We start from the raw sequence: 113,066 nt of genomic DNA on the forward strand, positions 1-113,066 counted from the left end.
GCGCCGGTGTCGACCAAGACACGCGCACAAGTCGTCGAAGAACTGAAGCAGTATCAACAGGCGCACGCCAATCCCAGCTACGCTGAACTGATTTTCCTGCGTTAATCGTGTGCGGTGCAGCCTGAGCAAAAAAAAAGCCGACGATGATGTCGGCTTTTTTGTTCAGCGGTCAGAGTTCAGCATTCAGAGGCTGGAGATGAAAATCTTCTGCAGCAGTTTGATCAGTTGTCCGCGCTCGGCATCGTTGAGCGCTTCGGTGGCTTTTTCTTCCAGCTCGGCGGCGGTCTTCTCGGCCTTGACGCACATGCGCATGCCGGCTGCAGTCAGCACCAGCGTCTGCGAGCGGCGATCCTGAGGATTGCGCTGGCGCATCACCAGGTCGCGCTGTTCGAGGCGATCGAGTAAGGTCGCCAGATTCGGCGGCGAGACGTTGATGGCCTTCGACAGGCGCTTCTGGTTGATGTTGGGATTGGCCTTGAGCAGGCTCAGTACCGTGAAGTCGACCGGACGCAGCTCGAATTTCGCCATGCGCTTTTCGAACAGCGGCATGATCGTGATGTAGGCGCGCCGGCAGTTGTAGCCGACCAGGCTCAGCAGGACGCTCTGGTCGAGCGGTGGTGCAGCATCTGCCGTGTCGGCATCTTCTAGCTCAAATTCGGCCGGCTTTTTAGGCAGCATCGTGTAGGGTCAGATCGGATGGTATTGCCGGTGTGCCGGCAGCCAGACAAGCGTCGACGACGCCGCACAGCTGATGGGTTTCCGGAAACAGGAAGGCGAAATAATAGCACGCGCTGTCGCGCTTGCTGCCGTAGAACTTCGGGTCTGCAGCGTGTTTTCGTGCCGCATTGCGTGCTGCTTTCAGCCACAGCCACGCCATCGCGGCGTGGCCGGTCAGGCGCAGTATTTCGTCGGCGACGAAGTAGGGTAGTTGAGGCGAGGCGGCGCTTGCCGCGGCAATGGCGAGCGTGGTTTTTTCCAGATAGCGTGTCAGTTGCAGAAGCTGTTGCTTTTGCAGCGTCAATTCATCACCCGCGACAGCGGTTTGTGCGCTTGTCTGTTCAAACTCGTGTCCAAGCTCCTGTTCCACCATCGAGATGAAATCTTTCATGCGGCGGCCGTTGTCAGCCAGCGCCTTGCGCAACAGAAAATCGATGGCCTGGATCTCGTTGCTGCCTTCGTAAATCATCGTGATGCGCGCGTCGCGCAGATACTGGTCAATGCCGGTTTCGGTCACATAGCCGTGTCCGCCGAATACCTGCAAGGCCTGGCTGGCGCTCTGGAAGCCGTTGTCCGTCAGCATCGCCTTGATCACCGGCGTGATGAATTCCAGGCGGTCGTGATGCCGGCGGCGCTGATCCGCTTCGTGATCGTGCTCCGCCAGATCCAGCAGCAGGCCGCTCCAGTACGCCAGCATGCGGCCGCCTTCGATACGGCAACGCTGCGCCATCAGCAGTTTTTGCACCGCCGGATGCATGACGATGGGATCGGCGGCGTTGTGCGTCGAGATGCGGACCGGTGCGCGCGATTGCGTGCGGTCACGTGCGTAAGCCAGCGCGCGCTGACAGGCCGCTTCGGCAATTCCTAATCCTTGCGCACCGACATGCAGGCGCGCCGAATTCATCATCACGAACATCGCCGCCAGCCCACGTCCTTCGACACCGACCAGCCAGCCGCTGGCATTCTCAAAATGCATGCTGCAAGTGGCGCTGCCGCGGATGCCCATCTTGTGTTCGATGCCGGTGCAGCGCACTTCATTACGCACACCGTCCGGCAAAAACTTGGGGACCAGAAACAGCGATAGTCCCTTGCTGCCTGCCGGTGCATCCGGCAGGCGCGCCAACACCAGATGCACGATGTTGTCCGTCATGTCCTGCTCGCCGCCGGAAATGAAAATCTTGTCGCCGCTCAATCGGTAACTGCCATCGTTTTGCATGACGGCGCGCGTGCGCAGCAAGCCGAGGTCGCTGCCTGCGTGCGCCTCGGTCAGGCACATCGTCGCCAGCCATTGGCCGCTGACGATCTTCTCCAGATAGCGGGCCTTGAGCACATCACTCGCATGTGCGCTGAGGCAGGCGTACGCGCCATGCAGCAAGCCCGGATACATGGTCCAGCCGTGATTGGCGGCGCTCAGCATTTCAAACAACGCACAGTTGAGCAAATGCGGCAGACCTTGTCCGCCGTGTTCCGTGGCACAGGCCAGCGCCGGCCATCCGGCCTCGCAGAACTGGCGGTATGCAGCCGCGAAGCCCGCCGGCGTCCGCACTTCGCCGTCTGCGAAGCGACAGCCTTCACGGTCGCCGCCGGCATTGATCGGTGCTACCACTTCGGCGGCAAAACGGCCGGCTTCTTCCAGCACCTGCTTCATCAGATCGGCATCGACGTCGGCATGCGCGGTCAACGCCGACAAGCGCACAGGCGCCTCCAGCAAATCGTTGAGCACGAACGCCATGTCGCGCAACGGTGGGTGGTAACTCACGAGTTCAACCGGATCAGTTCAACAGATAAGCGTCGTACACCACCGCATTGCCAAGACGCATCGCATAGCCGACACCCATGGCGCGATTGAGCCAATCGTACTTCCTGGAGGCGGTTTCGAAGTTCATGTACAGGCGGAAGGTATATTTGCCCGGATCGACCGGTTTGCCCTTGGCGACGTCGGCCATGACTTCTGGTGGTCCGTAGCGCACGCCGCGGGTTTGCAGATAGACCAGTTCGCCGTCATCCATCTTTAGCAGATAACGGGTGTCGATGATCGCCAGGCCGTCAGCGGTCACCGTCTGCCAGTCTGCGCCGTTGTTGAGAATCTCGCCATTGATCAGCGGGCCTTTGAAGTTGCCGCCGGTGATCGGAATGATGCGCCGCTTGCCGAGATCGGAGGTCTTGCCCAGTTCCCAGACCGGCGCGACCAGATCGACCGAGAAGCGCGCCATGAAAGTCAGGTTGGGTTTGGGCGGATTCATGGTGTTGCTGTCGGCGTCGCTGGCTGCGTAAGCCTGATTTGCCAGCGATGCCATCAGGCCGGCGGCTAGCAGCAGGGATTGCAGCAGCAGAATGATTTTTTTCATTTCTTTGTCTCCTCGTGGATGGATGAATGGATGCGTTCTAGTGTTTTCCAAATCCCAGATACGCCTGAATCACCTGGCTGTCATTCGCCAGTTTTTCCGACTCGCCTTGCATGGAAATCTGTCCCAGCTCCAGCACGTAGCCATAGTCGGCCACTTGCAGGGCGGCACGGGCATTCTGTTCGATCAGCAGTACGGCGAGGCCGGTCTGGCGCAGTTCGGACACGATGTGCAAAATCTCTTTGACGATGCGCGGCGCCAGTCCGAGGCTGGGCTCATCGAGCATCAGCAGATCGGGTTTGGCCATCATGGCGCGGCCGATGGCGAGCATCTGGCGTTCGCCGCCCGACAACGTTCCCGATAACTGCGTACGTCTTTCCTTCAGACGCGGAAACAGTTCGAACACGGTCGCCAATTGATCCAGCGGCTGCGCATGTCCCAGCCGCACACGGCGAAATCCGCCGAGCAGCAGGTTGTCTTCCACCGTCATGGTGGAAAACAGTTCGCGCCGTTCCGGCACCAGCGCAATGCCGGCCATCACACGCTGCTCCAGGCTTGTACGATCAACCGCCTGGCCGCGATAGCGGATGCTGCCCTGCGATGGCAGCACGCCCATGATGGCGTTGAGCAGGGTCGACTTGCCGGCGCCGTTGGGGCCGATCACCGTGGCGATGCTGCCGCGTTCCAATTTGAGGTCGATGTCATACAGCGCCTGCACCTTGCCGTAGCTGGCGCGTAGCTGTGTTACTTCCAATAGGGTGTTACTCAATGCGCCGTTCATTTCGCCGTTCATTTGGTCTTTCATTCGGTTCCACCCAGATACGCCTCGATCACGGCGGGATGCTGCTGGATCTGTTCCGGTGTGCCCTCGGCAATCTTGGCGCCGAATTCCATCACCACGATGTGGTCGGTCAGTTGCATGACGAACTCCATGTCATGTTCCACCAGCAAAATGCTCATGCCGCTTTCACGCAGCTCCTGCAATACTTTGCTGAGCGCTTGTTTCTCCAGATGGCGCAGGCCGGCGGCCGGTTCATCGAGCAATAGCAGCAACGGATCGCAGCACAGCGCGCGAGCGATTTCCAGTATGCGTTGCTGACCGAGCGCGAGATTACCGGCTTGCTCATGCATCAGATGCTGCAGGCCGACACGAGCGAGGGCGCGTGCCGCTTCGTTGAGCAGCTCCTGCTCTTCCTTGCGCTCCAGATGCAGCATGGCATTGACGGTATTGCGCACAAAGCCCTGCTCGCTGCGCAAGTGCGCGCCGAGTGCGACGTTCTCCAGTACGGACATGCTCGGCAGCAGCTTGACGTGCTGGAAGGTGCGTGCAATGCCACGTGTGGCGATGGCGCGTGAATGCAGGCCGGTGATGTTTTCCGCATTGAAGGTTACGCTGCCGCCGGATGCATGCAGCAAGCCGGTCACCAGATTGAAGGTAGTCGATTTGCCGGCGCCGTTGGGGCCGATCAGGCCGACAATTTCTCCGGCCTTGACGCCGAAGGAGACATCGTTGACCGCCACCAGTCCGCCGAAGCGCTTTGAGATCTGTTCGACCTGCAGTAACGGACTTCCTTTTGCCGGCACATCGCGTCGACAGATGGTCGATGCTGCCGGTTGCAGCACGGATTTCTTCACCGGCGGCATGAGGCGTGCTGCCAGGGCGCAGATCCACGGCCACAATCCTCCACGGGCATATTTCAGCAGCAGAATCAGGATCACGCCGAACACGATGCTCTCGTAGTTGCCGCCACTGCCAAGCAGAGCCGGCAACAACACCTGCAATTGATCCGCCAGCAGTTTCAATACGCCTGCGCCGAGCAGCGCGCCCCAGATATGAGCGATGCCGCCGACCACCACGATGAACAGATATTCTATCCCCATCGCTAAACTGAACGGCGACGGATTGACGGTGCGCTGCATGTGGGCGAACAACCATCCCGAGACCGATGCCAGCAAGGCCGCCAACACGAAGATCAGGATCTTGTAGCGTCCGGTGTCGACGCCCATCGCTTCGGCCATGGTGCGGCCGCCCTTGAGCGCGCGGATGGCACGGCCGGCGCGCGAGTCCAGCAGGTTCAGCGCCAGCCAGGTCGCGCCCAGCACGATGGCCCAGATCAGGAAATACAGATGGCGCTCTTGCGCGAGATCGAATCCAAACAATTGCAGAGCCGGAATGCCGGCGATGCCATCGTATTTACCCAGCCATTCCACCTTGCCGAACAGGAAGTACAGGCTGATACCCCAGGCAATTGTCGCCAGCGGCAGGTAGTGGCCCGACATGCGCAGCGTGATGCGTCCCAGTACGTAGGCTGAGACGCCGGTGATCAGCAGGCCGATCGGCAGCGTCAGCCATGGCGACACCGCGCAGGCGGTCGTCAGGTAAGACGTGGTGTAAGCACCGATACCGACGAAAGCCGCCTGGCCGAACGAAGTCATGCCGCCGATACCGGTCAGCAGCACCAGACCGATGGCGACCAGCGCATACAAACCGATATAGTTGGCCTGGATGATCCAGAACTGTGGCGTCGGCAGCAGCGGGAACACCGCCACCGCCAGCAGAAGGATGAGGGACAGGATTTTTTTCTGTGATTGCATGATGTTCATCGCTGGCTTATTCCTCATCTTCGTCATGTGCCGGCGCGACGAACGAGCGCCACAGCAACACCGGCAGCAGAGACATGAAGACGATCACTTCCTTGTAGTCGCTGGCCCAGAAGGAGCTGAATGATTCCAGCAAACCGACAAACACCGCGCCGCAAGCCGCCAGCGGAAAACTCGCCAGCCCGCCGATGGTGGCGGCAACGAAACCTTTGAGGCCGATCAGGAATCCGGAGTCGTAAAAGATGGTGCTCATCGGTCCGATCAGCACACCCGACAAGGCGCCGATGAAGGCGGCCACGCCAAAGCTGAGCTTGCCCGCCAGCGTGGTCGAGATCCCCATGAGACGCGCACCGAGACGATTGACTGCAGTCGCGCGCAAGGCCTTGCCGTACAGCGTGCGGTCGGAGAATAGCCACAGCGCCACCAGCAACGCCAGCGCCGCAAGCACTACAACGATGGTCTGCGCGCTCAGCGTCACAGCGCCGAACGACCAGCGGCTGTCCCAGAATGCCGGCGTGCGGAAACCTTCTGCGCCGAAGAACACCAGACCCAGTCCCGTCATCGCCAGATGGATGCCGACCGAGACGATCAACAGCACCAGCACGCTGGCGTCGGCCAGCGACTCGTAGACCACCTGATACATCAGCGGTCCGAGCGCGGTGATCAGCAGCAGCGTCAATGCGACCTGCACCGGCAGTGCAAACTGCTGCGGCGCGGCCCATGCCACCAGCGCGGAAATCAACACGGGCAGGAACAAATTTTTGACGATACAGGGCAAGATGCCGGCGCGTTGTCCACTGCGCAGCAGCGCCGCAAGCTGCATGCCGGTAGCGCAAACGGCCAGCAACAGCAACAGCCACACCGGGCCCGGCACCACACCCTGTTGCAGCATCGCCAATGTGAGTGCGCCGAAGGCGACGAATTCGCCTTGCGGAATGAACAGGATGCGCGTCACCGCAAACACCAGCACCAGCGCAATCGCGATGAGTCCGTAGACGATGCCGTTGGTCAGGCCATCGAGCAGCAGGATGGCGGCAATAGAAGAATCCATGAATAGACAGTCAAAGAGAGAGCGGTCAGAAAATCTTGTCGGCGTAATTACCGGCAGCGTCGTCCCGGCGAAAGCCGGGATCCAGTGTCGTCCTGTGTCTCGCAGAACGGCAGAAAACGGCAGCAGATTCCCGCCTGCGCGGGAACGACAAACTCGCTTAAGGCGCTGCCGCTTTCCAGTTGCCGTTCTGGATCGTCAGCATGATGCGCGCATCGTCGCCGAGTCCAAAGTGATCCTTGGCGGTGTAATGCATCGTGCCCTGCGAGATTTGGATGTTGCCGGAGTTCTCCAGCGCTTCCTTCAGCGCCGCGCGGAAAGCTGGCGTGCCCGGCTTGGCTTTCTTCAGCGCTTCCGGCACTACGCGTTGCAGCACCAGTTGCGCGTCGTAGATGTGTGCAGCGAACAGATTGCGTGTGCCGGCACCATATTGTTTCTCATAGCGCGTCACGAAGTCGGTTGCCAGTTTTTTCGACGGATTGCTGTCGGGCAGCGCTTCCGGCACCACGGCAGGACCGGACACCACGAACGAACCTTCGACATCCTTGCCGCCGAGACGGATCAGGTCGCGTGAGGCAGCGCTGTGAGTTTGATAAATCTTGCCCTTGTAGCCGCGCTCGATCAGCGCCTTGTGCGGCATCGCTGCGCCGCTGCCGGAGGCCACCACAAGCACTGCGTCCGGATTGGAGCTGACCACGCGCAATGCCTGCGCCGTGACGCTGGTGTCGGCGCGGCCGAAGCGTTCGGCGACGGTCATATTGATGCCGGCTTGCTTGGTCAGGCGCGCGGTTTCCTTGAGCCAGTTTTCACCATAAGAATCCGAGTAGCCGAGGAAGGCGAAGGTCTTCACGCCATGTTTCTTCATGTGGTCGACAACACCGCCAGCCATGACGGCGGTCGACTGCGGGAGGCGGAAGGTCCAGGCGTCCTTGCCTTCGGGTGTTTCAATCGGCGAGATCGCCAGCTGCACGGTCTGGGTTTCCATCGCGACATCGGCGATCGCCAGCGTCGGCGGTACGGCGGCCGAACCGATGATCATGTCGACCTTGTCTTCGGCGATCAGGCGGCGCGCGTTCTTGCTGGCCTGAGTCGGATCGGTGGCGTCGTCGAGGATGATCAGTTTGACTTTTTCACCGCCAATGCTGTCGGGCCACAACGCGAAACCGTTCTTGGCCGGAATGCCGAGGCCGGAACCCGGTCCCGTCAGCGACATGATCACGCCGATAGTCAGTTCAGCATGCGCCTGCTGCGCGATCAAACCTGAGAGTGCCATCGCCGAGGCGAGCACCGTTGCTTTCAACATTTTCTTCATCTCCGTCTCCTTTTTATACTTGCCTGGATTGATTTTTAGCTGCTTATTTTGAGTTGCCTATTACGTACGCGTACTTAACTGCAAAGTTGCTGAATGTCTTCCGGTATCGGTATTGCCTTGATGCGGGCCGGATCCTCGGGATGGCGGATGGCGAACACGCGCGTGTCGCGGCCTTCCGACAGCAGCACGCCGTCGCGTTTCAACTGGTGCAGCATGACGAAAGTCTTGGCATTCCATTCGACCACCGAGGTATGCACCTCGACCTTGTCGCCGTAGGTCGCCGGCTGGATAAAGCGCGAACCGATGTCGACTACCGGCGTGCCGATGATGCCGTGGCTCTTTTCGGTATCGCGCCAGGCAGGCACGCCGCAGCTGCGGAAAAAATTGCGCGACGAGGCGTCATACCAGCGGAAGAAATTGGGAAAAAAGACAATGCCCGCCGGATCGCAATCGCCGAACTCGACATTGACGGGATACACCACAACTTTGGACATGCTGACTCCTGAATGGGTTGGACGAATTAGCGAGGCGGCAGGCGCAATGCACCGTCAAGACGAATCACTTCACCGTTGAGCGAGAGGTTGCCGACGATGTGCACCGCCAGCTGCGCGAACTCTTCGGCCTTGCCGAGACGTTTGGGGAAGGGGATCGACGCCGCCAGCGATTGCTGGACTTCTTCCGGCAGCTTGTACAGCAGCGGCGTCAGGAACAGGCCGGGTGCAATGGTCATCACGCGCACGCCGAACTGCGCCAGGTCGCGCGCCAGCGGCAAGGTCAGCGAAGTGATGCCGCCCTTCGAGGCTGCGTAGGCGGCTTGTCCGACCTGACCGTCATAGGCCGCCACCGATGCGGTCGAAATGATGACGCCGCGCTCGCCGTCTTCCAATGGCGTTTGCGCAATCATCTCTGCGGCGGCAAGGCGGATCATGTTGAAGGTGCCGATCAGATTGACGTTGATGATGCGGCTGAAATCTTCCAGCGGCATGGCCACGCCGTCTTTGCCGACCAGCCGTTTGGCGCCGCCGATACCGGCGCAATTGATCAGGATGCGCGCCGGGCCGTGGGCGGCGCGTGCCGAAAACAGCGCTGCCTCGACGCTGGCGGTGTCGGTGATGTCGCAGGCTGCGGCGTGGCCGCCGACTTCCTGCGCCAGCGCCTGCGCGCCTTCAATGTTCACATCGAGGATGGTCACGCGCGCGCCGCCCTTCGCCAATTGGCGCACGACTTCGGCGCCGAGTCCGGAGGCGCCGCCGGTGACCAGTGCTGCTTGTCCTTGTAGTTGCATGATGCGTCTCGTGATTGAGGATTAATTAGTGGGAAGCGGCCGGGTTTTCCAGCAGCAGCGCGATGCCTTGTCCGCCGCCGATACAGGCCGAGGCGATGCTGTAGCGCGCTCCGCGCTTGCGCATTTCACGCGCCGCGGTAATCGACAATCGAACGCCGGTGGCTGCCAGCGGATGGCCCAGCGCAATCGCGCCGCCGTTGACGTTGAGCTTGCTGCGGTCGAGGCCGAGTTCGCGTTCGACGGCGATGGTTTGCGCGCCTTGCGCTTCATTGATTTCGAAGCAGCCGATGTCGTCCAGCGTCAGGCCGTTGCGTTCCAGCAGCAGGCGGATCGCCGGCGCCGGGCCGATGCCCATGATCTCCGGCGGCACGCCGACCACGGCAGCGGCGACCACGCGCGCCAGCGGCGTGCAACTGTGGTCGCGCATGTAGCTGCCGGAGGCGATGATGGTTGCGGCGGCCGCATCGACCAGCGCCGAGCTGTTGCCGCCGGTCTGTACGCCGTCGGGATAGAGCGTGCGCAGCTTGCCCAATACTTCCACCGGCGACGGACGCGGATGGGTATCGGTTGCGGCTTCGGTGACCTTGCCTTGCAACTTCAGATGGCGATCGTTATAGCCGTCGAGCGTGAAGGTTTCGTTGACCACCGGCACGATCTCGTCGACGTGGAAACCTTCCTGCTGTGCGCGTACTGCGCGTTCAAACGAGAGTGCAGCGTATTCGTCCACTTCGCGGCGCGTGATGCCGTACTTCTTGGCCAGGTTTTCTGCGGTCTGCGGCATGGTGATGCCAGGCGCCGGATCGATCAGCGCCTCCCACATGTAATCCTGGAACTCCACCGGAGCACCGAGGCGGAAGCCGCCGCGATGCGAGAAGGCGGCAATCGGATTGCGCGTCATCGATTCCGAACCGACCACCAGCGCGGTGTCGGTGTAGCCGCGTTCGATCTGGTCGCCAGCCTGGCGGATCAGTTCGAAACCGGTGCCGCAGATACGCTGGACCATGATGGCCGGCACATCGATCGGTACGCCTGCGTATAAACCGATGTGACGCGGCAGCATGTATTGGAAGCAATCGCCCGGCGCCATGTTGCCGGCGATGACGGAACCGATGTCGGCAGCCGGCACGCCGGTGCGTTTGAGAATCTCGCGCGCGACCTTGATGCCCATGTCGGTCGGCGACAGCTGCGAGAAGGTGCTGCAGTAGTCGACCATCGGCGTGCGCACGCCGCCGAGCATCCAGACGTCGTCGAAGTTGGAATAGAAGGATCTTTTTGTCATTTTGTTCATGCTCCTTGTTTTCCCTGAACACCGGACGTCGGGGTGTTCGTGCCCGCCGCCAGCGGACGCGGTTTGAGGATGGCCGGATTGATGTCGGCATAGAGCGCCTCAACCAGATCGGCGCGATGTGTCAGTACGGCGCGCTGGTTGATGGAGCCCTTGTCGGTGATTTCGCCCTTGTCGAAAGAAGGCGGCTCGACCAGCACCAGTGCACGCGCCACGCGCGAGGCGCTGCCGGTGGCGTGCTGTTGCAGACGCTGCAGGACATTGCTGAAGAAATCGCGTACCGGCTGCGCGGCGACGATCTCTTCCCGCGCGGCGCCGGCAGGCAAGCCGGCCAGCTGGCGGCAGCGTTCTATGTTGGGCACGATCAGCATGCCGACTTCATTGCGGTCATGGCCGGTGATGACGGCGTCCTGCAAGTAAGGTGCGCCTTCGTGGGCGATGACGGCGCGCAGTGGACCGACGCTGACCCAGGTGCCGGTGTAGAGTTTGAAGTCTTCGGCCACGCGGCCGTCGAACATGAAGCCGAGATTGTGATTGGACGGATCCAGCCATTTGACGGCATCGCCCGAGCAGAAGAAGCCTTCATCGTCGAAAGCTTCTGCGGTCTGTTCCGGCGCGCGCCAGTAACCCGGCGTGACGTTGGGGCCGCGATAGCGGATTTCCATCTTGTCGCCGTTGGGCACCAGCTTGATTTCCATGCCGGGCGTCGGAATGCCGATCTGGCCGGAGCGCACTTGCTCTTCCACCACGAACAGCGCCGACGGCGCCGTCTCGGTCATGCCGAGGCCGCAGGACATCACGATGCGTTCGCCGCAGGCGGCTTCGGCGGTGGCGTGCAGCTTGTCCCATACCGGCTGCGCCAGCGCGGCGCCGGCGTAGAACTGCATCTTCAGGCGGCTATAGAACTTGTCGCGCAGGGCGGCGTCTTTTTCCAGCGCATGGGCGATGCCTTCCCAGCCGATCGGCACATTGAAATAAATAGTCGGTGCGATTTCACGCAGGTTCTGCAACGTGACGGCCAGACCTTGCGGCGTCGGCTTGCCGTCGTCGATATACATGGTGCCGCCGTTGTAGAGCACGATGCCCACGTTGTGGTTGCTGCCGAAGGTGTGATTCCACGGCAGCCAGTCGATCAGCACCGGTGGTTCTTCGCCGAGGAAGGGAAAGGTCTGCACGATCATCTGCAGGTTGCTGCAGATCATGCGCTGGGTATTGATCACCGCCTTGGGGAACCTGGTCGAACCGGAGGTGAACAGAAACTTGGCGATGGTGTCGGGCGTGGTGGCATCATGCGCGCGCTCGACGGCATCGGTGATCGGCGTGGCGGCCAGCTCGCTGTAGAGCGTGGTGGTGCGTGCGGACGACGGCGCTTCGGTGGCGACGAATTCGATGTCGCTGGTCGCGACCGCATTGACGGCGGCGCCGAACTTCTCGCCATGCGCGGCGAAGATCATGCCCGGCGTCAGCAGGTTGACGGCGTGACGCAGCTTGGCGTAATCCTTCGACAGCAGCGAATAGGCCGACGACACCGGCGCATACGGCACGCCGACATAGTGGCAGGCCAGTGCGAGCATGGCGTGTTCGAGGTCGTTTTCCGACAGGATCAGCAAAGGACGTTCCGCCGACAGGCCGCGATTGAGCAGGCCCTGGCCGATGTGGCGCGCAGTCTGCAATGCCTGCGCATAGCTGATGTGCTGCCAGACGCCGTCGGCGTCGCGCTTGGCCATGAAGCTGACGTCGGGCGTTTTCTCCGCCCAGTATTTCAGCTTGTCGCTCAGGCGCGCAGGATAGTCTTGCAGCGCCTGTTTGGTCCTGACGATGCTCCGGCCGTCGGCTGCATTAGCGGCATCGACGACATCAACGCCGCTGATGCCGAATCGTACGCTGCGATAGCGTGGTGTTGTGCTCATACATGTCTCTTAATTTTTGTCGGAACTGCTTTGTATGGGGCTGCAAATTGTTGATGAAGCTGAGTTGCTGTTAGCTGTTTCGCTCTACCTTGTTCATCTTCAGATCGAGAAAAGCGGCGAGCCGGCCCTTGGTTTCCGGATCGCTGCCCGCGACTGCGGCCATGAGCGATTCCGTCACCAGGCCGTCCTGGATCGACTGGTCGGCGATGCGCGGCAATACATGTGTCACGCCGTAGTTGGTCATCGGCGCATTCTTGGCGATGCGTGCCGCCAGCTCCATCGCTTTCTCCATGCCCTTGCCGCCGGCGGTGAGATATTGCGAGATGCCGGCCTGATGGCCTTCCTGCGAAGAGAGCACGCGGCCGGTCAGCATCATGTCGCTCATGCAGGCGACACCGACCAGGCGTGAGATACGCACCGATCCGCCACCGCCGACGAACAAGCCGCGCTGTCCTTCCGGCAGGCCGTAGAAGGCGCTGTCTTCGGCCACGCGGATGTGCGCGGCCGAGGCCAGCTCCAGGCCGCCGCCGATGACGGCGCCGTGCAGCACGGCGATCACCGGCACGCCGCCGAATTGCACACGCTCGAAGGCCGCATGCCACATGCGCGAGTGGTACATGCTTTCGCTGGTGTCGCGCTCACGCAGTTCGGAGAGATCGAGCCCGGCGCAAAAATGGTCGCCGTTGCCGCGGATAACTGCGACCTTGATTTCCGGCGGGAAGGATTCGAAGCAGCGCTGGATGGCGCGCACCAGCGGATCGCTCAGCGCATTGCGCTTGGCGACGCGGTTGATGGCGACGACGGCAATCGCGCCGTCGTAGTGAATGTCGAGAAGATCGTCAGAATGATTCGTCATGGCCAGCCTGTTGTTGGTGCTTGCGCACTGATGGTGTTGCCTGGTTCAGCTTGCTTTTATCCAGCTTGCCTTTAGCTTGCTTGTCTCGGGATTGCTCGGCAGGGATACCGGCAATTACTTATAAGTTATAACTGTTATTTAGTATAAGTATGTAAACAACAAATGCAAGCACTAACACCGCCACCGCATGTATTGAAAACGTAAAACAGGGCGGCTACCGCACACCGCAATGCAGCTTGCCGTCTGCTTCTCCGTAATGATGCAATGCTGCGTTGCATCGAAGCAGGCGTGCATCGGCAGTAGGTAGAAGCAGTGAATTTGCGGTTGGTCAGACGCACAACGCAATAAAAAACGCCGGTGTGCACTGCATCACCGGCGTTTGGTCCTGACTTTATTTTCGCGGCAGTTGATGTTGCGCCGTGGCTTTACTTGCCGGTGTCTTTCACGTTGAGGAATTTGTCGAACTCGATGTTGTAGACCTCATTGCCAACTTTTTCCACCTTGCGAACGTACACCGTCTGCACGATGTCGCGCGTTGCAGGATCAATTGCAATCGGGCCGCGCGGGCTGTTGAGCTTGATGTTTTTCAGGATCGCTATGGCCTTGTCGCCGTCGATGTTGCCGTTGAGCTTCTTCGACACTTCGTAGATGGCAGCCATGCCGTCATAGGCAGCTACTGCCATGAAGTTCGGACGGCCGCCGTTCGGATTCACCGCCGCATAACTCTTCAGGAAGGCTTTGTTCTCCGGTGAGTTGTGCGCCGCCGAGTAGTGGAACGTCGTGATCACGCCCAGCGTCGAGTCGCCCATCGCCGGCAGCACGTGGTCGTCGGTCAGGTCGCCGGTGGCGATGACTTTGATGCCGGCTTCCGCCAGGCCGCGCTCGCGATAGCCCTTCATGAAGGCAATGCCTTGCTCACCGGCCGGTACGAAGATGAACACGGCTTCGGGTTTGGCATCCTTGATGCGCTGGATGTACGGCGCGAACTCAGGATTGCGCAATGGTACGCGGATCGATTCGATCACTTGTCCGCCGCCGCCCAGCAGGTTGGTCTTGAAGGCGGTTTCCGCGTCGATGCCCGGGCCGTAGTCGGCCACCAGCGTCACCACTTTCCTGATGTTGTTCTTCAGCGCCCAGGTCGCCATCGGGCCGGACACCTGCGGCAGCGTCATCGAAAAGCGCACGATGTAGTTCGACTTGGTGGTGATGATCGAGGTTGCCGCATTCATGATGATCATCGGCTTCTTGGCTTGCTCGGCGATCGGCGCGACGGCTAACGCTTCCGGCGTCAGGCCAAAGCCGGCGAGGAAATCGACCTTGTCGCGCACGACCAGTTCTTGCGCCAGGCGCTTGGCGATTTCAGGCGAAGGGCCGGTGGTGTCCTTGACAATGATCTGAATCTTCTTGCCGGCCACGGTGTCGCCGTTCTGCGCCATGTAGGCCTTGATGCCGCCTTCCATCTGTTTGCCATAGTCGGCAAAGGGGCCGGAGAACGCGGCGATCAGACCGATCTTGATGGTGTCTTCTGCCTGCGCCTGCGCTGCTGCAAAAAAGTTGATCCCCGCGAGCATTGCCAGCAATGCCGATTTTTTAAATTTCATGTTTGTCTCCTTCGATACGTTGTCGTTGCGTAGTGCACGTCATACCTGATATCCGCTACTTGATACGTAATGCGTGCGCGATCTTTCAATCTTGAGCTGTGGCTTTTGCATCTTCTGCAGCGCCGAATGCCTTGCCGGCAGAGAGTTGCAGACGTGTCGTACAACGTACGTCGCATCGCGCTGCCCGGCAGGAAATTTTTCTTGTCGCCGGATTTTAGCTGTTGCTTGCAGACGACGCTGTCGGAAATTTTCTGCTTTGCGCATTCTTGACAAGCTTCAGCGAGAACAATAGTATCGCAACAAGCGTTCGGTAACCAACATCTTGTTCGGTTATCGAACATTAAATAAAAATGAAATGACAGAGACGAAACGTTCAATGCCTCTTCAGGCAGAGAGCCGATCAAATAGGCATTTACGGCATTGCAGGATTTCGCCGGCGGTTGTCGGCACGCTTAGGTAGCAGCAATAACAGTACGACCAGCAATATCTCAACGTCTTCCGTTCATCAATCGGAAGACGGACTGAACGCATCCCTGCGAAACCCGCGGAAGCCCGTGTTCGGCCATACAGAATCCACGTATCGACACCGCGGAGGGAGCACGACGCGCGCCCGCAGCATGCAGGCTCGCCGAGTTATCAGGCAGCACCAACAAAGTCGGAAGCAAAGTCAGAAAACACATCACAAGATCAACAAGACGAATTTAAAAATTTTCACGTTTCAGGAGGAGGCACAATGAAGAAGACAGTTTGCAGCGCAATCGCGCTGATGGGTGCAATGGGCGCACTGTGTGCAGGCAACGCCACGGCGCAGAACTCGGTCACCATTTACGGTATCGTCGACACCGGCGTGGTCTACACCACCAACGCCAACGCTGCCGGCAATTCGGTATTCAAGATGCCGGGATTGACCGGCTCGTTCCCGTCGCGTATCGGCTTCAAAGGGGCGGAAGATCTGGGCGGCGGTCTGGAAGCCATCTTCGTGCTGGAAGCAGGCTTTTCACCGGACAGCGGTTCGATGGGACAGGGCAATCGCTTGTTCGGCCGTCAATCGCTGGTCGGTCTGAAGAGCAATAGCTGGGGTCAGATCATGCTGGGCCGCCAGGTCAACATGACCTACATCGCTACGCTGAAGACAGATGTGATGGGTCCGAACATTTTCGCTATCGGCAGCATCGACGGCTATCTGCCAAACGCGCGTAGCGATAACTCGATCGGTTACCTGGGCAACTTCTCCAACTTCACTGTCGGCGCGACATACAGCTTCGGACGTGACACTTCGACTGCGGGCGGTCCTGCAGCAACCGGCTGTGCCGGCGAAGTGGCGGGAAATTCCAAGGCCTGCCGCCAGATCACTGCCCTGGTCGGTTATGACAACAAGGCATTCGGCGTGACCTCGTCTTACGACATTTTGTACGGCAACACCGGCGCAGCCGGCGGCCTCACCAGCAGCGACAACACCGATCAGCGCGTGACCTTGAACGGCTTCGTCATGATCGGCGACACCAGGATCGGTGCCGGCGTGATCGATCGCCGCACCCGCGCTGCCGGTGCAGTCAACACCAACTCCGACCTGTACTACCTGGGGGCGAGCGTGCCGCTGTCGACGGCGCTGGTGCTGGATGCACAGGTTGCCAAGCTGAACGTCAAGAGCAGCCCCAACGACGTGACTTTGATGGTCGGTCGACTGACCTACAACCTGTCCAAGCGCACCGCGTTGTACACATCGCTGGGCTATCAGAAAAACGGCGGTACATCTGCCGTGGCGATCGATGCAGGCGGTACCGTTGGTGCCGGCAAGAACCAGCTGGGCGTGATGTCAGGCATCCGTCACACCTTCTGATCCGGGTCCATCGGAGTTCGAGGAAGTCCTGAGGAGGATGGTGCGCCGATGAGCAAGGCGCACCGGCATCTGTAGTATCGGCAACGCAAGTTGTCTTCAGTCCGGCGCACTGTAAAGTCCGCCGGACTGATTTTTTTCGGCTGGCTTAGGGCAGCAAGACCGACAACTCTTGCGAGCCGCGCAGCAGCACAGGCAGAAATTCTTCTTCCATCTGGCGACGGCTGACGCGCGCCGCCTGGGCGCCGACGTTCAATGCGGCCAGCACGTTTCCGGAAGCGCCGCGCACCGGCACTGCGATCGAGCGCAGGCCGACTTCCAGTTCTTCATCGATGACGGCGTACCCGGACTCGCGCACTTCGGCCAGGATTTCGCGCAGGCGTTTCTGCGATACCACGGTCTTGTCAGTGAAGGCGCGCAGTTTGACTTTATCGAAATAGGCTTTGAGAGCGTCCTCCGGCATGTGCGCCAGCATCACGCGGCCGAGCGAGGTGCAATACGCCGGCAGGCGGCTGCCGGTATTGAGCGCGACCGACATCACCCGCGCGGTGGCCGAACGCGACACGTACAGCACTTCATTGTCGTCCAGCACCGCCAGCGAACAGGACTCGTTGAGCGTGCGCGTGATGTTGTTCAGGCACGGCTGGGCCGACACCGTCAGCGGCGTCGACGACAGATAGGAATAACCCAGCGTCAGGATCTTCGGCCGCAGCGAAAAATTGTTCACCTCGGAATCGGCATAGCCCAACTGTTTCAGCGTATGCAGGCAACGGCGCACCGCAGCGCGCGGAATGCCGGTTTTCTGGCTGATCTGCGCAATGGTCTGCGTGCGGCGCGTGTCGCTGAAGGCGCGCACCACCGCCAAGCCGCGCGCCAGTGAAGTCATGAAACTGGGATCGGTGAGGGCATCGATTTCCTCGGCGATGGTGAGCTCTTTTTCTTCAGCCTGTTCGGCGGCCGGAGCAGCGGTACGGGCATCGATTTTGCCGGACTTTGTGGCGGGTTTGCGAGTCTTTGCTGGAGCAGGCGTCTTGGACATAGGCGTAAGAAAATGACGATAAGCAACGATGGCAACGATGGACGGCAGCGCGGAGAACGCGACGGTGCCGGGGTTGTCCGCATTCTAATATGTTGTGCGGACATCGCACAGACCTGCCTGTTTGTTCTTGACGCAGGAAGCCGGGTATCGCTACACTAATGTGTGCGAAAAACAAACATTAGTTCGTTTATCGCACAAATGATTGTACATAAAAGAATTCAGGCGCGCACGCATTTTGACTCTGGCCAGAGCAGAAATGGCGGTTGGAAAAGCGCAGGAGCATAGAAAAACAAAGGCGGAGACAAGCCATTCCTGAACGCGCGGCAGCAGCAACATCGTGCCGTGGCATCGCAGGACCATTTTCATGCATTTGCTGTTCAACGAACGGATTCACGAAAGAGACGCAACGTGATCGACAAAATTACTGAGTCACTGGAACAAGCCGTGGCTGACATCCATGACGGCGCGACCGTCATGATCGGCGGCTTCGGCAATGCCGGCATGCCGGCGGCACTGATCGATGCGCTGATCGCACAAGGCGCACGCGACCTCACCATCGTCAACAACAATGCCGGCAACGGCGACACCGGCCTGGCCGCATTGCTCAAGGCCAAGCGCGTGAAGAAGATCATCTGTTCTTTCCCGCGCCAGACCGATTCCTACGTATTCGATGCGCTTTACCGCGCTGGTGAAATCGAACTGGAACTGACGCCGCAAGGCAACCTGGCTGAACGCATCCGCGCCGCCGGCGCCGGTATCGGCGGCTTCTTTTCGCCGACCGGCTACGGCACCATGCTGGCCGACGGCAAGGAGACCCGTCTGATCGACGGCCGCCATTATGTGCTGGAGTCGCCGATCCACGCCGACTTCGCGCTGATCAAGGCGCTGCGCGGCGACCGCTGGGGCAACCTGGTGTACCGCAAGACCGCGCGCAACTTCGGCCCCATCATGGCCATGGCCGCCAAATGCGCCATCGCCCAGGTGAGCGAAGTCGTCGAGCTGGGGCAGCTGGATCCGGAAGCCATCGTTACGCCGGGCATCTTCGTGCAACGGGTGGTGCTGCAGAATGCACAGGAGGTCAAATAATGAATTCCGCCAATCGCTTTTCCCGAGACCAGATTGCTGCGCGCGTGGCGCAGGATATTCCCGAAGGCGCGTACGTCAACCTCGGCATCGGCTTGCCGACCAAGGTCGCCAACTACCTGCCGGCTGACAAGGAAGTGTTCCTGCACAGCGAAAACGGCCTGCTCGGCATGGGTCCTGCACCTGCACCCGGCGAAGAAGACGAAGACCTCATCAACGCGGGCAAACAGCCGGTGACTCTGCTGACCGGCGGCGCTTACTTTCACCACGGCGACTCGTTCGCCATGATGCGCGGCGGACATCTCGACATCTGTGTGCTTGGCGCCTTTCAGGTGTCGGCCACCGGCGATCTGGCCAACTGGCATACCGGTGCGCCGGATGCGATTCCTGCGGTCGGCGGTGCAATGGATCTGGCCATCGGCGCCAAGCAAGTGTTCGTCATGATGGAACATCAGACCAAGACCGGCGAAAGCAAGATCGTGTCGCACTGCGACTATCCGCTGACCGGGATCGGCTGCGTCAACCGCATCTATACGGATGTTGCCGTGCTGGACGTGACCGAACACGGCCTGCGCGTGCGCGAGATCGTCGACGGCATGTCCTTTGACGAACTGCAGAAAATCACCGGTGCGCCGCTGTTGCCGCCTGTGTGAATCCGTAACTGATACTGATATGAAGCATACGAAGAGAACATCATGACTGAAGCCTTTATCTGCGACGCCATCCGCACTCCCATCGGCCGCTACGGCGGTGCACTGAAAGACGTGCGCGCGGATGACCTCGGCGCCATTCCGCTGCGCGCCCTGATTGCTCGTAATCCGCAAGTGGACTGGAACGCCGTTGACGACGTGATCTTCGGTTGCGCCAACCAGGCCGGCGAAGACAATCGCAACGTCGCCCGGATGTCGGCGCTGCTGGCCGGTTTGCCGCAATCGGTGCCGGGCACAACGATGAACCGCCTGTGCGGCTCCGGCATGGACGCGGTCGGTACCGCAGCGCGGGCCATCAAGTCGGGCGAAGCGCAATTGATGCTGGCTGGCGGCGTCGAATCGATGACGCGCGCACCCTTTGTCATGGGCAAGGCCGATAGTGCTTTTTCGCGCAACGCCAATATCTACGACACCACTATCGGCTGGCGTTTTCCGAATGCGCAGATGAAAGCGCTCTACGGCACCGACTCCATGCCGGAGACCGGTGAAAACGTCGCCGACGATTTCAGGATCAGCCGTCTCGATCAGGACAGATTCGCCGTCGCCAGCCAGGCCAAGGCCGCCGCAGCGCAAGCTAACGGCACGCTGGCGCAGGAGATCACGCCGGTAGTGATTCCACAAAAGAAGGGTGAGCCTGTCACCGTCAGCGCCGATGAACATCCACGCGCCACCAGCATGGAAGCGCTGGCAAAACTCAAAGGCGTGGTGCGCGCCGACGGCACTGTCACCGCAGGCAATGCTTCCGGCGTCAACGACGGTGCTTGCGCTTTGTTGCTGGCGAGTGCAGAAGCGGTCAAGCAATACGGCCTGACACCGCGCGCGCGTATCGTCGGCATGGCGACCGCCGGCGTTGCGCCGCGCGTCATGGGTATCGGCCCGGCGCCGGCAACCAAAAAGCTGTTGCAGCAGGTTGGCCTGACAATAGAACAAATGGACGTGATCGAACTGAACGAAGCATTTGCTTCGCAAGGTCTGGCCGTGCTGCGTGAACTTGGTGTCGCCGACGACGACCCGCGCGTGAATCCGAACGGCGGCGCGATTGCACTCGGCCATCCGCTCGGCATGAGCGGCGCGCGCCTGATCACCACCGCGATGTATCAGCTGCAGCGCACCGGCGGCCGTTATGCCTTGTGCACCATGTGCATCGGCGTGGGACAGGGCATTGCGGCTATCATTGAACGCATCTGAAACCGGTGACGCTGTAAGAAAAGAGAAGTAAAGACAAAGCTGCCGGCCATCAAGAGCCACGACAAAACCAGAGCAGCGCTTGTACAAGAGATTGAAGAGGAGGCTTCCCATGCATCACCCCACCTTTGTCCACACCCAATGCGACAGCGCGGCAGCGCATCGCCAGGGAGATTGCTCATGATCGGCAATTTCATCGGTGTGATGTTCGACGGCATTGCTTACGGCGCGCTGTTATTTTTGATCAGCGTCGGCCTGTCGGTCACCATGGGCATGATGAATTTCATCAACCTGGCGCATGGCGCGTTCGCGATGCTGGGCGGTTATGTGTGCGTCACTATCCTCAATCAGCTCGGCTTGCCTTTTCTGGCGTCGCTGCCGGTGGCCTTCCTGGCGTCGGCGGTGGTCGGCCTGGTGCTGGAGCGTTCGCTCTATCGCCGTCTGTACAAAGCCAGCCATCTGGATCAGGTGCTGTTCTCCATTGGCCTGACTTTCATGGCCGTGGCCGGTGCGACTTACGTCTGGGGGCCGACGCAACAGCCGGTGCATCTGCCGGACTGGCTGCGCGGACAGATCTCCCTGCTTGGTCTCGATGTGGGCGCCTATCGCGTGTTCCTGATCGGTGTTGTGGTGCTGGTAACCGCGGCCTTGGGACTGCTGATCGAGCGCACGCGCTTCGGTGCGCAGATTCGTGCGTCAGTTGACAATCAGGTTGCCGCAGCCGGTCTTGGCATCAACGTCAGCCGTGTGTTCAGCCTGACCTTTGCGCTCGGCTCCGGTCTGGCCGGCCTGGGCGGCGGCCTTGGCATTGACGTGCTGGGTCTCGATCCGACTTTCCCGATCAAGTACATGGTGTACTTCCTGCTGGTTGTTGCTGTCGGTGGCGCCGGCACAATCAAGGGGCCGCTGCTGGCGGCTGTGATTCTCGGCATTTTCGACGTCGCCGGTAAATACTATGTACCTGAAGTCGGCGCCTTCGTGATTTACGGCCTGATGGTGCTGTTGCTGATCCTGTTCCCCGCCGGCCTGATGCGGAGGCGTGGATGAGCGCAGTTACACCAACTTCCACGCCCGCTACCTCTGCTACCTCGGCGGCCGCGGCGTCCACCACTAGCGCAAAGACCACTGCCATGTCTCCCTTGCCCTTGCTGCATTTGCCCAATGACCGCTGGAAGCCGCTGGAAATCATTTTCTGGCTGCTGCCGGTGGCGGCTTACTTCGTCTTTCCCGAGTACCTGATCCTGATCAGCCAGATCATGATCGTCGGCTTGTTCGCCATCTCACTCGATCTCATCCTCGGCTACGGCGGCATCGTGTCGCTCGGCCATGCCGCCTTCTTCGGTCTCGGCGCTTATACCGCCGGTCTGTTGTCGGCGCACGGCTGGGGCGAGCCGATCAGCGGCATGCTGCTGGCGGCGATTGTTGCGGCGGCGTTTGGCTACATCATCAGTTTCCTGGTGGTGCGCGGCAACGATCTCGCACGCCTGATGGTGACGCTGGGCATCGGGCTGATGCTATTCGAAGCAGCCAACAAGGCTGCCTTCATCACCGGTGGCGTTGACGGCTTGTCAGGCATGATGGTGGACAAAATCTTCGGCGTGTTCGAGTTCGATCTCAACGGCAAGGTCGCCTACATCTATAGCTTCGTCGTGCTGTTCATCCTGTTCGCGGTGTTGCGCCGACTGGTCAATTCGCCGTTCGGCCTGAGCCTGGTCGGCATCCGCGAAGGCGGCCGCCGCATGCCGGCCATCGGCGTCAACGTCAACCAGCGCCTGACCGTGATCTTCACCATCAGCGCGGCGATTGCCGGCGTGGCCGGCGCCCTGCTGGCGCAGACCACGCAGTTCGTCGGCCTTGACGTGCTGGGCTTCCCGCGTTCGGCGGAACTGCTGATCATCCTGGTGCTGGGCGGCACCGGCCGTCTGTACGGCGGTCTGGTCGGCGCGGCGATCTTCATGCTGGCACAAGATTACCTGTCCGGTCTGAATCCGGCTTACTGGCAATTCTGGATCGGCCTGCTGCTGATCGTCATCGTCCTGTTCGCACGCGGCGGCATCCTCGGCGGCCTGACACTTATCTGGAACAACCTCCGCAAGACTTCGGCTGCGAAAGGAGAGCGCTCGTGAGTACAGCAACAACTACAAGCGCAAACACCACGCTGCGCACAGAAGGCCTGTCCAAACAATGGGGCGCCTTCAAGGCCAACAGCGACGTCTCGCTGACCTTCGTTCCCGGTGCGCGCCATGCGCTGATCGGACCGAACGGCGCCGGCAAGACTACCTTCATCAACCTGCTCACCGGCGGTTTTGCGCCATCGAGCGGCAAGGTCTTCTTCGGCGACGACGACATCACTTCGCTGCCGCAGCATGAGCGCGTCAAGCGCGGCATGACGCGCACCTTCCAGATCAATACGCTGTTCGCCGGTCTGACCGTGCTGGAGTCGGTTGTGCTGGCCATCTCCGAACGGCGCGGCCTGCAATACGTCTGGCACAAGACCGTGGCGCAGCAGACCGATGTCATTGACGAAGCTATGGCCTTGCTGACCTCGCTCAAGCTCGACGGCGAAGCCAACAGCATCACGCGCAGTCTCGCCTATGGCAAACAACGCCTGGTTGAAATCGCACTGGCGCTGGCAACCAAACCGAAGGTGTTGCTGCTGGACGAACCGGCTGCCGGTATTCCCTCTGCGGAAAGCAAGGAGCTGTTTGAAGTCATCGCGCAATTGCCGCGCGACGTCACCATCGTTTTTATCGAACACGACATGGGCCTGGTATTCCGCTTTGCCGAACGCATCACGGTGCTGGTCGGCGGCAAGGTCCTGACCGAAGGCACGCCGGCGGAAATCGCCGCCGACAAGCGTGTCAAGGAAGTTTATCTGGGGGAGTCGGAACATGAGTGAGCTGCTTGCACTCGACAAGGTCACTGCCGGCTACGGCGATTCGATCGTACTGGAAGACGTGTCGTTTTCCATGAAGGAAGGCGACAGCGTCGCGCTGCTCGGTCGCAACGGCGTCGGCAAGACCAGCCTGCTGGTCACGCTGATGGGTCTGACCCGTCTGCATGGCGGCAATGTCCGTTGGCGTGGGGGCGACATCGTGCGCATGCCGACCTACAGGCGCGCACATGCCGGCCTCGGCTGGGTACCGCAAGAACGTTATATGTTTCCGTCGCTGACGGTGGAAGAGCATCTGACGGTCGTCGCGCGCGGCGGCGAATGGGATCTGCCCAAGATCTACAAAATATTCCCGCGTCTGGAAGAGCGCCGCAACAACATGGGCAATCAATTGTCAGGCGGCGAGCAGCAAATGCTGGCCATTGCGCGCGCGCTGATGGTGAGTCCGCGCATCTTGTTGCTGGATGAACCGATGGAAGGGCTGGCGCCGATCATTGTGCAAGAGTTATTGCGTGTGATTCGCGGGCTGGTCAAAGACATGGGGATGTCGGTGATTGTGGTGGAACAGCATGCGCGCATGGCGTTGTCGTTGACGCAGCGGGCGATTGTGCTGGATCGCGGGCGGATTGTGCATGACTCGGATAGTGCGAGTTTGCTGGCGGATGGGGAGAAGTTGGATCGGTTGGTGGCGGTGGCTTGATGGTGGGGTTGTCCTGAATGCGATCAGGACAGAAATGATCATTGTTCCGACTCGTTGTTCGTTCGTAGCTAATTCTGTTCGTTCTTCGGACAACCTTGCCGGGCCTTCCCCGGCAAAGGTTGATCGAAGAAAGAAAAAAGAAGCCACCCGACACCATCAGTCGGAGCAAAATACAAGTAGCCGACCGCAGCACAACACACACAACTATAGCAACGCCCCCAACTCCACCTGAATCTTCAACATCGCCGGCAAACACCTCTCCACCATCTCCTCCAACTTCATGCGCGCCGCATGCACGCTGATGTTCATCGCCGCGACCACCTCACCGCGAAAATTGCGGATCGGCACCGCCATGGTCCGCAGGCCGAGTTCCAGTTCCTGATCCACCAAGGCATATCCCTGCTCCCGCGTACGCGCAATCTCCAGCGCCAGGCGTTCTTTGTTGACGATGGTGTGCGCGGTGATCTGCTCCGGCTGAAGGCGCTCGAGGAAATGCTCCATCTGCGCCTGTGGCAGATGCGCCAATAACACGCGGCCATTGGCGGTGCAGAAGGCGGGTACGCGCGTCCCCGGCTGCAAAGTGGTCGACACCAGTCGCCCGGCGCTGACCGCGGCAACGCACACCAGTTGATCATGATCGAGCACGCCGGCAGAGGCGGCTTCTTCCAATGAATATGCCAGCCGATACAGCAGCGGCTGCACGATGCGCGGCAACCTGGCCGAGTGCAGATAGGATTGTCCGAGCCGCAAAATCATCGGCGTCAGGGAAAACAGTTTCTGCTCATGACGCACATAGCCGAGATGCGCCAGCGTGATCAGGTAGCGGCGCGCTGCCGCACGCGTGAGGCCGGTGCGCTGCGCAACTTCGGCGATGGTCAGGCGCGAACGCTCCTGGTCGAACGCTTCAATGACTTGCAGGCCCTTTTCCAGGCCGGCAATCAGGTCGCGCTTGTGCGGCGCGGCAATTTCGTCTTCGGCGTCATCTTGGGATGCATTCATGGCGATGTGGGCAGAAAGTCGTTTATTTGTGCGATTCTCGCACAGATAGGGCGAATAGCGGTTGCATCTGTCACAGGCAGCCTTGTAGCAAGTACTTTACTTGCCTATGATTCGGACAGAACAAAACAACGCGGCACGTTATTCGCACAGAAACGCCGGGAGCGATCCCGGGAAAAAGGCGATACAGCCGAAATGCCGGCCGTGTTCTGCCGCTTATTTTCAAGGAGACCCCATGAACTTCGACGTAGTCGAATCCGGCGTTTATCCGGAGCTGATTTACCCTCCCTACAAATCCACCGTCAAGCGCGGTCCGACGCAGGCGCCGTTGCGCATCAACGCGGCGGCGGCAACGACGACCAACTTGTTTGCTTCGCCCAAGCTGATCCTGCCGCATGACATGGACATGACCGCGCAAGGCAAGGGCGAGCCGCTCGGCGAGAAAATCGTCGTCACCGGCCGCGTGCTCGATGAAGACGGCAAGCCGGTGCGAAATTCGCTGCTGGAAGTGTGGCAATGCAATTCCGCCGGCCGCTACTGGCACAAGCGCGACCAGCACGATGCGCCGCTGGATCCCAATTTCACCGGTTTCGGCAAGATGCTTACCGACGACAACGGCCGCTATCGTTTCGTCACCATCAAGCCGGGACCTTATCCGTGGGGCAACCATCACAAGGCATGGCGTCCTGCGCACATCCATTTCTCGATGTTCGGCAATGTATACGCGCAGCGTCTGGTGACGCAGATGTATTTCCCCAGCGATCCGCTGTTTGAGTACGATCCGATTTTTCAGAGCATTCCGGACGACGCTGCGCGTCAGCGTCTGATCTCGCGCTTCAGCCTGGACGAGACCGTCGACGACAAGATGCTCGGCTATGAATTTGACATCGTGCTGCGCGGACGTAATGCCACGCCGATGGGTCTTTAAGGAATCGGGGACTACTATGACAAGCAAAATCACAACCTCACAAACCATCGGTCCGTTCCCGCACGAAGCCTGGCGCTGGGCTGTCGACATGACCGCCAACGTGGAAAGCAGCGCGCCGAAGATCGTCGTCAAGGGCGCGATCTTCGACGGCGACGGCGTCGCCATCAATGATGCATGGGTGGAGACATGGATGCCGGACAGCGCGCCGGTGGAGACCGCACACGCCATCCCAGGTTATCGTCGCGTGCCGAGCAATGACGAAGGCGGTTTCAGCCTGCAGATCACCCTCCCGCAAGCTGCCACGGCCGGCAAGCCGGTTGCGTATGTCACCGTGTTTGCCCGCGGCCTGACCAAGCATCAGTTCACTGCCGTCTTCCTGGAAGATGATGCCGGATTGTCGCAGTCGGAAATCCTGGTACAGGTGCCGCAGCAACGCCGTGATACCTTGATTGCGAAAAAACAGGCGGACGGTTCCTATCAGTGGAACATCAACATGCAGGGCGCACAGGAAACCGTATTCTTCGATTACGTCTGAAAACGGGCTTATCCTGAAAGCATGGGGACTCGTGGATAAGCTCCACCGAGTCCCGTATGCGTTTTACCGACTACAACGGAGTCCATGTGAGCGTTTCCATATTCGACAGTTTTTTGACCACGCCGGAGATGATCAAGGTCTTCGACGATGCGTCCATCGCGCAGGCGATGTTCGATTTCGAAGCAGCGCTGGCCAATGCCGAAGCCGCCGAGGGGGTGATTCCCGAAGCCGCTGCGCGCACCATCGCCAGCGTCTGCAATGCCCAGCTCTACGATATCCCCGCTATCATCCAGGCCGGCCGCCGCGCCGGTGCGCTGGCGATTCCGCTGGTCAAGGAGCTCACCAAGACCGTCGGACTCTATAACCAGGAATCCGCCACGCACGTGCACTGGGGCAGCACCAGCCAGGACGTTCTGGATACTGCGATGGTGCTGGCCACGCGGGAAGCGCTGAAGCTGATCGATGACGGTCTCGCCGAGTTGACTTCGCAACTGCTGAGACTGGCTGAGCAGCATCTCTCCACGCCGGTGCTGGCGCGCACGCTGATGCAGCCGGCGCAGGTCACCAGCTTCGGCTTCAAGCTGGTCGGCTGGGCAGCGCCGCTGATGCGCTCACGCGAACAGCTGCAAGCGCAATCCGCGCGCGCACTGCAACTGCAACTTGGCGGCGCGGTCGGCACGCTCGCCGTACTCGGCGACAAAGGTCCTGCCGTCGCACAACGCATGGCCGACGCCTTGCAGCTCAAGGTCGCCGACGCCGCCTGGCACACGCAGCGCGACGAATGGATGCGTCTGGGAATGGAAGTCGCCGTACTGACCGGCAGCCTCGGCAAACTGGCGACCGACCTCAGCCTCATGGCGCAGGGTGAGATCGCCGAGCTGGCCGAACCGTCCGGCAACGGTCGTGGCGGCTCATCGGCGATGCCGCACAAACGCAATCCGGTATCGTCGATGATCGCTCTGGCCGCCGCCAACCGCGCGCCGCAACACGCAGCTGCCTTGCTCGCCGCCATGGGACAGCAGCACGAGCGCGGTCTCGGCAACTGGCAGGCCGAGCTGGCAGGGTGGCCGGCCTTGTTCCTCGGTGCGCATGGCGCGATCAAGGCGCTCAACGAAGCATTCGCCGGACTCATTGTCGACACACGCCGCATGCGCCGCAATATCGATGCGCTGCAAGGCCTGGTGTTTGCCGAAGCGGCGTCCATTTATCTGGCGAGCGCCATCGGCCGCCCGAACGCGCATGCCTTGCTGGAAAAATTGACGCAGCAAGTGGTGGCGGCACAAGGCCAGCTGGCCGACGCGCTCACTGCGGCAATCAAGGACGATCCGCAACTGAGCAAGCAGGTCGACATCGGCAAGGTTCAGGATCTGTTCGATCCGGTGCATGCCACCGGTGCGGCGCGCACGCTGGCGGAGCGCCAATTGAAGTCCTTGCAGCAAGACAGCCGCTAGTTGTGCAGCCATTCATCCCATTTCCATAACGAGATAACCAGATAACGAGAGACAACCATGAGCTACGATCCCCTCGATCACGATTTTGAGCGCGGTATGCGCAACCGCCGCAGCGTCCTTGGCGACGCCTGGGTAGACCGTTCGGTAAGCAATGCCACCAACTTCAATGCCGAATTTCAGAACCTGATCACACGCTTTGCCTGGAACGAAATCTGGGGCCGTCCCGGTCTCGATCACAAGACCCGCCGCATCATCGTGCTGGCGATCACCATCGCACTGGGCCGCTGGGAAGAGTTTGAGCTGCATGTGCGCGCCGGTCTGCTCGGTGATCAGGCAACTCGCCTGACGCCCGATGAAATGAAGGAAGTCCTGATTCAGTCGGCAATCTATGCCGGCGTACCGGCAGGCAATACCGCTTTCTCGCATGCACAGCAGATCCTGCGCGAAGTCGGCGAACAGATCGGTTACACCGTGGCGCCAATGAAGCCGGCCGATACCTTCCACTCCGGCATCGGCAAGGAAGGCCGCAGCAGTGGTTCGCCATCGCTGCATTACAGCGTGCGCACACCGCGCAACGGCAAGGCGCCGCGCCACACCATCGTACTCAGCCATGCCATCGGTTGCGACCTGATGATGTGGGACGCGCTTGCCAACCAGCTGTCTGCGGATTGCAAAGTCATCACCTATGATCATCGAGGCCACGGTAGTTCGGAGAAAGCAGACGGTCTCTACAGCATGGCCGAGCTGGCCGACGACGCCGCGCAGATGCTGCGCGACCTCGACACCGGTCCGGTGATCTGGATCGGCCTGTCCATGGGCGGCATGGTCGGTCAGGAGCTGGCCTTGCGCCATCCCTCGCTGGTGCGCGCGCTGGTGCTGGCCAATACCACATCGTCTTATCCCGACGTGGCACAGCAAGCCTGGCAGCAACGCATCGTCACTGTGCGCGAACAAGGCATCGAAGCGATTGCCGATGCCGTGATGGGCCGCTATTTCCATGATCGTTTCCGCGCCGAGAATGCGTCCACGGTGACGCGTTTCCGCGAACGCCTGACCAGCACCGACGCCGCCGGCTATGTCGGCTGCTGTAACGCCGTCGGTACGGTCGATACGACAGCGCGCCTGGGCGAGATCAATGCGCCGACCTTGGTGATCGCCGGTGAGCTCGATCAGGGCACGCCGTTGTCGATGTCGGAGACGCTGGTCAGCGGCATCCGCGGCGCGACGCTGGCAGTGATCAAGGACGCCTCACATGTGAGCGCGATTGAACAGCCGCAGGCGTTTGCCGAATTGGTGGCGGATTTCATTCAAACCTTGTAACTTTCGGTTCGCAAATGAAAAGCCTGGTTCGCATCACACGAACCAGGCTTTTTTATTTCAGTAGAACTCGCTGTCAGACGATCAGACGCCCGGATCCTTGAAATTTTCGACCTTGTCGAATTCGACGTTGTAGTACTCGGCGCCGCGCTGCTCTGCCTTGCGGATGTAGACGTTCTGCACCATGTCGCGTGTCGTGGCATCCAGCGTCACCGGACCGCGCACGCTTTCCCAGCTCATGCCCTTCATGGCCGCAAGCAGTTTTTCACCGTCGGTGTCGCCGTTGGTTTTCTTGAGCGCCTCATACAGCAGATGCATGCCGTCGTAGCCGCCGACCGAGTGGAAATTCGCGCGCATGCCTTTGTTGGCCTTGGCAACGCCGTCAACATATTCCTTGTTCAGCGGCGAAGGATGCGCGGCCGAATAGTGGTGACTGCTGACCACGCCGTTAGAGGCGGCGCCGATGCTGGCCATCAGGTCGTCGTCGAGAACGTCGCCGGTGCAGATGAGACGAATACCCGCAGCAGCCAGACCACGTTCGGTGAACTGCTTCAACACGGCGGCTCCTTCGCCCGAAGGGACGAAGACGAACAGCGCTTCCGGCTTGGCGTCTTTTACGCGTTGCAGGAAGGGTGCGTAGTCGGGATTGCGCAGCGGTGCGCGCAGGCTCTCGACAACTTTGCCGCCGGCATCGGTGAAGGTCTTGACGAATACTTTCTCGGCATCGATGCCCGGACCGTAGTCACTGACGAAGGTGACCACGCTTTTGATCTTGTTTTTCGCGGCCCAGCTCGCCAGCGGCGCTGTCACTTGAGGCAAGGTGAAACCGGTGCGCACGATGTACGGCGAGCGTTGCGGGATGATGGAAGTCGCCGCCGCAGTGACGATCATCGGCACCTTGGCTTGCGTGGCGATGGGGGCGGCTGCCAACGCCAAAGGTGTCAGGCCGAACCCGGCCAGCACCTGCACCTTGTCGCGCGACACCAGTTCCTGCGCCAGGCGTTTGGTGACGTCCGGCGACAGGCCGCCGTCATCCTTCAACAGAATTTCAACCTTGCGGCCGGCCACGGTGTCGCCGTATTTCTGCTGGTACAGTTTGACTGCGGCTTCGATCTGTCGACCGGTAGAGGCGAACGGGCCGGACATCGGCACGATCAGGCCCACCTTGATCGGATCCGCGGCAAAGGCAGATAACGGCAACATGCCGGCTGCCAATGCGGCGGCGCCTCCCAGTAAAATCTGGCGGCGTTGGGTATTGATGGTGTCGGGCATTTTTGTCTCTCTCTCTTTTTAGTTATCAAATGGGTCGAACGCACAAGCAGGTCAGACATCCAGAACCAGCAAGGCGCTTTTGGCGCGGGAACAGCAAGGGGTGAACTGATCGTTGGCGGCGCGCTCTTCATCGGTCAGATACAGATCGCGGTGATCCGGCACGCCGTCAAGCACGCGCGTGAGGCAGGTGCCGCACACACCTTGTTCGCACGAAACGGGAATGTCGACGCCATTGTCCGCAAGAATCTTGATCACGGTCTCGCCGGCAGGGATCGTGAAGACCTGGCCGCTGCTGGCGATCTTGACGTCGAATGCAGCGTCGCCATCGGTCTCGACGGGCACCGCGCCGAAGTATTCCAGATGCACCTGCGCCGACGGCCAGCCCTTGTCCTTTGCTGTATTGACGACATGATCGATGAAGCCGCCCGGGCCACAGACATAAATATGAGTGTCGGCATCCGGCGTAGCGATCATCTCAGCCAGTTTGAGTTTCTGCTCGTCGGCGCCGCTGTCATAGTGATACACCACGCGTTCTGCAAAATTCGATGAGGCAATACGGTCGCGGAAGGCCATACGCTCCGGCGAACGCGCGCAGTAATGCATGGCGAATTCGGCGCCGGTGGCGGCGAGGCGTTCGGCCATGCACAGGATGGGCGTGACGCCGATACCGCCGGCCAGCAGCAGGGTACGCTTTGCCTGCGTGAGCGGAAAATGATTGCGCGGTTCGCTGATGGTCAGCACATCGCCGACGTGGATGTCGCCGTGCATGGCAAGCGAACCGCCACGCGATTTGGCGTCGCGCAAGACTCCGATCTGATAGCGATGGCTTTCATGCGGCGGATTGCAAAGGGAATACTGGCGAATCAGGCCGTTGCGGATATGCACGTCGATGTGCGAGCCGGCGCTGAAGGGCGGCAGCGGCTTGCCGTCGACACCGGCCAGTTCGAAACTGGCGATGTCTTCTGCTTCCACGGTCTTGCTGATGACTTTGACTTGTAACTGGCTCATGGCGTTCTCTGCTGAAACTGTCGATGTTCGTTGCCGCTGTTTCGCGCAACGACGGAAGCGACCGCTCCGGGTCGCTTCCGCAATTCAATATAGATGCCGGATCACGCAGCGTTCGCGGTGACCGCAGATGGCTGTTCCTTTGTCATCCACTTGTCGAGCAGACGGCGCGACTGCACGCCGCCGGCGTCGATGTTGAGCATCAGCAGCTTGCGTTCCGGATGCTTGAGGATGTTTTGCTGCTGCATTTCCAGCATGTCGCGATCCTCGCCGAAGATCTTGCCCTGGCCTTCGCGGATGGCTGCGGTCAGTTCTGCGTCTTGCGGTTTGAAGTTGCGCGCCATACCCCAGAAGTACCAGTGCGAGGTTTCGGTTTCCGGCGTGATGAAATCGACCACGATGCTCGATGCCTTGTATTTCGGATCGGCGTCATAGCCGCCCTTGCCGGCATGCGCCACGCCGACTTCGATCATGACGTGGCTGGGCGGCGTGAAGTGGCAGATCTGCCAGCGATCGACCGGTACATCGTCCGCCAGGCCGTTGCTGCGCAGGGCCATGCGCCAGAACGGCGGCGCCATGATGTTTTCCATGAAGCGGCTGGTGATGACTTCGTCGCCTTCGGTTCTGGTGTTGACCGGCGCTTCGTCGATTTCCTTCTGGCCGATGCTGGACGCATGCACATAGGTTTCATGTGTCAGGTCCATCAGGTTGTCGATCATCAGGCGGTATTCGCAATTGATGTGATACAGGCCGCCGCCATAGGCCCACTCAGGATTATCGGCCCATTCGAGATGATGAATCTGCGCCGGATCAGCCAGTTCCTTTTCACCGGGCCAGACCCAGATGAAGCCGTAACGCTCCACCACCGGAAAGCTGCGAATGCACGGAAAACCGCGCACGCGCTGGCCCGGCATGCTGATGACCTTGCCGTCGCAACCCATCTCAAGGCCGTGATAGCCGCAGACCAGCTGACCGTCGCGCACAAAACCCAACGACAGCGGCGCGCCGCGGTGCGGGCAAAAATCTTCCACCGCCGCGACCTTGCCTTCGGCGCCGCGATAGAACACGATCTTCTCGCCGCAGATCTGGCGTCCCAGCGGCTTGTCGGCGATTTCGTCAGGGGTACAGGCGACGTACCAGGTGTTTTTTGGAAACATGTCTTCTCCTCCTCAGGAACTTCCATTGTTCGGTGATGCAAATTCGTGAAACGTGGGTACGTGGCGATGTCTGGGCGACGGCGCATCAAGGGCGTGGCGTCTGCCTGCAAAACATCGGTGATTTCTACTTTTCATCCGGTGCAAAAAGTGCCTGCACCAACGACCATGTTCTTGTACCGCAGCCTGTCTGTGGGACTGTCGGGTCTCTGCTACTTTGTTCTTCGATTTAATATTCAGTGTACTGAATGTTTGAGAAAAGTATCCTCCAACTGCACGGCGATGTAAACCCAATTTCGAATTTATTTTGTATTTTTGATTGCGCGCTGCGTCAAAAATGCGTAGCGCAACACCGCAACGGATACACTACAAAGCTTAACGACTCGTCTTTTTGCATAACCGACAACCATGCCTCGTCCAAGCACAACGCAACAAGCACAAAAGGTACAAACGCCGGCACAAGAGAGCCAACTGATCGATCTCTATGAACATCCCGGCCACTTGTTGCGACGTGCACAACAGATTTCGGTCTCGATCTTTCTCGATGAACTGGGCGGCGACATTACGCCGGTGCAATATGCGATCTTGCGTACCTTGTCCAACCATCCTGGCATTGACCAGGTGACGCTGGCCGGCCTGGTCGGCATCGATACTTCGACCGGCGCCACCGTCTGCGTGCGGCTGGAAGAAAAGGGCTTGCTGGTGCGCAAGGTGATCCCGCACAACCGGCGCCAACGCGCACTCAATATCACGCCTACCGGCGAGCAGATGCTGAGCGACCTGATTCCTGCCGCGCAACGTCTGCGCAAACGATTGCTCTCGCCGCTGGCAGCCGCAGAACAAGAGCAGTTCATGCATCTGCTCGATAAACTGGTGCGCGGCAACAATACCGAAAGCCGTGCCCCGCTGGCCAGTATCAAGCCGGCAGCCGCCGACCCCGAATAAACTCAGTCGCCGGAAAACATCTCCGCCAGAATCGAGCGCAGCCAGACATTGGCGCCATCCTTGTGATATTTGCGATGCCAATGCTGGCGCAGATCGAAGGTCGGAATCTCCAGCGGCGGTTCCACCAGCCGGATGTTGGAGAACTGCGCAAACGAAGCGCCCACCGCGCGCGGCACCGTCACCACCAGATCCGATGACGCGATCAAAAAGGGAATCGACATGAAGTGCGGCGTCGACAGCACGATGCGGCGCTGGATTTTCTTCTTGATCAACAGCTGCTCGAACAACTCCTGACTGCGTCCTTCCGCCCTGATTACCGCATGCCCCAGTTTCAGAAACTGTTCCATGGAGATCTTGCGCGAACGGATAGGATGATCGGCGCGCAGCAGGCAGATGAAGTCATGTGAAAACAGCCGTTGCTGAAACAGGTTGCGGTTCTTCAGATCGGGAAAATATCCCACCGCCAGATCCACCTCGCCGTTCTCCAGCGCCATGTTCAATTCCAGCGGCGTCATCGATACCGACGCCACCGACGCGCCCGGCGCATCGCGCCGGAAGCGATCCAGCACCTTCGGCAGAAAAGTCATCTCACCGATATCCGACAAGGCAATCGTGAACTTGCGGCTGGTCGTGGCGGGATTGAACACCTCGCTCGCCAGCACGTCGGTATGGATGCGCTGCAGGATGTCGCGCGTGGGGCTGATGAGCGTCAGTGCGCGCGGTGTCGGCTCCATGCCATGCGAGGTGCGCACGAACAAGGGATCGCCGAGCGCAGTACGCAGCTTGTTCAATGCCACGCTGACGGCGGGCTGGCTCATGTTGAGCTTGCGCGCAGCAGCGCTGACGCTGCGTTCCTCATAGATCGCCAGGGCGATCGGCAACAGGTTCATGTCGAAGCTGGCCATGCGTGTCTTCCTCCTTGCGGCTTTCTGCATTTTTCCTGTATTCGAAAGTCGAATAAATATTATGCAGAAAATTCTATTTTCAAATAATTTCGCTTCGGTATGATCGCTCAACATCAGCTGGAAGGGAAATAAATTTCCGCGCAGGCTCAGACTGAACAAGGCATGCAGCACTTCACCACGACATGCCGGATAACAACTACAGGAGACTTCAACATGCAACAATCCAAGCGCGCGCTGTGCTGCCTTGCCCTGAGCCTGGCATTCTGCGCCACTGCCGGTACGGCGATTGCCGCCGACCAGACCATCCGTATCGGCGTCATTACTTCGCTGACCGGCGTCGCTGCACAAAGCGGCGAACAGATGAAAGCCGGCATCGACACTTACCTGCGCCTGCACGGCGACACCGTCGCCGGCAAGAAGCTGCACATCATCTACAAGGACGACACCGGGCCGCAAGCCGATGTCGCCAAACGGCTCGCCACCGAACTGATCAGCCGCGACAACGCCGACATCATCACCGGTTTCGTTTTCACACCCAACGCGATGGCGGTCGCCGCTGTGGTCGACAAGGCGAAGAAGCCGATGGTCGTCATGAATGCCGCCTCGTCTGCCGTGACCACCAAGTCACCTTTCATCACCCGTACTTCCTACACTATCGCGCAGTCGGTCAAGCCGCTGGCCGAATGGGCTTACAAGACCGGCTCGCGCCGCGTGTTCTCGATCGTCTCCGACTATGCGCCGGGACTGGACGCCGATACCTGGTTCACCAAGACCTTCACAGCATTGGGCGGCACGGTCACCAGCTCGGTACGCGTGCCGTTGACGACCGTTGACTACAGCGCCTACCTGCAACGCATCAAGGACGAGAAACCGGATGCCATCCACGTGTTTCTACCCAACGGCCAGCCGATGGTGTCGTTCATCAAGGCCTACAAGGAAAAGGGACTGGACAAGGCCGGCATCCGCTTTCTCGGCGGCGAGGGCTGGGCGGATGAAGATGTGCTGAGCATGGGTGGCGATTCGATGTTGGGGATTTACACCGCCGGCTTCTATTCGTTCTCGCGTCCCGGCGCCGACAACGCCAAATTCCTGGAAGCCTTTTCGCAAACCGTGGGCGGCCGCTTCAAGCCGAACTTCCTGTCGGTGTCCGCCTATGACGCCATGGCGCTGATCGCCAAAACGCTGACCAAGACCAGCGGCAACACCGACGGCACGGCCTTCATGAATGCGGTCAAGGGCTACAACGCCCCAAGTCCGCGCGGCACGGTCGCCATCGACGACAAGACCAACGACATCGTGCAGACCATCTACATCCGGCGCATCGACAAACAGAACGGTAAATACGTCGCCACCGAAATCGACCGCTACGACAACGTCAAGGATCCGGCCAAGTAACGGAAATGCACCTCATCGACAGACGTGAGATGCGTTCCAGTCTCAATGAAAGGAGTCATCATGTTTCCACTGAATCAATGGTACGTCGCCGGCTTTGTCTGGGAGCTGCAGGACAAGCCTCTGGCCCGTACCCTGCTTAATCGCCCGGTCGTCATGTTCCGCACCGAATCAGGCGAAGTCGCTGCGCTGGAAGACCGCTGCTGCCACCGCAGCGTGCCGCTGTCGTGCGGATCGCTCGAAGACGGCGGCATCCGCTGCGGCTACCACGGCCTGCTGTATGCGCCGAGCGGCCAGTGCATCGAAATCCCCGGCCAGGTCAAGATTCCCGGCAAGGCCTGCGTCAAGGCTTATCAGGTTGCCGTACGCAATGAAATCATCTGGCTCTGGCTGGGTGAAACCCCTGATAGCCAGCCGGTCAGCCGTCCGCCCGAAATCGCCGCCCACGACAATCCACGCTACAAGTACAAGGGCGGCGTGTTTCACTACGACGCGCCGTATCAGCTGATCCACGACAATCTGCTCGATCTCAGCCATGTTGGCTACGTCCATACCAAGACCATCGGCGGCAACGCCAGGACGCACATGGAAGCGCCGACCAATGTCACCTGCGATGGCGACAATGTGCGCGTGGTACGCTGGATGAAAGCCTCGCAGCCGCCGGCGACTTACACTGCCGCATGGCCGTTCAAGGGCAAGATCGACCGTTGGCAGGAAATCGACTTCCATGTCACGCATCTCAACATCTTCACCGGCGCGGTCGACGCCGATACGGAGTCGCTGGAAGATCCGGATCGCGGCGGCTTCCACATGCGCGGCTTCCACGGCATCACGCCGGAGACCGAGACCACCTCGCACTACTTCTGGACCATGGCCAGCTCGTCGCATCCCGATGCGCCGGATAACCTGGAAGTGGTCTATCAGCAGACCGCCGCCACTTTCGAAGAAGACCGCGTCATCATTGAAGCGCAGTATCGCAACATGCGCCAGTTTCAAAACGCATCGATGATCGACATCCACGTCGACGCCGGCGCCAACCGCGCACGCCGCATCGTCACCATGCTCAGCCAGCAGGCAGAACAGGCGGCCTGAACCCGGCACTTACCATGAGCGCGCCGCGCCTCGCCGTAAATGGCGCTAAGCGGCGTGCTCGCTTCCCCTGTTGATTGATCACTGCCGTGTCGTCCTGCGGCGTGGTCGCTTACGTACCGCCATCATGAACGTCATTATCTCCGCCATCCGCAACAGCGGCGCCGGCATTCGCATCTTTGAGCTGCGCGCTTCCCCGGGCGACACGCTTCTTTCGTATCAACCAGGTGCGCACATTGACGTCACGCTCGGCAATGGTCTGGTGCGTCAATACTCATTGTGCTGCGACCAGCTTTCATCCGAACGCTACCGCATCGCGGTCAAACAGGAGCCGCAGTCACGCGGCGGCTCAGCCTGGCTGCATGCAGAGGCAAAAGAGGGCGACTCCCTGCAGATCGGCATTCCGCGCAATGCTTTTGCTCTGGCTGATGCTGCTGGCTCACACCTGCTGTTTGCCGGTGGCATCGGGATTACACCTGTGCTATCGATGGCATATGCCTTGTTGCGTCAGGGGATGAAATTTCATCTGCACTATTTTGTGCGCGATGAAGAAAGTATTGCGTTTCGGGATGAACTGATCGGGACGCCGCTGGCTCGCCACGTCTCCGTTCATGCCGGGTTGTCGGCAGAACAGACCGGCCTCGCCATCTCTTTCGCACTGGAGAATGTTGCGGACGATACGCATGCTTATACCTGTGGGCCCGGGCCGTTCATGACGACGGTTGTTGATCTGGCTACCGTCAGGCTGAGCGCGTCGCAGGTACATAAGGAATCGTTCTCTGCCCCCGTTGCCGAGGCAGGCGACACGGCTTTTGTGGTCCGCCTGAGAGAAGGGCGCGAGATCGCGGTGCCCGCCGGCAAAACCGCTTTGACCTGTCTGCAGGCAGCGGGAGTCGAAGTTGATTGTTCTTGTGAAGTCGGTGTCTGCGGGACTTGCCAGACTGGGGTGATCGAAGGAGTGCCAGATCATCGGGACGGATTCCTGAGCGACAAGGAAAAGGCCTCCAATCTCTGGTTCATGCCTTGTGTCTCGCGGGCCAGGACGGGGATACTGGTATTGGATTTGTGAAGGCATGACGCTCCATCCGCCGGTTGTTGCCTCTTCCGTTTTTTTCTGACTTTTCTTCTGACCTTATTCAGGTTCAGGATTTCGAATTCTCATTGCGGAACTCTTTGGGCGACATCCCCACATGTCGTTTGAACAAGCGGCTGAAATAAGCCGGATCCTGAAACCCCAGCTCATAAGCAATCGTCGCCACGCTGGACGGCACATATGTCAGCTTGCGGCACGCCTCCAGCATCAGCCGGTGTTGCGTCATGTCAAACGCCGACTGTCCGGCCAGCTTCAGGCACAAGCGGTTCAAGCGGCTTGGCGTCACATGCAATTGATCCGCATAGGCGCCGACCAGCCACTGTTGCTTGTAATGCGCCTCAACCAGCGTGCGAAAGCGGCTGAACAATTCAAAATCGTTACGTCCCGACAAATCTGCGGAACGATGATCCGCTTCCAGCCGCACCAGCAGCAGCAGCACACTGCGCGCCAGCCATTCCAGCATCAACGTGTGACCGAACAGCGGCCACGCCGATTCTGCGATGAGATGGCGCAGGATAGCTTCGAGGCGTTCTCGGATCTCCGGTACACCCGACAGATCGATCGCCAGCGGCTGCAGAAACAGCGCTGAAAAAATATCGCTATGCAAGCCGGCATCCTTGCTCTCGCCGACCGAAAACACCACGTTCTGGTCGACCGTCAACACGAAGCCTACGGCTTCTTCCGAGAAGTCGAAGCCATGTTCGACCGACGGATGCAGGGTGATGACGACCGGCCCTTCGCGTTCCCAGACCTCATCTTCCACCTCGGCGCGTACATGGCCCGACATTAAAAAAAGTACCTGAAAAAGGCCGCGATGTGTATGCCTGGCGATATGCCAGTCATGGATGCGGCTACGCGTTTCTATCAACTCGATATGGACGAATTCCGCACCTTCGCTGCGCACAGCCTCGCCGTACAGAGAAAACTGCGGTACTTCGCTCGTGCGTGTAACGGGATTTTTGCTTGCCATGGCGACGTCGTTGGAAGAATTGTGAGTGTCAAAATAGTACAAGTAATTTTCAGATTCATCCATTCTTTCCTGATGCTTCGCGGACTACGATGCAGACATATAAAAAGATTACTAACAGGAGATATCTCATGCGTACCCAAGTCGCCATCATCGGCGCCGGCCCCGCCGGTTTGCTGTTGTCCCATTTATTGCATCTGCAAGGTATCGAGTCCGTCGTACTCGAAAGCCGCAGCCGTGCCGACATCGAAGCGACCATTCGCGCCGGCGTGCTGGAGCAGGGCACCATGGACATTCTTACCGGCTCCGGCGTCGGAGAACGCATGCGCAAGGAAGGCGCTTTGCATCGCGGCATCGAACTGGCCTTTGGCGGACGCCGTCATCGCATCGACCTGACGGAGCTGACAGGCAAGGCAATTACCGTCTATGCCCAGCATGAGGTCATCAAGGATCTGGTCGCAGCGCGTCTGGCGGCGCAGGGACAATTGCTGTTTGAAGTCAGCGAGGTCGTGCCGAAGGATGTCCAGACCGATACGCCTTCGGTCAGTTTCATGCATGGGGGAGCGGCGCAGCAATTGCAGGCCGATTTCGTGATCGGCTGCGATGGTTTTCATGGCGTGTCGCGTCCGCAGATTCCGGAAGGCGTGCGTCAGGATTATCAGCGTATCTACCCCTTCGGCTGGTTCGGTATCCTGGTGGAGTCGGCACCCTCGTCGGATGAGCTGATCTATGCGCAGCACGAGCGCGGTTTTGCACTGGTGAGTACGCGCTCGCCGACGGTGCAGCGCCTGTACTTTCAGTGCGATCCGAAAGACGACGTCAACAACTGGTCCGATGACCGCATCTGGAGCGAGCTGCACACGCGGCTTGAGAGCAGCGACGGCTGGCGTCTTAAAGAGGGCAGAATTTTTCAGAAGGGCATCATCGGCATGCGCAGTTTCGTCTCGACGCCGATGCAGCATGGCCGTCTGTTCCTGGCCGGCGATGCGGCGCACATCGTGCCGCCGACCGGCGCCAAGGGCATGAATCTGGCCGTCGGCGATGTCAAGGTGCTGTCGCGCGCGCTGGATGATTTCTACAAGAAGGGCAGCAACGACAAGTTAAACGCCTATACGGAAATCGCACTCAAGCGCGTCTGGCGCGCGGAGTACTTCTCGTGGTGGATGACCAGCATGCTGCATACCTTTGACGATGCCTCGCCGTTCCAGCAACAGATTCAGCGCGCCGAGCTGGAGAATGTCGTCAATTCACGCGCCTTGTCGACGGCATTGGCGGAAAACTACGTCGGCGCATTTTAAATAAATGAAAAAACGGCGCATGCACGTTGGGGACGTGCCTGCGTGGCGCCGGTGGAACAGGCCGGCAGGTCGGATGCGATCAGGAGTTTGCGGAAAGCGTTCATGACTCGGACGAGGCGCGCATCGGAATGACGTAGGGAATATCGCCATCGCTGCCGATGCGTGCGCTGACACCGTAGACTGCCTCGATATGTTGTGGCGTCAATACTTCGCGCCAATGCCCTTGCGCGACGATGCGGCCTTCCCTGAGCATCACCAGACGGTCGGCAAAACGGCTGGCCAGTCCCAGGTCGTGGATAGCGATCAGTATGCCGCTGTTTCGGGTGTCGGCGATTTCGCGTGCGGCCGCCATGGCTTCCAGCTGATGGTGCAGGTCGAGATCGCTGGTCGGTTCGTCCAGCAGCAACAGGCGTCCTTGCTGCACCAGGGCGCGCGCCAGTAAGACGCGCTGGCGTTCGCCGCCGCTGAGTTCGTCGTAGGAGCGCATGGCCAGTGCTTGCAGTTTGAGGCGCTCGATCGCATCGAGCACGGTGCGGCGATCCTGTTCGCTGCTGTTCCACGTGCGATGTGGTGTGCGGCCGAGTGCGATCATGTCGGCCACGCGCAGCGACATGGCCGAGCCGGTGTGTTGCGGTACATAAGCGACCGCGCGCGCGAGATCACGGCGCGACATGTCCTGCAAGTTCACGCCATCAAGTGTCATGCCTGTGTGTTGCGACGGCAGGATGCGATTGACGCACTTGAGCAGCGTACTTTTTCCCGCCCCATTCGGCCCGACCAGGCAGACGACTTCACCGGCGCCGACTTGCAGGTCGATATTGTCGAGGATGAGGCGATCGCCGTGGCGGTAACGCAATCCGGTAACGTTAAACATCACAGCACCGCCTTGTGCCGGCTCGACAGCAACAGATGCAAGAACAGCGGCACGCCGACGTAGGCCACCACGATGCCGACCGGGATGATCACCGGCGCAAACAGCAGGCGTCCCGCCATGTCCGACAACAGTACCAGCAACGCGCCGACGATGGCGGAGAAGGGCAGCAGCCAGCGATGGTCGCCGCCGATCAGGAGGCGCGCGATGTGCGGCGCCACCAGTCCGACAAAGCCGATCACGCCGGTGAAGCTGACCACCGCCGCAGTGATCATCACGGCGACAATGGTGACGACGGCACGCACGCGGCCGACGGCGAAACCCAGCGAGGCGGCGATGTCGTCGCCGCCTGCTGCAAATGCATTCAATGCCCATGCATGCCATTGCAGCAAGGGCGCGCCGAGCAGCAGCACGCCGCCGGCGATGGCGGCTTCATTCCAGGTGCTGCCGTTGAGCGAGCCGAAGGTCCATTGCACGATGGCCGACAGTTGCTGTTCGGTGGCGACGAATTGCACGCTCGCCGTCAGTGCGCTGAACAGATAGGTCAGGCCGACGCCGCCCAGCACCAGCATCGTGGCGCTGACACCACGCAGGGCCGAGAAGGCCAGCACCAGCGTCGCGCACAGCACGGCGCTGGCGAAGGCAGCGGCGACGGTCAGATAAGGGCCGCTCCAAGTGCTGGTTGCACCTGAGAGTATCGCCAGCGATGCGCCGAAGGCGGCGGCGGGCGAGATGCCGACGGTGTAGGGGCTGACCAGCGGATTGCGCGTGATGCCTTGCATGGCGACACCGGCCAGCGCCAGACCGGCGCCGGCGATGACTGCCATGACGATGCGCGGCAGGCGCAGTTGCTGCAGCAATCCGATCTGCCACGTTGGAATATCCGTCAGCCAGGCTGACGGCAGCAAGGGAGCGAACAAGCCGCGCAAGCTGGTCGCGAGACTCAGCTTTTGCACGCCCAGCGCACCCGATACCGTCATCGCGGCAATCAGCAAAAGCACGCCGGCCAGCATCGCCAGACGATTGCGCCAGCGCTGGCGTTGCAGCGCATGCAGCAAGACCTGACGCGATGCAAGGAATTTTGCAGACATGGCGCCGCTCATTTGCGCAACTCCGCCAGCGATGCGGTATACCCGCCCGGCGCCGGCACCTGCTGGAAGTCCTCCAGCCACGTGCGCATCACCTGATCGGGGTCGACGTCCTTGAAGCGATCCGGGTACAGCCACTTGGCGATTTGCAGTGCGCCGATGATCTTGGAACAGCCACCGGCCAGGTAATAGCTAATGTGATAAACCTGCCCATTGCGCACCGCCGGCAAGCGGTCGAAACCGGGACGTGCAGCGACGGCCTCCAGCACTTGCGAAGAGAACGCGCGGCCGTGCGGTTCGTACTGTCCCGGCTCCAGTTTCACGATGACATCGGGACGGCGCGCGATGATTTCTTCGGGATCGACGCTGAAGCCTTGCACGCTGCCGCGCGCCGAGGATTGATTCAGAATGCGAACATCGCCGAAGACATTGATGCCGCCGCCGATCTCCACCATGTCATGCCAGCCTGAGCCTTTGAGCAGCGTCTTGTAGGCACCGACTTCTTCGATGTAGACGCGCTTGCGCTGCGCCATCGGCAGGTTCTGCAAACGTTGCGCCAGCAGGTCGCGGTAGTGGCGATAGAAGGCGTTGAGTTTGGCCGCGCGTTGCGGCTGCTCGAACAGCTTACCGAACAGCGTGACGTTTTCTTCGTGCTTGAGCACGTCCCAGGCGGTGACCACTACCACAGGGATGCCGAAGCGGCCAAGCACGGTGGCCGCCTTTTGCCAGTCACTGTTGCGCGGGAAAAAGACCGCGTCCGGCTGCATCGCGACGATGGCTTCGTAGTTGGGGCTGGTCTGGCCCTGACCCGCCAGCATGGCCGGCGTCACCGTCGGCCAGTAGCTGTGGCTGCGCGCGGAGTCGATGTCGACGCCGACCACCGGCTGCATGCCGGCGACGGCGCGCACGAATTCCGTGGTGTAGCGGTTGAAGACGACGACGCGTTTCAGCGGTGTCTTGAGTGTCAGTTCACGGCCGACATCGTCATGGAAGGTGAGACTGTGGCGATCTGCTTGCGCGTAACTCAGCGTCGCCCACGTCAGCAATATGAATAGGAGAAACAACTGCAAGGACCGCAGCCCCCGCAGTTGTTGTCCACGTATCAATTGATCAATGCGATCAGAACGCATAGTTCATGGTCATGGTGTAAGTGCGCGGTGCACCCAGGATCCACTGGGTCGCCGTGCCGGCATAGGTCGATGCTGCGTAGACTTTGTCGGCGAGGTTGTCGATGCGGAAGTCGAACTTCAGCTTCGGCGACACCTTCCACGCCAGGCCGGCGTCGAGCACGGTGTAGGCCGGCAGACGCGACTGATCGGTATTGTCCGAGTAGCGGTCGCTGACATAATGGGCGCCGGTGCGAGCTTCCCATTGCGGCGTGACGTTCCACAGCACGAACAGATTGCCGGTGCGCTTCGGCACGAACTGCGGACGATATCCCGCCAGCGAAGTCGCTTTGCCGCCGACCGAGGCGGTGAAGTTGTCAAAGCGCGCCTGCAGCACCGACGCATTGGCTTCCACGCGCCAGTCGTCGTTCACCTTGAAAGTCAGCGAGCCTTCCAGACCGCGTGAGGACTGCTGGCCGACCGTATCGGAAATCGACACGTTGTTGATGTTCGGCGCCAGCAGGTTGTTCTTGATGATGCGGTAAGCCGCCAGCGTCCACTCCACGCGGCCGTTCCACAAGGCTTGCTTGACGCCGACTTCAGCCTGCTTGCCCTTGGAAACGCCATACTGCATTTGCGACGCGCTGATGCTCGCCAGCGACGTGACCGGATCCGAGGCGACGGCGTATTGCGCATAAAGCGAGGTGTCGGCGACAGGTGTGAAGACCACGCCGGTATTCCACGATATCGCATTCTGATTGCCGTTGGCGCTGGTCAGCGTAATGAAATCATCGCGCTTGGTCTGATAGTTGTCGCCGCGCAGACCGCCGGTGACGGCCCATTGCTTGCTCAGTTGATAGCGGTCTTGGAGGAACAGGCCGGCCTGATCGACCGTGACGCGATACAGGGCGCGGATAGACGGTGAGTTGCCTTGCGAGAAGACGCCCGGATTGAAGTTGAGCGCATTGACCGTGCTCGATCCGGCGAAGTTGCCGGAAGTGTTGGTGTTGTCGTTGCGGTCGTACAGCGAGCGGTTGAAGTCGAAGCCGACCACCAGCTGGTTCTTGTTGCCGAACAGTTCGCTGTCGATGGTGGCATAGCCGTGATCGCCGTATTGCGTCTGCGCGCCGACGATGTCGCGGTAGTTGGAGCGCGCCACGTTGCCGGTGGCCGGGTTGTACGTGTAGGTATAGGTTTCCTTGTAGCGGCGGTCGTGCTTGATCAGGTAGATGTCGTTATTGAGTACGACCTTGTCGCTGAGCTCGTAGCGGGCGCGCAGATAGGTGCGGTTTTCGGTGAAGCGCACCTGGGCGTCGTCGACGTTGTAGTTCTTGAAGCGGGTGCCCGGCACGATGGCGCCGTTGACGATGGGCGTGCCTTCGTAGCTGCCGGGATGGATGTCGGCGTAGTCGTTGGCCAGCGTCAGCGTCAGGTCGCGGGTGGCCTTCCACAGCAGCGAGCCGGAGACGGTCAGGCTGTCGCTGCGGCCGCGGTCCATCCAGCCGTCGGAATTGATATGGCTGACGTCGAGGCGATACGCCAGCGTGTCGCTGAGCGGGCCGGTGCTGTCGAAGGCCTTGCGATAGGTGCCGAACGAGCCGGCCGAAAATTGCACTTCGTTGGACTGCTGTTTCAGATCGGGCCGCTTGGGCACCACGTTGACCGCGCCGCCGACGAAGCCGGTGCCGTACAGCACCGATGCCGGGCCATTGAGGAATTCCACGCGTTCGACATTCCACGGATCGGTCGGGAAGGTCACCACGCCGCCGGCGTTATACAGCTGCAAGCCGTCGTACAGCTGCGAAATCGAATTCGGGCCGTAGAAACCGCGTGCCGACAGCGAGTTGTTGCCGTTGCCGGAGAACGGCACCGAGGTGATGCCGGGCGCGCGCGTTTCGGCGTCGAGCAGGGTCTGATAGCCGCGTTCGCGGATCGTGTCGCCCATGATGACGGCGACGCTGGCAGGCGTTTCCAGCGGCGTCAGGTTGAGGCGGCCGCCGGCGGTCGATGGCGTTTTAAGCGTGCTGCTATTGTCGGGCGCCGAGACGGTGATCTCCGGCAAGGATGCTTTTTCGGCCGTTTGCGCCGCCGCGGATGCGGCATCGAGTGCGGCGAGCGTGCCGAAGGTGCCGGCGACGGCATACGACAGACGCGGCAAATTGAACAAGTGGCGCAGTTTGCCCGCGCATAGTGATGCAGAGTGTTTCATGTGACCTTCCCTTTGATGAGCGCCATGTCCGCGTTGCGTGATGGCGCTCTGTTTTTGTACGGCGCGCATCCCCGCGCGCTGTGATCAAAGGAAGCTGGCAAACAAGAGTAAGAGTGAAAAGCGAAGACTTGCGGACGGACATCGGGCGTGACAAACGCAACGAACCGGTCGCCTTGGGCAAGAGCCGGAGGGTGCGGTGCAGCGGATTTCAGATGCGGTAGTCGTGTGCAGTGCTTCGCAGTTCACGACATACCCCGGTCGCTCGCTTCCATCCGTTCTGGCCGGTATCCGGGCTAACAGAACCGATCGCCTCGCCTTCCCATGCCTGAAACATCAAGCGGCACAGTGGACTATGGAGACAACCTGCCATGCAGCAACATCCTGCACGGCGCCTGTTTTACCGTTGCGGGGACAGCACACGTTTGCCGCTGCAGTCATCGAGTCATCGGATAGTTACCGGACTGCAGCGCGTGTTTCCCGTTTAACTGCAATCAAGGAATCTGATTGCGAGCACCAAAACTCCGCCATGATACTTGCGCGGGTGGGTTCTCGCAATCGCGCCATCCCGATAGTGTCGGATTGGCGGTAATGCCGGTTTCATGTGCTTTTTGCCGACGCTCGCTATACTTGTCGTCTTTACAGGGAAGGACATCATGACTTCGCGCAATCGCCTCAACTATTTCAGTTATTCATTGCAGTTCTCCATCGCTGCGGCGGCCGTTGCTTTCGGCGCCGGCAGTTTTTCCGCCAGCGCTTCGGCGCAAACCACCATCAAGATCGGCGAAATCAACAGCTACAAGGCGCAGCCTGCTTTCCTTGAACCGTACCGTCAGGGCTGGGAAATGGCGCTGGAAGAAATCAACGGCAGCGGCGGCGTGCTCGGCAAGAAGCTGGAAGTGATTTCGCGCGACGACAACGGCAATCCGGGCGATTCGGTGCGCGTGGCGGAAGAGCTGGTCAAGCGCGAGCAGGTGTCGCTGCTGTTCGGCGGCTTTCTCTCCAATACCGGCCTGGCGCTGACCGACTATGCCAAGCAGCGCAAGATTTTTTTCCTTGCGGCCGAACCGCTGACCGACAAGATAGTCTGGCATAACGGCAACAAATATACCTATCGTTTGCGTCCCTCGACATACATGCTGGTGGCGTCGCTGGTGAAGGATGCGGCCAGGCTCAAGAAGAAGCGCTGGGCCATCGTCTATCCCAATTATGAATACGGCCAGTCCGCCGTCGCCAGCTTCAAGACGCTGATGAAGGCGGCGCAGCCGGACATCGAATTCGTCGCCGAACAGGCCACGCCGCTGGGCAAGATCGACGCCGGCGCGGTGACGCAGGCATTGGCCGATGCCAAGCCGGATGCGATCTTCAACGTGCTGTTCGCCACCGACCTCGGCAAGTTTGTGCGCGATGGCAATACGCGCGGTTTGTTTGACGGCCGCGAAGTGGTGTCGATGCTGTCGGGGGAGCCGGAATACCTCGATCCGCTGCGCGCCGAAGCGCCGAGCAACTGGCTGGTCACCGGCTATCCCTGGTACGCCATCAACACGCCGGAGCATAAGAAATTCGTTGACGCCTATCGCAAGAAATACAACGACTATCCGCGCAACGGATCACTGGTCGGTTATAGCGCGCTGATGTCGATCGCGGCGGGTTTGAAGAAAGCGGGAAGCGCCGATTCCGACAAGCTGGCGGCGGCGTTTTCGGGTCTGAAGGTAGAGACGCCGGTGGCGACGATCACCTACCGCGCGCAGGATCACCAGTCCACGCTGGGCGCTTTCGTCGGCCGTACCGGCGTCAAGGACGGCAAGGGCATCATGAGCAGCTTCGTGTATGTCGACGGCGCCAGCCTGCAGCCGTCGGATGCAGAAGTGAAGAAGCTGCGCGCAGCGGATTGATCAATGCATGACTGGGGCGCGGGATGACGCAGCGCTTGCGTCAGGCCTGCGCCCCGCTTCTGTCGATGCTATTATCGACGTGCTTGCCGTCGTTCGCCGGCAAGGACTTTTCCCCTGACGAAATCCGGTTGCGTCCGCTGTTCTTGGCGATGTAGAGCGCGCGGTCGGCGCGCGCGCTAAGGCGGTCCAGGGTTTCTTCGCGGATCGCCGTGGCGAGGCCGATGCTGATGCTGTAACGGCAACTGCCGAAATCGCCGCTCACCACGTGCTGCTCTGCTTGCAGGCGCAAGGTTTCCGCAATGCGCGCAGCGTCCGTCAGCGGCGTCGCCGGCAACAGCAATCCGAACTCTTCTCCCCCCAGTCGTCCCAGCGTATCGTCGCTGCGCATGACACCGCGCACCATCGTCACGAATGCACGCAGCACTTCATCGCCGCCGGCGTGGCCGTAGCTGTCGTTGATGCGTTTGAAATGATCCAGGTCGATCAGCAGCAGGCTCAGCGGACGAGCCGGTCGCGCGGCCGCGAGCGCATCGCGCGCACCGCTCTCGAATCGCATGCGCGACAAAGCGCCGGTGAGGTGGTCGTGATGCAGCGCGTGTTCAACCTTGGACAGCATGGCGTCGTGCACCATCATCACCGCGACCATGGTCATGGTCGGCATGATTACGGCGCCGACGGTCAGCAGGCCGATGTTCCAGATGTTGTTGAGCATGGCTGCCGACTGGTCCGGCGGCATCAGCAGAAAGTACACGCCGCGGGTCAGCTGCGTGGCCGCAAACAGCATCGCCAGCACGGCGGCAAACCAGAAATTGTAGGGACTGCGATCGGTGGGCCGATGGCGTATCAGAATCACGCCGATCGCCGCGCAGGCCGTGCCGTTGAAAGCGGTGCTGGCCGCCACGCGCATGGCCAGGCTCTCATCGACATAACGCCAGATCACCATCGCCACGCCAACCAGCACCACGCCGGTTGCCATGCGCAGCCACGGTATCGGACGGCCGAGGAAGCGCGCACAGCCCGCGTAATACAGTGCGCCCGCAACGGACAGCACGATGTTGGCGATCACGATGGAAATGAAATCCGGGATCGATCCGCGCAGCGCCAGCAAAGGCAATGACACCACCATCGCCAGATTGGCGAAGAACCATTCGCGCACGCCGGCTACCGGCGATCGCAAGAGCGATCCCAGCACCAGCAACATCGCCAGGCTGAACAAGGCGGTGGTCGTGAGAATGGAGACGACGGTGAGCATGGGGCGACGGTAAAAAGCGGCAGGAAAATACCGCAGGAAAAATGAGCAGCCGCGTATTGTAATGCGCAACAAGCAGGCGAAGCACGTCGATACTTTCTTTGCATATCGGTCGCGCGGCGCCGGCGTCCGATTTGTTTTTTCACGGAAACATCTGCGCGCGGCGCTGTCTTTTTTCAGCAGTCACTTCCGCGAAGCGCATGACAAAAAAATCCTGTGAGCAGCCGATGACACGGGCGTGACGAGTCCGCAGCAAACTGTGAGCGCGCGTATACCTGATTTCTTTACGGTGATTGTTTCTATTTGTGGAATAACGTTTTTCCCGTGCCACCATTTATTCTCTTATTGGCAAAGATTAAAGTACGTCCATCGATGAGCAGTACTCAACTCCCTTCATCGATAGGCGGGCCGAAGGATGTTCATGACCATCGGTCCGCCGCTCAGCAGTTAATCATCGTCAATCAACGAAAGAAAAAAATGGCTATCCATCAATTGGCGGCCGCTCTCTTTTTGACCGTTCTCAGCGGTTCCGTACTAGCAGACGCGCCCAACCAACATTCCGCAACTCCCAAAACCCGTGCCGAAGTCGTGGCCGAACTGATCCAGGCCCGCGCCAACGGCGAGCTCAACATCAGCGATGCCGACTACCCGTCCACGCCGAAATTCGTTTCCACCAAAACCCGCGCCCAGGTCATCGCCGAACTGGAACAAGCCCGTGCACGCGGTGAACTGAACGTCAACGACGCCGACTATCCGTATGCGCCGCCGTTCGTCTCCACCAAGACTCGCGCCCAGGTGCTGGCCGAACTGGCCGAGTACAACAAGCATCCCGACCCGCAAGGTCTGTATCGCGGTTATTGAGCAAAGCAGTACACAAGACAGATCACAAGACAAATACGCAGCACAGCAAAAAATCCGATGACCTCGTCCATGCGCACGGCACCCGGCGAGGCCGAAGAGGAAAAGCCGTCACGCCGCCGCGCATCACTGCGCCGTCGTGAGGCAGGCGGAGACAAGAATTCTTCCGAACACACAAGAAAATCGAGGTAAGCATGTATTCCCTGAGCGCAAACTATCTGGCCGGCCATGTTGACGAAGTGCTGGAGCTGGCAGATTCCGACGAAATCCTGGTGACACTCGATTCCAGCGACAACCTGATGATCCTGAAGGAGTCCACCTGGCGCTCGCTGCAAGACATCGTCCACCTGTTCGCGACTTCGGTGAATGCGGAGCGCTTGCAGCAGAGCCTGCAGCAGGTGCGCGCCGAATACCTGGTCGAGGCTGCCGTTGAATGAGCCTGCCATGAAGCTGCTGCTCACGCCGGGCGCCGCCGAAGATCTCGCCTACTGGGATGCCAACGACAGCGCATTTGCCGGCAAGATCCGCCAGGTGCTGCACAAGCTCAAGCATGGCGAAGCGCTGCCGAGCCATCAGGTGACCAGCCTGCCGCTGGGTCTGCAAGGGCTCAGCGCGGTGCGTCTGTCGCCGGAACACCGCGTAGTGTTCGAGCGTCTGAACGGCGACATCATCGTGCACCAGTGCCGCTTCCATTACTGATTGCGTCCCGTTTTTCTCGCCGGTTTTCCCTGCATCCGGGTCATCTGTCCACATCAGGCAATGCCCCTTCCTTCCGGCCGGGGCATTGCTGTTTTTGTTGCCTCAGCGTAGTTGTATAAAAGATACAAATTAAGGCTATTGTTTGTATTTTTAAAAATAAATCTTTGTTTTAAATTCCAATATTTGTTTAAATAAATAAAGTCTTCTTGCAATTTCCTTCGAGAAGCATCGATTTGGACGTGTTTTCACAACACCTCGATCGATCAACATTGGATCAACAATCATTGGAGTTCTGAAAAATGAGAAAGTCTCTTTTGGCGCTGGCGGTTATTGGATCGTTCGGCTCGCTCGCGAGCGTCGCCCATGCACAAAGCTCGGTCACGATTTACGGCATCATCGACGCCAGCGTCGGCTACAACAGCAAAGTCGCCACCGGCACAGGCAATGCAACCGGCAACCGCGCCGGCGTCGATTCGGGCGCCATCAAGGGTTCACGTCTGGGCTTCAAAGGTAGCGAAGACCTCGGCGGCGGCCTGAAAGCCCTGTTCAACCTGGAAAACGGCTTCAATGTCGACACCGGCGCAGCGGCGCAAAACGGCACGCTGTTCGGCCGTACCGCCACCGTCGGCCTTTCCGGCAACTTCGGCGCGGTGCTGCTCGGCCGTCAGAAGGATTTCATCGATGACATCGCCGCCTTCACCACCATCGACGATCTGGGCGGCATGGTCAGCAATGTCCACGCCAAGGATCTGGACCGCACCAACGGCGAACGCGTGAATAACTCGATCCGCTACAACACGCCGAACGTCAACGGCTTCTACGGCAGCGTGATCTACGGCTTCGGCGAAACCGCGGGCTCGACTTCCACCGGTCAGTCCTACGGTATCGGCGGCGCTTACGCCAACGGTCCGTTCGGCATCGGTCTGGGTTACTTCCAGGCGAAGAAGGCCAGCAATGCGACCGGCGCCGTGGCGTCCAGCGACGTCAATTCTTCGTCCGCGACGACTTGCGCCACCGGTGCGGGTAATGTCGGCGACACTTGCCTGAAGACCTGGACCCTGGCCGCAAGCTACCAGCTCGGCGCAGCCAAGCTGCACGGTTCGTGGTCGCAAGTGAAGTTGCCGTTGGCGCAAGCCGGCAGCGCCACATCGTTCTCGGCAGCATCGGCAGCCAGCTTCACGGGTGACACCACGGCGCAGTTCGCCGTCGGCGGCATCAACAACGACAAGACCAACATCTTCGACGTCGGCGTGAACTACGCGCTGACGCCATCCTTGTCGTTGCTGGGCAGCGTGCAATACGCCCGCGTGAATTTCGTCAATGCCGCCAACGGCAAGATGACCCAGCTCAACCTGGGCGCCAAATACGCCTTATCCAAGCGCACTACGCTGTACGGCATCTACCGCAACCTGCGCGCATCCGACATGTATAACGTCGGTGTCAACAGCTCCAGCGTGCCTGGTGCGGACAACAGCCAGAATGCCCTCAACGTCGGCATCATCCACAACTTCTGATATATAGAAGCGGATGAAGAGCTTGCTTCAAGCACCTTGGTCGATGAGGCAGCTTCGTTAACGGTAGGACGGGGCGCAACACCGCGTCTCAGAAAAGCGCCGGTCAATCACTGACCGGCGCTTTTTTCTGCCTGTTTGCGGATATTTACTGCTTGATTTTTTGTGATGCCCACGGGCAACCCGCTGCAAGCCGCCCGCCGCCTGTGTACCTGTAAAAAGCTATTGAATTGATGAAGACTATCAATTTTCCCTAAAGATTGAATTTCCCTAAGATTGCTCCATGTCCAGATCCAGCCCCGCAGGAATGTGGACCGCAGGTAAGAAAAATACTGCGCCAGTCATCGGACCGGCGCCAAACTTCAGGGAGCTTCACATGAACAATCCATCTCAGCCTGCCAAAGGAACCGCCATCAGCGTCGCGGCCCGTCTCGGCATCAGCTTCGCTATCGTGCTGGCCATGATGCTGGCGCTGACCATCCTCAGCATCATGAAGGTCAACTCCATCGAAGGCAGTCTCAGCACCATCAGCGACGACAACAACGTCAAACAGCGCTACGCCATCAACTTCCGCGGCAGCGTGCATGACCGCGCCATCGCCTTGCGCGACCTGACGCTGGTGGGCGACGGCGAAGTGAAGGACGTCGTGGCACTGATCGCCAAACTGGACAACGACTACCAGCAATCGGCCAAGCCGCTGGACGCCATCTTTGCCGGCGAGCAGGGCAAGAAAGTGCGCGCGGAAGAGCGCGCCGATCTGGAATCCATCAAGGCCATCGAAGCGCGCGCCATGCCGCTGGTGCAAAAGATCATCGCTGCGCGTACCGGCGGCGACACTGACGGCGCCCGCCAGATCATGCTGCAGCAAGGCAAGCCAGCCTTCACCGAATGGCTGGCGTCGATCAATAAGCTGATCGATCTGGAAGAGCAGATGACGCAGACCGAATCGGCCCGTGCACGCAATCTGGCACATGGCTTTCAGGCGCTGATGCTGACTTTCCTGGCCGTGGCGATGGTGGCCGGCGTGGTGCTGGCAACACTGATCACGCGTTATATCCGCCGCGCTCTGGGTGCCGAACCGGATGATGTCAAGGAACTGGCCTTTGCGGTCGATCGCGGCGAGCTCTATCACGCAATTGACATCAGCAAGGATGGCGCGGCCCGCAACAGCATCATGGCCGCTTTGTCGGAAATGAGCAGCAACCTGCGCAATACCGTCAGCGAAGTGCGCGACGCCGCTGCCGGTGTGACCGAAATCAGCAGCCAGATCGCTGAAGGCAACCGTGACCTCGCTGCGCGCACCGAAGACCAGGCCGCCTCGCTGGAAGAGACCGCCTCGGCAATGGAAGAACTGACCTCGACCGTGAAGCAGAACGACGACAATGCGCGTCAAGCCAATCAACTGGCGCATAACGCATCGGAAATCGCTCAGCAGGGCGGCGCGATCGTCGGCCAGGTAGTGCAGACCATGGATTCGATCAACACCTCGTCGCGCCGCATCGTCGACATCATCGGCGTGATTGACGGCATTGCCTTCCAGACCAATATCCTGGCCCTGAATGCGGCAGTCGAAGCAGCCCGCGCCGGCGAACAGGGACGTGGTTTCGCCGTGGTGGCGACGGAAGTGCGCAGCCTCGCGCAGCGCAGCTCGGCCGCCGCCAAAGAGATCAAGCAACTGATCGACGACTCGGTGGAGAAGGTCGACACCGGCACCAAGCTGGTCGAGCAGGCCGGCGATACGATGGAGCAGATCGTCGCCAGCGTGAAGCGCGTGACTGACGTGATGGGCGAAATCTCCGCCGCCAGCCATGAGCAAAGCATCGGCATCGAAGAAGTGCACCGCGCGATTGCGCTGATGGATCAGGTCACCCAGCAAAACGCTGCACTGGTGGAACAGGCCAGCGCCGCCGTCGGCACCTTGCAGGATCAGGCCGCCAGCCTCAACCATGCGGTCGGCGTGTTCAGCCTGGAAGCACCGGCTGCGCAAGTTGTTTCACTGGTGAACGCCGGTAACATCGTGCCGTTGCGTCCGGTCGGCAGCACGATGGTCAATCCAGCACCGCAGCTCGGCGACCAGCGCAAACGCGCCTGATCAGGCCGGCTCTTCCTCCCGCCCCGTCCGCCCCATGCAACATGGTGGCCGGCGGGGCGTTTTCTTGCGTGCTGAAAATTTCCTCTTGGCATCACTTCATTTCGAACATCCTGCTGCCGATAATATTGGAGCGGGGCATTCGCCTGCCAACGTTGTGCAACATCAAGAATCAATAGAACAGATATCAATAAAGATACAAACAAAGGTACAAACAGGGACGGCCCATGATTCATATACTCCGCTCATCATCTTCCCTGGCGAAGGTGCTGATTCTGCCGTTTGTCGTCCTCATTCTCGCGCTGTCGCTGCTGGTCGGATTGCTATCCTATTTCGCCGGCCGCCATGCGGTCGTGTCGGTGGCCGAGCAAATGCTCGATCAGACCTCGGATCGTGTCGCGCTCACGGTACAGCGTCATATCGACGGCGCCACCGCCGTGCTGGAAGCTGCTTTCCCGCGCGGATTGACGGTCGCTCCCGATATCGGTACCGATCTTGAGGCTGTCCGCGCGCGCTTCTGGAGCGCCACCTCGATGCATCCGGAACTCAATAACTACGTCTTCTACGGCAACCGCAGCGGCGACTTCGTCGGTCTGTTCCGTTACGCTGTCGACGACGCCGAGTTACGCATCAAGCGCGCGGCGGTCAATTACCGCAGCGCCTATCGCTTCGATCGCATCGGCGGCCAGCTTAGCAAGGCGAAGAACGACGAGACCAGGTTCGATCCGCGTACACGGCCCTGGTATGCCGCCGGACAAAACAGCGACCGCGACGCCTGGAGCGAAATCTATATCAACTACTGGGACAAGGACCTGGTCGCCACCCGGTCGCGGCGCGTGCTGGCGAAGAACGGACAGTTCGAAGGCGTGGTCGCCACGGATGTTTCGCTCAAGGCGCTTAACGATTTCGTTCGCGATCTGCACATCAGCGCGCGTGGCGTTGCCTTCATCATGGAGACCAACGGCAACCTGATTGCGTCTTCCAGCGGCGAGAGCATCTTCACCGGCCAGCAAGAGCAGGTCAATCGTTTGCGCGCCGACGCCAGCCAGAATGAAATCATCCGCGACGCCTATGCGACCTTGCAGAAGCATCTTGCCGAAGAAGAAAATCTTGGCGGCGCCAACAGTACCTTCACGTTCCAGGGCCCGGGCGATGAAGTGATCTATGCCTCTTACTCGTGGGTCCGCGACAACGCAGGCTTGTCCTGGATTACGGTAGTCGCGGTGCCGCGCGGCGACTTCCTCAGTACGCTCGACAACAACGCCCGGTGGACGGTAATCATCGCGGTGGCGGCGGTGGTGATTGCCTTGCTGCTGGGACTGAGCGTAGTGCACTGGGTAGTGCGCGACGTGCGGCGCCTGTCGCGTGCGGCGGCGCGCATCGGCAAAGGCCAGATGAACGTTGCAATCAAAATCGAGCGGCGCGACGAAATCGGCCAGTTGGCGGACAGCTTCATGCAAATGCAGAGCGAACTCAGCACCGACAAACTCACCGGCGTCACCAGCCGCGCCGCCTTGCTGCGTTATCTCGATGCCGCCGTGCACAAGCGCGGCCGCCGCGCCAACGAGTTGTTCGAACAGTTCACCGTAATGTTCATCGACCTCAATCGCTTCAAGGCGATCAACGACAAGCTCGGCCATGAATACGGCGACCTCACGCTGATCGAAGTCGGCCAGCGTCTGCGCACCATCATGCGCGAAGACGACGTGGTGGCGCGTTTCGGCGGCGATGAATTCGTGCTGGTGTTCTGGGGCATCGCCGAGACGGCGTTTGCCGACAAGGTCAGGAAAAAAATCGAAGGCGTCCTCGCCCCACCGCTGGAATGTCTGATGGAAGTCGAAGGTGCAGAAGGCATGACGGTGGGCGCATCGATCGGCGTGTCCTTCTATCCGCAAGACGGCAAGGATGCCGAGACGCTGATCAAGCTTGCTGATCACGGCATGTACGAAGACAAGGCGGCTGGTCGCAAGAACGAGAAGGACGGCGGGCGCGATCATCGTTGATAGCGTGTGCAAGCTCGCAGAAGTAATGGCACACTGAGCGCCATGCGACTAACCGCAGCTTCGGAAATGACTCCGCAATGATCGTCAACAACCTCTTGCGCCGGCTTGACCTCACCACCTTGCGCCTGTTCGTCTCGGTGCAGGAAGAGGGCACGCTCACGCGCGCGGCCGCACGCGAGGCCATCGCCGTGTCCGCCGCCAGCAAACGCCTGGTGGAACTGGAACAGGCCATCGGCGTGGCGCTGTTCGTGCGTCATGCGCGCGGCATGGAACTGACGCCGGCCGGCGAGACCTTGTTCACCCACGCGCGGCGCGTGCTGCTCAGCGTCGAAACTATCGGCCTCGAACTGGCCGAACATGCGCAAGGCGTGCGCGGCTATGTGCGCATGGTGGCGAATCTGTCGGCCATCGTCGAGTTTCTCCCCGAAGATCTGATGGCGTTCACGCAATTGCACGAACAGGTCAAGCTCGATCTGGAAGAGCGTCCCAGCGGCAGTGTCGTCAAGGGCGTGCAGGACAGCTGGGCCGACCTCGGCATCTGTTCCGGCGACACCGAGACCTACGATTTGCACACCACGCTGTACCGGCGCGACCGCCTGGTGCTGGTGATGCGCGACAACCATGCGCTGGCCAAACGCAAGAGCGTGAGCTTCGCCGACACGCTCGACTACGACCATGTCGGCCTGCACGCCGACAGTTCCATCAATGCGCGCACGCACCTCGCGGCGCGCTCCGGCGGCAAGTCGCTGAAGATGCGCATCCACGTGCCGGGCTTCGATGCGGTCTGCCGCATGGCGCAGGCGGGCATGGGACTGGGCGTAATTCCTTCCGGCGTGTACGAAGCCATCGGCCGTTCGCTCGGCCTTACCGCAATATCACTCAGCGACGACTGGGCCAGCCGCGAACTGAAGATCGTGGTGCGCGATCCCAAGGGTTTGTCGCCGGTGTCGCAGGCTTTGTACGATTATCTCTGCGGCGCCGAAGAGCGCGCTGCCGGCAACATCAACGTCAAACCAAAAACAAGAAAAGGAAAATAACGGCGAGCGTTCGCGTCTGGCGAACGCTGCTTGCCGATTTGCGGTTGGACGTCGCCTATGGTCTTTTTCTATCCTGTAAAAAAAGTAGAGGAGACATCAAATGAGTGGTCCACTCAAAGGAATACGCGTCATCGAAATCGGCACCCTCATCGCCGCGCCATTTGCTGCGCGCGTGATGGCCGAGTTCGGCGCCGACGTCATCAAGATCGAAGCCCCCGTCAACGGCGATCCCATCCGCAAATGGCGCAAGCTGCACGAGGGAACCTCGCTGTGGTGGTATCTGCAATCGCGCAACAAGAAATCGCTGTCGGTCAATCTGAAGTCGCCGCAAGGCATTGCGCTCATCAAGCAACTGGTGGCCGACGCCGACGTGCTGATCGAGAACATGAAGCCGGGCGCGCTGGAAAGCCTGGGCCTGGGCTGGGACGAACTCAGCGCGATCAACCCCAAGCTGACGCTGGTGCGTATCTCCGGCTACGGCCAGACCGGCCCGTATAAAGATCGTCCCGGGTTCGGCGCCATCGGCGAAGCCATGGGCGGCATTCGTTACACCACCGGCGAACCCGACGGCGTGCCGGCGCGCGCCGGCATCAGCCTGGGCGATTCGCTGGCATCGCTGCATGCCGTGATCGGCGCGCTGATGTCGCTGCTGCGCGTGAAAACCGGACAAGGCCTCGGCCAGGTGGTTGACGTCTCGCTGGTCGAGAGCGTGTTCAACCTGATGGAAAGCCTGGTGCCGGAATACGATCTGCTCGGCCATGTACGCGAACGCAGCGGCGGCACTTTGCCCGGCATCGCGCCGTCAAACACCTATCCGACGCGCGACGCCGGCTATGTGGTCATCGCCGGCAACAGCAACCCGATTTTCAAACGCCTGATGCACGCCATCGGCCGTGCCGACCTTGCCGAAGATCCGGCCTTCGAACACAACGACGGCCGCGTGCAGCAAGTTGCCTTGCTCGACGCCGCCATCGCCGGCTGGACCTCGCTGCACGGCATGGATCATGTGCTCGCCGTGCTGGAACAGGCAGGCGTGCCGTCCGGACGCATCTATTCCGTGGCCGACATCGTCGCCGATCCTCACTATCAGGCGCGCGACATGATTCTGTCGGCGCAGCTGCCGGGCGGCGTCAAGGTCAAGATGCCCGGCATCGTGCCGAAGCTGTCCGACACGCCCGGAGAGATCCACTGGCAAGGTCCGGCGCTCGGTGCGCATACGGTTGAAGTGTTGTCGGAACTCGGACTCGGCGCAGAAGAAATCCGCCGTCTGCAAGCAGAAGGAGTGGTGCAATGAACTCCATCCAGCATCATTCTTCCGAACGCCTGATCGTGCAGGAAGTGTCGCCGCGCGACGGCTTGCAGATCGAACCGGGCTGGGTGCCGACCGAAGACAAGATCGCTTTGATCGACGGCTTGTCGCAAGCCGGATTCACACGCATCGAAGCAGGCTCTTTCGTCTCGCCGAAAGCGATACCGGCGCTGCGCGACGGCGACGAAGTATTCCGCCGCATCGCGCGCAAGGATGGTGTGACCTATGTCGCGCTGATCCCCAACGTTAAAGGCGCAGAACGGGCGCTGCTGGCCGGCGCCGATGAACTCAACATGGTCATGTCCGCCAGCCAGACGCACAACCGCGCCAACATGCGCATGAGCTGTGAAGCATCGCTGGCCGGCTTCGCCGACATCGTGACCCTGACCCGCGGCGTGGATGACGTGTCGCTCAACGCCACCGTCGCCACCGCCTTCGGCTGTCCCTTCGAAGGCAAGATCGGCGAAGACCGCGTCATGCGCATCGTCGACGATTATCTGCAACTCGGCATCACTGGTATATCGCTGGCCGACACCACCGGCATGGCCAATCCACGCCAGGTGGCGCGCATCGTCGGGCGCGTCCTGCAACGCCTGCCGGCATCGGCGCTGACGCTGCATTTCCACAATACGCGCGGCCTCGGACTGGTCAATGTGCTGGCGGCGTATGAAGCCGGCGCGCGCCGTTTCGATGCGGCGCTCGGCGGTCTCGGCGGTTGTCCGTTTGCGCCGGGCGCTTCGGGCAACATCTGCACCGAAGACCTGGTCAACCTGTGCGAAGAAACCGGCATCGAGACCGGCATCGATCTGCCGTTGCTGATCGACATGTCGCGCAAGCTGCCGGCGCTGCTGGGCCATGAGGTGCCTGGCCAGCTGGCCAAGGCCGGGCGCAATTGCGACTTGCATCCGATTCCGGCTGCGTTGCAGGCCGCTGCCTGAAAAATATTTTCAGCAACACAGTAAAAAAACAAGAGCACACCGCCTTTAACCAACGGCGTATCGATTGCATCGACAGAGCAATCGGAAGCCAACAGGAGACAACATGCATACCCATACCGCCGCGGGGCAGGCCCCGCAAGAACTCGTCGCGCCTCAGGACGACAGCAATCCCGCCGCTGTTGCAGACCTTGCCGCCATCGTGCGCAAAGCCACCTGGCGCATCATGCCGCTGATCATGATCTGCTATCTGTTCGCCTTCTTCGATCGCATCAACATCAGCTTCGCCAAATTTCAGCTGCAGGGCGATCTCGGCCTGAGCGACACCGCCTATGGCCTCGGCGCCAGCCTGTTCGTAGTCGGCTATGTGCTGTTTGAAGTGCCGAGCAACATGTTTCTCTACAAGGTTGGCGCGCGCCGCTGGATCGCCCGCATCATGATCTCGTGGGGGCTGGCGACGGCCGCCATGGTGTTCGTCAGCAGCGAGTGGCAGTTCTACGGACTGCGCTTTGTGATCGGCGCGATGGAAGCCGGGTTTGCGCCGGGCGTGCTGTACTACCTGACGCTGTGGTTCCCCTCCTCGTATCGCGGACGCATCACCTCGATGCTGTTCTTGGCGTCGGCCTTCGCCGGGCTGATCGGCGCGCCGGTGTCGGGCATGATCCTCGGCCACATGGAAGGTGCGTTCGGAATCCGCGGCTGGCACTGGCTGTTCATGCTGGGCGGCTTGCCGTGTATCGGCCTCGGCCTGGTGGTGCTGTGGCAACTCAAGGACAAGATCGAAGACGCCGGCTGGCTCAGCAAGCGCGAACAACAGATACTGACAGCCAATGTGTCGCGTCCGACCTCGCATGAACGCGGTCACTCCTTGCTGAGCGCGATCAGGACCCCCGGTTTCCTGATGCTGGGATTGGTGTACTTCCTGATTCAGGTCGGCTCCTACGGTCTCAACTTCTGGGCGCCGCACCTGATCCGCACCGCCGGCACGCAGAATCCGACCATCATCGGTCTGCTGACCGCCGTGCCTTACATCTGCGGCGCGGCGGCGATGATCATCGTCGGCCGTCTGTCCGATGCCAATGGTGAACGCCGCCGTTTCGTGATCGGGCTGCTGGTCCTGGCGACCATTGGCTTCTTCGCGGCCGGCGTGTTTGAAAAGCAAACCGTCCTGTTGATTGTCGCCCTGGGCGTCATGGGGGCCGGTGTCGTTGCCGCCATCCCCGCCTTCTGGGCACTGCCGCCTAAGCTGGTGACCGGCGCCGGTGCGGCCGCGGGCATCGCGCTGATCAACACGCTTGGCCAGCTCGGCGGCATCGTCAGCCCGGTAATGGTCGGCCGTATCAAGGATCTGACCGGCAGCACCACGCCGGCCTTGTATGCGATCGGCGGCATGACCTTGCTGTGCGCCTTGTTGCTGATGTATGCGATGCCGGCGGCGTTGCGCGAGAAAGAGTAAGCGTCTGGGTAAGCGGCCGAATAGCCAACACGGAAAAAGCCCCACGCATCAGATCGGGGCTTTTTTATGCAGCAATTTGTCTTCTAAAGTTATGCGAATTCCTTCTTGGACTCGCCTGAACCCTGCTTCCTATAATCGTTTGCACATTCCATATCCGGCCATCGCGATATGGTTTTTCAGCGATGACCGGAGGCGACATGAACGCGATTGCAGACAAGACTGTTCCGATTTACGAAAAAATTGTTGTTAAACCGCAGGCCGTACATATTGGTGCGGAAATTTCCGGCGTCGACCTGAGTGCGCCTCTCGATGCTACGGCCATTGCAGAGATTCGCGCAGCTTTGCTGCAATGGAAAGTAGTCTTCTTCCGGGACCAGCCGCTGAGTCACACACAACATGTCGCGTTTGGAAAACAGTTCGGCGATCTGACGGTCGGGCATCCGGTATTCGGTTATGAACCGGGCCATCCGGAGATTTATTCCGTCGGACGCGACCGCTTCAAAAATCGCTTTGAAGGCCCTCGTCTGGTGCGGCCATGGACCGGGTGGCACACCGACGTCACTGCCGCAATCAATCCGCCGGCGGCGTCGATTTTACGTGGCGTGACCATTCCTCAGTACGGCGGCGATACGCAATGGACCAATCTGGTCGCAGCCTATCAGGGGCTCTCGCCCGCCTTGCGCGCTTTCGTCGATACCTTGCAGGGCGAGCACCGCTTCACGCCGCCGGAAGGCAATCGCGCCCGGCAAGACTTCGTCAACAAGGTCGCGGCGACACCGCTGGTCAGTCATCATCCGCTGGTGCGTGTGCACCCGGAGACCGGCGAGAAGGCGTTGTATGTCAGTCCCGGCTTCCTCAAGAACATCGTCGGCCTGCATCCGCGCGAGAGCGAGCAGTTGCTGGCGCTGCTGTTCGAACATGTGGTGCGTCCCGAGTACACGGTGCGCTTTAAGTGGGAAGAGGGCTCGCTGGCGTTCTGGGATAACCGCTCGACCGCGCATCTGGCGCCGGTCGATATTTACGATACCGATTTCGAGCGCCAGCTGTATCGCATCACCCTGGTCGGCGACGTGCCCGTCGGTCCGGACGGCAAGTCCTCAGTCAGCATCGAGGGACAACCGGTCGTCGCGCATAGCGTCGAATAGGAGCGGCGATGTCACGCGTTGTCATTCCTCGGCGCTCGGTGGCGATCATCGGCGGCGGCATGTCCGGCACCCTGGCGGCGATTCGTCTGATCCGGCAGGCGCGCACGCCATTGCTGATCCGCATTTTTGATCCCAATCCTGAATTGGGGCGCGGTGTCGCCTACGGCACGACCGATTTCAGCCATCGCTTGAATGGCCCTGCCAAAGCTTTCAGTCTGCGTCCTGAGAATCCCAATCATTTTGCCGATTGGTTGCAGGCGCGCGCCAACCGGTCAGGCTGGAATGATTTCGATGACAAGCTGCTGGCGTTTGCGCCGCGCTGGCTGTATGGCGACTATATTCGGGAAGAGCTTGCGGAAGCGCTGAATGCGGCGGCATCAGGCGTGGAGCTTGAGCATGTTCTGGCACGTGTCGACGACATCGTGCAAGAACAGGGCCGCCTGCGCCTGAAGGTGGATATCCACCGTGAATTTGTCGCCGATCATGTGCTGCTGGCGCCGGGCGTCTTCAAGGCGCAACCCGGATTCGCCGTTGCACAGCGCTTGCTTGACGACGGCCGTTATCTGGCCGATCCCTGGGACCCGGATGCCCTCGACAAGCTCAAGAACGTTGCCGATGTGTTGCTGGTGGGGAGCAGCCTGACCATGATCGATGCCGTGGTATCGCTGGAGGCGCGCGGCTATCAGGGTAATTATCACGTCGTGTCACGGCGCGGCCTGGTGCCGGTAGGCCGCAATGAGGCGCAGGCCTGGCCGGAGTTCTTGACGGACGTGGCTGCGCCGGTCTCCATACGCTCCGTATTGCGCGCAGTGCGTACGCAGATTGACAAGGCAAATGCGGCCGGCGAAGACTGGCAGCGCGTCGTGCTTGCCGTGCGGCCGCATCTGTCGCGCTTGTGGCATGGCGCTGCGCTGAGCGAACGGCAGCGATTCATGCGCCACGTTCGAGCATACTGGGATATGTTTCTGCACCGTGTGCCCCCGCCAAGTGCCGCGGTATTCGAAGCGGTGCGTGCAAGCGGCCGTCTGCGTCTGCATACCGGCACCCCGACTGCGGTTGAGGACGCCGCAGATGGCCGGCTCGATGTGTCGGTTCGTCTTCGTGGAAAGCCGGCGGCGGCGATCTTGCGCAGCGACGCCCTTATCAATTGCACCGGCTTTGAATATGTATGGAAACGGGTGAGCGGCCAACCGCTGCTGGCGCGCTTGCTGGAGAAAGGATATGTGCGTCCCAGCGCGCTTGGCCTCGGGATCGATGCGGATCCGCAGACGCTGGCGGTAATCGGTATCGACGGCAATGCATCGGAGAATATCTCCACCATGGGTTTGCCATTGCGCGGCGTGCTGTTTGAGTCAGGCACCATTGCCGAGCTATTGCGGCAAGCCGTTCTACTGGCGCCGCTACTGGATGCAGCGGGACAGTACATCGCCGAGGAAGAGCGCGACGCGGCCTGATCATGACAAATCCGAGCATGCATACTCGGATTGATTATTGGAACGAAAGAAGCGGGAACGGTATAGTGAAACCTCTTCTCTCTGCTTCATGATTTGAGTGTTGTTGTGGTGTAGTGAAACAGGACGGCGCTTACTCCCGCAGCATCGTCCTCATGTCGGCAGCGTCGACATGTGAGCAGATTCAAAGCGCGGCCACTTTGCAGATAGCACTGGGCTGCGCGAATCTACTCACATATCGGCGCTGTATTTTTTTGCGCCATAAATTCAAAAAGCCCCTCACGGCAACGTGCGGGGCTTTTTTTCTGGCCTGTTCAGGTCTGAAAATCAGGCCTATAAATAATTTATTTTTTGTAGCTGTAGATACCGATACGCGCATTCGGATCGATTTGACGAATGTAGAGCTGGTAGGTATCGCCGCTGCTGGTTTTCAGTTTTGCCATCTTGCTTTGTTTGCAACACGACGGGCAAGCGACTTTCTTTTCCTGTATCGGACGCGCGTCCGGAGACAGTTGCAGCATGAGCTGGCCGCAATGTGGGCATGCCAGGCTGATATCTTGCGCGAAGATGGTTGCGTGGGCGGCAGATTTTCCGCCCGGGGTGTTCGATTTCATAGTCGATTATTCTTATAAGGGTTGCCGGTTATAACCAAAGCCGGGGGTGTAACTCCCCGAATCCAGGTGGAGCAAGTCGGTGAATGTATCACACTTTTCTTGGCGCGCCAGGGATTTGCCATCGGCAAATTTTTGCACAATTCATCGCATGATTTTTTCGGCGTGAACGAATGTGCAGACGCGTGCGCGTGCAGAGCGAGTATAAAAATCCGGCGTGGAATTTGGAACGACTGTTTACGAGTTTGCTTACGCAAAAAGCGGAGAGAAAAGAGAAAAAACGCGGAAGGAAAATCGGATGCGCTTGTTGCAGATCGCAACTCCGGCAAGCGGAGATCGCATCACTGCAAGAAGGCGTGCGGACTCATCTGCGCACGATGCAGCAGACAATACCGAAAAAAGAAAAAGGAAATGGACAAAGACAGTTCGCCGGCGACGTCATGTCGGGAGCAAACTGTCTGTCATCGGCATGTGATGCAACCGATTAGTGTGTGGTGTCGAGGTAGTTGGCACGGGCGATGTTGCCGCCGCGGCCCAGCTCTGCGAGCACGTCAGCGCGGGTCTTGGAAGAAGCGACCGGAACTGGGTTGAAAGTGTCCTGATAGTTGCGACGGCCAAGATCGCCACCAGCTTGTTTGACTTCAGCGATAACTTCAGCGCGAGTCTTGGTGGAAACGAAAGGCTTGTCAACCGGATATTGGGTTTCAGCAAAAGCGGAACCTGCGGCGGCGATCAGGGCTGTAGCGGCGATAATTTTAGCGATGTTCATTTTATTCTCTCTGAGTAAATGGTTGATGCAAAAAGTGAAGCCATGAAGTGAAACCGGAATGGGTTCATCTGGGCTCAGTACCGATCTGGGATCGGAGTTTTGTTTTGCAACCAGATATTTCAGCGATATCCGAAAATAGAATGACTGATATAAACAGATCGTCTAACTGTGCGTCTCCTACAGAGGAGAAAAATCTCACCGGAGACGCTGGCTATTTCGCCTGAATGCCGCACCCATAAAGGTATTGCGGAGTTAATGCTCAGAGACCGACGACGATGCGCGAGAGCTGCAGTCCCGATTGTTCCAGAAAAGCGAATACAGAATCTGCGCCGATGGTCTCTATGCGATCGCTGAAACGTTTCTCATTGGGATGATCGTCGAAGGCAATGTTGGCTTTGAACATCCTGCCGCCCAGACGCGTCATCGGACCAAGGTTCAGCACCGTAGGTTCATAGCCTTTGAACTTCAGCCACGCCTGCGCCTGCTCGCGATTGCGGATGGCGGACTCTTGCGCCATTGCAAGCGTTTCCAGTACCCATTGATTGGACTGCTGGTACTTCGTGCTCCATGCGTAGGACAGCATGTTGTAGCTCGGCGTGTGTTCGGCCAGCACTCTTTGCGGATCGGTGAGCACGGCGCGCAGGTGTTGCTGTACTTCCGGTGTCGGCACCGCGATCACGGCTTCGAAGCGGTAGGGATCGTCAAGGAAGAACTGCCCCATCCCCTGTTCGTAAATATTGCTGACCGCCGTGCCGCATTCGTTGAGCTTGTGCACGATGGTCCAGTTGCCCTTGTCCTTGTAGGCGAAACCGATGTGCGAATAGCGCTGCTTGTATTTGCTCAGGTCCTGGCCGGCGCGGCCGATGATGACGACGTCGGCGCCGCTGGCGTCAAGTTGCCCGACGGTTTTGACCGCCAGCGCGATGCCCTGGGTGACCATGGCGGCGGCGGGCGGCTTTTGTTCGCATCCCTGACCTGCCTGGCTGATCGCAGGCTGCAGTAGTGAGAGGGCGGCCGCAATGGCGAGCAAGATTTTTTTGTACATGTTGTGCTCTCTTTGGTTGGACGATTGGAAGGCGCTCAGGAAATCTTCTTGCTCTTCATGAGCGCCTTGCCCAACTCATTGGGAATGATCGCCAGCACTTGACCCGCACTGACCAGCAACATGCCGGCCGATGTTGCCGTGGCCTTGATGCTGGCGCCGACGCCGACCGAAACTGCGCCGCTGACATTGGTGCTCACGGTGACCGAGCCGCGCACGCCGGTGCCGATTTTTTCCAGCACGTAGACAGAACCTTTGCCGGATGCCTCTACGCCTTTGACCAGGTACTCGCCGCCTTCGGAGATGAACATCGCCGGCGCCACCACCGACGCCACGACCGAAATCGCCGAGGCGTCGCTGGCGGTGGATTGTGCAGCGACCGGATTGGACAGCAGGGCGCAAGACAATGCGCAGCTCAGTGCAAGGGTGCGGATGAAGGACAGTGGTGATGTGTTCATGTTGTTCTCTCTGTGATGTTGTCAGGATGCGCTTCCGTTGAACGCAGGCGGACTGTAGCAAAGGTATTGAAAAGTAGTTTATTAATGCGAGTAGAATCGAAAAATTATGAATAAAGTATCGAAATTTAATACTTAACGCGCATTGCATCGTACGGAGAGAACAACATGGCACAGGCAGACGCGCTCATCGGCGCATTGAAAAACGTACTCAAAGCACGCGGCGTCACCTACGCCAAACTGGGGAAAGGATTGGGGCTGAGCGAAGCCAGTGTCAAGCGCGTGTTCGCGGAAAAGAGTTTTACGCTGGAACGTTTCGATCAGGTTTGTTCGCTGCTGAACATACAGATCAGCGACCTGGCGCGCATGGTGGCGCATGAGTCGGCTGTACCGGTGCAACTGACGCAGGAGCAGGAGAGCAAGTTGGTTGCCGACCCGCGGCTATTGCTGATTGCCGTGCATGCGGTCAATCACTGGACGCTGGAAGAGATCATCGACGCCTTCGCATTCACCAAGGCGGAATGCATCCGCCTGCTGGCGCGGCTGGACAAACTGGGCATCATCGACCTGCTGCCCAACAACAAGATCAGAGTGCGCGTGGCGCCGGATTTTCAATGGCTGCCGGGCGGCCCCATTCAGCAGTATTTCCGTGCGCAGCTGAAGAACGACTTCTTCAATTCGCGCTTTGACGGCAAGGGCGAAAGAATGATGATGGTCAGCGGCATGTTGTCGCACGCCAGCAATGATCTGATCCAGCAGCACATGCGCCGCTTGGGCGCGGAGTTCTCGGCGTTGCATCATCAGGATCTGGAACTGCCGCTGGAACAACGCTTCGGCACCAGTCTTATCATGGCGGTCAGGCCCTGGACGCCGGAAGCGTTCAAGGCCTTGCAGCGCAGGCCAGAAAAATGATCTCCGCCATAGAGATCGATCGCTACGGTTATCAGTAGTTGATCGTGACGACTTTCGGCGCACCGGCACGCCGGTTTGCCGTCGTCTTCTGAGGTGGAGAATTCGGAACTGCCATTGCCATCGACTCAGGTACGCGATCAAGATAATACGGGTCGGCGTTGGCATCGACGGCAATCAACTCGCCGAGAACGTTGCTGGCTTTCTCCGATGCCTTGACGTCGACGCTGGAGCAGGACTGGAAGTAGTCGGCGCTGCCTTCGCTGAAGTCGACCCGGCATCGTTCCGCCACCATGGCCGATACGCCGAGCTGCCCCGAAGCAGCCGCATGCACAGCCCTGCTCCAGTTCATGTAGCCCGCTGCAAGGATGACGAGCGTTACTGCAATGTGGATTCTCTTCATGGTTTTTCCCTCCGTTGAATCCACTCTAGACGACATATAAACTCCACAACATCAGAGAAATCCTGATGAGAAGGTTGGAGGTCGGCGAAGTGAATCTGCGGGGCAATATTGCTCCCCTGAACGGGGTAGGGAATTCAGGAGCAAAGCCTTGCTGGTATTGGGTTTAAGAGAGATTTTTAAGTGCGATATTCTGGTGCGCAGGCCTTTACCATCAGGTAAAAAATTTTCCTATCGGGCCGATAGCAATTCCTCAACATAGGCAATAAAGGCACGCGCCTTGGCGCTGGCCATACGCCCGCCCGGATACACCGCCCACAAGTCGACCGGCGGCAACTCCCACTCGGTGAGGACGCGCTGCAGTTCGCCGCTGGCGAGCTCCGGTTCGAACATCCACTCCGACGAAATCGCCAGGCCCATGTCCGCCAGCACGGCTGCGCGTACGCCTTCGGCGGCGTTGACCTTGATGCGGCCGTTCACGGCGACCGACACCTCGGTGCTGCCGCGCCGGAATTCCCAGCTGCTGCCGCTGACCTGGCCGTAGATGACGGCGCTGTGGCAACTCAGATCCGCCGGCGTGGCAGGAACGCCGTGCCGGGCGAAGTAGGACGGCGTGCCGACTACCGAGCGCGGACTCTGCGCGATCTTGCGCGCCGTCATGCCGGAGTCCGTCAGCGAACCCATGCGCAATGCAACGTCGATACCCTGTTCCAGCATGTCGATGTGGCGGTCGTCGAGCACGATGTCCAGGTTTAGCTGCGGATGCATGTCGAGGAAAGGTTTCAGATAAGGGAGGATGCGTATGCGGGTAAATGTCACCGCTGCGCAAACGCGCAAGGGGCCCGACAAACCGGTGCCGGCATCGCGCGCGCTGCGCTCGGCTTCGTCGGCTTCTTCGATCGTACGCATGGCGCGTTCATAAAAGCGCTGACCCGCTTCGGTCGGCGTCAGACCCCGTGTGGAACGCAAGAGCAGCCGCACGCCGAGACGTTCTTCCAGTTGCGCGATCGTTTTCGATACGGCCGGCTGGCCTACCTCCAACCGGCGCGCGGCACCCGAGAACGAGCCCGATTCGACCACGGTGACGAAGGTTTCCATCGCATTCAGCCTATCCATTTTTATTCCTCCCTGGAATTCAATATGGTACCGGGATTGGAGATCTTGTTCTGATCAGGTCATCTTTATTCCTTAGGGGAATGAATGATATGCCTATTGCCTGTGTTCTCAGGCCCGCCCGGTTGGCAGAAGATGCATGCGTCGATTGCACCTTTGCGATCCCCACATACCCCTCTGGAGAATCACCATGACATTGCAAGCCAAACTGGACGCCTTCAAAGCCGACTTCCTCGCCGGTAAGCCGCCTTACAATGCGCCCGCCGAAATCCACCCGATCATGGCTCGCGCCACCGCCGAGCTGATCGCCTCCGGCCAGGCGGGCCGGGCATTGAAGGCCGGCGACAAGGCGCCGTCGTTCACGCTCAACGACCCCGATGGCAAACCGGTGTCGTCCGCCGACCTGCTGGCGCAAGGTCCGCTTATCCTCAGTTTCTATCGCGGCGTCTGGTGCCCGTATTGCAATATGGAGCTGCACGCTCTGCAGGAAGCATTGCCTGCGTTTCTGGCTGCCGGTGCGCGATTGGTCGCGATCTCGCCGCAGACGGCGCCCAACAGCCGCAAATCGATGCGCAGCAACAATCTGGAATTTCCAATTCTGAGCGATACCCGCAACGACGTCGCAGCCGCCTTCGGCCTGCGCTTTGCGCTGCCGGACTATCTGATCGCGCTGTACAAGATGCTCAAGAACGATCTGCCGGTTATCAACGGCGACGACAGCTGGACCTTGCCGATGCCGGCGCGCTATGTGATCGCCCGGGACGGCACCATCCTCTACGCCGAAGTTAACCCTGACTACACCCATCGCCCGGAACCGGCAGACATGCTGCACGTCTTGCAGGCCGCCTGAGCGCTGGATTGATCCGCAACACGGTCGCGCCGCATCCATGCAGATGCCGGCGCAACCGTGCCGATGAAGAAAGGAAACATCATGAACATCATTCCCCTGGACGCCGGTTTCGGCGCCCGCATCAACAACGTCGACCTGGCTCGCCTGAGTGAGAATCCGGAAGCGCAACACGCGCTGCAGAACGCTTTGCTGGAATACGGCCTGTTGGTCATTCCCGGCCCGGTGCTGACGCCGCAGGCGCAGATCGACGCCTCCGAAGTGTTCGGCGCGCTGGAAGAATTTCCGCCGACGGCCAGCCAGATTCCCGGCTATCCGCAAATCTTCCGTGTCGCCAGCCGCGTCACCGAAGGTTATACCGGCGTCGGCCGCTACTGGCATTCGGACGGTTCCTTCCGCACGGTGCCGACGCCGATGTCGCTGTGGCATCTGGAAGCGCGTCCCGATGTCGGCGGCGATACCCTGTTCACGGATTTGCAGCAAGCCTACCGCAGCCTGCCTGACGACCTCAAGGCGCAGGTCCGTGGGTTGCAGACCACGCATCGCAATCATGTGGTGCACCCGCTGGTGATGCCGCATCCGCATACCGGCGTGGAGGGTCTGTATCTGAACGTCGGCCTGACCGACAGCATCCTCGGCATGGCGCGGGAAGAGACGGAGGCGCTGATCGCAAGCATCGATCGCCACTTCTCGCGTGAAGGTGCGGTGTATCGCCATCAGTGGAAGGAAGGCGACTTCGTGGTGGCGGACAACTTCCGTGTCGCACATCGCGCCACGCCTTTATCCGCCTTGCAGCGCCGGGTGCTCAATCGCACTACGGTGCGCGGCGACGGCGCGTTCTGGGAAAGAGCGCATGCTGATGCCCACGCAGACGTCGATGCAAGGCAGGCGGTCGCAGGCTGAAAGGGATTGTCTCGCAGTCTTCCGGCTCAATCGGCGCGATCAAATTCGCGCCGTTCGGCTTTGTCTTTGGCAATCTGCTTGATGAAGAAGCGAAGCAGCAGCGCCACCAGCAGGCCGATGGCGCCGGTGATGGCGGTACCTATGCTTTTGAGCGGGATGGCTGCTGCGATTGTGAAGACGGCGACGGTCGCCGGAATCCAGAAGGCGACGGCCATCGCCAGAGCGTTGAAAAATTCTTTCATGCGATTGCTGTCGGATGCGGAGGCAAGAGGAACACGTCCGCTACTGTAGCGGATCATGCTGCTCCGTGCCAGTCTCATTGCAACAACCCGCTGCCGCTCCTCGGCATCTGCTGCACGCCACTCGCCATCACCGCCGCCGCCGATCTGGTTTCCACGCCGAGTTTGACGAAAATGTGTTCCAGATGCTTGTTGACCGTGCGCGGACTCATGCCGAGGATGTCGGCGATGTCGCGGTTGGTCTTGCCTTTGCCCAGCCACATCAGCACATCGCTTTCGCGCGGCGTCAGATGAAAACTTCCCAGCGCCAGTGGATTGATTGCCTGCTCATTGCCGAGCGCCGGATGCATCGCCGCCATCGGTGTGCTTGCTGCGGTATCGGCGGCAAGATTCTTTTCTTCCAGCAGCAAGGTGATCTCGTGACCTTGTCCCGCAGCAGAGAGGGCGATGCGCAGTTCGCAGTCGCCTTGCGTCATCACCAGCGGGCGGATGTCGCCATTGCCCTGACGCTGGCGCACCAGGCTTTCGTTGAGCCAGGATTGCAGCATCATCGGCAATTTGTGCGTCGCGCCGGCGCCGGCTCCTGCAGGGAAATACTTTTCCAGCCAAAGCGAAGCCTTGCTGGTCTGCCACAGCGGCAGGCCGTTGCCGCTCAATACGATGACGGCGTGGGCGGCGTGCTCCAGCATGCCGCGCGCCTGCGACATCATGCGCGCAGTCTTGATGTGGGCGCCGATGCGGGCCACGACTTCCTGCGGCTTGATCGGCTTGGTGACGTAGTCGATGCCGCCGACTTCGAAGCCGCGCACCACGTGTTCGGTTTCGGTCAGCCCGGTCATGAACACCACCGGCACGTGATTGACACTCTTGATCAGCTTGATGCGCTTGCAGGTTTCGAAACCGTCGATGCCGGGCATCATGGCGTCGAGCAGAATCAGGTCGGGCGTGATGTAGTCGAGCCGCTCCAGCGCGCTCATGCCGTCGGTGGCGACCAGCACGATATGGCCGCTCTCGTCGAGCGAATCGGACAGCATGGCGAGGTTGTCGGGCTTGTCGTCGACGATCAGGACGACATGCCTATCGAACGTTGTTGACATCATGGCGAATCATCTCCTTGATACGGGTGACATATTCATTCAGGCGAAACTGTTTGACCAGTTGCCGAAGTTCCGTGGTGAAGGGCAGGTAAGCAGAATTCTGTTGTTCCATATCGTCCAGTTTCTTGAGGATGCCCTTGGCATAGCCGATGGAGCCCAGCTCCAGCAGCGCCTGCAATTTTTCCTGCGAGGGCACCAGCATCATCGGCTGGGCTGCGACGATATTTTTCTCCGGCGCCGGGTGTATGTGAGGCGTGGAGGAGGGGATGGGCGGCGGCGCTGATTCCGAAGTTTCCGGCGACGACATCCAGTCGATGCGCAGCTGCTGTTTGATCTTGGACAGCAATTCGTTGTACGACACCGGCTTGACGACGAAGTCGTTATACAGCGGTGGATCGATGCGTTCGTGTCCGCTCTCGAAAGCATTGGCCGAGACGATGATGATCGGCAATTGCGTCAGCCCGCGTGCGCGGATGGCGCGCGCCACCGACCAGCCGTCCATCAGCGGCATGGCAATGTCCAGCAGCACCAGATCCGGCGTGCGGCGTGCCAGCTCTTCCAGGCACGCGATGCCGCCGTCGGCCTCCACCACGTCGAAGCCCAGCGGCAGCAGCATTTCCTTGAGCAGCAGGCGCTGCGAGGCCTGATCGTCTACCACCAGCACGCGCTTGGAGGGACCGATGTAGCCGGACATCTGGTCTTCCAGTTTGAGACGCGGACGCGGCACGTGCACTTCCGGCAGATAGATCTTCAGATGGAAACTGCTGCCGCTGCCGACCTTGCTCCTGACCGCCAGCTCGCCACCCATGATGTGGGTGAGCATGCTGCTGATGGCGAGGCCCAGGCCGGTGCCGATGTCTTCGCGCAGGTTGGCGGCGTTGCTGCGCTCAAACGGCAGAAAGATGCGTTCCAGATCGTCGTCGGCAATTCCGATGCCGGTGTCGATGATGTCGAAGTAGGCGATCTCGCGCATGTAGCGCACGCGCACCGTCACGCTGCCGCTGTCGGTGAACTTGACGGCGTTGCCGAGCAGGTTGATCAGGATCTGGCGCAGGCGCTTCTGATCAGCGTGCACGATGTGCGGGATACGGCCGGTTTTTTCGAAGCGGAAGCTCAGGCCCTTTTGCTCGGCCTGCGGTGCAAACATGCCGGCGATCTGTTCAAGGAATTCCGACAGCGCCAGTTCGTCCGACGCCAGACGCATCTTGCCGGCCTCGATCTTGGCGATGTCGAGCAGGCCGTCGATCAGGCTCAGCAGATGTTCGCCGCTGCGCCGGATCACGGCGATGGCATCCTTGCGCGCCGGCGGAATGGTGGCGTCGACATGCAGGATTTGCGCGTAGCCGAGGATGCTGTTGAGCGGCGTGCGCAGCTCATGGCTCATACCGGTGACGAAACGGCTCTTGGCCAGGTTGGCGGATTCGGCGGCTTCCTTGGCGCGTTGCAGTTCGGCGTCGGTCTGTTTGTGCGCCTCGATTTCCTGCAGCAGCAGATTGGTCTGACGTTCCGATTCTTCATGCGCGACGCTGCGGCTTTCGTTGGTCAGGATCAGCCACCACGAGCCGACGCCGATCAGCACCAGCAGCGTACAGAACAGCTTGATGAAAATGCTCTGGATGGAATCGGGACCGCTCGGCGTCAGGCCGGAGATGCCCGCCATCTGCTGGAAGTACAGCATCCACAGCACCACCGCCAGCCCACCGGAGATCAGACCGAACACGATCAGGTAGTGGCCGATGCGGGTATTGAGCTTGAGTGTGAAGCGCGCCGGCAGCAAAGCCTGCAAGGCGCTGAACGCCTGATTGGGCAGACGCGCCGCAGGCGTCTTGCAGCGGTCGTTGCAGCGCGCGTCGAGCGAGCAGCACAGCGAACAGATCGCGCCCTGATATGCCGGGCAGTGCGCCATGTCCGGCATTTCAAACTGGTTGCCGCAGATGACGCAGTCGAGCTGAGCATGCTGGTGGCCGTGCTCTTTGTGGACATCCACATGCTCGGACAGCGTGTCCTTGCGCGCAATGTAGTAACGGCTCTTCGTTGCGACGGCGATCAGCGGGGCCGCCAGCAACGCGGTACCGAGCGCGATGAAGGGCGACATCGCCGCCGCCAGTTTGCCGAGTACGCCGGACATGGCGACGGCGGAGAGGATGGACGCAATCGCCATCGAGCCGACGCCGACCGGATTGATGTCGTACAAATGCGCGCGCTTGAACTCGATGTGCGCCGGGCTCAGCTTCAGCGGTTTGTTGATCACCAGATCCGACACCACCGCACCGATCCAGGAAATCGCCACCAGGCTGTACAGCGCCAGCACATGTTCCAGCGCATTGAACACGCCCAGCTCCATCAGCAGCACCGCAATCAGTACATTGAACACCAGCCACACCACGCGGCCCGGATGGCTGTGCGTCAGCCGCGCAAAAAAATTGGACCACGCCAGCGAACCGGCGTAGGCATTGGTGACGTTGATCTTGATCTGCGACACCACCACGAACAGCGCGACCGCACCCAGCACCAGCGCCGGATTGGAAAACACATACTGATAGCCGATCAGATACATCTGGGTCGGCTCCACGGCTTTTCCCATCGGCACTTCATGCTGGATCGCAAGGAAGGCCAGCAGCGAGCCGCCCAGCATTTTGGCGCCGCCCAGCAGGATCCAGCCCGGCCCGGCCAGCAGCAGCGCGGTCCACCAGCGGCCGCGGTTGGCGGGTGTCTTCTCCGGCAGGAAGCGCAGGAAGTCGACCTGTTCGCCGATCTGGGCAATCAGCGAAAACGCCACCGTCGCCGCCGCGCCGAACAGATAGATGTTGAACGAACCGCCTTCCTCGGCGCGGCCGGCGAAGGTGATCAGATTGGTGAGCGCTTCCGGTTCTTTGTAGAGGACGCAGATATACGGCAGCGTCAGCAGCACGATCCACAGCGGCTGCGTCCACATCTGCAGACGGTTGATCAGCGTGATGCCGTACGCCACCATGGGGATCACGATCAGCGAGCACAACACATAGCCGTACACCAGCGGCAGGCCGAAATAGATTTCGATGGCCTGCGCCATGATCGCGGCCTCCAGCGCAAAGAAAATGAAGGTGAAGCTGGCATAGATCAGCGAGGTGACGGTCGAGCCGATGTAGCCGAAGCCGGCGCCGCGTGTGAGCAGATCCATGTCGACGCCGTACTTGGCAGCGTAATAACTGATCGGCAGACCGGTCAGGAAGAACAGCACCACCACGCAGGCAATCGCCCAGAAGGTGTTGGTAAATCCATAACTCAGGGTGATGGCGCCGCTGATCGCTTCCAGCGCCAGGAACGAGGTCGCGCCCAGGGCCGTATTGGCCAGGCGGAATTCCGACCAGCGCCGGAACGAACGCGGCGTGTAGCGCAGCGCGTAATCTTCCAGCGTCTCGTTGGCGACCCAGGTGTTGTAGTCGCGCCGGACTTTGACGATGCGTTGTATGGCGGGATTGGTCACATTTTGCTCGCGTTCATGGTGGCGGCCGTTATCTCTGAGGCCATTGCCGTCTGCCGTACAACGCAGCGGCAGGACGAAACCCTTTGCAGGGCAGAGCAACATCATTGCAAAGCACGCTCCGTGAAAGCAATTTTCAAACCAATCGGTATGCGAGGGCATACGTCAAATGACGTATGCCGCAACGCCGCTTCCATCCCGATTCACCAAAACGCAGCGTCCTTGCGGCCTTCAATCAAGCGCCCGGAGAAAGCGTCGCCGCAAAAACGCACCAATACCATGCCGCGCGTGGGCGAAAGCTGTGCGGGTGGGCGTGATGTTCTGCGCCCGGGATGCGTCGATTTTTACGTCAAACAACGTATTGTTGCGCCGCACCGCAAAACCTATTCTCCATCCCAGAACGAGCAGAAAGAAAAACCGGCAGGGAGAAAAACTCGCATGTGCTTGCAGCGGCAGGCAGCGCTCGTGCGATGGCAACGGACCGGTCTTTCCACTCGTTTTGACGCTATACGAGTTCTCAGATTTCTCTGACCAGCACAACAACCAATAACGCTCGAAAGGAGTTCCGCATGTCGCACCGTTCCTCTTCCAAACCGCCTTCATCCCAACGCCGCAAGATCATGATGGGCATCGTCGCAGGCGCCGCCGGTGCTGCCATGGCGCTCCCGGGCCTGGCCATGGCGCAGCAGTTCCCGACCGCCAAGGTCAACACCACCAAGCTCGCCATCACCGACACCGAAGTCACCGTCGGCCAGCTGCACTCGGCCACCGGCACGATGGCGATCAGCGAAACCGGTTCGATCCAGGCCGAGCGTCTGGCGATCGATCAGATCAATTCCATGGGCGGCATCCTCGGTCGCAAGATCAAGATCATCCAGGAAGACGGCGCTAGCGACTGGCCGACCTTCGCCGAAAAAGCCAAGAAACTGCTCGAGAACGATCACGTCGCCGCCGTGTTCGGCTGCTGGACTTCGGCCTCGCGCAAAGCCGTGCTGCCGGTCTTTGAGAAGGACAACGGTTTGCTCTACTACCCGACTTTCTATGAAGGCCTGGAGCAATCCAAGAACGTCTTCTACACCGGCCAGGAAGCCACGCAACAGGTGCTGGCCGGCCTGAACTGGGTGGCGAAAGAGAAGAAGGCCAAGACTTTCTTCCTGATCGGTTCCGATTACATCTGGCCGCGCACTTCCAACAAGATCGCCCGCAAGCACATCGAAAACGTGCTCAAGGGTTCGGTGGTCGGCGAAGAGTACTACCCGCTGGGTAATACGCAGTTCGGTTCGCTGATCAACAAGATCAAGCTGAAAAAACCGGATGTGATTTTTGCCGACGTGGTCGGCGGCAGCAATGTCGCTTTCTACAAGCAATTGAAAGCAGCCGGCGTGACCGCCAAGACGCAGAACCTGCTGACCATCTCCGTGACCGAAGATGAAATGCTCGGCATCGGCGGCGAAAACGTCGAAGGCTTCTACGCCTCGATGAAATATTTCCAAAGCCTCGACAACCCGAACAACAAGAAATTTGTGGCTGAGTTCAAGGCCAAGTTCGGCGCCAATTCGGTGATCGGCGACGTCACGCAGGCAGCCTACCTCGGCCCATGGCTGTGGAAGGCCGCGGTTGAAAAGGCCGGCAGCTTCGACGTCGACAAGGTCGTCGCCGCATCGCCGGGCCTGGAGCTGAAGACCGCGCCGGAAGGCTACGTCAAGGTCCACGCCAACCATCACCTGTGGAGCAAGACCCGCATCGGCGAAGCGCAGAAGGATGGTCAGTTCAAGGTCATCTATGAGTCCGATCTGATCGAGCCGAATCCTTTCCCCAAGGGCTATCAATAAGCACTGCTGATCATTTCTCCCCCGTCCTGACGAAAGTCAGGACCGAGTGCCGTGAAGCAGGGTGGTAGCGCAGATAACTGCGGCGCCCAACGCCACTGGGTCCCAGCGTGCGCTGGGACGACGGCGGAGATTGACGAGCAAATGCAAGTTTGATTTGTTGGCAGCAAAGCGGCGGCGTCTGTAGTGACATGCGGACGCTGCCGCCCACGTAATTGAATAACTGAAATCCTCAATACCAACTCTTAATCACCCAGGGCGGGAGTCAACATGGTTTCTCTATCCGAATTTTTCGCCATCTTCGCCATGCAGGGCTTCAACGGCCTGTCCGTGTTTTGCGTGCTGCTGCTGATGGCTCTGGGCCTGGCGATCATCTTCGGGCAGATGGGCGTGATCAACATGGCGCACGGCGAGTTTCTGACCATCGGCGCTTACATCACTTACCTGCTGTCGCACCTGACCACGACTTACGCGCCCAGCCTGCAGCCTTACTATTTCTTCGGCGCGGTGGTGCTGTCCTTCCTGGTCGCTTACGGCTTCGGCTACCTCACCGAGCTGCTGCTGATCAGCCGGCTCTACAAGCGTCCGCTCGACACGCTGCTGGCGACCTGGGGCCTGAGCCTGGCGATGCAGCAGACCTTCCGTTCCATCTTCGGCGCCAAGGAAGTCAGCGCCACTCTGCCGGACTGGTTGCTCGGCTCGTTCAAGCCGACCGATGCCATCGACATCCCGATCAACGGCCTGTTCATGATGTGCCTGACGGTGTTGCTGACCGGCGGCATCTTCATCCTGCTGTTCCGGTCGCGCTGGGGTTTGCAGGTGCGCGCCACGATGCAGAACCGGGTCATGAGCGGCGCGGTCGGCATCAATACCCGCAAGGTCGACCGCACCACTTTTGCACTCGGCTGCGGCGTGGCGGGTGTGGCCGGCGCAGCGTTCACCACGATCGGCTCGACCGGCCCCACCAGCGGCTCGCTGTATATCGTCGATACCTTCCTGGTGGTGGTGTTCGGCGGTGCGCAAAGCCTGATCGGCACGATCGCTTCGGCCTTCTCGATTGCGCAGACGCAATCCACCGCGGAGTTCTTCCTCACCGGCTCGATGGCCAAGGTGCTGACGCTGTCGGCGGTGATCCTGATCCTGATGCTGCGTCCGCAAGGTTTGTTCTCGGTGCGTGTACGTAAATAAATCGTCTTACAGATTTCCACAGCGAGGTTCAACAATGAATGCAGCATACGAAAAAATATTGGGAGGCAGATCCGGGCTGGCCGGGCTGCTGATACTGGGCGTGCTGTTGCTGGTGATCTTTCCGCTGGGTCTCGACATCTTCCGCCTTAACCTGGTCGGCAAATATCTGTCCTATGCTTTCGTCGCCGTCGGCCTGGTGCTTTGCTGGGGTTACGGCGGCATCCTGAGCTTGGGACAGGGCGTGTTCTTCGGCGTCGGCGGCTATTGCATGGCGATGTTCCTGAAGCTGGAAGCCTCTGATCCGATCAGCACCAAGATCCAGTCGACGCCCGGCATTCCCGACTTCATGGACTGGAACCAGATCACGTCGCTGCCGGCCATGTGGCAGCCTTTCCACAGCTTCAGCTTTACCGTGCTGGCGGTGCTGGCGGTGCCGACCTTGCTGGCGCTGATCATCGGTATGGCGATGTTCAAGCGCCGCGTCGGTGACGTGTACTTCTCCATCGTGACGCAGGCGATTGCCGCGATTCTTTCCATCCTGATTATCGGCCAGCAAGGCCTGACCGGCGGCGTCAACGGCATCACCGATCTGAAGACGCTGATGGGCTGGGATATCCGCACCGACAGCGCCAAGATGATTCTGTACTTCGTCAATGCCGGTTTGCTGTTCGCCTGCATCCTGTTCGGCCGCTACATCCTGACCTCCAAGCTGGGCCGCCTGCTGATGGCGATGCGCGACAAAGAAGAGCGCGTGCGCTTCTCCGGCTACGACGTCGCCAGTTTCAAGGTGTTCGTATTCTGCGTGGCGGCGATGTTCTCCGCCATCGGGGGCGCCATGTTCACCTTGCAGGTCGGCTTCATGTCGCCTTCCTTCGTCGGCATCGTGCCGTCGATCGAGATGGTGATCTATGCCGCGGTTGGTGGCCGCATGTCGCTGCTTGGTGCGGTGTACGGCACGCTGCTGGTCAACTTCGGCAAGACCTATTTCTCCGAGACTTTCCCTGAACTGTGGCTGTTCCTGATGGGCGGTTTGTTCATTGCGGTGGTGATGTATTTTCCCAACGGTCTGGCCGGCGTGTATGAAAAGCAAGGAAAACGTCTGATGGCAAAGTTCGGCCGCAAGCCGGCAAAGGCGATCGAGCCTGAACCAGCAAAACCGAAAGCAGCTGCCAAACCTGAGACGACCGATATCGCCATCGACGGCGCCAACCTGGAGGCCAGCAAATGAGCAACGCACCTATCGGATTCGAATCGACCGACCATCCTGTACTGGCGATTGAAGATCTCACCGTTTCCTTCGATGGTTTCAAGGCGGTCGACAAACTCAATCTGTATGTCCAGCGCAATGAAGTGCGCGTGGTGATCGGCCCCAACGGCGCCGGCAAGACCACCGTGCTGGACCTGATCTGCGGCAAGACGCAAGCCACCTCGGGCAGCATCCGCTTCAACAACCATGAGCTGACCAAGATGAGCGAGCACGCCATCGTGCGCGCCGGCGTCGGCCGCAAGTTTCAGACGCCGTCGATCTACGAAAACCTCAGCGTGTTCGAGAACCTGGAGATGTCTTTCCCGCGCGGCCGAAAGGTGTTCGGCGCGCTGACCTTCAAGCGCTCGCCGGACGTGGTGGCGCGCGTGGAATCGGTGGCGGCGGAAATCTTCCTCGACCAGCATCTGTACACCCAGGCCGACCTGTTGTCGCACGGCCAGAAGCAATGGCTGGAGATCGGCATGCTGCTGATGCAGGAGCCGGAACTGCTGATGCTGGACGAACCGGTCGCCGGCATGAGCGTGTCCGAGCGCGAGAAGACTGCGCAGCTGCTGGGCCGCATCAGCCAGGGCCGCTCGGTGGTGGTGATCGAGCACGACATGGATTTCGTCAAGAGCATCGCGCATAAGGTGACCGTGCTGCATCAGGGGAAGATTCTTGCTGAGGGCAGCATGGACAAGGTGCAGTCTGACCCGAAGGTAATCGACGTCTATTTAGGTCACTAATTCATTCCCGGAGCCAGCCATGTTTAATGTATCGCACCTCGCCTCCGGCTACGGCCAGAGCGCCGTCATTCACGACATCAACCTGTCGGTGGCGAAGGAAGAAATCGTCGCCGTCATGGGGCGCAACGGTATGGGCAAGACCACGCTGTTCAAGACGCTGATGGGCATCTTGCCGCTGCGCGACGGCAGCATCAAGATCGATGGCGTCGAACTCGGCGCCATGGAAAGCCATCAGCGCGTTTCGCGCGGCGTGGCCTACGTGCCGCAGGGGCGCATGATTTTCCCCGGCATGACGGTGCTGGAAAACATCCAGACCGGTCTCGCCGCCGATGCGCGCGGCAAGGTGCCGGACGAGTTGTATGCGCTGTTCCCGGTGCTGTACGAAATGCGCAGCCGCAAGGGCGGCAATCTGTCGGGCGGGCAGCAGCAGCAACTGGCGATTGCACGCGCGCTGGCGACCAATCCACGCGTGCTGTTGCTGGACGAACCGACCGAAGGCATCCAGCCGTCCATCATCAAGGACATTGCGCGCAGCCTGAAAGAGATCCGCAAGATCCGCGAACTCACCATCATCGTGTCGGAACAGGTGCTGAGCTTCACGCTGGAAATTGCCGACCGTTTCCTGGTGATCGACAAGGGCCGCTTCGTCTATGAAGACACGCGCGCCAACGTCGATGCGCCGACCATCAGCAAGTATTTGTCGGTTTAAATTTCTGCACAGTTGGTTTGTATATCGGCAGTCTTTAAGGAGGAGCAGCACCATGAGGCACGGAGACATATCAAGCAGTAAAGACGCGGTAGGCGTGGCGGTCGTCAATTACAAGATGCCGCGCCTGCATAACCGCGCAGAGGTGATGGACAACGTCAACAAGATCGCGGCCATGCTGGTCGGCATGAAGCAGGGCTTGCCCGGCCTCGATCTTGTCATTTTTCCGGAATATTCGACGCACGGCATCATGTACGACGAGAAGGAAATGTACGACACCGCAGCCACTATTCCCGGCGAAGAGACGCGCGTGTTCTCGGAAGCTTGCCGCATCGCCGACGTCTGGGGCGTGTTCTCGCTGACCGGCGAACGCCATGAAGAGCATCCGCACAAAGCGCCGTACAACACGTTGATCCTGATCAACAACAAAGGCGAGATCGTGCAGAAGTATCGCAAGATCATGCCGTGGACGCCGATCGAGGGCTGGTATCCGGGTGACACGACTTACGTCTGCGACGGTCCCAAGGGGTTGAAGGTCAGCCTGATCATCTGCGACGACGGCAACTATCCGGAAATCTGGCGCGACTGCGCCATGAAGGGCGCCGAACTGATCGTGCGTTGCCAGGGCTACATGTATCCGGCCAAGGACCAGCAGGTACTGGTCGCGAAAGCGATGGCCTGGATGAACAACGTCTATGTCGCAGTTGCCAACGCGGCCGGTTTCGACGGCGTGTATTCCTACTTCGGCCATTCGGCGATTGTCGGCTTCGACGGCCGCACGCTGGGTGAATGCGAGACCGAAGAGATGGGCATCCAGTATGCGGAATTGTCGGTCAGCGCTATCCGCGATGCGCGCCGCAACTGGCAATCGCAGAACCATATGTTCAAGCTGTTGCATCGCGGTTACACCGGCAAGATCAACTCCGGCGAATCGCCGGCCGGCGTGGCCGATTGCCCGTTCGATTTCTACAAGACCTGGGTCAACGATCCGCAGGCGGCGCGCGCCAAAGTCGAAGCCATCACGCGCAAGACCGCCGGCACGCCGGAGTGTCCGGTGCCGGGCATCCCCAACGAATAACTGTCAACCGAAACCTATTCCACACGACAAGGAGAGTCGCATGCAACACTTCAAGATCAAGCCCGGCGTACCGCTGGCAGAGCAACCTGAACTCGGACACAATCGCTGGCATCCCGACCTGCCTTTCCTGTCGTCGGTCAAGCCGGGCGAAGCCATCCTGATCGAATCGCTGGATTTCCTCGATGCCCAGATCAAGGACACCGACGATGTCGCCGACGTCAAGAACGTCGACCTCACGCGCGCGCATCCGCTGACCGGTCCTTTCCATGTCGAAGGCGCGGAGCCGGGCGACCTGCTGGTGATCGACCTGCTCGACATCAAACCGGTGACGCCGGTCGGGTTCTCGGGCGTGTTTTCCAAGGAAAACGGCGGCGGATTTCTGGCGGATTATTTCCCCGAAGCCGACAAGGCGATCTGGGATCTCAAGGGCCTGTACGCAACTTCGCGCCACATCCCCGGCGTGCGCATCGCCGGTCTCACCCATCCGGGTCTGATGGGCTGTTTGCCGTCGCACGATTTGCTGGCGGAGTGGAATCGCCGTGAAGCGCCGCTCGCCGCCAAGGGCTTGGCAAAACCTCCGGATCCAAGCACTGCGGTGCTGCGCGGTCTGACCGGCGCCAAGTTCGACGAGATGGCCAAGATCGCTGCGCGCACTGTGCCGCCACGCGAACATGGCGGCAATACCGACATCAAGGATTTGTCGGCCGGCACGCGGATTTTCTTCCCGGTGTATGTGAAGGGCGCCGGCTTCTCGATGGGCGACCTGCACTTTTCGCAAGGCGACGGCGAGATCGGGTTCTGCGGCGCGATTGAGATGGACGGCGTCAGCCACGTCGGCTTCGATCTGATCAAGGGCGGCATGGCGAAGTACAACATCACCTCGCCGATCTTCATGCCGAGCGTGGTCAAACCACACTACGAGCAGTGGCTGACCTTCGAAGGCATCAGCGTCGAAAACGGCGTCAACTATTACCTCGACGCCACCGTCGCCTATCGCCAGGCTTGCCTGAAGGCGATCGACTACCTGACGCACTTCGGCTATACCGGCAGCCAGGCCTACATGCTGCTTACCGCGGCGCCGGTGGAAGGACGCATCGGCGGTATCGTCGACATTCCAAACTGCGCGTGCACGGTGTCACTGCCGACCTCGATTTTCGATCAGGACATCACGCCCAAGGGGATGCTCAACGACAAATCGTACTGGGGACGAAAGCCTTAGTCATTTTCTTGTTTGACGAAGCCGTGGACGCAGATGTCAGTGCGTCCACGACAGAAGAGTTACATCACCCTTCTACCGGAGCAGAACATGCCCTTATACGATATCCGCTGCAGCCACTGCGAAGGCATCTTCGAAAAATTCCTCAACATGCAGGCCTTGCATGGCCAGGTCGCTTGTCCCTACTGCAAAGAGGACACCACCGCTGCACCGCTGTTGACGGGCGGTCGCGTCGGTTTGCAGGTGACCGAGCGCTGGCGTCCGCGCAACGGTGCAGAGCAGCTCGCAGGACAGGGCGCGGCGGGACCGGGCGCGCACGCAGGTGCAGCCCGCAGCAGCGTGCTGCACAATTGCAAGGGACACAGCTGCAGTATTTGCCTGACCTGAGGCTCGCGTCATCAGTGTGAGGAAACGAACTGCGCGCCGTCATCCTGCGGCGGCAGCGCAAAGCTCTTGCGCATGCGGTCGACTTCATCGACCGGCGTGCGGCCGAACAGGCGTTTGAATTCGCGGCTGAACTGCGACGCGCTTTCATAACCGACTTGCGCACAGGCAGCGCCCGCCGTCATGCCATTGCGCAGCATCAGCAGGCGCGCCTGATGCAGCCGCGTCGATTTCAGATACTGCAGCGGCGAGGTGTCCGTCACCGTTTTGAAATGCGCATGGAAGGTCGGCACGCTCATGCCCGCTTCCCGGGCCAGTTGTTCGATCCCGAGCGCTTCGTCATAGCTGCGATGAATCATGCTGATCGCACGCGAAATTTTTCCAAACTGTCCCTGCATGGTCAGCGCCGCGCGCATCGATCCACCTTGCTGGCCGGTCAGCACGCGGAAATAGATTTCACGCCGCAGCGACGGTCCCAATAATTCCGCTTCCAGCGGATTGCTCATGGCTTCGAGAAAGCGCAGCACGGAAATGCGCAACGCCGTTTCCATCGGCGTCGACAGCATCCCGCGCGGTCTGGCTGCGCTGGGTCCTGCACAGTCGTCGATCTGCATCATCAGTTCAGCGGCGACCTTGAAATCCAGGCGCAGGTAAATCGCCAGCATCGGCTCCTTCTCGCTGGCATCGGTTTCCATCGAAAACGGTACCGGCACCGATACCGCCAGATAGTGCTGGGCGTCGTACAAATACACTTCCGAACCGAGATAGCCGCGCTTGCGTCCCTGCGCCACGATCACGATGCCCGGCTCATACAGCACCGGCATGCGCTTCAATGGACGATTCGAACGCAGGAAGCGCACATCGGGCAGCGGCGACAGGTTATAGCCTTCCAGCGGCGTCAGCGCCGCCAGCAGTTCGACCATACGTTCGGCCATGCGGCGGACTTCCTTCGGCGTGCTGGGTGACGGGACGGTTGGCATCTCATTGAATCCGGCAATTGGCGATGCTGCTAATGTGCCATTGTTTGCATGTATTTGCCGATGAATTTTCTGGTTGCTCATAGAATCAGGCAAACATGCGAGAAGAACCGGCAGCTGCAGCGTGCGTGGAAAACGATAATGGCCTTGTCGATTTTCGTTCTTGTTTTTCACGCACAGCAAAGGAATTGCCATGTCTGCATCCAAAACTTTCTTCATCACCGGCGTCAGCAGCGGCTTCGGCCATGCGCTCGCCGAAGCCGCCATTGCAGCAGGTCATCGTGTGATCGGCACGGTGCGTACGGAGGACGCACGCCGTGCCTTCGAGCAGCAATTCGCCGATCGGCCGGGGCAGGCGTTCGCACGCCTCCTGGACGTCACCGATTTCACCGCGGCGGAACGGATCGCCGCCGAAGTGGAGGCAGATATCGGTGCCGTCGACGTACTGGTCAACAATGCCGGTTACGGCCACGAAGGCATCTTCGAGGAATCCGGCATGGACGCGCTGCAACGCCAGTTCGACGTCAACGTGTTCGGCGCGGTGGCGGTGACGAAAGGCTTCGTGCCCTTCATGCGTCAACGCCGTCGCGGCCACATCATCAATATCACCTCGATGGGCGGCTTCATCACGATGCCGGGCATTGCATATTACTGCGGCAGCAAGTTCGCGTTGGAGGGAATTTCAGAGACGCTGAGCAAGGAACTCAAGGCTTTCAATGTGTTCGTTACCGCCGTGGCGCCGGGATCGTTTCGCACCGATTGGGCGGGCCGATCGATGGTGCGTTCACCGCGCAGCATCGCCGATTATGACGCACTGTTCGATCCCATCCGCAACACGCGTGCCGAGCGCAGCGGCAAGCAACCCGGCGATCCGCGCAAGGCGGCGCAGGCGATGCTGACGCTGGTGGATAGTCCGTCACCACCGGCGCATTTGCTGTTGGGCAGCGATGCACTGGCGCTGGTGAGAAAGAAGCTGGCGGAGTTGAACCAGGAACTGGCGCAGTGGGAGGCGCTGACGTGTTCGACGGATGCTGTGGAGACGTGAGCGGCATGAGCGGTGCAATCGGAGAAGCGTTTGGCGATGACCGCATTGCAGATTTATTCTTTGGCAACGTCTGACAAATTGCTGAATCTTCTTACAGATTAATACAACTTTACAGTCTTCATTTTTCGGTCTCTTCCCGTTAAGTGGGTAACAGCCTTGTTGCGTCCGGCGTTTATTCAGCCGGTCGATATGAGGCTGACATCATTATCCGATTTCCTAACGAGGAGCAAAAAGATGAATGCCAGAATGATCAGGATTGCAGGTCTGTTGTCGGCCGCCGCCGCAGTAGTCGCCGTCAGCGGCTGCGTGGTGACTCCACCGTCGGTGCGCCCGGCCTATGTGGAACCGGCTTACGCCGCACCGCCGGGCGTGGTGTATGTGCAACCGACCTATGCATCGCCCGGTCCGGGCTATGTCTGGGAATACCATGCACATTACGGCTGGGGCTGGCGTCATCCGCAATATGGCTGGCATCGCGGCTGGCGTTGAACTGATGGCGGCGGCTTGATTGCCGCCGCTGATTTTTCACCTTGCATTTCGCCCTGCATTTCATAAAAGAAATGCAGGGCGTTTTCATTTCCGTATTTACTTCGCGGTCTTGGTGTCCGCTCTCTGATTCCATACACCGCAAAACGCCGCGCCCAGGCTCATGCCGAGTCCGGTCAGCTTGTATTCAACGCGCGGCGGCACCACCGGATGCACGGTGCGAATCAGCAAGCCGTCGCGCTCCATCTGACGCAGTGTTTGCGTCAGCATCTTCTGGCTGATGCTGCCGACCAGTTCGCCGATGCGCGTAAAGCGCGACTCGCCGTGTTCCGACAATACTTCCAGAATCAGCATGGTCCACTTATCGGCGACACGGCCGATCACGTCGGTGACGAGCGCTTCCAGACGCGGATCGATCTCTTTCGGCGGCGCTTGCGTGGTGTAGTAGTGCGCTTTGGCAATCTGTTCTTTGGTAGGCGGTGCGATCTTCATTTTTTTGCTCTTCCTTTACTCTCTTTTTGGTAACTCTCGCACTTGATAGTGCCTACTTTCTAAAAGAGAGTGTAGTCCATATACTGGGTTTCAGCGGTTTTTCTGGCAAGCGAAACTTGCCGCTTATCTACTCTTTATCCACGATCATCCATTGATTCAACCAAGGACTCACACTCAGGAGCAGTCATGAAACTGAAGAACAAAACCATCCTCATCACCGGCGGCGGCAGCGGTATCGGCCTGGAGTTGACGCGCCGTCTGATTGCACTCGGCAACACGGTCATCATCACCGGCCGCGATATCGAAAAGTTGCACGCAGCAAAACGTGCGTTGCCGCAGGTGCACGCCATTCAGAGCGACGTCAGCGACGCTGATGCGATTGCCGCCTTGCACGCACAGGTGACAGCGCAGTTTCCCGCTTTGAACGTATTGATCAACAATGCCGGCATCATGCGCAATCTCGATCTCAACGACACGCGCCATGGTGTTGCCGATATCACGCGCGAGATCGATATCAACCTGAGCGGACCAGTGCGCATGGTGCAGCAGTTTTTGCCGCACCTGAAAATGCAGAAAGACGCGGCCATCGTCAACGTGTCGTCGGGACTGGCCTTCGTGCCCTTCGTGTCTTCGCCGGTGTACAGCGCCACCAAGGCCGCGCTGCATTCCTACTCGCAAGCCTTGCGCGTGCAATTGCGCGGCAGCAGCGTTACGGTAATCGAACTGGCGCCGCCGGGGACCGAAACGCCCTTGTTCCGCGACGAGTTCAGGGAAGAGGCGAAGGACATGAAAGCGATGGACGTCAAAGTGCTCGCCGAACATGCGATCAAAGGCATTGAAGCGGGAAAACTGGAAATTCGTCCGGGACTGAGCAACGTGCTCAAACTGATGAGCCGGCTGGCGCCGGAGTTCATGCTGAATCAGCTGGCGAAGAGTTTCAGGCCGACGGCAGTGTGAGGTGAGGGGAAGATAAAAGAAGAGACCGAAGTACGCGAGGCTCTTGCGCACTTCGGCTTACTGCATATAAACAATCAAACCATCAGAACGCGTAGCGGCCTTGCACGTAGATCGTGCGTGGCGCGCCGACCATGCGGCCCGGGTTGCCGTCGATGTTGCGGGTGTAATAACGCTTGTCGGTCAGGTTGTTGACGCCGGCCATGACATCGAGGCCCTTGGCATTGGGCATCTTCCAGCTGACTTGTGCATTCCAGGTACGGAAGCCGGGGATTTCTCCGACGCTGCCGTCCGCGCTTTCCGTAATGGTATTGGCGACATCCATGAACTGGCGGCTTTGGTGTGTCGTCGACAGATTGAATGCCCAGGGACCTGTTTCGTAACGCGTACCGATGGTGTCGGTCTGGCGTGAGTAGAACGGCACATCAAGGCCGGTGGTCGTGCCGGATCGTTGCAGGGCGCGGGTGTAAGCATAGGTCGCATACACATTCAGGCCGCGCAATGCGCCATCCTTGTCGAAGCTGTAATCGATCGAAGTCTCGATACCATCGTGCTGGGTCTTGCCGATGTTCTGGAACAGCGCCGGATTGGTGCCGGGGATTTGCGAGATCTGGTTGTCGAAACGGATATCGAAAACGGTGACTTCGGCGGCCAGATTATTGCCCTTCCAGCGCGCACCGGCTTCGACGGTTTTTGCCAGTTCAGGCGACAGCGGGTTGGCGGCCGACAGCGAGTTGAGCTGAGTGTTCTGCACCACGCCGAAAGACGTGTTGTAGTTGGTGAACAGCGTCAGTTCCGGCGAATACAGGTATGCGATATTCACGGACGGCAGCGGCTTGTTGTTGGTGACTTCGAACTTGCCGTTGGTGGTTGAATCAATGCGCGTGGAATTGATGTGCTCATAGCGCACACCCGGCGTGATGCGCCATGAGCCGACGGAGATCTTGTCGTCGATATACACCGCATGCGCGTCGGTGCTGTTCTTGAACGAAGTGACTGCGCCATTCACACCGGTGGCGATCGACTCGTTGTAGGTCTTGTCGGTGCCGCGTTCGCCGATGTAGCGATAGCCGACCGTCACGTCATTGGCGACCTTGCCGGTGATGAAGCGTTGTGTATAGCGTGGTTCGATACCGGTCGTCTGGTAGTCGCGCGGCTGGTGCTGATAATTGGTGGTGGAGTTGCCGATCAGCACGCTTTGACGGAAGCTCTCGACAAAGTAAGTGCGGATTTCAAATTCCTTGGTGTCTGAAATCGTGTTCAGGTAGCCGAGGTCGATGGCTTTGCGATTGCCCGACCAGAAATCGTGCTTGCGCGTGTTCTGAAACGGGTTGGCGTTGTATTGCGCGACCGTCAGGCCGCCCGGTGTGCGGGACAACACGTCGTAGTAAGACACCTTGCCGTAGATCTCGGAGCTTGGATCGATTTCAAAGCGAAACTTCAACGCGAAATCGTTCAGGCGCTCGTTGCTGTTGTCGCGCCAGCCCGATCCTTCCGTACCCGAATACAACATCGCCAGGCCCAGGCCGTTGTCCAGTTGCGTACCTGCAAAAGCACTGTACTGCGTGCTGGAGCCGCCCTGGCTGTAGCTGTTGTAGCGCACGCTGGCGTCGCTGGTCAGGCCCGGTTGGGTCGGAATCGAGCGCGTCTTGAAGTTGATGATGCCGCCCACGTTTTGCGGACCGTAGCGCACCGCGCCGCCGCCGCGCACGACGTCAATTGCTTCGATGTTGTTGAGGCTGACCGGCGCAAACGAAATTTGCGGCTGGCCGTAAGGCGCGACCGACATCGGCAGGCCGTCGAGCAGGATTGTCGAACGTGGCGAATAGCGGCCGGTCAGGCCGCGCACACCGATATTGAGCGAAATGGCGCTGCCGGCAGTGCCGGAATTGTCTGTCGCCTGCACGCCGGGAATACGGCGCATGACGTCGCCGATGTTGACGGCGCCGGTGCTTTCGATCTCGGCTTTTTTGACCACGGTGCGGGCGCCGGGGAAGGTCTTCACACTTGTCTCAAGCGTATTGCTGCCCAGCCAGTCGCCGCTGACCTGGATGGTTTCCAGCGAGTTGCCGCTATCAGTCGCCGCTTGCTGCGCATACGATGCGCCGGACAAGGACAGCAAAGCGGTTGCAATGGCGGCGGCACAGCGGCTCGGCGTCGCGACGGTGCGCGGGAGAGTAAATGGAGTCATGGTGGTTTCGGTTGATATAAAAGCGAGTCGCGCTTCCGGAGTGCAGCGATGGCGACGCCGGCAAGCATGTAAAAGTATTCTTTTCATATGTTACTAAATAAGAATCATAACTATTTACATTGATGGAACCAAGAGGAACCTGCTCGCCGGTATGGGTTTACGGGCAAGAGGCGTCACAATCGTGGTGAAAGTGTTGTGAAAAAATGACGATGTAAATACGCGAGTCAAAAGCAATTGTGGAAAGCCGCAGGTCCAGGCCGGAAAGATGACGCCCGGCAAATCCCGCAGCAATCGTGTAGGCTTTCGGCTTCGATCAAATCCGACGAATCCGGCGCATCGAGCGCATTTCACCAAGACGGAGCAATGAATGAGCACAACACCATCCACCAAAGTAGCCCTCGTCATCGGCGGTGGTAGCGGCATGGGCGCCGGCGTGGCGCAAAAACTGGCGGCCGACGGTTTCGGCATCGCCATCCTGTCGTCGTCCGGCAAGGGTGAGGCGCTGGCCAACAGTCTTGGCGGCGTCGGCGTGACCGGCTCCAACCGTTCGTCGGATGATCTGCAAAAAGCGGTGGATGCCTGCGTCGCCCGCTGGGGGCGTATCGACGTGCTGGTCAACAGCGCCGGTCACGGACCGAAGGGAAAAGTGCTGGAGCTGAGCGATGAAGAATGGCTGCTCGGCATGGAGGTCTATCTGATGAACGTGGTGCGTACGGCGCGCCTGGTTACGCCGCTGATGCAGAAGCAGGGTGGCGGCGCCATCATCAACATCTCCAGTTTCTCGGCGGTGGAACCATCGCAGTCGTTCCCGACGTCGAGTGTGTTTCGCGCAGGACTGGCGGCCTACACCAAACTGTTTGCCGACAAGTACGCCGCCGAAAACATCCGCATGAACAACGTCCTGCCGGGCTTCATCGACAGCCTGCCTGAAAAGCCGGGCATCAGGGAGCAGATCCCCATGGGCCGCTACGGCAAGGTCGCTGAAATCGCGGCGCTGGTGTCGCACCTGTCATCGGACGATGCGGCCTATATCACCGGGCAGAATATCCGTATCGACGGCGGCATTACCCGCTCTCTCTGAATCCGATAGAAAGGCATAGTCATGGTGCAGTGGTCTGCCGTTCTGGCGGTGTTGTCGGTGTATATCACCGGCGTGATGATTCCGGGGCCGAATTTCGTTGCGGTCATACACAAGGCGGTGTCGTCGACACGCGCCGCCGCGCTGGCGATGGTCGGCGGCATTGTTGTGGTCAACCTGTTCTGGGCGACGTGCGCCATTCTCGGTGTCGGGATCGTGTTTGCGGCTTTTCCCTGGGCGGCCATGGCGGCGAAGATCGCGGGCGCGGCCTACCTGATCTGGTTCGGCGGCAATCTGATTCGCAAGGCAAAAGCCGGCGCTGTGCCGGTTGCCGGGGCAGAAAGCCTCGCGCCTGCGGAGCCGGCGGGTTTGCGTCAGGCATTTGTACAGGGTTTTCTGACCAACATCGTCAATCCGAAATCGATGGCTTTTTTCGCGGCGGTATTTGCGGCTGCAACGCCGGCGCATGTATCGTGGCCGACATTTGCCGCCATGCTGACCGTGGTCGGGGTGGTGGCGACCTCGTGGTACAGCATGGTGGCGGTCGTCATGTCGCACGCCGGCATCGCCGCAAAATACCGCCGATACAAGGCGTGGATGGATCGCCTCTGCGGCGGTCTGATCGTCGCGCTGGGCGTACGCCAGATGGTGCGCTGACGGCCTGAATGCCTTGAACCACGGCGCGTTGAAGCGAGAGGCATTCCGCCGGGAATGCTGACGCTGACGAAACCCTGACTTGCCGTTTGTGACTCCGGCCGCCGGGAATTATTGCCGCTGCAGCGAGCCGCCTTCCTTGGAAAAGCCGTCAGAACGCCCCTCACACGCGAGATTTGCTCTCTTGACAGCGTGATATGATTTACTTCCCTGTTTGCTTCTTGCCGACGCTTGTCGGCTGCCGGTGATACCAGCATTACCGGCATGGAAGGAAGCAGCATGAACACGATGCAATCCCGGGCAATCTTTCGGCCCGGGGCAAAGGGCCACGGAGGGCTTATGGCGGTACCGGAGTCGATCTCCTCATTGGATCCTGCAAACTGGAGCGAATTCCGGCAGCAGGGACACAAAATGCTGGACGACATGTTCGACTACCTGGAGAGCGTCAGCGAGCGCCCGGTGTGGCAACCGATCCCGGATGCTGCGCGCGCGCCTTTCAGCGAACGTCTGCCCGCGCAAGGCAGTTCGCTCGACAGCGTCCATCAAGTCTTCATGCAAGAAATTCTTCCCTACGCCGTCGGCAACGCCCATCCCGGGTTCATGGGCTGGGTTCACGGCGGCGGCACGCCGGTCGGCATGCTGGCAGAGATGCTGGCCGCCGGCCTGAACGCCAATCTCGGCGGCCGCAATCAGATTCCCGTCGAAGTCGAACGCCAGATCGTGCGCTGGATGCGCGAGCTGTTCTCCTTTCCTGACAGCGCCAGCGGCTTGTTCGTCACCGGCACTTCGGCCGCCAACCTGATCGGCGTACTCATCGCACGCCGCCGCGCCTTCGGTGTCGAGGTGCGCGACGACGGCACCCAGACCAGCAATAACGTGGTGGCCTACACCTCGGCTGCCGCCCACGGTTGCATCGAGCAGGCGATGGACATTGCCGGGCTCGGCCGCAAGCAATTGCGCAAGATCCCGATCCTGGCCGACGGCACCATGAACCTCGCCGTGCTGGAGCAATCCATCGCCGCCGACCGCGCCGCCGGGTTGCAGCCTTTCCTCGTCGTCGGCACGGCGGGTTCGGTCGACATCGGCGCGGTTGACGACCTCCAGGCCATCGCTGCACTGGCGCGGCGTGAGCAGCTGCACTTCCACGTCGACGGCGCATTCGGCGCGATGGCCATGTTGTCGCCTACGCACGGCAAGAAGCTCAAAGGCATCGAGCAGGCCGACACCCTCGCCATGGATTTTCACAAGTGGCTGCAGGTGCCTTACGACGCCGGCTTCCTGCTGGCGCGCGACGGCGAGCTGCATCTCAGCACTTTCGACGACGAGCAAAAGACTTACCTTGCACGCGACACGCGCGGCATCGCCGCCGGCTCTCCCTGGCCCTGCGACCTCGGCCCGGATCTGTCGCGCAGCTTCCGCGCGCTCAAGACATGGTTCACCATCAAGGTCTACGGCATCGCCAGACTGGCGCAGGTGATCGATCACAGCTGCGAACTCGCGCATTATCTGGAACAACGCATCAACGCCGACCCGGCGCTGGAAATGATGGCGCCGGTCAATCTGAACATCGTCTGTTTCCGCCTGCGCTGTCCGGCGCACGTCTCCGACGCAACCGCCGACGCCATCAACCGCGAACTGCTGATCGCGATTCAGGAGTCCGGCGCTGCGGCGCCATCGTCCACCAAAGTCAACGGCCGTCTCGTGATTCGCGCCGCCCTCTTCAACCACCGGAGCACCACCGCGGATATGGATAAACTGCTGGCCGCCATTGCGCGGCTGAGCCCGGGCATCCTTGCTGCGCACACACTATGAGCCAGAATATCCAGCCGTCCCTGCAAGACCTCACGCCGCAGTTCGATCCGGATTCTCCTTATCTGATCGGGTTGGCGAAGCTGCTGACCGCGGCCTATTTCGATATCGACCTGGGTCCGATCGGCAATACGCTGATCCAGCATCTGCAATCGGCGCCGGACGATCACAAGGCCATGATGGACTTGTCGACGATCCTGTACATCCGCGGCAACGACGAAGTTGCTGCGGCGACGCAGCTCGACGCCATCCAGATGCAGCAGCTCTACCATTTGCCGACTGCCGCCGGCGGCAAGGCTGGCCTGCGCCTGCTGGCGCTGATGGTGACCGGCGATTTCATGGCGAATACGCCGCTGGAATTCATGCTGACCGGCTCCGACGTGGCGCTCGACGTGCTCTATGTCAAACCTTACGGCGACCTGCCGGCAGAATTGCCGCCGCACGACGTGCTGTTCGTGGCCGTCGGCGAATCCGACATGACGCGCGATTTGCTGGAAGAGCTGTGCGAGGCTGTGGAGGGCTGGAATACGCCGCTGCTCAATCATCCGCGGCCGTCGCTGGACCTCTCGCGCGACCGCGTGGGCGAACTGCTGCAAGACAAGCCCGAGTTGTCGATTCCTTTGACCGCGCGCATCGATCGCTACGATCTGGAAGAGCTGCAGAACGGCGCCGCCGAATTGACGCGCTTTTTGCCGGACGGCGAGTTTCCGTTGATCATTCGCCCTATCGGTTCGCATGCCGGCAAAGGCCTGGAAAAACTGCTCGCGCCAGCCGATATCGGCGCCTATCTGGAGGCGCATGACGGCGACGAGTTTTTCATTTCGCGCTTCGTCGATTACAGCAGCCCCGACGGCCTGTTCCGCAAATACCGCATCGTGCTGATCGAGGGCCGTCCGTTCCTGTGCCACATGGCTATTTCCGAAAACTGGATGGTGCATTACCTCAACGCCAACATGACCGGCGAGAACAGCTTCAAGCGCGATGAAGAAGCCGCCGTCATGCGCAGCTTCGATCAGGATTTCGTTGAGCGTCACCAGGCCGCTTTCGACGTGCTGAACCGCAGCTTCCCGCTGGACTATTACGGACTCGATTGCGCCGAAACCAAGGACGGCCGCCTGCTGATTTTTGAAGTCGACACCGGCATGATCGTGCACGCGATGGATCCGGTGGACATGTTCCCGTACAAGCAGGACAACATGCGCAATGTGTTTGCTGCTTTCCAGAGCATGCTGCACAAGGCAAAAGATTCGGCCAACGATGCGGCAAAACAATCCGGTAGCACCGATGCCAGCAATTCCAGCGACACCAGCCAAGCCGGCTAAGCTGTCGCCGACCTCCGCCCTGTTATTGCAGGGCGGCGACGACAGAATTCGTTTGCTCGACGGCGAGGCATTCAACAAATACGGATGCCGTCCTTATCCGGTTGCGGACTGTATCGATTTCAGTTCGTCCACCGCGTCGCACGTATCCGCTTCTGTTTTCAGTGCGCTGGAATCGCTCCAGCGCCGCTTGACGGAGGCAGCCTCCGCATCTTCTCCCGAACAGGTTTACGCGCACGAACTGCAGCAACTGCGCACGCGGTTTTTCTCGCTGTGGGATTTATCGCCGAAGACGGAGATGATCTTCTCCGCGTCCGGCACCGACGCGCATCTGATCGCGTCGAGCCTCACGCAAACGCTGCATGACGCTTCGCTGCATGCCATCATGATTCAGTGCGAAGAGAGCGGCAGCGGCGTTGCGGCGGCATTGTGCGGCCGGCCGTTTTCATCCCGCACCGCCACCGGCGATGTTCCGCCTGCATGCACTGCGGCCGGCGGGACATCCACGATCCACATCGATTTGCGTGCACCCGATGGCGCTGCCCGTTCCACTACGGAAGTCGACGCCGATTTTGAGCGTGCGGCCAATGACATTTTGGAGCGGGGTTTGCCGGCCTTGCTGGTCGCGGTGGACGTATCGAAAACCGGCCTCGCTGCACCGAGCATGGAAGCACTTGCCCGATTGAAAAATCGCTGGGGCAGGCAACTGACTGTGATGGTGGACGCCTGCCAGTTTCGCCTCGACAGCGCGGCGTTGCATGCGTATCTGCAGCTCGGCTGCATGGTCGCCGTCACCGGTTCCAAGTTTTTTTCTGCACCTTCGTTTTGCGGCGCCTTGCTGATTCCATCAGTGCTGGCGCAAGCACTGCAGGCACGGCCCATGCCGGCTTTGCTGCGCAGTTATTCCAGCAGCGCGGAATGGCCGGCGCATTGGCCCGGGGCGGACGAACTCACGCGCGTTCCCAACATGGGTTTGCTGTTGCGTTGGGAAGCGGCGCTGCAAGAGATGCAGAATTTTCTGCAAGTGCCGGCGGATGAAGTACAACGCATCGTCTCGGCATGCGCGGAGGCCGTGCAAAGCAAGTTGTCGTCCGATCCGCATTTTCAGCCGCTGGACAAGCGCACCGCAGTACCAGTATCGAAGAAGCTGCCCACCATCCACGCCTTCATTCCCTGTAGAACGGCTCCGCATCGCAGGATGCTGGAACGCAGTGAGGTGGAACGTTTGTACCGGACTTTGCAAAGCACGGTGCAGGCGGATGGCCGCATGTATCTGCTGGGGCAGCCGGTGCAGTGCCGCGGCCCCGGATCGTCGCCGGCCTGGGCATTGCGCCTGTGCCTGAGCGCACCGCTGATCGTCAGCGCGTATGGTGATGGCGGCGGCGAGGCCGGCCTGAACGTACTGATCGAACAGGCGCTGGCTTGTCTGGCAGCAGTAGCGGCGACCATCGATCAGCTGTAACCGCCTGTCATCGGCAACGCCGCAGAGAACGGATTCACCCCAGCATACCGCCAGGCCAGAATTTTTCTTCTTCCATGAACATGAATCCGTCATCCATCCATAGCACCCCCTCATCAACCGCCCGGCCGCCGGATGCCGTGCAGGCAGAGATGTCGACCGAGGTGCTCAGGGCCGCCGGCCTGCATTCGGTACGCGCCGGTCCGTATTCCTTTACGCTGGCGCGCGGCCGGTGCCTGGTTGTCAGCGGTCCCTCGGGCGCCGGCAAAAGCCAGTTGCTGCGCATGATTGCCGATCTCGATGAAAACGACGGCGAGATCAGTTTGCACGGCGTGCCCCGGTCGCAGATTTTTGCACCTGACTGGCGGCGCCAGGTGGTCTATCAGTCGGCCGAACCGGCCTGGTGGGAGACTCACGTCAGAGATCATTTTCAGAAAGCACGGATGGCCGAGGCACGCGCCTTGCTGGCGCAACTGAATCTGCCGGCGGATATTCTCGATGCCGAAGTGTCGCGATTGTCCACCGGCGAGCGTCAGCGCATGGCGTTGATCCGTTCGCTGCTTGTCAAGCCGGCGGTGTTGCTGCTCGACGAACCCACGGGCGCCCTTGACGAGAGCAATACGGCGGCGGTGGAGGCCGTCCTCAGAGCACAACTGCGGGCAGGGCTGGCGCTGATTCTGGTCACGCACTCGACACAGCAGGCCGACCGCCTGGCCAACGACAGGCTGCACATCACCCGCAGGGAGGCCGCATGACTTTGCAGCCTATTTCCGCCGCTGATCTCGCCATCGCCTCGGTGCTGGTGATCATCAACGCCGTCATTTCCGTATCGCTCGGCTTGCGCCTGCACAAGCCGGTATTGTTGGCCGCCGCGCGCATGGTGGTGCAATTGCTGCTGGTCGGTTTGCTGTTGCGCTATGTACTGGAATCGAAGTCGCCACTGCTGACGACGCTGGTGATTGTCGCCATGATTCTGGCTGCGGCAAGAGAAGTCGCCGCGCGGCCGAAATGGCGTCTGAAGGGCTGGCAAAGCTACGGCATCAGCGCCGCCATGGTGAGCGCGACCTCGATCGCAACCGTACTAATGGCGCTGCTTACGGCGATTCGTCCTTCGCCCTGGTACGACGCGCATTATGCGGTGCCGTTGATGGGCATCGTGCTGGGCAGCGTACTCAATTCGGCCAGCCTGGGGCTGGATATTTTCTTCAGCGGCGTCATCGCTTCGCGCAACGTCGTCGAAGGCCGCCTTGCGCTCGGCGCCACCCGCTATGAAGCGCTCAAGCCTTACATGCGCAACGCCGTTCGCAGCGGCCTGATCCCCGTGATCAACCAGATGTCGGCAGCTGGCATCATCACCTTGCCGGGCATCATGTCGGGCCAGATCCTGGCCGGCGTCGATGCGGTCGACGCGGCGAAGTACCAGATTCTGCTGATGTTCATCCTCGCCGGCGGCAGCGGATTGGCCGCGACCGGCAGCGTCTATCTGGCAGCGAAAGCAGTGACCGACGATCGGCATCGCCTGCGTTGCGACCGCCTGAAAAATTAGCGTGTAGCGTTATTGCTTCCAAGACTTGCCGACATGCATCGACGCGTAGTTGTCACACCATGCTTCTGCTGAACATCGGTGAACTGTTGCTGGCGGCTGCCAGTTCCGTCGCCGCCGCCAGCAAGGCTGGCCCGAGTTCCTGCATGCGTTTTTCGCTCAAACGCATCAGCGGTCCGGCAATGCTGATGACGCCGATGGTCGGATAGCCCTTGCGCTGGATCGGCGCCGCCATGGCCGTCATGCCCGGCGCGAATACTTCGTTGATCATGGCGTAGCCGCGCTTTCTTCCCGCCTCCAGAAAACCCAGCAAGGCCTTGACCGTGGTCGGCGCATTCGGGCCGAAGTCCTTGGGCTTGCCGAATCCCTGGCGCGACACCAGTTCCAGCGCGCGTTCGTCGGACATCGTCAGCATCCAGGCATGGCCGGTGGCCGAGCACGACAGGATTGTGTCCATGCCCATGTCCGGATCGTAGCGCAGCCCCTTGCGCGCGCCTTGCGCTTTCGCGACCCAGGTCAGCCGGTCGCCGTCGACGATTGCCAGACGCACCAGTTCGCCCGACAACTCGGCCAGGCGATCGAGCGTGGTCTGCGCGATATCGACGATGCCCGAGGTCGCCAGAAAACTCAGCCCCAGACCGACCAGCTTGGTCGTCAGGACGTAGTCGCCATGCTCGCGCACCTGGCGCACATAACCGCAGCGCACCAGATCCGTCAGCAAGCGATGGCAGGCGCTGCGCGGTATTTCCAGTTCATCCGCGAGCAAGGCCAGCGGCGTTGCTTCAGCCTGCGCGGCCAGGTATTCGAGAATCGCCAAGGTACGTTCCAGCACGCCGTTCATGGAGCTCCATCATTCTGAAATGGGTTTGTAATTTTCTTGCGGATGCAGGCAGATATTTTTTTCAATTCATATTATGAAATGAAATTCCAGTCTGGAATCACGTTCTACATGCGTTGATATGATTCTACGCCAGCAACACAAGAATTCGAAAAACGAACGACAGCACATGTTGAACGCCAATGCCGCCCTGCGTTTTCGTCCCGGCGACGAAGACGGACGCAGGTCAATGAAGCGTGGCGATCGGTGCAGAAATACTCAATCGACTAGCGGACCAGAAGCCGCAGCACTTTCTGACAGGAGACAACAATGGATACAGGAGTCAACGGCGCCTCGCACGCGCCACATGCCGCGATGGGACCGCGAGCGGTGACCGCCGCCACCATCGGCACCGCGCTCGAGTGGTTCGATTTCACGCTGTACGGCGCCGTGTCGGCGACCGTGCTGCCCAAGCTGTATTTCCCTTCCATGGACCCGACCAACGCTTTGCTGGCGTCGCTGGGTACCTTCGGCGTCGGCCTCGCGGCGCGTCCGCTGGGCGCCATCATCTGCGGCCACCTCGGCGACAAGCTGGGGCGGCGCAACCTGATGCTCGGCACCGTGACCATCATGGGGTTGGCGTCGGTGCTGATGGGATTGTTGCCGACCTATGCGCAGATCGGCGTGTGGGCGCCTATCCTGCTGGTGCTGCTGCGGATCATTCAAGGCTTCGCGCTGGGCGGCGAATCCACCGGCGCCCAACTGATGGCGCTGGAGCATGCCGCAGCCGATCGTCGCGGCAAATACTCCGGCCTGCTCGGACTGTGTTCGCCGCTCAGTCAGATCATGGCCAACGGAGTACTGTTGCTGCTGGCTTCCATGCTGTCTGCGGACGCCTTTGAAAGCTACGGCTGGCGCATTCCCTTCGTGCTCAGTTTCATCCTCGTGATCGTCGGCATCTACATCCGCCTCAAGGTCAACGAGACGCCGGCCTTCGTCGAACTCAAGCGCACCGCGGCGGCTCAGGCCGGCAGTCCGTTGAAGGATGCCGTGAAGTTCCACTACAAGACCGTGCTGCGCCTGATGTTCTTCTTCTGCGGCCCGGCAGCGATCTTTTACCTGATCGTGGTGTTCTCGCTCAGCTACATCACCAAGACGCTGGAAGTGCCGAAGCAGACCGGTTTCCTGCTGCTGATGGGCGCCAACGTCTGCGCCATCTTCGGCGCGCTGGGCGGCGGTATCCTGAGCGACAGGATCGGCCGCAAGAAAGCGCTGGCGTTGGGATCGACGGCGACCCTGCTGATTCTGTTCGTGTACTTCGCCATCCTCGACACCAAGAGTTTCGTGCCGATGCTGATCATCATGGGCTTGTTCCTCGGCTTCACGCAATTCCAGAGCGGCATCCAGCCGGTGGCGTTTGCCGAAGCGTTCCCGACCAACGTGCGTTATTCCGGTTCGGCCCTGGCTTACACCGGCGCCAACCTGCTGACAGGAGGACCGATGCCGGTGGTGGCAGTCTGGCTGCTCAGCGTCTTTCACGGTTCGCCATGGGGCGTGGTGGGCGTGTGTGTTGCGCTGAATTTGCTGTCGCTGGCGATGATTCTGATCGGGCCGGAAACCAGAGGCATCGACATGAACCGCGTCGATCCGGTCTCGCACCTGGGCGACGCACATGCCGGCAACGGGATGTCCGCGGATGCGCGCCATCACCGCGCCACCTGAACCCTGTTCCGTGTCACAGCACGCATTACATCTTTGAAGGATTGCATTTCATGACCAAGCTCGTTTACGTACTCAACGGCGCCAATCTCAACATGCTCGGCAAACGTGAGCCGCACATCTACGGCACCACCACGCTGGCGGAAATTCAGCAGCGCACGCTGGCGACGGCGCAGGAGCTGGATCTGGAATGCGAATTCCGCCAGACCAACCACGAAGGCGTCATGGTGGACTGGCTGCATGAAGCCTTCGAGCGGGAAGCCGGCGTGATCATCAACCCGGCCGGTTTCTCGTTCTCGTCGATCCCCGTGCTGGACGCCGTCAAGCTGTTGCACACGCCGGTGATCGAACTGCACATCACCAACATCCACCGGCGCGAAGAAACGCATCGCCACTCGCTGATCTCGCTGGCGGCAACCGGTGTGATCTGCGGCTTGGGCGCCGCCGGTTATCCGCTGGCGGTGCGAGCAATGGCGCAGGCGTTGAAGGATGCCGCCTGATACGTCGCTTATTTTCTTGACCTGTCCGATTCCGTCCTACGCTTGTCCGGGCGGTGCCTTGCCGCCGGGGAGGGGGATCGTAAGATGAATGCCTTGCCGAGCCGGTGACGATATTGTCCGCGCGGCAGAGGTGGGCGGTTTTTTGTAGAATGCCCGCTTCCCCTTCATTTTGCATTCACCTTAAGGCCACCCATGCAAGCCCACCCCATGCGTTCCTCCCACCTGGCGCTTGTCCTGCTCGTCATCCTGGTCTGGGGCGTCAACTTCGCCATCATCAAAGTCGGCCTGGCGGGTGTGCCGCCGATGCTGCTGGGCAGCCTGCGCTTCATTCTGGCGGCGTTTCCGGCGCTGCTGTTCATGCGCCCGCCCAAGGTGCCGCTGCGTCTTTATCTGGCCTTCGGACTGACCATGTCGGTCGGTCAGTTCGCTTTCCTGTTCAGCGCGATCCATGTCGGCATGCCGTCGGGACTGGCGTCGCTGGTCTTGCAGTCGCAATCCTTCTTCACGCTGTTATTGACTGTGCTGTGGCTGCGTGAAAAATGGCGCGCCAATCAGCTCGCCGGCCTGTTGCTGGCCGCCGGCGGTCTGATGCTGATCGGCAGCGCACACGGCGCCTCCATGCCTTTGCTCGGTTTCCTGCTGACGATTGCGGCGGCCGCCATGTGGGCATGCGGCAATATCGTCAGCCGCGCGGTGGGTCGTTACGGTCCGATGAACCAGCTGGCCTTCGTTGTATGGGCCAGCCTGGTGCCGCCGCTGCCGATGTTTGCCCTGTCGTGGGTGATGGAAGGTCCCGCCGCCATCGGCTCGGCGTTGCAGCACATGAGCTTGCAGTCTATTGCCGCAGTGGCATATATCGCGTGGGCGTCGACCTTGTTCGGCTATGCGGTGTGGAATTTCCTGATTGCGCGTTACTCGGTTAATCGCGTGGCGCCATTCACCTTGCTGGTGCCGCTGGTGGGCCTGACTACCGGTTGGCTGGTCTTCGGTGAGGAATTGCAGGCCATCCATTTCATCGGCGCCGCCTTGCTGATGGTAGGTCTGATCGTCAATCTGTTCGGCGCATCGCTGTTTGCGCGCCTGAACTGGAAAGCCCGTCAATTCTGACCGCCTGTTTCATCTCATTTATTCCAGAACGGACTGCGCCAGGCATCCAGCGCATCGAGAAAGACGCGCAGCCTGGCCGGCAGGAATTTGCGCGTCGGGTAGAGCGCATGGACCGGAATCTTTGGTGAACTCCACTTCGGCAAGACCCGTTGCAGGCGCCCGTCGGCCACCATGTCATCGCAGTAATTGAAGGGCAGCAAGCCGATGCCGTGGCCGTTATGCGTGAAGTAGCTCACGCTGTTGAAGTCGCGGCTGGAGATCGCACCTGAGACATGCACCGACACCTGCTTCTTGCCGCTGACCAGATCCCATTTCGCCTCGTTGTTTTTCCCATTCATCAGTACGCACTGATGCGCGCGCAAGTCTTCCGGTTTCACCGGTAGCGGACGGCCCTCAAGATAAGACGGCGTCGCCACCAGATAACGGATATTGGTGCCCAGCTTTTTCGCAATCAGGCTTGAATCTTCCAGCTCGCCGAAACGTATGCCCACATCAATGTTCTGCGCGACGAAGTTGACGAATTCATTCGTGATGAACAGATCGATTCTGATGCGCGGATAGTTCTTCAGGAAATCCGACACGAAGTTCAGAAACGCCTCTTCCCGCAACACCACGGGAACGGTGACGCGCAGGATGCCTTCCGGCTTCTTCTGCGTTTGGGTCAGCACGCGCTCGGCGTCGGCGAGGATGTTCAGCGGCTCCTGGCACTGGTGGAAATAATCCAGCCCCTGCACCGTCAGCGTCAGCTTGCGCGTGGTCCGTTGCAGCAGCGTGACGCCCAGCTGCTGCTCCAGTTCCGAGATGCGGCGGCTGACCGTCGACACCGGCATGCCCAGCGAGTGCGCAGCCCGGCTGAAGCTCTCGAACTGAGCCACTTTCACAAATATCGCAATGTCGTTGAGATCCGCCATCTCGCGATATTTCCATAAATGGAAAAGAAATTCCACATATTTCCATCTAATCAAGCGAACGCATTTGCTTCATTCTCCTGTCTACGCCATCCGGCATCCCGGGTGACGCAACAGTGTCAACCCGGAGTTTCTCCATGAAAACCTTGAAGCCGCTCACCATCGAATCCGTTCCCGACAACGCCAAAGCGAGCATGGCGTTCGTGAAAAAGCGTCTTGGATCGATTTCCAACCTGATGGCTACGCTCGGCAATTCACCGGCGATGCTCAACGGCTATCTGGCGTTGGACGCCGCGTGGGAAACCACGGTACTCACCGCCCGCGAGCGGCAGCTGGTGTTGCTGACGGCCTCGGTCGAGAACAAATGTCTCTACTGCATCGCGGCGCATTCCACCACGCTGATCGGCATGCGCGTCGATGCGGAGATCATCAGGTCGGTGCGCAGCCGCACGCCATTGCAGCACGGCGGTCTGGAGGCATTGGTGGGGCTGACACGCGAGCTGGTCAATGAGCGCGGCTTTGTCGGCGAGGCCGCCAAGCAGAAATTCTTCGCAGCCGGCTATGACGAGATCGTCCTGATGGAAATCCTGATCGGTGTCGCACTCAAGACCATGAGCAACTACCTCGACCATCTCAACCCGATTTCGATCGACACCGTTTTCCAGGAGCAGGCGCAGGTGCGATAGGTCCTGAAAGACAGCATTCCTTTGCTTCACTCACGCAGTTATTCATCTACTCATCTATTCACAAGGAGTATTACCATGAGCACGAACAAAACCATCATCATCACCGGCGCATCGCAAGGCATCGGCGCCGGCCTGGTGCAAAATTTCCTCGGCCGCGGCTACAACGTCGTCGCTACATCGCGCAGCATTGCCCAGCGCGGCAGCTTCACGGCTTCCGCCAATCTGGTGCTGGTTGACGGCGATATCGGCCAGGAAAAAACGGCAGCGCTGGTGGTTGCCGCTGCACTGGAAAAATTCGGCCGCATCGATGCACTGGTCAACAACGCCGGCATCTTCTACACCAAGCCCTTCATCGATTACACGGAAGAAGACTTCCAGGCCTTCGTGTCGACCAATCTGCAAGGCTATCTCTACATCACCCAGCACGTCGTACGCCAGCTGCTCAAGCAAGGTACGGGCGGCAGTGTGGTCGGCATCACCACCTCGTTGCTGGAACATCCGATCGCCGGCGTGACGGCTTCGGTGCCGATGATCACCAAGGGCGGCATCAATTCGCTGTCGACCAACCTGGCGCTGGAATACGCCAAGGACGGCATCCGCTTCAATCTGGTCGCGCCCGGCATCGTCGACACGCCCATGCATGAGAAAAATCCAAAAGATTTCCTGAAGACCCTGTCGCCGATGGGTGTGATTTCCGACGTGCAGGATATCGCCGATGCTGTGGTCTATCTGACCGAAGCGCGGACTGTTACCGGAGAAGTGTTGCACGTCGATGGCGGCGCACACTCGGGCAAATGGTAAGCGCGCGCGGTACGGGCGCGTCGCAGAGTGGCGCGGAACAACGGCTGGCCGATCTCGGCATGGTGCTGCCGGCGGCGCCTCTGCCTCTGGGCGCTTACGTCGAAGCGGTGCAGACCGGCAATCTGCTCTTCCTGAGCGGCATCCTGCCGGTGGTGGATGGCAAGCCCAGGCACGTCGGCCGCGTCGGTGTCGAACTGGATCTGGAAGCCGGCCGCGATGCCGCCTTCACCGCCTGCCTGAATGCGCTCGCCGTGGTGCGCGACGCGCTGGGTTCGCTGGACCAGGTGAGCCGCGTCGTGCGGCTCGCGGTCAGCATCGTGGCCGAGCCCGATTTTCGTTCGCATCCGCTGGTGGCGGACGGCGCATCGGAGCTGCTGGAAGCGGTGTTCGGCAGAGACAAGACGTCCACGCGCAGAGCGATAGGCGTGGTGTCGCTGCCCTTGGGCGCGCCGCTCGAGCTGGAACTGATCTTCGAAACCATGCCATAAACAGCAAAGGAGCCGGACATGAAAGACGCACTTGCCGTCGCGAGCAATTCCTACGCACGCGACAATGCCTTGCACTGGAAGCGCAATCTGATCGTTTGCGTGTTCGGTTCCTTCACGACGCTGGTCAGTCTGACGCTGCTGTTGCCGTTTCTCCCGGTCTACGTGGAAGAGCTGGGCGTCAAACAGAATTCCGCCATCGTCTGGTGGTCTGGCATCGCGTTCGGCGCGACCTTCCTCGGCACCGGCCTGACGGCGCCGCTGTGGGGCTACCTGAGCGACCGCTTCGGCCGCAAGCCGATGCTGGTGCGCGCCGCCATCGGCATGGCAATCGTGATGCCCCTGATCGGTTGCGCGCACAACGTCTATGAACTGACTTTGCTGCGTCTGCTGGCCGGCGTGATCGGCGGCTACGCGTCGTCATCGACCTTGCTGATTGCCACTCAGACGCCTGCCGATAAATCCGGCTGGGCGCTGGGCATTCTGTCGACCGGCGCATTGGCAGGCACCTTGACCGGACCTTTGATCGGCGGCCTGTTGCCGGGACTGATCGGCATCCGCCATACCTTCTTTGTGACCGGCGCCATGATTGCGGTGGCAGCGTTGTTCACGATCGTGTTCGTCAAAGAAAACTTCGTGCCGCGCCCGCGCCACAACAGCGCGTCGCCGCTGGCGGAAACAAAGCATCTGCGTCTGACTGTCGGCGCCATGTTCGCAACCGCGATGCTGGTGCTGTTTGCCAATATGTCGATCGAACCGATCATCACCGTGTATTTGCAGAATATCCACGTTGACCGCAGCCACGTCGTACTGGACGCCGGCATCGTGATGGCATCGTCAGCGCTCGGCAGTATCATCATGGCCGCGCCGTTGGGTCGGCTGGCCGATCGTATCGGCGGCTGGCGCGTGATCGTGTACTGTCTGACCGCTGCCGGATTGCTGATGATTCCGCAGGCCTTTGTCTCGGCGTGGTGGCAGCTGGCCATTCTGCGATTCTTGCTGGGTGCGGCGCTGGCCGGATTGTTACCGTCGATTGCCAAGCAGATCCGGCAATCCGTGCCGGAGAGCGCATTGGGTAAAGTGCTGGGTTATTCGCAGTCGTCGCAATATGCGGGGCAAGTTCTGGGCCCACTGGCGGGCGGCGCCATGGGCGGAATGGTGGGCATGCGTTCGGTATTCTTTTTGACGAGCGGCATGCTGTTGTGGGGAGCCGCCGCCAATCTGTGGGCCTCCCGCAAAGCGAGCGTGCAGTGACATAGTGGTCAACGCATTGATTAACGTTGCAATCAGGAGGATTCATGAACAGCATCATCGCAACCCGTCTGGGTTTGATTCATCCCATCATCCAGGCGCCGATGGCAGGCACGTCGACGCCGCGCATGGCCGCCGCGGCTTCCAATACCGGCGCGCTGGGTTCGCTGGCGCTGGGTGCAAGCAATGTCGCGCAGGCGAAGGAGTTGCTTGCCGAGACGCGTAAGCTGACTTCGCGCCCGTTCAGCGTCAACTTCTTCACGCATCGTCCGGCACAGACCGACGCTGCGCGCGATCAGGCCTGGGCCGAGCACCTGAAACCGTATTTCGATGAATTCGGCGGCGCCCTGACGTTGCCGCTCAAGGAAATTTATCAGAGCTTCGTCACCGCCCGCGACATGCAACAGTTGCTGCTTGACGCACCGCCTGCGGCCATCAGCTTCCACTTCGGTTTGCCGGATGCCGCCGTTATCGATGCCTTCAAAAAGGCCGGTGTCTTTCTCATGGCGACCGCCACCACGCTGGACGAAGCGCGTGCGATCGAAGCGGCCGGCATTGACGCCATCGTCGCGCAAGGCTTCGAGGCCGGTGGGCATCGCGGCGTGTTCGACAGCACTGCGCAAGATGAACAGATCGGCACCTTTGCACTGGTCCGTCTGATCGCACGGCATAGCAAGCTGCCGGTGATTGCCGCCGGCGGCATCATGGATGGACAAGGCATCGCCGCGGCGCGCATGCTCGGCGCAGATGCGGTGCAACTGGGAACGGCCTTCCTGCTGACGGAAGAATCCAACGCCAGTCCTCAGTATCGCGAAAGCTTGACCAGTGGCCGTGCAGAACACACCAAAGTCACACGCGCGATTTCCGGCAGAGGTGCGCGCGGCATTGCCAACCGGATCATGAACGAAGTCGGCGCCGCCGGCACGCCCGCACCCAGCGATTATCCGATTGCCTATGACGCCGGCAAGCAATTGCATGCGCTCGCCAGCCGGCACGGCAGCCACGAGTTCGCTGCATTCTGGGCGGGGCAGGGGGCGCCTTTGATCCGCGCAGGAAATACGGCGGAGATCATCGGCTTGCTGGCGGAGGAATATGCCGCCGCCGTCGGCCGCTTCAGGAACGGATAAGGCTAGAGCTCACGGCCGAGGAATTTCGTTCCCGGCACCGGATTGAAAGTGAAGGGCGCCGTTGCGGTAAACCCGAACGAGGCATAGATGTGCTGCGCGGCGGCGAACTCCGGCAGTACGTCCAGGCAGATGCGCACGTAGCCGGCTTCACGGGCTTCCTGCAGGATGCGTTCGACCAGGCGGCGGCCGAGCTGTTCGCCGCGTGCCTCCGGGCGTACGTAGACGCGTTTCATCTCGCAAGTCTGGGCATCGACTTTGCGCAAGGCCACGCAGGCGACTGCACGGCCGCCGCGCCAGGCGAGCAGCAGCCTGCCATCGGGAGCGGCGTATTTTCCCGGTAATGCAGCAAATTCGGTTTCGTAATCCTGGAAGCCGAGATCGACGCTGACGCTGCCGATGTATTCGCGAAAGATATCGATGACGGCATCGCGGTCGTCGGGGAATTGAGCGTGTCGGATTTCTGTCATGCAGCAATTTTAGCGTGGCTTGTCGTCACGGCATTTTTTTCGGCAGCGGAGAACAAGACAGACCTCCATGGCACAAGACCGCGACGCACTATGGGGCAATTCTGCGCGTCGCTGCTGCAGCGATCTGCTAGCTGTTCCAGCCCAGTCCCAGCGCCTTCTGGATGGCGACGAAACTGCGCGTCAGATTGGCTTCGGCCTGCAGCAGATTCTGCTGCGCGCTGAGTTGCTGGCGCGTAGTGTCGAGCACATCGATGAAAGTCGTCGTGCCCGCGCGATAACGTTGCTGCGCCAGATCCAGCGCCTGATCCGCAGACACCTTGTTGCGCGCCAGCGTCGCCACCGTGATGCGGCCGTTGCGGAATCGCGAGAGTGAATCTTCGGCGTCTCTCAGCGCTTCCAGCACAGTCTGGCGATATTTCATTTCCGCTTCATTGCGTACTTCTTCGGCCTGCGTCACGCGCGCGGCATTGCGGCCGAAGTCGAGGAAATTCCAGCTCAGCATCGGCGCCAGGATGGTCGCAAAATCGTCCAGCTTCGTCAGGTCGGAAGCATGCGTGCCGCCGAGGCCGATCACGCCGAATAGTTTCAGGCTGGGGTAGCGCGCCGCCTCGGCCTGACCGATCTTGGCCGTGTCGGCAGCGAGAGTGCGTTCAGCAGCGCGTATGTCGGGCCGATGCCGCAGCAGTTCAGTCGGATCGCCCACCGCAACCGATGCCGGCGGCAACGGCAGCGGCGCCCCGGCATTTAGCTTGTCGTCGAGCGCGCCGGGTTCTTCACCCGCCAGCGTGGCCAGCTGATTCAGATACGACTCCATTTCTGCGCGCAGCGGCGTCAGGTCGGCACGCGTGCCTTCCAGTTGATTTTGCAGACGCAGGATGTCGAGGTTCGACGCCGTGCCGCGTTCGAGACGTTGACGCGCAAGCGTGATCATCTGCTCCTGCGCAGCGATCGAGCGGTCGCCGAGAGCGATGCGTTGCTGGCGGTCGCGCAAGCTGATGTAGGCGTTGGCGACTTCAGCGGCGAGGCTGACCTGGACGTCTGCCAGCGAGGCTTCGGCCGCTTCCGACGTCGCGCGGGCGGCCTGGATGCTGCGCTTGTTGGCGCCGAAAATGTCGGCTTCCCACGATGCGTCGAAACCGAGGTTGTACAGGTTTGTGGTGGTCGCAGAACCGTCTCCCGACAGGGACGGCAGCTTGGCGTGCGCATACAGCGCCGAACCGCTGGCGGTTGGCATGGCGTTGGCTTTTTCCAGGTTCAGCGCCGCACGCGATTGCTGCAGTCTGGCCTTGGCAACGTTCAGATTGGGATTGGCGGCAAGTGCGCGTTGTACCAGTTCGTTGAGCAGCGGATCGGATAAGCTTTCCCACCAGTTATTGCGTTGCGTGGCAGTTGTCTGCACGGCGTCGCCGCCGCGCAGGAAGTGGCCGTTCTGCGTGGCACGCGGTGCGGCATCGGGCGGGCCGGCATATTCAGGACCGAGCGTGCAAGCCGACAGCAGCGCTGCCGCTGCGAGCGGAATAAGATAGGAAGTAGGGCGCATAGGATTCATCGTGAGCATCAGTGAGTCGTAACCGGAGGCGCGTTGGTCGGCAGCGGGCGCAGGAAAAATACCAGCGGCGTCACGCAGAGAATGCCGACGCCGAGCAGCCAGAACAGATCGGCGTAAGTCATCGTCAGGGCCTGCACCTGGATCGTGGCGCCCAGCGCCTGGAATGCGTTGGCTTGTCCGCCCAGCGCCGCGCTTTGTGCAGTCATGAAGGATTGCACCAGGTCGGAGTTGGCCGACAGGCTGTCTTCCAGGCGGCGGCTGTGCAGCCAGATGCGCTGATCCTGGATCACCGCAATGCCGGCCAGCGCGAGCGAGCCGCCGAGGTTGCGCGCGGCGCTGTACAGGCCGGCCGCATCGCCCGCCTGCGACGCCGGCACCGAACGGATCGCCGCCTGATTCAGAAAGATCATGGCCAGCACGGTGCCAAGGCCGCGCAGCAATTGCGAGGCAATGAAAGAACCGCCGCTCGACAACGGACTCAGATCGGTTTCGATGAAGGCGCTGAACGCCAGCATCAGCAAGCCGGCGCCGACCGCCAGACGGATATCCAGACGCCGCATCAGCATCGGCGTGAAAGGCATCATCAGGATCATCGGCACGCCGGACAACAGCACGATCTCGCCGGACTGCAGCGAGTTGTAGTCGGCAATGCCGGACAGAAATTGCGGGATCACATACGCCGTGCCGTACAAGGCCACGCCGACCACCATCGCCATCGCCACCACCGAACCGAACTGGCGGTCGCGCAGCAGCCGCAGCTGAATCACCGGATGGCGCGCGCGTATCTGGCCGATCGCCAGCAGGATGAAACCGATCACCGAGACCAGCGCCAGCCAGCGGATGTCAGTTGAGGCAAACCACTGTTCGCGCTCGCCTTCTTCCAGCACCACGGTCAGACCGCCGAGACCGAGCGCCATGCCCAGTACGCCGAACCAGTCGGCTTCGCGCAGCAGATCGAACTTCGGTTTTTCATACGGCATCGCCACCAGCAGCAGCGTGATCAGCGCCGCACCGACCGGTACATTGATGAAGAAGGAGTAGTGCCAGCTGACGTTCTCGGTCAGCCAGCCGCCGAGCACCGGTCCCAGCACGGGGCCGAGAATCGCGGTGGCCCCGAACATGGCGTTGCCGACCGGCTGTTGCCAGCGCGGCAGGCGCGTAGCGATGATGGTCATCGCCGTCGGTATCAGCGCACCGCCGGTGAAGCCTTGCCCGACACGGCCGATGATCATCATCGGTAAGCTGTTGGCGAAGCCGCACAAGATGGAAAAGCCGGTGAACAGACTCGCCGCCAGCAACAGCAGCGTGCGCAGGCCCAGCAATTTTTCCAGCCAGCCCGACAGCGGGATGATGATGATTTCAGCCACCAGATAAGCGGTGGCGATCCACGTGCCCTCGGTGCCGCTGGCGCCGATTTCACCCTGGATGGTCGGCAGCGATGAGTTGACGATGGAAATATCGAGCGTCGCCATCAGCGCGCCGAGCGTACCGGCGGCGACCGCCAGCCACGCCGCGGCGTCAGCGCGCGCAGGCGGCTGAAGCGGAGACTGGGCCTGAGGCGTGCTCAAAGGTGTTTCCCTTCGCTGTCTCTGGCGTCTTTCGCATCTTTGGCATTGATGGTGTTGACCTTGGCCGTCACCGACAGACCGGCGACGAACAGGCGACGCGTTTCAGGGCCGACATCGACGGCGATGCGCACCGGCACGCGCTGGACGATCTTGGTGAAATTGCCGGTCGCGTTTTGCGGCGGCAGCAGCGAGAACTGGGCGCCGGTACCGGGCGAAATGCTTTCCACATGCGCCTGCAATTCCTGACCCGGCAGGGCGTCGATCTCCACGGTTGCCGGCTGGCCGACGCGCATCAGACCGATTTGCGTTTCCTTGAAATTGGCGACCACGTAGAACGCGGTCGGCACCACCGACATCATGCGGGTGCCGGCCGAGACAAACTGGCCGACGCGCACCGATTTGTCGCCGATGCGGCCGTCGGTGCTGGCCTTGATTTCAGTCGACCCCAGATTGACGTTGGCGGCGTCGAACTGCGCCTGTGCGTTTTCACCCTGCGCGTGCGCCTGGCGGATCTGGGCCTGCATCGAGTTCACGCGCAGTTGCGCTGCTTCCAGTGCAGCGCGGCGAGCGGCCACGGTGGCGCGCGACAAGGCCGCCTGATTGCGCAGCGAGTTCAGCTTTTCTTTGGTTTCTGCACCGGTGGCTGCCAGCGGCGTGTAGCGTTCAACTTCGCTGGCGGCGAAACGCGCATCTTCGTCCGCCGAAGCCAGTTGCGCCTGGGCCTGGGCGATGGCGCTCTTCTGCTCTTGCAGCGAAGCCTTGGCGGATTCTTCACTGGCTGTCGCAGCGTCGATCTGCGCCTTGAACTGCGCAGTTTGCGCGGCATAGTCGCGCGGGTCGATACGCACCAGCGGCTGGCCGGCTTTCACGTCCTGGTTGTCGGCGACGTAGACTTCTTCCACATAGCCGGAAACCTTGGGCGAGACCGTCACATTGTCGGCGTGGATGTAGGCGTCGTCCGTGCTCTCGATATATTTGCCGCGCGTTTCATGGTAAAAGAACCATCCTGCCACCGCGATCACGGCGACCAGCGCGGCGCTGCGCAAGATCAATCTGGCGCGCGGGCTCATGCGTTTCTTGGGCTTTTCGGGAGTAGGGGCTGCTGGGGTAGGAGTATCCGCTGCGCTCATGCTTGTTCTGTCCTGGTCAGTAGGAAATTATCGGCACCTGAAGTGGAAATCGTTGGCGCCTCAAATTAATGGAGGTACCATATAATATGCCAACAGAGAAAAATATGTCCAATACCTTTACACTCGCCTCTGAAAACATCGAGGCCGGCGAAGCCTTGCGCGACTTTTATCTGACGTCGCAACGCACGCTGAACCGTTTGATGGCGGCACAGGGCGCTTCGTTCGCAAAAACCAAAATGATGATTTTTATACATCGTCAGGGAAAGGTGCGTTCCACCGATCTGGTGGAAGCCTTCGGCTTCGCGCCGCGCACCATCACCGAAGCGGTGGACGCGATGGAAAAGGACGGCCTGGTGGAACGCGTGGCCGACGCCAGCGACCGCCGCGTCAAGCACATCTCATTGACGGCGGCGGGCGTCGAAGTGGTGCAGTTGTCGGAACCGATACGCAAGCGCTTCACCGACCAATTGTTCGAAGTCCTGGATCCGGCGGAAAAGAAACAGCTCGCGCAACTGATCGGGCGGCTTAATGTGCGTCTGCGCGAGCTGGGCGAAGAAGGTGTCGACGGCGCCGACGGGGCCGATAGCAATAACAACAACGACAGCAGCTGCGCCTGACGTCCCTTCCGATCAAAGAGGCCGCCGGCAAAAAATCATGCAGGCATCAAACTGAAAATCGCGTTGATGTAAGGCAAACGCAACTTCTGATCGTAATCAGCTTCTTCGTTGAAATACGTTTTTTGATTCTGTCTTTCCAGACTATTCCTATAGCTGTTTTTTTTGCGACTTTTTACACTGCTCCCGCAAAGTCCAAAAACAAGGGGAATAGTTCATGCAAAGCATCGCGCCGCGGTTGCTGGGCGGCATTGTCGTGCTGCTCGTCACCGGTACCACTCTGGCACAATCCAATGGCGAAGGAATCTCCGCTAACCAGGAACAACTGCAACGCGAACGTGAACGCGTACTGCGCCAGCAGCAGGAGAAGTCGCCCAATGTGCGCCTGCCTGCGCCGAAGGAAATCGATACCTCGACACTCTTTCCG

Annotated in this window: 107 protein-coding genes and 1 riboswitch (2 of these 108 only partly in view); of the genes, 64 read left to right on the top strand and 43 right to left on the bottom strand. The window is 60.2% G+C overall.

What is annotated here, in order from left to right; all coding sequences use genetic code 11:
- Positions 1-105, top strand: the 3' portion of a protein-coding gene (locus AC1RN6_RS05780) for a DUF4148 domain-containing protein (RefSeq protein ID WP_493003767.1). It extends 312 nt beyond the left edge of the window; only the last 105 of its 417 coding nucleotides appear in the window; its start codon lies off the left edge, out of view; its stop codon occupies positions 103-105.
- A gap of 78 nt (positions 106-183) precedes the next feature.
- Here AC1RN6_RS05780 and AC1RN6_RS05785 read toward each other — a convergent pair whose 3' ends face one another.
- The 13 genes from AC1RN6_RS05785 to AC1RN6_RS05845 form a co-directional block, all read right to left on the bottom strand.
- A complete protein-coding gene (locus AC1RN6_RS05785; protein ID WP_493003769.1) occupies positions 184-678 on the bottom strand; it encodes a MarR family winged helix-turn-helix transcriptional regulator in 495 nt (164 codons plus the stop codon).
- Complete coding sequence (locus tag AC1RN6_RS05790; protein WP_493004729.1) at positions 668-2,449, bottom strand: acyl-CoA dehydrogenase family protein; 1,782 nt, start codon at positions 2,447-2,449, stop codon at positions 668-670. The genes AC1RN6_RS05785 and AC1RN6_RS05790 overlap by 11 nt, the downstream gene beginning before the upstream one ends.
- 40 nt (positions 2,450-2,489) lie before the next feature.
- Positions 2,490-3,065 carry a DUF3237 domain-containing protein gene (locus tag AC1RN6_RS05795; RefSeq protein ID WP_493003770.1) on the bottom strand — a complete coding sequence of 192 codons (576 nt, stop codon included), beginning with the start codon at positions 3,063-3,065 and terminating at the stop codon, positions 2,490-2,492.
- A gap of 37 nt (positions 3,066-3,102) precedes the next feature.
- Positions 3,103-3,831, bottom strand: coding sequence for an ABC transporter ATP-binding protein (locus AC1RN6_RS05800; RefSeq protein ID WP_493004731.1), 729 nt, complete (start codon positions 3,829-3,831; stop codon positions 3,103-3,105).
- A gap of 32 nt (positions 3,832-3,863) precedes the next feature.
- On the bottom strand, positions 3,864-5,666 hold the full coding sequence (locus AC1RN6_RS05805; RefSeq protein WP_493003772.1) for a branched-chain amino acid ABC transporter ATP-binding protein/permease: 1,803 nt from the start codon (positions 5,664-5,666) through the stop codon (positions 3,864-3,866).
- A 7-nt stretch (positions 5,667-5,673) separates the two neighbouring features.
- Entirely contained in the window at positions 5,674-6,714 is a 1,041-nt protein-coding gene (locus tag AC1RN6_RS05810) for a branched-chain amino acid ABC transporter permease (RefSeq protein ID WP_493003774.1), read from the bottom strand.
- A 157-nt stretch (positions 6,715-6,871) separates the two neighbouring features.
- Complete coding sequence (locus AC1RN6_RS05815) at positions 6,872-8,023, bottom strand: ABC transporter substrate-binding protein (protein WP_493003776.1); 1,152 nt, start codon at positions 8,021-8,023, stop codon at positions 6,872-6,874.
- A gap of 74 nt (positions 8,024-8,097) precedes the next feature.
- Positions 8,098-8,517 carry an acyl-CoA thioesterase gene (locus tag AC1RN6_RS05820; protein ID WP_493003777.1) on the bottom strand — a complete coding sequence of 140 codons (420 nt, stop codon included), beginning with the start codon at positions 8,515-8,517 and terminating at the stop codon, positions 8,098-8,100.
- A 26-nt stretch (positions 8,518-8,543) separates the two neighbouring features.
- Positions 8,544-9,308 carry an SDR family NAD(P)-dependent oxidoreductase gene (locus AC1RN6_RS05825; protein WP_493003778.1) on the bottom strand — a complete coding sequence of 255 codons (765 nt, stop codon included), beginning with the start codon at positions 9,306-9,308 and terminating at the stop codon, positions 8,544-8,546.
- A gap of 25 nt (positions 9,309-9,333) precedes the next feature.
- The gene (locus AC1RN6_RS05830; protein ID WP_493003780.1) at positions 9,334-10,587 is read right to left on the bottom strand and encodes a thiolase family protein; all 1,254 of its coding nucleotides are present in this window, start codon (positions 10,585-10,587) and stop codon (positions 9,334-9,336) included.
- A gap of 5 nt (positions 10,588-10,592) precedes the next feature.
- Positions 10,593-12,503, bottom strand: a complete 1,911-nt coding sequence (locus tag AC1RN6_RS05835) for a feruloyl-CoA synthase (protein ID WP_493003781.1) — start codon at positions 12,501-12,503, stop codon at positions 10,593-10,595.
- A 70-nt stretch (positions 12,504-12,573) separates the two neighbouring features.
- On the bottom strand, positions 12,574-13,359 hold the full coding sequence (locus AC1RN6_RS05840; RefSeq protein WP_493003783.1) for a crotonase/enoyl-CoA hydratase family protein: 786 nt from the start codon (positions 13,357-13,359) through the stop codon (positions 12,574-12,576).
- Between the two features lie 425 nt (positions 13,360-13,784).
- On the bottom strand, positions 13,785-14,960 hold the full coding sequence (locus AC1RN6_RS05845) for an ABC transporter substrate-binding protein (protein ID WP_493003785.1): 1,176 nt from the start codon (positions 14,958-14,960) through the stop codon (positions 13,785-13,787).
- Between the two features lie 733 nt (positions 14,961-15,693).
- On the opposite strand from AC1RN6_RS05845, the gene AC1RN6_RS05850 reads away from it, so the two are divergent.
- Positions 15,694-16,800: a porin gene (locus tag AC1RN6_RS05850; RefSeq protein ID WP_493003787.1), complete on the top strand. Its 1,107-nt coding sequence runs from the start codon at positions 15,694-15,696 to the stop codon at positions 16,798-16,800.
- Positions 16,801-16,945: 145 nt separating this feature from the next.
- On the opposite strand, the gene AC1RN6_RS05855 is transcribed toward AC1RN6_RS05850, so the two are convergent.
- A complete protein-coding gene (locus AC1RN6_RS05855; protein ID WP_493003789.1) occupies positions 16,946-17,836 on the bottom strand; it encodes an IclR family transcriptional regulator domain-containing protein in 891 nt (296 codons plus the stop codon).
- A gap of 408 nt (positions 17,837-18,244) precedes the next feature.
- Between AC1RN6_RS05855 and AC1RN6_RS05860 the strand changes: the two genes are divergently transcribed.
- From AC1RN6_RS05860 to AC1RN6_RS05890, 7 genes are all read left to right on the top strand, one after another.
- Complete coding sequence (locus tag AC1RN6_RS05860) at positions 18,245-18,922, top strand: 3-oxoacid CoA-transferase subunit A (protein WP_493003791.1); 678 nt, start codon at positions 18,245-18,247, stop codon at positions 18,920-18,922.
- Positions 18,922-19,572 (top strand): CoA transferase subunit B, encoded by a 651-nt coding sequence (locus AC1RN6_RS05865; RefSeq protein WP_493003792.1) that lies wholly within the window; start codon positions 18,922-18,924, stop codon positions 19,570-19,572. The genes AC1RN6_RS05860 and AC1RN6_RS05865 overlap by 1 nt, the downstream gene beginning before the upstream one ends.
- A gap of 42 nt (positions 19,573-19,614) precedes the next feature.
- Complete coding sequence (gene pcaF, locus AC1RN6_RS05870; protein WP_493003794.1) at positions 19,615-20,817, top strand: 3-oxoadipyl-CoA thiolase; 1,203 nt, start codon at positions 19,615-19,617, stop codon at positions 20,815-20,817.
- A 177-nt stretch (positions 20,818-20,994) separates the two neighbouring features.
- The gene (locus AC1RN6_RS05875) at positions 20,995-21,861 is read left to right on the top strand and encodes a branched-chain amino acid ABC transporter permease (protein ID WP_493003795.1); all 867 of its coding nucleotides are present in this window, start codon (positions 20,995-20,997) and stop codon (positions 21,859-21,861) included.
- Positions 21,858-22,940: a branched-chain amino acid ABC transporter permease gene (locus AC1RN6_RS05880; protein WP_493003797.1), complete on the top strand. Its 1,083-nt coding sequence runs from the start codon at positions 21,858-21,860 to the stop codon at positions 22,938-22,940. The genes AC1RN6_RS05875 and AC1RN6_RS05880 overlap by 4 nt, the downstream gene beginning before the upstream one ends.
- A complete protein-coding gene (locus AC1RN6_RS05885) occupies positions 22,937-23,713 on the top strand; it encodes an ABC transporter ATP-binding protein (RefSeq protein WP_493003799.1) in 777 nt (258 codons plus the stop codon). The genes AC1RN6_RS05880 and AC1RN6_RS05885 overlap by 4 nt, the downstream gene beginning before the upstream one ends.
- A complete protein-coding gene (locus AC1RN6_RS05890; RefSeq protein ID WP_493003801.1) occupies positions 23,706-24,407 on the top strand; it encodes an ABC transporter ATP-binding protein in 702 nt (233 codons plus the stop codon). Before AC1RN6_RS05885 ends, AC1RN6_RS05890 begins: the two co-directional genes overlap by 8 nt.
- Before the next feature lie 204 nt (positions 24,408-24,611).
- Here AC1RN6_RS05890 and AC1RN6_RS05895 read toward each other — a convergent pair whose 3' ends face one another.
- Positions 24,612-25,406, bottom strand: coding sequence for an IclR family transcriptional regulator domain-containing protein (locus AC1RN6_RS05895; protein ID WP_493003802.1), 795 nt, complete (start codon positions 25,404-25,406; stop codon positions 24,612-24,614).
- A 232-nt stretch (positions 25,407-25,638) separates the two neighbouring features.
- Here AC1RN6_RS05895 and pcaH point away from each other — a divergent pair, with 232 nt between their 5' ends.
- From pcaH to pcaCD, 4 genes are all read left to right on the top strand, one after another.
- The gene (gene pcaH / locus AC1RN6_RS05900) at positions 25,639-26,331 is read left to right on the top strand and encodes a protocatechuate 3,4-dioxygenase subunit beta (RefSeq protein WP_493003804.1); all 693 of its coding nucleotides are present in this window, start codon (positions 25,639-25,641) and stop codon (positions 26,329-26,331) included.
- A gap of 16 nt (positions 26,332-26,347) precedes the next feature.
- Positions 26,348-26,866 (top strand): peptidase associated/transthyretin-like domain-containing protein, encoded by a 519-nt coding sequence (locus AC1RN6_RS05905; protein ID WP_493003805.1) that lies wholly within the window; start codon positions 26,348-26,350, stop codon positions 26,864-26,866.
- A gap of 86 nt (positions 26,867-26,952) precedes the next feature.
- The gene (locus AC1RN6_RS05910; RefSeq protein ID WP_493003806.1) at positions 26,953-28,317 is read left to right on the top strand and encodes a lyase family protein; all 1,365 of its coding nucleotides are present in this window, start codon (positions 26,953-26,955) and stop codon (positions 28,315-28,317) included.
- A 57-nt stretch (positions 28,318-28,374) separates the two neighbouring features.
- Entirely contained in the window at positions 28,375-29,637 is a 1,263-nt protein-coding gene (pcaCD, locus tag AC1RN6_RS05915; RefSeq protein ID WP_493003808.1) for a bifunctional 4-carboxymuconolactone decarboxylase/3-oxoadipate enol-lactonase PcaCD, read from the top strand.
- A gap of 81 nt (positions 29,638-29,718) precedes the next feature.
- Here the strand turns inward: pcaCD and AC1RN6_RS05920 are convergent, their stop codons facing one another.
- From AC1RN6_RS05920 to AC1RN6_RS05930, 3 genes are all read right to left on the bottom strand, one after another.
- Positions 29,719-30,906: an ABC transporter substrate-binding protein gene (locus tag AC1RN6_RS05920; RefSeq protein WP_493003810.1), complete on the bottom strand. Its 1,188-nt coding sequence runs from the start codon at positions 30,904-30,906 to the stop codon at positions 29,719-29,721.
- A gap of 51 nt (positions 30,907-30,957) precedes the next feature.
- Positions 30,958-31,914, bottom strand: coding sequence for a PDR/VanB family oxidoreductase (locus tag AC1RN6_RS05925; RefSeq protein ID WP_493003811.1), 957 nt, complete (start codon positions 31,912-31,914; stop codon positions 30,958-30,960).
- A 101-nt stretch (positions 31,915-32,015) separates the two neighbouring features.
- Entirely contained in the window at positions 32,016-33,068 is a 1,053-nt protein-coding gene (locus AC1RN6_RS05930; RefSeq protein ID WP_493003813.1) for an aromatic ring-hydroxylating dioxygenase subunit alpha, read from the bottom strand.
- Between the two features lie 405 nt (positions 33,069-33,473).
- On the opposite strand from AC1RN6_RS05930, the gene AC1RN6_RS05935 reads away from it, so the two are divergent.
- Positions 33,474-34,010: a MarR family winged helix-turn-helix transcriptional regulator gene (locus AC1RN6_RS05935; protein ID WP_493003814.1), complete on the top strand. Its 537-nt coding sequence runs from the start codon at positions 33,474-33,476 to the stop codon at positions 34,008-34,010.
- Between the two features lie 2 nt (positions 34,011-34,012).
- Here AC1RN6_RS05935 and AC1RN6_RS05940 read toward each other — a convergent pair whose 3' ends face one another.
- Positions 34,013-34,915: a LysR family transcriptional regulator gene (locus AC1RN6_RS05940; protein WP_493003816.1), complete on the bottom strand. Its 903-nt coding sequence runs from the start codon at positions 34,913-34,915 to the stop codon at positions 34,013-34,015.
- 213 nt (positions 34,916-35,128) lie between these two features.
- On the opposite strand from AC1RN6_RS05940, the gene AC1RN6_RS05945 reads away from it, so the two are divergent.
- From AC1RN6_RS05945 to AC1RN6_RS05955, 3 genes are all read left to right on the top strand, one after another.
- Positions 35,129-36,310, top strand: a complete 1,182-nt coding sequence (locus AC1RN6_RS05945; RefSeq protein WP_493003818.1) for an ABC transporter substrate-binding protein — start codon at positions 35,129-35,131, stop codon at positions 36,308-36,310.
- Positions 36,311-36,370: 60 nt separating this feature from the next.
- Positions 36,371-37,399 carry a Rieske 2Fe-2S domain-containing protein gene (locus AC1RN6_RS05950; RefSeq protein WP_493003819.1) on the top strand — a complete coding sequence of 343 codons (1,029 nt, stop codon included), beginning with the start codon at positions 36,371-36,373 and terminating at the stop codon, positions 37,397-37,399.
- A 124-nt stretch (positions 37,400-37,523) separates the two neighbouring features.
- Positions 37,524-38,465: a PDR/VanB family oxidoreductase gene (locus AC1RN6_RS05955; RefSeq protein WP_493003821.1), complete on the top strand. Its 942-nt coding sequence runs from the start codon at positions 37,524-37,526 to the stop codon at positions 38,463-38,465.
- A 73-nt stretch (positions 38,466-38,538) separates the two neighbouring features.
- Here the strand turns inward: AC1RN6_RS05955 and AC1RN6_RS05960 are convergent, their stop codons facing one another.
- Positions 38,539-39,459 (bottom strand): helix-turn-helix domain-containing protein, encoded by a 921-nt coding sequence (locus AC1RN6_RS05960; protein WP_493003822.1) that lies wholly within the window; start codon positions 39,457-39,459, stop codon positions 38,539-38,541.
- A 128-nt stretch (positions 39,460-39,587) separates the two neighbouring features.
- Between AC1RN6_RS05960 and AC1RN6_RS05965 the strand changes: the two genes are divergently transcribed.
- A complete protein-coding gene (locus AC1RN6_RS05965) occupies positions 39,588-40,754 on the top strand; it encodes a 4-hydroxybenzoate 3-monooxygenase (protein ID WP_493003824.1) in 1,167 nt (388 codons plus the stop codon).
- 100 nt (positions 40,755-40,854) lie between these two features.
- On the opposite strand, the gene AC1RN6_RS05970 is transcribed toward AC1RN6_RS05965, so the two are convergent.
- Genes AC1RN6_RS05970 through AC1RN6_RS05985 form a run of 4 tightly spaced genes read right to left on the bottom strand, consistent with a single transcriptional unit; the run spans position 40,855 to position 46,028 of the window.
- Positions 40,855-41,628 carry an ABC transporter ATP-binding protein gene (locus AC1RN6_RS05970; protein WP_493003825.1) on the bottom strand — a complete coding sequence of 258 codons (774 nt, stop codon included), beginning with the start codon at positions 41,626-41,628 and terminating at the stop codon, positions 40,855-40,857.
- Positions 41,628-42,716: a FecCD family ABC transporter permease gene (locus AC1RN6_RS05975; protein WP_493003827.1), complete on the bottom strand. Its 1,089-nt coding sequence runs from the start codon at positions 42,714-42,716 to the stop codon at positions 41,628-41,630. Before AC1RN6_RS05975 ends, AC1RN6_RS05970 begins: the two co-directional genes overlap by 1 nt.
- An 8-nt stretch (positions 42,717-42,724) precedes the next feature.
- A complete protein-coding gene (locus AC1RN6_RS05980; RefSeq protein WP_493003828.1) occupies positions 42,725-43,783 on the bottom strand; it encodes an ABC transporter substrate-binding protein in 1,059 nt (352 codons plus the stop codon).
- Positions 43,784-43,832: 49 nt separating this feature from the next.
- A complete protein-coding gene (locus AC1RN6_RS05985) occupies positions 43,833-46,028 on the bottom strand; it encodes a TonB-dependent receptor (RefSeq protein ID WP_493003830.1) in 2,196 nt (731 codons plus the stop codon).
- 262 nt (positions 46,029-46,290) lie between these two features.
- Positions 46,291-46,561: riboswitch (cobalamin riboswitch) on the bottom strand.
- A gap of 120 nt (positions 46,562-46,681) precedes the next feature.
- Between AC1RN6_RS05985 and AC1RN6_RS05990 the strand changes: the two genes are divergently transcribed.
- Entirely contained in the window at positions 46,682-47,920 is a 1,239-nt protein-coding gene (locus tag AC1RN6_RS05990; RefSeq protein WP_493003831.1) for an ABC transporter substrate-binding protein, read from the top strand.
- Between the two features lie 40 nt (positions 47,921-47,960).
- Here AC1RN6_RS05990 and AC1RN6_RS05995 read toward each other — a convergent pair whose 3' ends face one another.
- Positions 47,961-49,172, bottom strand: a complete 1,212-nt coding sequence (locus tag AC1RN6_RS05995) for a GGDEF domain-containing protein (RefSeq protein WP_493003833.1) — start codon at positions 49,170-49,172, stop codon at positions 47,961-47,963.
- Between the two features lie 61 nt (positions 49,173-49,233).
- On the opposite strand from AC1RN6_RS05995, the gene AC1RN6_RS06000 reads away from it, so the two are divergent.
- From AC1RN6_RS06000 to AC1RN6_RS06060, 13 genes are all read left to right on the top strand, one after another.
- Positions 49,234-49,389, top strand: a complete 156-nt coding sequence (locus AC1RN6_RS06000; RefSeq protein WP_493003835.1) for a hypothetical protein — start codon at positions 49,234-49,236, stop codon at positions 49,387-49,389.
- A 257-nt stretch (positions 49,390-49,646) separates the two neighbouring features.
- Complete coding sequence (locus tag AC1RN6_RS06005; protein ID WP_493003836.1) at positions 49,647-50,030, top strand: DUF4148 domain-containing protein; 384 nt, start codon at positions 49,647-49,649, stop codon at positions 50,028-50,030.
- Positions 50,031-50,221: 191 nt separating this feature from the next.
- The gene (locus AC1RN6_RS06010) at positions 50,222-50,464 is read left to right on the top strand and encodes a type II toxin-antitoxin system Phd/YefM family antitoxin (protein WP_493003838.1); all 243 of its coding nucleotides are present in this window, start codon (positions 50,222-50,224) and stop codon (positions 50,462-50,464) included.
- A 7-nt stretch (positions 50,465-50,471) separates the two neighbouring features.
- Positions 50,472-50,726 carry a type II toxin-antitoxin system YoeB family toxin gene (locus AC1RN6_RS06015; protein ID WP_493003839.1) on the top strand — a complete coding sequence of 85 codons (255 nt, stop codon included), beginning with the start codon at positions 50,472-50,474 and terminating at the stop codon, positions 50,724-50,726.
- A gap of 299 nt (positions 50,727-51,025) precedes the next feature.
- The gene (locus AC1RN6_RS06020; protein WP_493003840.1) at positions 51,026-52,240 is read left to right on the top strand and encodes a porin; all 1,215 of its coding nucleotides are present in this window, start codon (positions 51,026-51,028) and stop codon (positions 52,238-52,240) included.
- 373 nt (positions 52,241-52,613) lie between these two features.
- Positions 52,614-54,329 (top strand): methyl-accepting chemotaxis protein, encoded by a 1,716-nt coding sequence (locus AC1RN6_RS06025; RefSeq protein ID WP_493003841.1) that lies wholly within the window; start codon positions 52,614-52,616, stop codon positions 54,327-54,329.
- Between the two features lie 224 nt (positions 54,330-54,553).
- Complete coding sequence (locus AC1RN6_RS06030; protein WP_493003842.1) at positions 54,554-56,329, top strand: diguanylate cyclase domain-containing protein; 1,776 nt, start codon at positions 54,554-54,556, stop codon at positions 56,327-56,329.
- A 77-nt stretch (positions 56,330-56,406) separates the two neighbouring features.
- Positions 56,407-57,366: a LysR family transcriptional regulator gene (locus AC1RN6_RS06035; RefSeq protein WP_493003843.1), complete on the top strand. Its 960-nt coding sequence runs from the start codon at positions 56,407-56,409 to the stop codon at positions 57,364-57,366.
- Between the two features lie 100 nt (positions 57,367-57,466).
- Positions 57,467-58,660, top strand: coding sequence for a CaiB/BaiF CoA transferase family protein (locus AC1RN6_RS06040; protein WP_493003844.1), 1,194 nt, complete (start codon positions 57,467-57,469; stop codon positions 58,658-58,660).
- Positions 58,657-59,613: a hydroxymethylglutaryl-CoA lyase gene (locus tag AC1RN6_RS06045; RefSeq protein WP_493003846.1), complete on the top strand. Its 957-nt coding sequence runs from the start codon at positions 58,657-58,659 to the stop codon at positions 59,611-59,613. Before AC1RN6_RS06040 ends, AC1RN6_RS06045 begins: the two co-directional genes overlap by 4 nt.
- Positions 59,614-59,716: 103 nt before the next feature.
- Positions 59,717-61,066, top strand: coding sequence for an MFS transporter (locus tag AC1RN6_RS06050; RefSeq protein WP_493003847.1), 1,350 nt, complete (start codon positions 59,717-59,719; stop codon positions 61,064-61,066).
- Between the two features lie 197 nt (positions 61,067-61,263).
- On the top strand, positions 61,264-62,211 hold the full coding sequence (locus AC1RN6_RS06055; protein ID WP_493003848.1) for a TauD/TfdA dioxygenase family protein: 948 nt from the start codon (positions 61,264-61,266) through the stop codon (positions 62,209-62,211).
- A gap of 8 nt (positions 62,212-62,219) precedes the next feature.
- Positions 62,220-63,665, top strand: coding sequence for an FAD/NAD(P)-binding protein (locus tag AC1RN6_RS06060; RefSeq protein ID WP_493003849.1), 1,446 nt, complete (start codon positions 62,220-62,222; stop codon positions 63,663-63,665).
- Positions 63,666-64,006: 341 nt separating this feature from the next.
- Here the strand turns inward: AC1RN6_RS06060 and AC1RN6_RS06065 are convergent, their stop codons facing one another.
- The 4 genes from AC1RN6_RS06065 to AC1RN6_RS06080 all read right to left on the bottom strand — a co-directional run bounded on the left by AC1RN6_RS06065 (position 64,007) and on the right by AC1RN6_RS06080 (position 66,542).
- Positions 64,007-64,276, bottom strand: a complete 270-nt coding sequence (locus tag AC1RN6_RS06065; RefSeq protein WP_493003850.1) for a hypothetical protein — start codon at positions 64,274-64,276, stop codon at positions 64,007-64,009.
- A 481-nt stretch (positions 64,277-64,757) separates the two neighbouring features.
- A complete protein-coding gene (locus AC1RN6_RS06070) occupies positions 64,758-65,042 on the bottom strand; it encodes a DUF4148 domain-containing protein (RefSeq protein WP_493003851.1) in 285 nt (94 codons plus the stop codon).
- 259 nt (positions 65,043-65,301) lie between these two features.
- Positions 65,302-66,087 (bottom strand): DUF2145 domain-containing protein, encoded by a 786-nt coding sequence (locus AC1RN6_RS06075; RefSeq protein WP_493003852.1) that lies wholly within the window; start codon positions 66,085-66,087, stop codon positions 65,302-65,304.
- Between the two features lie 35 nt (positions 66,088-66,122).
- Complete coding sequence (locus tag AC1RN6_RS06080; protein WP_493003855.1) at positions 66,123-66,542, bottom strand: hypothetical protein; 420 nt, start codon at positions 66,540-66,542, stop codon at positions 66,123-66,125.
- A 165-nt stretch (positions 66,543-66,707) separates the two neighbouring features.
- On the opposite strand from AC1RN6_RS06080, the gene AC1RN6_RS06085 reads away from it, so the two are divergent.
- Positions 66,708-67,451, top strand: a complete 744-nt coding sequence (locus AC1RN6_RS06085; protein ID WP_493003857.1) for a helix-turn-helix domain-containing protein — start codon at positions 66,708-66,710, stop codon at positions 67,449-67,451.
- A gap of 31 nt (positions 67,452-67,482) precedes the next feature.
- Here AC1RN6_RS06085 and AC1RN6_RS06090 read toward each other — a convergent pair whose 3' ends face one another.
- Both AC1RN6_RS06090 and AC1RN6_RS06095 read right to left on the bottom strand, forming a co-directional pair.
- Positions 67,483-67,851 carry a hypothetical protein gene (locus tag AC1RN6_RS06090; RefSeq protein ID WP_493003860.1) on the bottom strand — a complete coding sequence of 123 codons (369 nt, stop codon included), beginning with the start codon at positions 67,849-67,851 and terminating at the stop codon, positions 67,483-67,485.
- A 228-nt stretch (positions 67,852-68,079) separates the two neighbouring features.
- A complete protein-coding gene (locus AC1RN6_RS06095; RefSeq protein ID WP_493003862.1) occupies positions 68,080-68,964 on the bottom strand; it encodes a LysR family transcriptional regulator in 885 nt (294 codons plus the stop codon).
- A 187-nt stretch (positions 68,965-69,151) separates the two neighbouring features.
- Here AC1RN6_RS06095 and AC1RN6_RS06100 point away from each other — a divergent pair, with 187 nt between their 5' ends.
- Entirely contained in the window at positions 69,152-69,811 is a 660-nt protein-coding gene (locus AC1RN6_RS06100) for a peroxiredoxin-like family protein (protein ID WP_493003863.1), read from the top strand.
- Positions 69,812-69,892: 81 nt separating this feature from the next.
- Positions 69,893-70,711 (top strand): TauD/TfdA dioxygenase family protein, encoded by an 819-nt coding sequence (locus tag AC1RN6_RS06105; protein ID WP_493003864.1) that lies wholly within the window; start codon positions 69,893-69,895, stop codon positions 70,709-70,711.
- A 26-nt stretch (positions 70,712-70,737) separates the two neighbouring features.
- On the opposite strand, the gene AC1RN6_RS06110 is transcribed toward AC1RN6_RS06105, so the two are convergent.
- Genes AC1RN6_RS06110 through AC1RN6_RS06120 form a run of 3 tightly spaced genes read right to left on the bottom strand, consistent with a single transcriptional unit; the run spans position 70,738 to position 75,513 of the window.
- Positions 70,738-71,010: a hypothetical protein gene (locus AC1RN6_RS06110; protein WP_493003865.1), complete on the bottom strand. Its 273-nt coding sequence runs from the start codon at positions 71,008-71,010 to the stop codon at positions 70,738-70,740.
- 17 nt (positions 71,011-71,027) lie between these two features.
- Entirely contained in the window at positions 71,028-72,050 is a 1,023-nt protein-coding gene (locus AC1RN6_RS06115) for a response regulator transcription factor (protein ID WP_493003866.1), read from the bottom strand.
- Positions 72,028-75,513: an ATP-binding protein gene (locus tag AC1RN6_RS06120; RefSeq protein ID WP_493004733.1), complete on the bottom strand. Its 3,486-nt coding sequence runs from the start codon at positions 75,511-75,513 to the stop codon at positions 72,028-72,030. Before AC1RN6_RS06120 ends, AC1RN6_RS06115 begins: the two co-directional genes overlap by 23 nt.
- Before the next feature lie 120 nt (positions 75,514-75,633).
- Here AC1RN6_RS06120 and AC1RN6_RS06125 point away from each other — a divergent pair, with 120 nt between their 5' ends.
- The 9 genes from AC1RN6_RS06125 to AC1RN6_RS06165 all read left to right on the top strand — a co-directional run bounded on the left by AC1RN6_RS06125 (position 75,634) and on the right by AC1RN6_RS06165 (position 83,906).
- Positions 75,634-76,041, top strand: a complete 408-nt coding sequence (locus AC1RN6_RS06125) for a hypothetical protein (RefSeq protein WP_493003868.1) — start codon at positions 75,634-75,636, stop codon at positions 76,039-76,041.
- A gap of 38 nt (positions 76,042-76,079) precedes the next feature.
- Positions 76,080-77,342 (top strand): urea ABC transporter substrate-binding protein, encoded by a 1,263-nt coding sequence (gene urtA / locus AC1RN6_RS06130; RefSeq protein ID WP_007884574.1) that lies wholly within the window; start codon positions 76,080-76,082, stop codon positions 77,340-77,342.
- 267 nt (positions 77,343-77,609) lie between these two features.
- Complete coding sequence (gene urtB / locus AC1RN6_RS06135; RefSeq protein ID WP_094562155.1) at positions 77,610-78,527, top strand: urea ABC transporter permease subunit UrtB; 918 nt, start codon at positions 77,610-77,612, stop codon at positions 78,525-78,527.
- Positions 78,528-78,561: 34 nt separating this feature from the next.
- Positions 78,562-79,755: an urea ABC transporter permease subunit UrtC gene (gene urtC, locus AC1RN6_RS06140; RefSeq protein WP_493003869.1), complete on the top strand. Its 1,194-nt coding sequence runs from the start codon at positions 78,562-78,564 to the stop codon at positions 79,753-79,755.
- Positions 79,752-80,519, top strand: coding sequence for an urea ABC transporter ATP-binding protein UrtD (urtD, locus tag AC1RN6_RS06145; RefSeq protein WP_493003870.1), 768 nt, complete (start codon positions 79,752-79,754; stop codon positions 80,517-80,519). The genes urtC and urtD overlap by 4 nt, the downstream gene beginning before the upstream one ends.
- Positions 80,520-80,538: 19 nt before the next feature.
- On the top strand, positions 80,539-81,228 hold the full coding sequence (gene urtE / locus AC1RN6_RS06150) for an urea ABC transporter ATP-binding subunit UrtE (protein ID WP_493003872.1): 690 nt from the start codon (positions 80,539-80,541) through the stop codon (positions 81,226-81,228).
- Between the two features lie 52 nt (positions 81,229-81,280).
- On the top strand, positions 81,281-82,303 hold the full coding sequence (locus AC1RN6_RS06155) for an aliphatic amidase (protein WP_493003874.1): 1,023 nt from the start codon (positions 81,281-81,283) through the stop codon (positions 82,301-82,303).
- A 40-nt stretch (positions 82,304-82,343) separates the two neighbouring features.
- Positions 82,344-83,522 carry a formamidase gene (gene fmdA, locus AC1RN6_RS06160; protein ID WP_094562159.1) on the top strand — a complete coding sequence of 393 codons (1,179 nt, stop codon included), beginning with the start codon at positions 82,344-82,346 and terminating at the stop codon, positions 83,520-83,522.
- Positions 83,523-83,609: 87 nt separating this feature from the next.
- A complete protein-coding gene (locus tag AC1RN6_RS06165; RefSeq protein ID WP_493003876.1) occupies positions 83,610-83,906 on the top strand; it encodes an FmdB family zinc ribbon protein in 297 nt (98 codons plus the stop codon).
- Between the two features lie 11 nt (positions 83,907-83,917).
- On the opposite strand, the gene AC1RN6_RS06170 is transcribed toward AC1RN6_RS06165, so the two are convergent.
- Entirely contained in the window at positions 83,918-84,883 is a 966-nt protein-coding gene (locus tag AC1RN6_RS06170) for an AraC family transcriptional regulator (protein ID WP_493003877.1), read from the bottom strand.
- 190 nt (positions 84,884-85,073) lie between these two features.
- On the opposite strand from AC1RN6_RS06170, the gene AC1RN6_RS06175 reads away from it, so the two are divergent.
- Both AC1RN6_RS06175 and AC1RN6_RS06180 read left to right on the top strand, forming a co-directional pair.
- Positions 85,074-85,925 carry an oxidoreductase gene (locus AC1RN6_RS06175; RefSeq protein WP_493003878.1) on the top strand — a complete coding sequence of 284 codons (852 nt, stop codon included), beginning with the start codon at positions 85,074-85,076 and terminating at the stop codon, positions 85,923-85,925.
- A gap of 234 nt (positions 85,926-86,159) precedes the next feature.
- Complete coding sequence (locus tag AC1RN6_RS06180) at positions 86,160-86,414, top strand: hypothetical protein (protein ID WP_493003879.1); 255 nt, start codon at positions 86,160-86,162, stop codon at positions 86,412-86,414.
- A gap of 96 nt (positions 86,415-86,510) precedes the next feature.
- Here the strand turns inward: AC1RN6_RS06180 and AC1RN6_RS06185 are convergent, their stop codons facing one another.
- Positions 86,511-86,903: a winged helix-turn-helix transcriptional regulator gene (locus AC1RN6_RS06185; protein WP_493003881.1), complete on the bottom strand. Its 393-nt coding sequence runs from the start codon at positions 86,901-86,903 to the stop codon at positions 86,511-86,513.
- Between the two features lie 186 nt (positions 86,904-87,089).
- On the opposite strand from AC1RN6_RS06185, the gene AC1RN6_RS06190 reads away from it, so the two are divergent.
- Positions 87,090-87,860, top strand: coding sequence for an SDR family oxidoreductase (locus AC1RN6_RS06190; RefSeq protein WP_493003883.1), 771 nt, complete (start codon positions 87,090-87,092; stop codon positions 87,858-87,860).
- An 82-nt stretch (positions 87,861-87,942) separates the two neighbouring features.
- On the opposite strand, the gene AC1RN6_RS06195 is transcribed toward AC1RN6_RS06190, so the two are convergent.
- Positions 87,943-90,048 carry a TonB-dependent receptor family protein gene (locus AC1RN6_RS06195; protein WP_493003885.1) on the bottom strand — a complete coding sequence of 702 codons (2,106 nt, stop codon included), beginning with the start codon at positions 90,046-90,048 and terminating at the stop codon, positions 87,943-87,945.
- A 367-nt stretch (positions 90,049-90,415) separates the two neighbouring features.
- Here AC1RN6_RS06195 and AC1RN6_RS06200 point away from each other — a divergent pair, with 367 nt between their 5' ends.
- From AC1RN6_RS06200 to AC1RN6_RS06230, 7 genes are all read left to right on the top strand, one after another.
- Complete coding sequence (locus tag AC1RN6_RS06200; RefSeq protein ID WP_493003886.1) at positions 90,416-91,129, top strand: SDR family oxidoreductase; 714 nt, start codon at positions 90,416-90,418, stop codon at positions 91,127-91,129.
- Positions 91,130-91,150: 21 nt separating this feature from the next.
- Positions 91,151-91,783, top strand: coding sequence for a LysE family translocator (locus AC1RN6_RS06205; RefSeq protein ID WP_493003888.1), 633 nt, complete (start codon positions 91,151-91,153; stop codon positions 91,781-91,783).
- A gap of 336 nt (positions 91,784-92,119) precedes the next feature.
- Positions 92,120-93,592: a pyridoxal phosphate-dependent decarboxylase family protein gene (locus AC1RN6_RS06210; protein ID WP_493003889.1), complete on the top strand. Its 1,473-nt coding sequence runs from the start codon at positions 92,120-92,122 to the stop codon at positions 93,590-93,592.
- On the top strand, positions 93,589-94,911 hold the full coding sequence (locus AC1RN6_RS06215) for an ATP-grasp domain-containing protein (RefSeq protein ID WP_493003891.1): 1,323 nt from the start codon (positions 93,589-93,591) through the stop codon (positions 94,909-94,911). The genes AC1RN6_RS06210 and AC1RN6_RS06215 overlap by 4 nt, the downstream gene beginning before the upstream one ends.
- A complete protein-coding gene (locus tag AC1RN6_RS06220; RefSeq protein ID WP_493003893.1) occupies positions 94,874-96,370 on the top strand; it encodes a hypothetical protein in 1,497 nt (498 codons plus the stop codon). Before AC1RN6_RS06215 ends, AC1RN6_RS06220 begins: the two co-directional genes overlap by 38 nt.
- 80 nt (positions 96,371-96,450) lie before the next feature.
- Complete coding sequence (locus tag AC1RN6_RS06225; RefSeq protein WP_493004735.1) at positions 96,451-97,122, top strand: ABC transporter ATP-binding protein; 672 nt, start codon at positions 96,451-96,453, stop codon at positions 97,120-97,122.
- Positions 97,119-97,913: an ABC transporter permease gene (locus tag AC1RN6_RS06230; protein WP_493003895.1), complete on the top strand. Its 795-nt coding sequence runs from the start codon at positions 97,119-97,121 to the stop codon at positions 97,911-97,913. Before AC1RN6_RS06225 ends, AC1RN6_RS06230 begins: the two co-directional genes overlap by 4 nt.
- Positions 97,914-97,965: 52 nt before the next feature.
- On the opposite strand, the gene AC1RN6_RS06235 is transcribed toward AC1RN6_RS06230, so the two are convergent.
- The gene (locus AC1RN6_RS06235) at positions 97,966-98,751 is read right to left on the bottom strand and encodes an IclR family transcriptional regulator (protein ID WP_493003896.1); all 786 of its coding nucleotides are present in this window, start codon (positions 98,749-98,751) and stop codon (positions 97,966-97,968) included.
- 306 nt (positions 98,752-99,057) lie between these two features.
- On the opposite strand from AC1RN6_RS06235, the gene AC1RN6_RS06240 reads away from it, so the two are divergent.
- The 3 genes from AC1RN6_RS06240 (at position 99,058) to AC1RN6_RS06250 (ending at position 102,053) form a co-directional block, all read left to right on the top strand.
- A complete protein-coding gene (locus AC1RN6_RS06240) occupies positions 99,058-100,449 on the top strand; it encodes an MFS transporter (RefSeq protein ID WP_493003897.1) in 1,392 nt (463 codons plus the stop codon).
- Between the two features lie 50 nt (positions 100,450-100,499).
- Positions 100,500-100,946 (top strand): type II 3-dehydroquinate dehydratase, encoded by a 447-nt coding sequence (locus AC1RN6_RS06245; protein WP_493003899.1) that lies wholly within the window; start codon positions 100,500-100,502, stop codon positions 100,944-100,946.
- Between the two features lie 207 nt (positions 100,947-101,153).
- Positions 101,154-102,053 (top strand): EamA family transporter, encoded by a 900-nt coding sequence (locus AC1RN6_RS06250; protein ID WP_493003901.1) that lies wholly within the window; start codon positions 101,154-101,156, stop codon positions 102,051-102,053.
- A gap of 14 nt (positions 102,054-102,067) precedes the next feature.
- On the opposite strand, the gene AC1RN6_RS06255 is transcribed toward AC1RN6_RS06250, so the two are convergent.
- Positions 102,068-102,964, bottom strand: coding sequence for a LysR family transcriptional regulator (locus tag AC1RN6_RS06255; RefSeq protein ID WP_493003903.1), 897 nt, complete (start codon positions 102,962-102,964; stop codon positions 102,068-102,070).
- Between the two features lie 134 nt (positions 102,965-103,098).
- On the opposite strand from AC1RN6_RS06255, the gene AC1RN6_RS06260 reads away from it, so the two are divergent.
- The 5 genes from AC1RN6_RS06260 to AC1RN6_RS06280 all read left to right on the top strand — a co-directional run bounded on the left by AC1RN6_RS06260 (position 103,099) and on the right by AC1RN6_RS06280 (position 107,311).
- On the top strand, positions 103,099-103,647 hold the full coding sequence (locus AC1RN6_RS06260; protein WP_493003904.1) for a carboxymuconolactone decarboxylase family protein: 549 nt from the start codon (positions 103,099-103,101) through the stop codon (positions 103,645-103,647).
- Positions 103,648-103,722: 75 nt separating this feature from the next.
- Positions 103,723-104,448, top strand: a complete 726-nt coding sequence (locus AC1RN6_RS06265; RefSeq protein ID WP_493003906.1) for an SDR family NAD(P)-dependent oxidoreductase — start codon at positions 103,723-103,725, stop codon at positions 104,446-104,448.
- Positions 104,442-104,936 carry a RidA family protein gene (locus AC1RN6_RS06270; protein ID WP_493003908.1) on the top strand — a complete coding sequence of 165 codons (495 nt, stop codon included), beginning with the start codon at positions 104,442-104,444 and terminating at the stop codon, positions 104,934-104,936. The genes AC1RN6_RS06265 and AC1RN6_RS06270 overlap by 7 nt, the downstream gene beginning before the upstream one ends.
- A gap of 18 nt (positions 104,937-104,954) precedes the next feature.
- Positions 104,955-106,187, top strand: a complete 1,233-nt coding sequence (locus AC1RN6_RS06275) for an MFS transporter (protein WP_493003909.1) — start codon at positions 104,955-104,957, stop codon at positions 106,185-106,187.
- A 44-nt stretch (positions 106,188-106,231) separates the two neighbouring features.
- On the top strand, positions 106,232-107,311 hold the full coding sequence (locus AC1RN6_RS06280; RefSeq protein ID WP_493003910.1) for an NAD(P)H-dependent flavin oxidoreductase: 1,080 nt from the start codon (positions 106,232-106,234) through the stop codon (positions 107,309-107,311).
- Positions 107,312-107,313: 2 nt separating this feature from the next.
- Here AC1RN6_RS06280 and AC1RN6_RS06285 read toward each other — a convergent pair whose 3' ends face one another.
- The 4 genes from AC1RN6_RS06285 to AC1RN6_RS06300 all read right to left on the bottom strand — a co-directional run bounded on the left by AC1RN6_RS06285 (position 107,314) and on the right by AC1RN6_RS06300 (position 112,025).
- Positions 107,314-107,778: a GNAT family N-acetyltransferase gene (locus AC1RN6_RS06285; protein ID WP_493003911.1), complete on the bottom strand. Its 465-nt coding sequence runs from the start codon at positions 107,776-107,778 to the stop codon at positions 107,314-107,316.
- Positions 107,779-107,905: 127 nt separating this feature from the next.
- Positions 107,906-109,318, bottom strand: coding sequence for an efflux transporter outer membrane subunit (locus tag AC1RN6_RS06290; protein WP_493003912.1), 1,413 nt, complete (start codon positions 109,316-109,318; stop codon positions 107,906-107,908).
- A gap of 17 nt (positions 109,319-109,335) precedes the next feature.
- Entirely contained in the window at positions 109,336-110,895 is a 1,560-nt protein-coding gene (locus tag AC1RN6_RS06295; RefSeq protein ID WP_493003914.1) for an MDR family MFS transporter, read from the bottom strand.
- A complete protein-coding gene (locus tag AC1RN6_RS06300) occupies positions 110,892-112,025 on the bottom strand; it encodes an HlyD family secretion protein (RefSeq protein WP_493003916.1) in 1,134 nt (377 codons plus the stop codon). The genes AC1RN6_RS06295 and AC1RN6_RS06300 overlap by 4 nt, the downstream gene beginning before the upstream one ends.
- Before the next feature lie 104 nt (positions 112,026-112,129).
- Between AC1RN6_RS06300 and AC1RN6_RS06305 the strand changes: the two genes are divergently transcribed.
- Positions 112,130-112,642 carry a MarR family winged helix-turn-helix transcriptional regulator gene (locus tag AC1RN6_RS06305; protein ID WP_493003918.1) on the top strand — a complete coding sequence of 171 codons (513 nt, stop codon included), beginning with the start codon at positions 112,130-112,132 and terminating at the stop codon, positions 112,640-112,642.
- Between the two features lie 214 nt (positions 112,643-112,856).
- Positions 112,857-113,066, top strand: the start of a protein-coding gene (locus AC1RN6_RS06310; protein WP_493003919.1) for a ShlB/FhaC/HecB family hemolysin secretion/activation protein. Its footprint extends 1,494 nt past the window's final position; 210 of the gene's 1,704 nt are visible here — the first part of the coding sequence; its start codon is at positions 112,857-112,859; the stop codon falls past the right edge of the window.

This window comes from Herbaspirillum sp. GW822-FHT03A08 (assembly GCF_058801885.1).

Bases quoted from the DNA above. Each gene is read 5' to 3' on its own strand.
- AC1RN6_RS06190 (WP_493003883.1), top strand. From the start codon at position 87,090: ATGAAACTGAAGAACAAAACCATCCTCATCACCGGCGGCGGCAGCGGT.
- AC1RN6_RS06155 (WP_493003874.1), top strand. From the start codon at position 81,281: ATGAGGCACGGAGACATATCAAGCAGTAAAGACGCGGTAGGCGTGGCG.
- fmdA (WP_094562159.1), top strand. From the start codon at position 82,344: ATGCAACACTTCAAGATCAAGCCCGGCGTACCGCTGGCAGAGCAACCT.
- AC1RN6_RS06275 (WP_493003909.1), top strand. From the start codon at position 104,955: ATGAAAGACGCACTTGCCGTCGCGAGCAATTCCTACGCACGCGACAAT.
- AC1RN6_RS06210 (WP_493003889.1), top strand. From the start codon at position 92,120: ATGGCGGTACCGGAGTCGATCTCCTCATTGGATCCTGCAAACTGGAGC.
- AC1RN6_RS05905 (WP_493003805.1), top strand. From the start codon at position 26,348: ATGACAAGCAAAATCACAACCTCACAAACCATCGGTCCGTTCCCGCAC.
- AC1RN6_RS06020 (WP_493003840.1), top strand. From the start codon at position 51,026: ATGAGAAAGTCTCTTTTGGCGCTGGCGGTTATTGGATCGTTCGGCTCG.
- AC1RN6_RS05950 (WP_493003819.1), top strand. From the start codon at position 36,371: ATGTTTCCACTGAATCAATGGTACGTCGCCGGCTTTGTCTGGGAGCTG.
- AC1RN6_RS05890 (WP_493003801.1), top strand. From the start codon at position 23,706: ATGAGTGAGCTGCTTGCACTCGACAAGGTCACTGCCGGCTACGGCGAT.
- urtA (WP_007884574.1), top strand. From the start codon at position 76,080: ATGTCGCACCGTTCCTCTTCCAAACCGCCTTCATCCCAACGCCGCAAG.
- AC1RN6_RS06000 (WP_493003835.1), top strand. From the start codon at position 49,234: ATGCGCAACAAGCAGGCGAAGCACGTCGATACTTTCTTTGCATATCGG.
- AC1RN6_RS05790 (WP_493004729.1), bottom strand. From the start codon at position 2,449: ATGGCGTTCGTGCTCAACGATTTGCTGGAGGCGCCTGTGCGCTTGTCG.
- AC1RN6_RS05835 (WP_493003781.1), bottom strand. From the start codon at position 12,503: ATGAGCACAACACCACGCTATCGCAGCGTACGATTCGGCATCAGCGGC.
- AC1RN6_RS05895 (WP_493003802.1), bottom strand. From the start codon at position 25,406: ATGAATGCATCCCAAGATGACGCCGAAGACGAAATTGCCGCGCCGCAC.
- AC1RN6_RS05875 (WP_493003795.1), top strand. From the start codon at position 20,995: ATGATCGGCAATTTCATCGGTGTGATGTTCGACGGCATTGCTTACGGC.
- AC1RN6_RS06300 (WP_493003916.1), bottom strand. From the start codon at position 112,025: ATGAGCGCAGCGGATACTCCTACCCCAGCAGCCCCTACTCCCGAAAAG.
- AC1RN6_RS05995 (WP_493003833.1), bottom strand. From the start codon at position 49,172: ATGCTCACCGTCGTCTCCATTCTCACGACCACCGCCTTGTTCAGCCTG.
- AC1RN6_RS06115 (WP_493003866.1), bottom strand. From the start codon at position 72,050: ATGATGTCAACAACGTTCGATAGGCATGTCGTCCTGATCGTCGACGAC.
- AC1RN6_RS06255 (WP_493003903.1), bottom strand. From the start codon at position 102,964: ATGGCGGATCTCAACGACATTGCGATATTTGTGAAAGTGGCTCAGTTC.
- AC1RN6_RS05945 (WP_493003818.1), top strand. From the start codon at position 35,129: ATGCAACAATCCAAGCGCGCGCTGTGCTGCCTTGCCCTGAGCCTGGCA.
- AC1RN6_RS06270 (WP_493003908.1), top strand. From the start codon at position 104,442: ATGGTAAGCGCGCGCGGTACGGGCGCGTCGCAGAGTGGCGCGGAACAA.
- AC1RN6_RS06225 (WP_493004735.1), top strand. From the start codon at position 96,451: ATGAATCCGTCATCCATCCATAGCACCCCCTCATCAACCGCCCGGCCG.
- AC1RN6_RS05865 (WP_493003792.1), top strand. From the start codon at position 18,922: ATGAATTCCGCCAATCGCTTTTCCCGAGACCAGATTGCTGCGCGCGTG.
- AC1RN6_RS06040 (WP_493003844.1), top strand. From the start codon at position 57,467: ATGAGTGGTCCACTCAAAGGAATACGCGTCATCGAAATCGGCACCCTC.
- AC1RN6_RS06085 (WP_493003857.1), top strand. From the start codon at position 66,708: ATGGCACAGGCAGACGCGCTCATCGGCGCATTGAAAAACGTACTCAAA.
- AC1RN6_RS06265 (WP_493003906.1), top strand. From the start codon at position 103,723: ATGAGCACGAACAAAACCATCATCATCACCGGCGCATCGCAAGGCATC.
- AC1RN6_RS06050 (WP_493003847.1), top strand. From the start codon at position 59,717: ATGCATACCCATACCGCCGCGGGGCAGGCCCCGCAAGAACTCGTCGCG.
- AC1RN6_RS06100 (WP_493003863.1), top strand. From the start codon at position 69,152: ATGACATTGCAAGCCAAACTGGACGCCTTCAAAGCCGACTTCCTCGCC.
- AC1RN6_RS06290 (WP_493003912.1), bottom strand. From the start codon at position 109,318: ATGCGCCCTACTTCCTATCTTATTCCGCTCGCAGCGGCAGCGCTGCTG.
- AC1RN6_RS06305 (WP_493003918.1), top strand. From the start codon at position 112,130: ATGTCCAATACCTTTACACTCGCCTCTGAAAACATCGAGGCCGGCGAA.
- AC1RN6_RS05820 (WP_493003777.1), bottom strand. From the start codon at position 8,517: ATGTCCAAAGTTGTGGTGTATCCCGTCAATGTCGAGTTCGGCGATTGC.
- pcaCD (WP_493003808.1), top strand. From the start codon at position 28,375: ATGAGCTACGATCCCCTCGATCACGATTTTGAGCGCGGTATGCGCAAC.
- AC1RN6_RS06215 (WP_493003891.1), top strand. From the start codon at position 93,589: ATGAGCCAGAATATCCAGCCGTCCCTGCAAGACCTCACGCCGCAGTTC.
- AC1RN6_RS05970 (WP_493003825.1), bottom strand. From the start codon at position 41,628: ATGTTTAACGTTACCGGATTGCGTTACCGCCACGGCGATCGCCTCATC.
- urtD (WP_493003870.1), top strand. From the start codon at position 79,752: ATGAGCAACGCACCTATCGGATTCGAATCGACCGACCATCCTGTACTG.
- AC1RN6_RS06185 (WP_493003881.1), bottom strand. From the start codon at position 86,903: ATGAAGATCGCACCGCCTACCAAAGAACAGATTGCCAAAGCGCACTAC.
- urtE (WP_493003872.1), top strand. From the start codon at position 80,539: ATGTTTAATGTATCGCACCTCGCCTCCGGCTACGGCCAGAGCGCCGTC.
- AC1RN6_RS05855 (WP_493003789.1), bottom strand. From the start codon at position 17,836: ATGTCCAAGACGCCTGCTCCAGCAAAGACTCGCAAACCCGCCACAAAG.
- AC1RN6_RS06055 (WP_493003848.1), top strand. From the start codon at position 61,264: ATGAACGCGATTGCAGACAAGACTGTTCCGATTTACGAAAAAATTGTT.
- AC1RN6_RS06080 (WP_493003855.1), bottom strand. From the start codon at position 66,542: ATGAACACATCACCACTGTCCTTCATCCGCACCCTTGCACTGAGCTGC.
- AC1RN6_RS05850 (WP_493003787.1), top strand. From the start codon at position 15,694: ATGAAGAAGACAGTTTGCAGCGCAATCGCGCTGATGGGTGCAATGGGC.
- AC1RN6_RS05880 (WP_493003797.1), top strand. From the start codon at position 21,858: ATGAGCGCAGTTACACCAACTTCCACGCCCGCTACCTCTGCTACCTCG.
- AC1RN6_RS05825 (WP_493003778.1), bottom strand. From the start codon at position 9,308: ATGCAACTACAAGGACAAGCAGCACTGGTCACCGGCGGCGCCTCCGGA.
- AC1RN6_RS05925 (WP_493003811.1), bottom strand. From the start codon at position 31,914: ATGAGCCAGTTACAAGTCAAAGTCATCAGCAAGACCGTGGAAGCAGAA.
- AC1RN6_RS05785 (WP_493003769.1), bottom strand. From the start codon at position 678: ATGCTGCCTAAAAAGCCGGCCGAATTTGAGCTAGAAGATGCCGACACG.
- AC1RN6_RS06220 (WP_493003893.1), top strand. From the start codon at position 94,874: ATGCCAGCAATTCCAGCGACACCAGCCAAGCCGGCTAAGCTGTCGCCG.
- AC1RN6_RS06180 (WP_493003879.1), top strand. From the start codon at position 86,160: ATGAATGCCAGAATGATCAGGATTGCAGGTCTGTTGTCGGCCGCCGCC.
- AC1RN6_RS05815 (WP_493003776.1), bottom strand. From the start codon at position 8,023: ATGAAGAAAATGTTGAAAGCAACGGTGCTCGCCTCGGCGATGGCACTC.
- AC1RN6_RS05935 (WP_493003814.1), top strand. From the start codon at position 33,474: ATGCCTCGTCCAAGCACAACGCAACAAGCACAAAAGGTACAAACGCCG.
- AC1RN6_RS06165 (WP_493003876.1), top strand. From the start codon at position 83,610: ATGCCCTTATACGATATCCGCTGCAGCCACTGCGAAGGCATCTTCGAA.
- AC1RN6_RS06245 (WP_493003899.1), top strand. From the start codon at position 100,500: ATGACCAAGCTCGTTTACGTACTCAACGGCGCCAATCTCAACATGCTC.
- pcaH (WP_493003804.1), top strand. From the start codon at position 25,639: ATGAACTTCGACGTAGTCGAATCCGGCGTTTATCCGGAGCTGATTTAC.
- pcaF (WP_493003794.1), top strand. From the start codon at position 19,615: ATGACTGAAGCCTTTATCTGCGACGCCATCCGCACTCCCATCGGCCGC.
- urtC (WP_493003869.1), top strand. From the start codon at position 78,562: ATGAATGCAGCATACGAAAAAATATTGGGAGGCAGATCCGGGCTGGCC.
- AC1RN6_RS06230 (WP_493003895.1), top strand. From the start codon at position 97,119: ATGACTTTGCAGCCTATTTCCGCCGCTGATCTCGCCATCGCCTCGGTG.
- AC1RN6_RS05985 (WP_493003830.1), bottom strand. From the start codon at position 46,028: ATGAAACACTCTGCATCACTATGCGCGGGCAAACTGCGCCACTTGTTC.
- AC1RN6_RS06250 (WP_493003901.1), top strand. From the start codon at position 101,154: ATGCGTTCCTCCCACCTGGCGCTTGTCCTGCTCGTCATCCTGGTCTGG.
- AC1RN6_RS05845 (WP_493003785.1), bottom strand. From the start codon at position 14,960: ATGAAATTTAAAAAATCGGCATTGCTGGCAATGCTCGCGGGGATCAAC.
- AC1RN6_RS05960 (WP_493003822.1), bottom strand. From the start codon at position 39,459: ATGGCAAGCAAAAATCCCGTTACACGCACGAGCGAAGTACCGCAGTTT.
- AC1RN6_RS06175 (WP_493003878.1), top strand. From the start codon at position 85,074: ATGTCTGCATCCAAAACTTTCTTCATCACCGGCGTCAGCAGCGGCTTC.
- AC1RN6_RS05965 (WP_493003824.1), top strand. From the start codon at position 39,588: ATGCGTACCCAAGTCGCCATCATCGGCGCCGGCCCCGCCGGTTTGCTG.
- AC1RN6_RS06205 (WP_493003888.1), top strand. From the start codon at position 91,151: ATGGTGCAGTGGTCTGCCGTTCTGGCGGTGTTGTCGGTGTATATCACC.
- AC1RN6_RS05810 (WP_493003774.1), bottom strand. From the start codon at position 6,714: ATGGATTCTTCTATTGCCGCCATCCTGCTGCTCGATGGCCTGACCAAC.
- AC1RN6_RS06200 (WP_493003886.1), top strand. From the start codon at position 90,416: ATGAGCACAACACCATCCACCAAAGTAGCCCTCGTCATCGGCGGTGGT.
- AC1RN6_RS06010 (WP_493003838.1), top strand. From the start codon at position 50,222: ATGTATTCCCTGAGCGCAAACTATCTGGCCGGCCATGTTGACGAAGTG.
- AC1RN6_RS06070 (WP_493003851.1), bottom strand. From the start codon at position 65,042: ATGAACATCGCTAAAATTATCGCCGCTACAGCCCTGATCGCCGCCGCA.
- AC1RN6_RS06030 (WP_493003842.1), top strand. From the start codon at position 54,554: ATGATTCATATACTCCGCTCATCATCTTCCCTGGCGAAGGTGCTGATT.
- AC1RN6_RS05830 (WP_493003780.1), bottom strand. From the start codon at position 10,587: ATGACAAAAAGATCCTTCTATTCCAACTTCGACGACGTCTGGATGCTC.
- AC1RN6_RS06195 (WP_493003885.1), bottom strand. From the start codon at position 90,048: ATGACTCCATTTACTCTCCCGCGCACCGTCGCGACGCCGAGCCGCTGT.
- AC1RN6_RS06065 (WP_493003850.1), bottom strand. From the start codon at position 64,276: ATGAAATCGAACACCCCGGGCGGAAAATCTGCCGCCCACGCAACCATC.
- AC1RN6_RS06035 (WP_493003843.1), top strand. From the start codon at position 56,407: ATGATCGTCAACAACCTCTTGCGCCGGCTTGACCTCACCACCTTGCGC.
- AC1RN6_RS06170 (WP_493003877.1), bottom strand. From the start codon at position 84,883: ATGCCAACCGTCCCGTCACCCAGCACGCCGAAGGAAGTCCGCCGCATG.
- AC1RN6_RS06045 (WP_493003846.1), top strand. From the start codon at position 58,657: ATGAACTCCATCCAGCATCATTCTTCCGAACGCCTGATCGTGCAGGAA.
- AC1RN6_RS06090 (WP_493003860.1), bottom strand. From the start codon at position 67,851: ATGAAGAGAATCCACATTGCAGTAACGCTCGTCATCCTTGCAGCGGGC.
- AC1RN6_RS06075 (WP_493003852.1), bottom strand. From the start codon at position 66,087: ATGTACAAAAAAATCTTGCTCGCCATTGCGGCCGCCCTCTCACTACTG.
- AC1RN6_RS05940 (WP_493003816.1), bottom strand. From the start codon at position 34,915: ATGGCCAGCTTCGACATGAACCTGTTGCCGATCGCCCTGGCGATCTAT.
- AC1RN6_RS06060 (WP_493003849.1), top strand. From the start codon at position 62,220: ATGTCACGCGTTGTCATTCCTCGGCGCTCGGTGGCGATCATCGGCGGC.
- AC1RN6_RS06285 (WP_493003911.1), bottom strand. From the start codon at position 107,778: ATGACAGAAATCCGACACGCTCAATTCCCCGACGACCGCGATGCCGTC.
- AC1RN6_RS06015 (WP_493003839.1), top strand. From the start codon at position 50,472: ATGAAGCTGCTGCTCACGCCGGGCGCCGCCGAAGATCTCGCCTACTGG.
- AC1RN6_RS05840 (WP_493003783.1), bottom strand. From the start codon at position 13,359: ATGACGAATCATTCTGACGATCTTCTCGACATTCACTACGACGGCGCG.
- AC1RN6_RS06110 (WP_493003865.1), bottom strand. From the start codon at position 71,010: ATGATCCGCTACAGTAGCGGACGTGTTCCTCTTGCCTCCGCATCCGAC.
- AC1RN6_RS06240 (WP_493003897.1), top strand. From the start codon at position 99,058: ATGGATACAGGAGTCAACGGCGCCTCGCACGCGCCACATGCCGCGATG.
- AC1RN6_RS06235 (WP_493003896.1), bottom strand. From the start codon at position 98,751: ATGAACGGCGTGCTGGAACGTACCTTGGCGATTCTCGAATACCTGGCC.
- AC1RN6_RS05805 (WP_493003772.1), bottom strand. From the start codon at position 5,666: ATGAACATCATGCAATCACAGAAAAAAATCCTGTCCCTCATCCTTCTG.
- AC1RN6_RS06260 (WP_493003904.1), top strand. From the start codon at position 103,099: ATGAAAACCTTGAAGCCGCTCACCATCGAATCCGTTCCCGACAACGCC.
- AC1RN6_RS05930 (WP_493003813.1), bottom strand. From the start codon at position 33,068: ATGTTTCCAAAAAACACCTGGTACGTCGCCTGTACCCCTGACGAAATC.
- AC1RN6_RS05990 (WP_493003831.1), top strand. From the start codon at position 46,682: ATGACTTCGCGCAATCGCCTCAACTATTTCAGTTATTCATTGCAGTTC.
- AC1RN6_RS05795 (WP_493003770.1), bottom strand. From the start codon at position 3,065: ATGAAAAAAATCATTCTGCTGCTGCAATCCCTGCTGCTAGCCGCCGGC.
- urtB (WP_094562155.1), top strand. From the start codon at position 77,610: ATGGTTTCTCTATCCGAATTTTTCGCCATCTTCGCCATGCAGGGCTTC.
- AC1RN6_RS06025 (WP_493003841.1), top strand. From the start codon at position 52,614: ATGAACAATCCATCTCAGCCTGCCAAAGGAACCGCCATCAGCGTCGCG.
- AC1RN6_RS06095 (WP_493003862.1), bottom strand. From the start codon at position 68,964: ATGGATAGGCTGAATGCGATGGAAACCTTCGTCACCGTGGTCGAATCG.
- AC1RN6_RS05920 (WP_493003810.1), bottom strand. From the start codon at position 30,906: ATGCCCGACACCATCAATACCCAACGCCGCCAGATTTTACTGGGAGGC.
- AC1RN6_RS05955 (WP_493003821.1), top strand. From the start codon at position 37,524: ATGAACGTCATTATCTCCGCCATCCGCAACAGCGGCGCCGGCATTCGC.
- AC1RN6_RS06105 (WP_493003864.1), top strand. From the start codon at position 69,893: ATGAACATCATTCCCCTGGACGCCGGTTTCGGCGCCCGCATCAACAAC.
- AC1RN6_RS06005 (WP_493003836.1), top strand. From the start codon at position 49,647: ATGGCTATCCATCAATTGGCGGCCGCTCTCTTTTTGACCGTTCTCAGC.
- AC1RN6_RS06280 (WP_493003910.1), top strand. From the start codon at position 106,232: ATGAACAGCATCATCGCAACCCGTCTGGGTTTGATTCATCCCATCATC.
- AC1RN6_RS05975 (WP_493003827.1), bottom strand. From the start codon at position 42,716: ATGTCTGCAAAATTCCTTGCATCGCGTCAGGTCTTGCTGCATGCGCTG.